Origin of the sequence: Rhodococcus sp. BUPNP1, assembly GCF_002215235.1 — a bacterium.
Taxonomy (GTDB): domain Bacteria; phylum Actinomycetota; class Actinomycetes; order Mycobacteriales; family Mycobacteriaceae; genus Rhodococcus.
On sequence record NZ_NERM01000013.1, the window covers coordinates 1 to 114,324 of the forward strand.

A 114,324-nucleotide genomic window follows, 5' to 3' on the forward strand; every position below is an offset into this window, starting at 1 on the left:
CTACTGGCCCTGGCCCGGCGCCTGGTCGATGTTCTGTGGGCGTTGTTGCGTGACGGCCGAGAATTCAGCATCGACAACCCGGCTTCGGTTGCAGTTGCTGCTTGACACTGTCATTGAGAGTCCTTCCGTATCGAGGTGTGTGGACCTCGGACACGGTGCATCGCGTCGCTTGGGACGAACCGGGTGTACTTCTTGGACCGTGCGGGAGTCACCGACATCTCCCCGCCGGGACGACCGGGGATCACACACCGATCACGACAGGGTCACGGGGTGGTCGCAGGCCGCTCGGGACCGGACACACCCCCTCCTACCTGGGGCAAATGCGGAGAATTCGACGTCGTGTCCGATATCGTCGTTGCGAAGCGTCCGTCCCGGCTCGTCCGGAGCATTCGAGAAGGCAGGCCATGCGATCCTCCACCTCAACCACAGGTCGGCATCGCCTCGGCATGGAAAACGGTGTTCACTGCATCCTCATCCCCGAGGTCGCTGCCGCCCTCGCCGAGCACCGGCGGAACTGGTTCACCGCGCTGCTGACGAACGCGCGCCACAGCCACGCCGCGATGCGCAAGCGGGCGACGGCCCTGCCCGCGCAGTGGGCCACTCCCGCCGTGGGGTGAGCTCGCCGTGAGCTGAGCACCTGCCACCGACGACATACGAAGACCGGCCCCCTCCGTTGCGGAGGGGGCCGGTCTCGTCGTGGTCCCGGGAGCCGTTGCGCCGGAGCAACGAGCCCCTGTAGAACGCGGACGGCCCCGCACCGAAATGGTGCGGGGCCGTCCGTGGAACCCTGTGTCAGGCGTTGCCCGACAGCTTCTCGCGCAGAGCGGCGAGCTGGGCGTCGCTCGCGAGCGATCCGCCGCCGGTCTCCGGAGCCGCCTCGGCACCCGACTCGGACGAGTAGTTGCCACCGGACACGCCGGCCGCAGCCTCGGCAGCCTCGTCGGCAGCCATCTTCTCGATCTGAGCGGTGTGCATCTTGTGGCGACGCTCGGCCTCCGCGTAGCGGGACTCCCACTCCTCACGCTGCTTCTCGTAGCCCTCGAGCCATTCGTTGGTCTCGGGATCGAAGCCCTCGGGGAAGATGTAGTTGCCCTGCTCGTCGTAGCTGTCGGCCATGCCGTACTTCGACGGATCGAACTCGGCGGTGTAGTCCTCGTTCGCCTGCTTCAGCGACAGCGAGATACGACGACGCTCGAGGTCGATGTCGATGACCTTGACCATCGCGTCGTCGCCGACGGCAACGACCTGGTCCGGGACCTCGACGTGGCGCTCGGCCAGCTCGGAGATGTGGACGAGGCCCTCGATGCCCTCCTCGACGCGGACGAACGCGCCGAACGGAACGAGCTTGGTGACCTTGCCCGGCACGATCTGACCGATCGCGTGGGTGCGGGCGAACTGACGCCACGGATCTTCCTGCGTCGCCTTGAGCGACAGGGAGACGCGCTCGCGGTCGAGATCGACGTCGAGAACCTCGACGGTGACCTCGGTGCCGACCTCGACGACCTCGGACGGGTGGTCGATGTGCTTCCAGGACAGCTCGGAGACGTGCACGAGGCCGTCGACACCGCCGAGATCGACGAAGGCGCCGAAGTTGACGATGGAGGACACGACGCCCTTGCGGACCTGGCCCTTCTGGAGCTGGTGCAGGAACTCGCTGCGGACCTCGGACTGGGTCTGCTCGAGCCATGCGCGGCGCGACAGGACCACGTTGTTGCGGTTCTTGTCGAGCTCGATGATCTTGGCCTCGATCTCCTTGCCGACGTACGGCTGGAGGTCGCGGACGCGACGCATCTCGACGAGCGACGCGGGCAGGAAGCCACGCAGGCCGATGTCGAGGATCAGGCCGCCCTTGACGACCTCGATGACGGTGCCCTTGACGGCCTCGTCCTTCTCCTTGAGCTCCTCGATCGTGCCCCAGGCGCGCTCGTACTGAGCACGCTTCTTGGACAGGATCAGGCGGCCTTCCTTGTCCTCCTTGGTGAGAACAAGAGCCTCGACCTCATCGCCCACCGACACGACCTCGTTGGGGTCGACATCGTGCTTGATGGAGAGCTCGCGGGACGGGATGACGCCTTCGGTCTTGTAACCGATGTCGAGCAGCACCTCGTCGCGATCGACCTTGACGATGGTGCCCTCGACGATGTCGCCATCGTTGAAGTACTTGATCGTGGCGTCGATGGCGGCGAGGAAATCCTCGGCGGAGCCGATGTCGTTGACGGCTACCTGCGGCGAGGTGACGGTGGTGGAGGCCATGTGTTGAGTTGCTCCGGACGGGTTGATAGTCGGTTGGTCAAATTCGGTCGGGCACGTGAAACACCCACTGCGATACGGCGATGTGCGAGTCACGGCGAGTTCCTCGCTCGGCCCTGGAGCCGAACTGCGGACACTCGCGATCACCAGGCTACGCGTCTCGAGGGGACCCGGGCAAACCGATATCGGGACCGCTCCCCCGCACCCGATAGGCTCACACACATGTCGGGCTCCGCGAACACCCCTTTTCCAGACCTTTCGGGCGCCCCGGAGGGAACCGACGAGGAGGCCGCGCGCCACGCGGACGCCGAGACGATCCTCGGCGAGACCCGCCCCACCCGGACCCGCCTCGGCTCCCTCGAGAGCGAACGCGCGAACCGGGTGTGGTGGGACGCCGACACCGACGACTACCACCGCACGCACGGCGAGTTCCTCGGCGTGGATTCGACCGCCGGGGAGTTCGTGTGGTGCCCGGAAGGGCTGCACGAGGGCGATGTGCAGTTGCTCGGCCCGGTCGCCGGCCACGACGTCCTCGAACTCGGATGCGGTTCGGCGCCGTGCGCCCGCTGGCTCGCCGGACAGGGTGCCCGCGCGGTCGGTCTGGACATCTCCATGGGGATGCTGCAGCGCGGACGCGCGGCGATGGCCGCCTCCGGTCCGACGGTTCCGCTCGTGCAGGCCGGCGCCGAGAACCTGCCCTTCGCCGACGCAAGCTTCGACATCGTGTGCTCGGCGTTCGGCGCGGTGCCCTTCGTCGCCGATTCCGCCCGGGTGATGCGCGAGGTCGCGCGGGTGCTGCGGCCCGGCGGACGGTGGGTGTTCTCCGTGAACCACCCGATGCGGTGGATCTTCCCCGACGACCCGGGCGAACAAGGCCTGGTCGCGATGTTCCCGTACTTCGACCGGACGCCCTACGTGGAGGTGGACGCGACGGGCCGGGCGACCTACGCCGAACACCACCGCACGGTGGGAGACCGGGTGCGCGAACTGGTCGCCGCCGGCCTCGAGGTCTACGACATCGTCGAACCCGAGTGGCCCGAGCATCTCGACCGCGAATGGGGGCAGTGGAGCCCGCTGCGCGGTTCGATCTTCCCGGGCACCGCCATCTTCTGCAGCCGCAAACCCGCCTGAACCCGACTCACAACAGGCGGGACAGGAACTCCCGGGTCCGGCTCTCCTTCGGGTCGGCCAGCACCTCGCGGGGATCCCCGGCCTCGACGACCACGCCGCCGTCCATGAACACGAGCTGATCGGCGACCTCCCGCGCGAAGCCCATCTCGTGCGTGACGACGACCATCGTCATGCCGCCGTCCGCGAGGTCCCGCATCACCGCGAGCACCTCGCCGACGAGTTCGGGGTCGAGGGCCGAGGTGGGCTCGTCGAACAGCATGAGCTTGGGATCCATGGCGAGTGCGCGGGCGATCGCGACGCGCTGCTGCTGGCCGCCCGACAGCTGCGCGGGATAGGCATCGACCTTGTCGGCCAGCCCCACCCGCGCGAGCAGATCCCGGGCCTTGTCGACCGCCTCGTCGCGCTTGAGCTTCTTCACGAGGATCGGCGCCTCGACGACGTTCTCGAGCACGGTGCGGTGCGGGAACAGGTTGAAGTGCTGGAACACCATGCCGATGTCGCGGCGCTGCTTCGCGGCGGCCCGCGGGTGCAGTTCGTACAGCTTCGAACCCCGCTCGGCGTAGCCGACGAGGTCGCCGTCGACGTACAGGCGACCGGCGTCGACGCGTTCGAGGTGATTGATGCACCGCAGGAAGGTCGACTTGCCCGATCCGGACGGACCGATAAGACAGGTCACCTGGCCGCGCCCCACCTCGAGCGAGATGCCCTCGAGCACCTTGACGGCACCGAAACTCTTGCAGACCCGGTCGGCCCGCACCATCGGCGTGTCGACGGACGTCATATGCGTTCCTCCCCCGGTGCGCCGGGCTTCGGCGTCGGCTTGCCGGCCTCGGTGACCGGTGCGTTCTGTGCGTCGGCGAGTGCCTGCAGCTGGCGGGCGGTGAGCTGCCGGCTCAGGCCCTTCGAGTAGTGCCGTTCGAGGTAGTACTGGCCGATCATGAGCAGGCTGGTGATCGCCAGGTACCAGGTCGCGGCGACGAGCAGCAGCGGGATCGGCTGGAAGTTCGCACCCGAGATGTCGCGGGCCCGGCCGTACAGCTCGAGGCTGTAGGGCACGGCGGCGACCAGCGAGGTGGTCTTGAGCATGCTGATCAACTCGTTGCCGGTGGGCGGGATGATCACCCGCATCGCCTGCGGCAGGACGGTGCGGCGGATGGTCTGCGACCACGACATGCCGAGCGCGGTCGACGCCTCGAGCTGCCCCTCGGGCACGGAGGTGATGCCGGCGCGCACGATCTCCGCCATGTAGGCCGCCTCGTTGAGTGCCAGACCGATGACGGCGAACAGGAACGCCGCGTTCAGGCCCTGCACGTCGATGTGGACGAACTGGTGGACGAACGGGATCCCGAGGTCGATCTGCTTGTAGATCGACGGGAACAGTCCCCACAACACGAGCTGGACGTACACGGGGGTACCCCGGAAGACCCACAGGTACAGCCATGCGACGGAGCGCAGCACGGGATTCGGGGACAGACGCATCACGGCGAGCACCACGCCGAGAACGACGGCGATGGCCATGGCGAGCACCGTCAGCTGGACGGTCTTCCAGGCGGCCGCGGTGATGCGGGCGTCGAACAGGTACTGGGCGTAGATGTCCCAGCGGTACGCCTCGTTGGTGGCCGCTCCCCAGGCGAACAGCCCGAGTGCGATCAGGACGATTGCACCGGAGATCCATCGTCCGGGATGCCGCAGGGGTACTGCGCGTATCGGCTCCGGTTCGTCCGGTCGCGGTTCCGCGGATCTCGCGGACGTGGACTCGCTCATGGTTCCCTTTCTCAGCTCGTCGCGCCGTTGATCTGCGAGGTGGTGATCGCGCCGTCCTCCATGCCCCAGCGCGCGGTGATCTCGTCGTATGCACCGGAGTCGATGAGGTACTGCACCGCCTGCTGCAGTACGGGACCGAACGGCGAACCCTTCGCGACGACGAAGCCGTAGGGCGCGGCGTCGAAGACCTCACCGGCCGGTTCGAGTCGTCCCTCGCTGCGGGCGATGACGTACGCCGTGACCGGTGAGTCGGCGGACAGTGCGTCCACCCGGCCGAGGATCAGGGCGTTGGCGGCCTCGTCCTGGCTGTCGTACTTGACCTTGTCGATGGGCGGCAGTCCGCGGGCGACGCACTCCTCGCTCTTGGCGGGGACCTCCTCGAGGTCCTCGATGGTGGTGGTCTGCACCGCCACCCGCAGGCCGCACGCGTTGTCGGGGTCGACGGATTCACCGGTGCGCTGCGCCCACTGCACCCCGGCGCTGTAGTAGGTGACGAAGTCGACCGATTCCTCGCGTTCCTTCGTGTCGGTGAAGGACGACGAACCCATCTCGAAGGTGCCCGCCTGGACCGCCGGGATGATCCGGTCGAAGTCCGCTTCGTTGAGCACCGCCTCGAGTCCGAGAACGTCGCCGAGGGCCTGGACGAGTTCGACACCGAAACCGACGATGGTGCCGTCGTCGTCCTTGAACTCGTTGGGGGCGTACGGGACGTTCACTCCGACCTCGAGGGTGCCGCCGTCGGCGATGTCGGGCGGCAACCGGCTCGCGATGGCGTCGACCTCGTCGACGGTGACGCGGTCGCCGGGCGGGACGGTCGATTCGGTGTTCACCACGCACCCGGTCGCGAGGGCGAGCACCGCTGCTCCCGCCGCCAGCCTGCTCAGGGTCCGGACGCGACGACGCCCCCACGAGGTCGCGCGGCGGGTGTGCACTGCTCGATTCACAGTCGAACAGTATCCAACCCGGGAGGGGTGCGAATGCAAACCCGAAGCTCAGGCCTCGAGGCGGGCGATGACGGCGGCGGTGAACTCGTCCGTCGACGCGGTGCCACCGAGATCGGCGGTCGCGACACCCGCCGCGACGGTCGCGCGTACCGCGTCCTCGATGGCGCGGGCGGCCGCGGAGAACTCGATGTCCGCGCGCGCACCGACACGGTCGAGAAGCATGGCGGCGGAGAGGATCACCGCGATCGGGTTGGCGCGGCCCTGCCCGGCGATGTCCGGTGCGGCGCCGTGCGCGGCCTGAGCCATGGCCTTGGTGCGCGACGCGTTGATCGACGCCGCGGTGCCGAGCGAGCCGGACAGTTCGGCGGCGAGATCGGACAGGATGTCGCCGAACATGTTCTCCGTCACGATCACGTCGAACTCGGCGCCGCGGCGGACGAGCAGCGCGGCCATCGCGTCGACGTGCTGGTCGTCGACGGTGACGCTCGGGTAGAGACGACCCACTTCCTGGCACACGTCCCGGAACAGGCCGGTCGTGCGGGCGAGCACGTTGGCCTTGTGCACGATGGTCACGCGCTTGCGGCGACGGGACGCGAGGTCGAAGGCGGTGTGCGCGATGCGTTCACAGGCCGCGCGGGTGATCACTCCGACCGCGAGTGCGATGTCGGGTGTGGGCATGAACTCGCCGCTGCCGACGGCCATGTTCCGGTCGGCGTAGAAACCCTCGGTGTTCTCCCGGACGACGACGAGATCCATCTTCGGTGACACCGACGCCGCTCCCGGCAGTGCGCACGCGGGCCGGATGTTCGCGTACAGGTCGAAGTGCTTGCGGATCCGTCCGCCGGGTGTGAGCTGCCCCCGGAACTCCGGTGGGTACGAGGCGCTGTCGTGCGGGCCGAGGATCCACGCGTCGAGTTCGGTGAGGGTGTCGAGGGTGACCTGCGGCAGAGGGCTGCCGTGCGTCTCGATCGCGGAGGCGCCGACGGGCAGCGGCACCCACTCGACTGCGACCCCGGCTGCCGCGACGGCGGTGTCGACGATCCTGCGGGTCGCCGGCACGATCTCGGGACCGATGCCGTCCCCCTCGAGAAGTCCGATGCGGTGGCTCTGAAGCGTTGCGGTGTCGTCGGTCACCCGGTCATCATTGCCTACCGTGGTCCAGTCGGTGGAACTCCTCCTCGACGCCCCGCTCGACGCGGCGGTGCGCGACGAGTGGACGCGGCTGCTCGACGCCGGTCTGCACAGTCAGGGACGGGTCCGTTCCGAATCCAACCGTCCGCACGTGACGCTGTTCGTAGCCCATGCCGTACCGGACGAACTCGAGGACGCGTTGCGGGCCGCCATCACGGTCCGGCGGCTCACCCTCCGGCTCGGTGGCGTGGTGATCTTCGGTGGCCGGTACGCGACGCTCGCCCGGACGGTCGTGCCGTCGATCGAACTGCTCGAACTCCAGGCGCGGGTGTTCGAGGTGCTTTCGGACTGCCCCGGGATCCCCGCGCACATCCGGCCCGGTGAGTGGACGCCGCACGTCACCCTCGCACGGCGGGTGCCGGCCGCGCGCGTCGGTGCGGCGGTCCTGGCGGCGCAGACGCCGGAGCGGCAGCTGACCGGGTCGAGTGCGGGTGTGCGGCGATGGGACGGCGAGGCCAAGCGGGAGTGGCTGCTCACCTGAGCAGGGGGCGGCGGGCGGTTCAGAAGCGGTAGTCGCCGAACTGCGTCACTTCCATATGGGTGTCGGGCGTGCGTCCGGTGAGGGCCAGCACGTCGAGGAGGAGGAAGACCGCCAGAAGTAGGAGGACCAGCAGGATCATGCTTCGAGCCTGCCGTGCCGGAAACCCACCCGACAGTGGCAGAGCCGTCGGAGAACATCGATTTTCTGCCACTGCGGTGTCACACTGGATGCCGTGTCCGGAACACCTGGAACCGCCGGCCGGCTCGAGAAGGTGGTCGTCCCCGTCCTCCCCTACGTCGAGACCTTCGAACTCGGCGTGGCGTGCGAGGTGTTCGGGTTCGACCGCTCCGACGACGGCCTGCCCACCTACGACTTCCACCTCGTCGCCGCGACCTCCGATCCGGTGCGCACCCGCTTCGGCTACACCATCGAGGTGCCGCACACGCTCGATCTCCTCGACGACGCCGACCTGATCCTGCTGCCGGCAGTGAACAGCGAGGGCATCGCACTCGACGACGAGCGCCTCGAACCGTTGTTCGCGAAGCTGCGCGCCGCCGTCGACCGCGGCGCGCGGGTGGCGAGCATGTGCACCGGGGCGTTCATCCTCGGCGCGGCCGGGTTGCTCGACGGACGTCGCTGCACGACCCACTGGATGCACGCCGACCGTCTCGCCCGGACGTATCCGACGGCGCAGGTCGACCGGGACGTGCTCTACGTCGACGACCATCCGGTCCTCACCGCCGCAGGCACCGCGGCCGGCATCGACCTGTGCCTGCACATCGTCCGCTCCGCCCAGGGAGCCCAGGTCGCCAACACGATCGCCCGGCGCATGGTGGTGCCACCGCACCGCGACGGTGGGCAGGCCCAGTACGTCGCGATGCCGCTGCCCGAATGCAAGGACGAGTCGCTCGCACCGTTGCTCGACTGGATGAGCGAGCACCTCGACCGGGAACTCCCTGTGGCCGCACTGGCGCAGAAGGCGCACATGTCGGCGCGGACCTTCGCGCGGCGTTTCGTCGCCGAGGTCGGGGTCACGCCCGCGCGCTGGCTCCGCGACCAGCGGGTCCTGGCCGCGCAGCGCCTGCTCGAGGAGACCGACCTCCCGATCGACGTGGTGGCCGACCGCGTCGGCTTCGGCACCGCTGCGGTGCTTCGCCAGCATTTCCTGCGCCTGCGGCAGACCACTCCGCAGGCCTACCGACGGACCTTCCGGCGGTCCGTCGAACCCGCCGGCGTGGGACGCCCCGAGCGGATCGGCGTGGGACACCACGGGCCCGCCGGTGTGGGACACCACGAACCGGCCGGCGTGTGACGTATCCCTCGATCGACACGTCCCGACGGCACCCCCGGAGCGGGCGCGTCACGTAGCGTGGCGGAAGGAACCCCGTCACGCCGCGTGGCGGAGGGAACGAACGGGAAGAAACAACGGCGGCCGGATGTTGGACCCGTCGACACGCCCGACCGAAAGGATTTCCGTGGCAACCAAGGCTCTCACCCAGCAGGACTTCGACGAGGTCGTCACGAGCAACGACATCGTGCTCGTGGACTTCTGGGCCGACTGGTGCGGTCCCTGCAAGCAGTTCGCCCCCACCTTCGAAGCATCGTCGGACAAGCACCCCGACGTCGTGCACGCGAAGGTCGACACCGAGGCCGAGCAGGCCATCGCGGCGGCGGCGAACATCCGCTCGATCCCCACGATCATGGCGTTCCGCGAAGGAATCCTCGTCTACAACCAGGCCGGCGCTCTTCCGCCCGCCGCTCTCGAGGATCTCGTCTCGCAGGTCAAGAACCTCGACATGGACGATGTACGCAAGCAGATCGCGGAGGCTCGCGCCGAGCAGGGCTGACCCACTCGCGTCGACGGCACCCGTCCCCGGTGTTCCGGGGGCGGGCGCCGTCGTCTGTACAGCTCCGTGTACTTGCCGCCGGTGTGCCTGCGACTCAGTGCGCTGCGGCGTCCCAGCTGCGGCCGTAACCGACCGAGACCTCGAGCGGCACCGACAGCTCGATGACGGAGTCCATCTTGTCGCGCACGAGCGCCTCGACCTGTTCGCGCTCGGCCTCGACCACTTCGAGCACGAGTTCGTCGTGCACCTGCAGCAGCATCCGCGACCGTAGTCCGGCCTCGTTCAGGGCCTTCTGCACGTCGATCATCGCGACCTTGATGATGTCGGCGGCCGTGCCCTGGATGGGGGCGTTGAGCGCAGCGCGCTCGGCGATCTCCCGGCGCTGCCGGTTGTCGCTGTTGAGGTCGGGCAGGTACCGGCGGCGGCCGTAGAGGGTGGACGTGTAGCCGACTTTGCGGGCCTCCTCGACCACGTTGTAGAGGTAGTCGCGCACGCCGCCGAAGCGGGTGAAGTAGGCCTCCATCTGCTCGCGGGCCTCGTCGGTGGAGATCTTCAGCTGCTGGGCGAGTCCGTAGGCGCTCAATCCGTAGGCGAGACCGTAGGACATCGCCTTGACGCGGCGACGCAGCTCGGGGGTGACCTCCTCGAGCGGCAGCCCGAACGCCCGCGACGCCACGAAGGTGTGCAGGTCCTCACCCGTACGGAAGGCCTCGATGAGCCCCTCGTCGGCCGACAGGTGCGCCATGATGCGCATCTCGATCTGGCTGTAGTCGGCGGTGAGCAGCACGTCGAAACCGTCGCCCACCACGAAACCGTCGCGGATCCGGCGACCGGCCTCGGTCCGCACCGGGATGTTCTGCAGATTCGGCTCGGTCGACGAGAGCCGGCCCGTCGCCGCGACGGTCTGGTTGAAGGTGGTGTGGATGCGACCGTCGTCGGCGATGGACTTGATGAGCCCGTCGACGGTGGTCTTCATCTTGGTGTGCTCGCGGTGCGCGAGGAGGTGTTCGAGGAAGGGGTGGCCCGTCTTGTCGAACAGGTTCTGCAGGGCGTCGGCGTCGGTGGTGTAGCCGGTCTTGGTCTTCTTCGTCTTCGGCATCTCGAGCTCGTCGAAGAGCACCACCTGCAGCTGCTTCGGCGAACCGAGATTGATCTGCTTGCCGATCACCTCGTAGGCGGCGTTCGCGGCGGCGGCGACCTGGGCCGCGAATTCGGACTGCAGGTCGTGCAGGTGCGTCGAGTCGACGGCGATGCCGGTGGCCTCGAGATCGGCGAGGACCTCGAGCAGCGGCAGTTCCATTTCGGTGAGCAGGCGCACCGACTCGATCTCGCCGAGTTCGGTGTCGAGGGCCGCGGCGAGGTCGACGACGGCGCGCGCCGCGAGGATCTGCGCCTCGGCCGCCTGCGCGTCGGCGGCGTCCTCGTCGTCGAGCAACGAGAGTTGTTGCGCACCGGTGTCTTCCACCCGCAACTCACGCTTGAGGTAGCGCAGCGACAGGTCGTCGAGCTTGAACGAGCGCTGGCCGGGCCGCACCAGATAGGCGGCGAGCGCGGTGTCGCTGGTGATGCCGGCGAGCGTCCAGCCGCGCCCGCGCAGCGCGTGGATGGCGAACTTCGCCTCGTGCACGGCCTTCTCCACGGCGGGGTTCGCGAGCCACGCGGCGAGGGCGTTCTCGTCCTCGGGCGTGAGCGCCACCGTGCTCACATAGGCGCCCTCACCGTCGGCCCCGGCGACGGCGATCGCGGTCGCGTCGCCTCCGTAGGGGGTGCCGGTGCCCACCACGGCGAGACCGTGACGTCGACCCGCCGGGGCGTGTTCGGCGAGCCAGTCGCCGAGGGCACCCGGCTCGACGATCCCGCCGCGCACCTCGAAGCCCTCCTCGGCCTCGGGCTCGGCCGACGAGAGCGTCTCGAACAACCGGTCGCGCAGCACCTTGAACTCGAGATCGTCGAACAGGCGGTGGATACGGTCGCGGTCCCACGGGGCGAGGGCGAGCTGTTCGGGGGTGTACGGCACGGCCACGTCGCGCACCATCTCGGTGAGCTGGCGGTTGAGCAGCACGTTGGACAGGTTCTCGCGCAGCGCGTCGCCGGTCTTGCCGCGCACCTCGTCGACGCGGTCGACGAGTCCGCTCAGGCTTCCGTACTCGCGGATCCATTTCGCGGCGGTCTTCTCGCCGACGCCGGGGATGCCGGGCAGGTTGTCGCTCGGGTCGCCGCGCAGCGCCGCGAAGTCCGGATACTGCGCGGGGGTGAGCCCGTACTTCTCCTCCACCGCCTCGGGGGTGAAGCGCGTCAGGTCGGAGACGCCGCGCCGCGGATACAGCACCGTGATGTCGCCGTTGACGAGTTGGAGCGCGTCGCGGTCGCCCGTCACCACGAGCACCCGGAAGCCCTGGGCGTGCGCCTGTGTCGCGAGCGTGGCGATGATGTCGTCGGCTTCGTAGCCCTCGATCGCCATCACCGGGATCCCCATCGCGCCGAGGACGTCCTTGGTGAGGTCGATCTGACCCTTGAAGTCGTCGGGTGCGGCGCTGCGCTGGGCCTTGTAGGCGGCGAACAGTTCGGCGCGGAAGGTCTTGCGGCTGACGTCGAATGCCGCCGCGACGTGCGTGGGCTGCTCGTCGCGCAGCAGGTTGATGAGCATGGAGGTGAACCCGTAGACCGCGTTCGTGGTCTGCCCGCTGTGGGTCTTGAAGTTCTCGGCGGGCAGCGCGTAGAACGCGCGGAACGCGAGGGAATGGCCGTCGAGGAGCAGCAGGGTCGGGCGGTCGTCGGAGGCCGCGGTGGACGTCGCGGAAGTGGATGCACGGGTCACGCGTGCCAGTCTAGGGACCGAGGACGACAGCGTCGGCCACACCGCCCGACCAGTGCCTCTCCGGTATGTGCGAACACTCGTTGTCCGAAGAAACGAGACCGAAACGTCCGGGTGATCCAATTTTTCCCGTGGACGTGCGATCCAGCCGCTAGAGTCCCCTGTCACGACACCGTAGTCCGGCGTCATCGCAGTTGACGATGATGCCCCGGGCACAGTGCCGCGCTCGATGACAGCGCACCAACCGGGAGGACCTACGTGGCCCCTACCTCGGGATGTCGGCGACGACCGACCTCGACCCTCCACCGATCGGTCCGCGCCGCACTCGTCACGCTCGCGAGTGTCCTGTTCGTCCTCGTCGGCGCCGGCCTCGCCTCCGCCCAGGATCCACCGGACCCACCCTCACCGCCCGCGAACACGGCACCGGCCGCACCCGACGAGGAGTCCGCGGAGGGGGTGACCGTCCGCGGAACGCTCAACAATGCCGGCGAGCGACTCGACGGTGTCGTCGTCCGTGCGACCACCGAGGGCGGCGAGGTGGTCGCGGAAACCGAATCGGCCGACGGTGGGCGCTGGGAGCTCACCGTTCCGCCGGGTACCTACGTCTTCGAGGTCGACACCGAGAGCCTGCCCGACGACGTCACCGTCCAGACCTCGGTGACCCGCGACGTGGCGCCGGGGCGGGCGAACACCGTGATCTTCTCGTTCGGGGAGGCGCGCACCGGGTCGACGGTGGCGTGGGGCGAGACGCTGGTGCGCACCATCGTCGACGGTCTGCGGTTCGGTCTGGTCATCGCGATCGCCGGAGTGGGCCTGAGCCTCATCTTCGGCACGACGGGGCTGACGAACTTCGCCCACGGCGAGCTGGTGACCCTCGGCGCGGTTGCGGCCTGGATCTTCAACGTCACCCTCGGTGTCCAGCTGATACCGGCGACGATCCTGGCGGTGATCGTCGGCATCGTCATCGGCCTGCTCAACAACGCACTCATCTGGGCGCCGCTCCGGCGCCGCCGCACCGGCCTGATCGCCCAACTCGTGGTGTCGATCGGGCTCGCGATCTCGTTGCGCTATCTCATCCTGGCCTTCTACTCCGACCGCACCCAGCCGTTCGACGACTACCAGGCACAACAGCAGCTCGTGTGGGGGCCGATCGCGATCACCCCGGTCAATCTCGCATGCATCGTGATCAGCCTGGTGGTGCTCGTCGGCGTCGCCCTGCTGCTGCAGCGCACCCGGATCGGGAAGGCGATGCGCGCCGTGGCCGACAACCGCGACCTCGCGGCGTCGTCGGGGATCGACGTCGAACACGTCATCCGGTTCGTATGGGGGCTCGGTGGTGGGCTCGCCGCGCTCGGTGGCGTGCTGTTCGGCCTGTCGGAGCTCGGTGGACGCGTGCAGTGGGAGATGGGATTCAAGCTGCTCCTGTTGATGTTCGCCGGCATCATCCTCGGCGGCCTCGGCACCGCCTACGGCGCGCTGGTCGGCTGCGTCGTGGTGGGTCTGCTGGTCCAGCTGTCCACCCTCGTCATCAATCCGGACCTGAAGTACATCGGCGGTCTGCTCGTCCTCATCGTCATCCTGGTCATCCGCCCCCAGGGCATCCTCGGCAGTCGGACAAGGATCGGGTGACCCATGGATATCGTTGCGGTACTCCAGGTTTCCTTCGCCCAGCTCATAGGCCCGTCGGCGATCTTCTACGCGCTGCTCGCGATCGGCCTGAACCTGCACTACGGCTACGCCGGTCTGCTGAACTTCGGCCAGATCGGGTTCGCGCTGCTGGGCGGTTACGGAGTGGGCATCATGACCGTCACCTACGACCAGCCGTTGTGGGTGGGCATCCTCGTCGGCCTCGCACTGGCAGGTCTGCTCGCGCTCGTCCTCGGCATCCCCACCCTGCGGTTGCGGGCCGACTATCTCGCCATCGCGACGATCGCCGCGGCGGAGATCCTGCGGCTGGTGTTCCGCTCGACCGCGTCCGACTCGGTGACCGGATCCACCCGCGGCCTGTGGGGATTCGCCGACCCGTTCACCTCGCTGAGCCCGTTCGATTCGAGTCGCCAGTACAACCTGCTCGGCATGCGGTTCTACGGCGACGACCTGTGGGCGATGGTCGTCGGCTGGACGCTCGTGCTGTTGCTGTGCGGACTGGTCTACCTCCTCTCCCACAGCCCGTGGGGGCGGGTCCTCGAGGCGGTGCGCGAGGACGAGGACGCCGCCCGCGCGCTCGGCAAGAACGTCTTCGCCTACAAGATGCAGGCCCTGGTGCTCGGCGGCATGATCGGCGGTCTCGGCGGCATCTTCAACGCCCTGCAGACCAAGTCGATCAACCCCGACTTCTACTCGACCGCGCAGACCTTCTTCGCGTTCGGCGCACTGATCCTCGGGGGTGCGGGAACGGTCTTCGGACCGGTGCTCGGCGCCATGGTGTTCTGGTTCCTGCTCACCCTCCCGGACGCCTTCCTCCGCCAGGCGATCGCCGGACCCGACCCGCTGCTCCCCCTCACCGAACAGCAGGTCGGCGCGATGCGGTACGTGCTGCTCGGCATCCTCATCGCGGCGATGATGGTCTTCCGGCCACAAGGCATCCTGGGAAGCAAGCGGAAGGTGCAACTCGATGCCTGACACGATCCGACCCGACCCGACACCGCCGCGCACGGTCCTCGGCGCGGACGAACGCGCCGCACTGTTCGCCGGCGTGGACCGCACTCCCGGCGCCGCCAAACCCGACCCGCTCCTCGTCGTCGACGATCTGTGCCGCACGTTCGGAGGCCTCAAAGCCGTGGACGTGGCCCACCTCGAGATCCAGCGCTCGTGCATCACCGGCCTGATCGGTCCGAACGGCGCCGGCAAGACCACCCTGTTCAATCTCCTCACGGGCTTCGACCGGCCCGACACCGGCACCTGGGCGATGGACGGCGTCCCGCTCGGCCGGCTCCATCCCCATCAGGTGGCGCGGCGCGGGATCGTGCGCACCTTCCAGCTCACCAAGGCGCTGTCGAAGATGACGGTCCTCGACAACGTCCGTCTCGGCGCCCGGCACCAGACGGGCGAGCGCATGGTCGGTGCACTGCTGCCGTGGACATGGCGCCGGCAGGAACGCGAGATCACCGAGCGCGCATACGAACTGCTCGACCGCTTCGGTCTGGCCGCGAAGTCCGACGACTTCGCCGGTTCACTGTCCGGCGGTCAACGCAAACTGCTCGAGATGGCCCGTGCCCTGATGACCGAACCGACCGTCGTCATGCTCGACGAGCCGATGGCCGGTGTCAATCCGGCGCTCACCCAGAATCTGCTGGGACACATCAAGACCCTGCGCGACGACGGGACGACGGTGGTGTTCGTCGAGCACGACATGGACGTCATCCGCGACATCTCCGACTGGGTGGTGGTGATGGCACAGGGTTCGGTGATCGCGGAAGCACCGCCGGACGCGCTGTCGTCCGATCCCGCCGTGGTCGACGCCTATCTCGGCAGTCACCACGACCAGGCACTCGAGTTCGACGACGAGGGCAACCCCGTGGGTGCGACTGCCGAACTCGCCGACGCCCTCGCGGACGCGGAAGCGCAGACCCTCGAGGCCGGAGGCGACCTGTCCGATCCCGATGCGACGTCGACGGACGCGACGGCCACGACACTGGAGAAGCCGTGAGCGACAACATCACTCCTGTGCCCACCGGGACGACGCCGGCGGAACGTGCCGCGACCCCGGAAGAACATGCCCGCCTCGCGACCGGCGCCCTCCTGCGCGCCGACGATCTCGTGGCCGGTTACTTCCCCGGCGTCGACATCCTGCGCGGCTGCAATTTCTACCTGCGCGACGGTGAGATCGTGGGCATCATCGGCCCGAACGGAGCCGGCAAGTCGACCCAGCTCAAGGCGCTGTTCGGCCTCATCCCCATCCGCAGCGGTACCGTCACGCTCGGCGGGGACGCGATCACCTCGGCGCCCGCGCACATCCTGGTGCGCAAGGGTATCGGCTACGTGCCGCAGACGCAGAACGTGTTCCCCTCACTGACCATCGAGGAGAACCTCGAGATGGGAATCTATCTGCGCCCGAAGGACTTCGAGAAGCAGTTCGAGCGGGTGGCGTCGTTGTTCCCCTTACTGGCCGAGCGCCGGAAGGTCAAGGCGGGGGCGCTCTCCGGTGGGGAGCGGCAGATGGTCGCGATGGGCCGCGCACTGATGATGGAGCCGTCGGTGCTGCTCCTCGACGAGCCGTCCGCGGGACTGTCGCCGATGTTCCAGGACGAGGTCTTCATCCGCTGCAAGAAGATCAACGCGGCGGGGGTGTCGATCATCATGGTCGAGCAGAATGCTCGTCGCTGCCTGCAGATCTGCGATCGCGGATACGTCCTCGACCAGGGCCGCAACGCGTACACCGACACCGGCAGCAATCTCATGCACGACCCGAAGGTCGTGGAACTGTATCTCGGTACCCTCGCCGGCAGCCGGGAGAAGCGGAAGGGGTGACCGCCCACCGGCGATCACCCCTTCGCTCACGACCTGCGGGTCACTCCCCCACCACGATGTAGTCCTCGGTGGTCAGGGTGTTGTCGGGGCCGAACACGAGTCGGCCGTACGAGCCCACGCCGGGTTCGCCCGCGTCCACGAAGGTGAGTTCGCCGGTGGCACCGTCGTAGTCGATGTCCTGATCCGCGCGGAGAAGGTCGAGGCACTGCTGGTAGCTGGTGCACTTCTCCCCGTCACGGGTCACCGAGTTGATGTTCGCGGCGATGTCCACCCCGGCGGTCGACCCTGCCTGTTCCGCCGCCAGCGCCGAGACGATCACGGCGTCGTAGGACTCACCGGCGTAGTTGAAGTCGATCAGGCCCGGGTCGACGCCGAGCAGTCGCTGCTGGAACTCCTCGCCGGTGTCGGTCAGCGGCGTGGTGCCGGCCATGCCGTCGAGCAGCCCTTCGGCGACGTTCTCGCCCAGCGCGTTCCCCATGTTGCCGTCGACGCCGAAGACCGCCATGCCGTCGGACGGGCCGATGCCCACCTCGTGCATGCGGGTGATGATCTTCGCCGACTCCTCGAAGCCGATGAGCGCCACGGCATCCGGTGCGAAGTTGGCCACCTGGTCGACCTCCGCGTTGAACGACTGCGCGTTGGGGTCGTAGATGATCTTCTGGATCTGGTCCTCCGGGATACCGGCGTCGACGAGGTTGTTCACGGTGTTCTCGGCGAGACCGGTGCCGTACGGGTCGTTCAGCGCCAGGATCGACACGCGCTGCGCCCCGTCCTCGGCGATCAGCTGCGCAAGGGCCTGCGCCTGGAGCACGTCGGTCGGGGCGGTGCGGAAGTACAACCCGCGGTCGGCGTAGCAGACGAACTGGTCGGAGGTGTTCGCCGGCGAGAACTGCACCACACCGGCACTGACGATCTTGTCGATCACCTTGAGCGAGACCGACGACGAGGCGGCACCGACGATCACCTGGGTGCCGTTGGCGAGATGCCGATCGACGGTGGTGTTCGCGGTGTCGGTCGTCGTGTCCCCGGAATCGCCCGGGAACAGTTCGACCGGCTGGTCGAGAACGCCGCCCGCGGCGTTGATGTCGTCGACGGCGAGCCGGACGGCAGCGACCTCCGGCGGTCCGAGGAAAGCGAGACTGCCGGTCTCGGGGAGAATCGTGCCGATCTTCAGCGGTCCCGTGGCGGGAGTCGCCCCTGCTGTGGCCTGCTGTGGTTCGCAGTCGGTCTCGACGGTCGTCGCAGCCGCCGACCCCTCGTCACCGGCCGACGTACCGGATGCCGAATCGTCGCTGTCCGAACCACACCCGGCGAGGGCGAGCGTCGCAGCACCGAGTACCGCTACGGCGCGGACCAGAGTCCGTCTTGCCATTCAACTCTCCTTCGAACGCCTGACACCGCATCCGGCGGATTCCGGATGTGGTCGAAACATAGCGGTCCGAAGCACCCCGCGAACCGGGCCGAAATCCTTGTGATACGACCGTTATCTGCAGGGCGGAGATTTGATGTGGCGGTAACGCGACGGGACGCCGTGAGCACGCGAAACCGGTTCGCGCGCCTAGCCGGAGGTGTCGTCTCCGAGGGTCTCGAGGACGACCACCGCGACCTGTTTCATGGTGGTGCGGCGGTCCATGGCGGCGCGCTGGATCCAGCGGAACGCCTCCGGTTCGGTCATGGCGTGCTTCTCCATGAGCAGTCCCTTGGCCCGGTCGACGAGCTTTCGGGTCTCGAAGCGCTCGTTGAGCCCCTGCACCTCGCGTTCGAGCTCGCGCAGCTCGGAGAAGCGGCTGACGGCCACCTCGATGGCGGGCACGAGATCGCTCTTCGAGAACGGCTTGACGAGATAGGCCATGGCACCTGCATCGCGGGCGCGTTCGACGAGTTCGCGCTGACTGAAGGCTGTGAGAATAACCACAGGGGCGATACGACGCTGCGCGATCTCGGAGGCGGCGTCGATGCCGTCGCGGCGCGGCATCTTGACGTCCATGATCACCAGGTCGGGCCGGAGCTCCTCGGCGAGTTCGACGGCACGCTGCCCGTCGCCGGCCTCGCCGACCACTTCGTAGCCCTCCTCGCGCAGCATCTCGACGAGATCGAGCCTGATCAGGGCCTCGTCTTCCGCTACGACGACCCGACGAGGAGTTGGTGTGCTGTCGTGCGGCGCGGAGGTCATGGTCGGGCCTTCCCCTCGGTACTGGCGGTCCCCGGTGCAGGGTGGAACGTAAGAAGGGTACCGGTGCGCGCCCGCTTCGCCCGATCCTCTACAGTGGTGTCCGCAACGCCCCCGTATCCCAATTGGCAGAGGAAACGGATTCAAAACCCGTCCAGTGTGAGTTCGAGTCTCACCGGGGGCACCACTTTTCGGCTCACGCCACACGGTCGGAGCACGCGTTCCGCATCCCGCCGATTCCCGCTCCGCTGTCGTAATGTTCCGGCGTGAGCATCTGGGTTCCTGTCGTCGTTGCACTCGTCACCGGGGTGGTGTCGTGGGCCGTCGTGCGCCTGTCACGCGAGCTGTCCCGCCGAAACCTCCGGACCCGGATCGCAGCCGATCTGGCCATCTACAACGGACTCGGCGACGAATTCCGGAAGCGTCCCCTGCGGGAGAGCGTCGACGCCCGGCTGTGGCAGCTCGCGGCCCAGTCGATGCCGTTGGCGCCGGGATCGCGCCCGAAACCCCGGATCCGCAGGATCCTGGCACTGATCGCAGTGGTACTCGTCGCCGTCGGAGCGCTCGTCTTCCTCGAACTCGTCCTGGGCATCCGGGAGGACGACTCGGCCCGGATGGCGCTCGCGCTGCTGGCCGGCGCCGTGGTCGGGTTCTCGATACCCGGTCTGTCCGCCGATCCGGCGGAGTTGCAGGAGCGGCAGCTCATCCGGGCGTTGCGGGAGCGACGGGCCATGGAGCAGCTGCAGAACGGGCAGAGTTCCTCCACCGGCACTCCCCCGGACCTGGCGGAGACCGCGTAGCTACGATTCTCCGGGTGACCGGTTACGACGAGTTCGACATGTTCGGGGGCCTCGACCCCGCGTCCCTGCCGCTGCGCCAGCAGCAGATCCTGGCCGCGATCCGCGACTGGATCGTCGCGGAGGGGTCGTCGCCGAGCACCCGGCAGATCGCCGAATCGGTGGGTCTGCGGTCGACGTCGACGGTCTCGAAGCATCTGAAGAGCCTCGAGGACAAGGGTTTCCTCCGCCGCGGCACCGGTGTGGCCCGACAGCTCGACGTGCGCCCCTTCCTCGGCGCCTCCGGTGGTGAACGGGCGTCCGACGACACCGTGACCGTGCCGGTCGTGGGCGACATCGCCGCGGGCGCACCGATTCTCGCCGAGGAGCACACCGACGACATGCTCACGCTCCCCCGCGATCTGGTCGGCTCCGGCACCGTCTTCGCACTGCGCGTGCGCGGTGACTCGATGGTCGACGCGGCGATCTGCGACGGCGACACCGTGGTGGTGCGGCGCCAGCACGAGGCCCATTCCGGTCAGATCGTCGCGGCGATGATCGACGGCGAGGCGACTGTCAAGGTGTATCGGCGCCGAGGCGGCCACGTCCACCTCGAACCGCGGAACTCCGCCTATCCCGTCCTCGACGGCGACGAGGCGGTGGTGCTGGGCACCGTGGTGTCCGTCATGCGCCGCATCTGATCCCGGTCGGGATCAGCCGCAGATCGGATCGGTGACGACCGGCGGGAGCCCGTCGAGGAGGTCCTGCGCGGGCGGCCCGAGAAGCGGATCGCCGGCGAGCCAGCCCAGCGGCGGGCAGTCCTGCAGAGAAGGGCCGGTCTCCGGTGCGGGCGGGGCCCCTTCGGTGAACGCGCCGAGGACGTGCTCGGAGAGCTGTCCTGCCGATCCGTAGGTCGACGCCGCGACCGAGAAATCGGGACCGAACGAGGCGGAGGCGTGGAACGAGCGGTCGTCGCTCCATCCCCACTTCGTGCCGATGACGCCGGCGATCAGGGCCGTGCCGTAGTCCTGCGGGTAGCCGTCGGCCGCGGTGTCGTATGCGGTGGCCATCGCGGCGAGCACCGGCGAACCGGGATCGGTGCGCTTCTTCGTCTCGAGATAGGTGACCATGTCGTGCGTCGACGTGGTGCCCACACCCCAGTAGCCGGGCACGTGGGTGTCGGTGAGCCCGAACTCCGCCGCGGTCGACGAGATCGCCTGCGGGTACTTCGCGTGCAGGCGGTCGGCGATCGCATCGTTCGACGACCGGATCATCTCGGTCGCGTCGGCGTGGTCCGCGGGGTCGCCGTAGGTGAGGACGTACTCGGCCAGATACATCTTGACGATCGACACACCGGCGCGGGACTCGTGTTCGTTCGCGGTGCCGGCGCGCAGCCCGGTCGGGGTGTGCGCGAACGAGATCTGGGTACTGCTCGGAGCAGCGATCGCGCCGGTGTCGTCCACGATCGGCGCGGGCACTGCGGAGGCGATGTGACCGCCGAGGGCGGTGAGGGTGGCTACGGCGAGGGCTGTCGCAATCGGGCGCATGCGGGCGGTTACCCCGAACCGGACGCACCGTAACGGCCGCGACCTGCACCCGGCCGTTCCTGTCGGTGCTCGCCTCTACAGTTCGGCCGTCCGGGGATCGCTCCGGACCCAGCGACACGAAACGGATCCACAATGTCGATGCCTGCCACTCCGCCCACTCGTCGACCGTGCCGGCCGTCCGTCCCGGTGCGGCCCGCTCGCGGACCGAGCGCCCGGGTGATCGCGTGCCGGACGACGATCCCCTTCGGGCGCGACAACGACGGCACGCCCGTCTCGTGGGATCTGTCCGCCGGCCGACATCTCCTGATCCGACGCGACGAGCGCCGCTCGTCACCCAGTGTGTCGCTCGACCTGATCGCGATGACGACACTGACCGGCGGCACTCATGACCTGGTGGTCGTCGATCCGCACCGTCGTCATCGCTGGCTCGGTGGATCCGCCTCACTTCCCACGGGACCGTGTTGCTGGGCCACCACCGCCGACCAGATCACCGGCGTGGTCGCCGAACTCGACTCCCCGGTCGTCGGGCCGCCGCGCGTGCTGCTCGTCGCCGACCTCGCCGCGACGGTCGCGGCACTCGACGACGAGGGGCGCACCCGGCTCGCCCGGGTCGCCGTGGACGCGCGCGAACACCAGTTGCTGCTAGTCGCCACCACCGCCGACACGAATCCCCGCTGGTATCCCGAGGGGCTGATCGACGCGTTCGACGACATCGTCGCGCGACGGCACGAGGAGAGACCGTCCTTCGGCCTCCGATGATCGCTCGATCGGCCGAGGGAGTACTCGATCGACACCCGGCAGTACTCGATCGACACCCGGCAGTGCTCGATCGACGCCGAAAAAACAGATCGAACCGCCGCGATTGGCGCATTCGTCCTGGGGTGGTTCTTCGTCGTCCAACGCGCCGCCGGTTTCATCACCGATCCCGAGGGGACCCTCCGGACTCGGACGCACGCGATCAACCCTGATCACGCGGTGTTTCGACGAGACCTTCCCGGATCCGTTCCGTCCACGCGTCGACGTCGACCCAGTCCCGGGCATCGCCGTAGTGTCCGCCCATCAGCCGGAAGACGATCCGCCCGATTCCGGCCCAGTCGCCCGAAGCGATGACACCGGCGAAGAAACGGTGATCACGCACGTCGGCGACCGAACGGAGGTTCTGCACCGCCCGAGGTTCCGGGGTGACCCGCCGCAGATATGCGGCCACCCGGGGCGAGAGGATCGTGCTGGTCGCTCCGACCGACGAGACGGAGAACGCCCACACCGGTCGTCCTACCGGCTCGGCGCATAGCCGATGGATCGCATCGGAAGCCTCGGGGAGCCACTGGCCGTTGTGGATCGCACTTCCGACGACCAGCGCCTCGTACGTTCGCACCGACGCGATATCGCCGAGCGCGCGGAGTTCCACGGCACCGCGGCTTTCCAGTCCCGCAGCGATGCGTTCGGCGATTCCCCGCGTCGACCCTCGGGCGGTCGCGTAGCCGATCAGGACGGACATGGCGGAGCCTTTCGGCAGTGGGTGACGGCGCCGGGTGCAGTCTCCAGTGTGAGGAGCGGCGTGCGCGGCACACGAGAGTCTTCGGTCACTTCCTGCGGGCAGGTCGGGACCGTCGACTCTTGTGCGACCGACCGGTCCGAGCGTGTACTGGCAGGGTCCCGAAACGGCAGGATCCCGGAAACAGCAGTGTCCCGAAACGGCCGTGCCCGCAGCTCGGACAGGCACCGAGGTGATCGTGATGACAGCACACCACCCCATCGTCGCCGGAGTGGACGGATCGAGAGCGTCCCTGCAGGCCGTGGGCTGGGCAGCTCGCGAAGCGGAACGTCGCCGGCTCCCGTTGTCGTTGGTCACCATAGTGTCGGTCCGCAACACCTTCGGTGTCCCGATCGGCATGCCCGCAGGATTCTTCGAGCAGGAGGAGTCCGAGGGACGCGACATGCTCCTCGACGCCGCCGAATACGCGCGCCGCGCGGCGCCCGATGGTGAGCTGGACATCGAGACCCACCTGTGCACCGGTTCCCCGTCGCTCGAACTGGTGGACCGGTCGAAGTCGGCGTCGATGGTGGTGGTCGGAGCCGGAGACAACCGGTTCGGCTGGGAGCGATTCGGTTCGGTCAGCCGAGCGGTGGTGACGCACACGCACGCCCCTGCCGTGGTGGTCCGCAAACTGCCGCACGTCGACGTCAACGACATCTCCGGTCCTGTGGTCGTCGGCGTCGACGGTTCGGAGCACAGTGTGCGCGCGGTGTCCGCGGCGTTCGAGGAGGCTTCGCTGCGCGGCACCGACGTGGTGGCCGTCCACGCGTGGTCGGACCTCGATGTGCGCGGCCCGTTCCGATTCCGGATCGACTGGGACAGCGTGGAGAACAAGGAGCGGGCGTTGTTGTCGGAGAGTCTCGCCGGGCACGGCGAGGCGTTCCCGGATGTGCGGGTGTACCCGGTGGTGGTGCTGGACCAGCCCTCCCACTATCTTGCGTCGCACGCTGCCGATGCGCAGTTGCTCGTTCTCGGCCGTCGCGGTCGAGGCGGGTTTCCGAGCCTGATGCTGGGATCCACCACATGGGCGCTGCTGCACACGGTGACCTGCCCCGTGATGGTCGTCCCGTAGTGCGCGACCTACAGTCGGCGCTGATCCCCGCCGGTCACGTCCCGTCGCTCCGGGCGCGGTCGAGCAGGATGCGTTGTTCCGCTCGCGCCACCGTCCGTCTCGTCTGCGCCGCGGCGTCGGGCGCGACCGACACGGAGGTGATACCGCGCCGGACGAGATGTTCCGCGAGTTCGGTGCTCGTCGACACGGCCTGACCGCACAGCGACGTCGTCAGTCCCGCGGCCGAGGCCCGCTCGATGATGTGATCGATCGCGTCGAGCACTGCCGGATCGAGGGTGTCGAACAGGTCCTTGCACACCTCCGAGTCCCGGTCCACCCCGAGCATCAACTGCGTGAGGTCGTTGGTTCCGATGGACACGCCGTGGATGCCGAGCTTCGCGTATTCCGGCAACCAGTAGACGACCGACGGGACCTCGGCCATGATCCAGCGCTGCATGCGCTGGTCGGAGCCGAGCGGATGCCGGTCGAGTTGAGCGAGGCAGTCCCGCAGTTCCCAGCGGGTGCGCACGAACGGGATCATCAGGTGCACGTTCGGGTACGTGATCCGAACCCGGTGCAGCACATCGAGATCGAGCAGGAACAGTTCCGGATCCCGGATGTACCGGAAGCATCCGCGGTAACCGATCATCGGGTTCTCTTCGTGGGGTTCGACCTCACCGCCCTCGAGATCGGCGAATTCGTTGCTGCGCAGGTCGATCGCGCGGTACACGACCGGACGCGGTGCGAACGCCGCCGCGATCCGCGCGAGGCCGGCTGCCATCTTCTCCACGTACTCGTTGCGACGACCCTGCGCGATCATGTGCGAGGGGTGTTCGCCCGCGAGCGCTTCGGTGATCATGAACTCGGCACGGAGCAGACCGACGCCGTCGACGTCCGTCGCGGCGACCGCCTCCGCGGCATCCGGAGTCGCGAGATTGACGTAGACCGCTGTGGCCGTGACGGTTTCGGCAGCCACAGCCGAGGTCGCAGGTGCGGATGCCGTCCCGGCGGTGCGCCCCACGGTGTGGACCGCCCCGTCGAACACCACCCCCGCGTTGCCGTCCACGGTGATCAGTTGCCCGTCGTGCAGATCCTCGGTGGCGGTACGTGCACCGACCACGACGGGCTTGCCGAGTTCGCGTCCGACGATGGCTGCGTGGCAGGTGATGCCACCGCCGTCGGTGACGATGCCACCGGCGCGGCGCAGGATCGGCAGCCAGTCGGGTCTGGTCATCGGTGCCACGATGATCTCACCGTCGCCGAGTTTCTTCCCGTCGACGAGTTCGTGCAGCACCCGCACGCGGCCGGTCGTCGTCCCGGGGCCCGCACCGAGACCGGTCAGCAGCGGTCGCGCCTCGCCGTTGCCGGACGGAGCGGGAACCGACGGTCGATCGAGTGTGGTGATCGGGCGGGTCTGCACGATCCACAGCTCGTCGTCCGCGAACGCGAACTCGAGGTCCTGGGGGTGCCCGTAGTGTTCTTCGACTCCGGCCGCCAGGCGTGCGACGCGCAGGAGCTGCTCGTCGTCGAGGACCCGGGTGCGGCGCGTGGGGTCGACGGCGACGCGACTGTCCCCGCTGTCGGTGGAGGTGATGCGGAATTCCTGATGACCGAGGTGCACGTCGAGCACCTCGAAACCGTCCTTCGCCACGACGTAGGTGTCGGGTTCGACCTGTCCGCCGACGACGACCTCACCGAGACCGAGCGCTGCTTCGACGACGATGCGATCGAGTTCGCCCGTGCGCGGGTCGGCCGTGAACGCGACACCCGACGACTCGGACTTCACCATCACCTGGACCACCACGGCGATGGACGGTTCGTCGGTCACCCCGCGCAGCCCTCGGTAGGTGCGGGCACGTTCGGACCACAGTGAGGCCCAGCACGCCTGCACCGCGCGGATCACCGCGTCGGCACCGATGATGTTCGTGTAGGACTCGTGGATCCCGGCGAACGACGTGTCGGAGGCGTCCTCCGCAGGAGCGGACGACCGCACCGCGACCGGCACATCGGGACCGAGACTCTCGTAGGCGGAGACGATCGCCGCGCACATCTTGTCCGGGACGGTCGAACCCGTCACCAGAGCGGCGAGTTCGGCGGAGGTGCGTATCAGGGTGGCGTCGTCGATGTCGGGGGCGGGTACCGCCTCGGCCGCCAACCGGGATCGGACGCCGGCCGCCGCCATGGCGTCGAGATAGGCGTCGGTGGTGACGGCGAAGGCCGGCGGTACCGGAAAGCCTGCGCGGGTGAGTTCTCCGAGGTTCGCAGACTTGCCACCGACCGTCGGTGCGTCGGCGGCACCCACCTCCGCGATCGGTCGGACCCACAGTTCGTGTTCGGTCATCGACGACTCCCCACACTCCCGCCCCGCATCGACCTTTCGGGCCGGATCGGTTACTCGGTCTTCCCATCGTCGCCCCGGCCCGATCGATACCGTAGGGGCAAAGGTCATCATTCCGGGACGGGGACGACCGTGGCCGATCCTCCGCGCACACCTGATCCGCGGGAGCGGAGACGGTTGATCCTGTCTGCGCTGGCGCGACCCGCGCTCACCGCGCTCGTGCTGGTCAGCGTGTATTTCTCCGTTCCCCTGGATCAGGTCACGGGCTTGTCCGACGTTCTGCTCCTCGTCGGGGGCGGTGTCGTGGTCCTGCTCGTCGGCGGGTGGCAGGTCCACAGGATTCTCGCCGCGGAGTATCCGGCGGTGCAGGCGATCGAGGCGCTCATCAGCGTCGTGTCCCTGCATCTCGTGCTGTTCGCGACCGTCTATCTGCGGATGTCGATCGTCGCTCCGGACAACTTCTCCGAGCCGCTGTCCCGCATCGATGCGCTCTATTTCTGCCTGACGGTCTTCGCCACGGTGGGTTTCGGGGACATCTCCGCCGAGTCCGAGGCAGCGCGCGCCGTGGTGTCGGTGCAGATGGTCGCGAATCTGATCTTCTTCGCGGTCGGGATCCGGTTGCTCGCGGCCGCGGTGCAGTGGCGGCGGCGCAGCCGCGGTGACGACGAGGGGTGAAAGATCCCCGGTTCCGTCCACCGGATTCCACAACTTCGCATTCCATTGCGGCCGGTGGGGTGATCCTTGTAGGGATGCGACTCCACTGACGCCTGTCGGAGGTCGACATGTTGGATTGGGGAACCGTCGTCGTCGACAGCGTCGTGTGGACGGCGAAAGCGTTTGCGATCACTGCCCTGGTCTTCGTCGCCGTGATCGCCGCGCTCGTGCGGTTCACGCGTTGGGGTCGCCAGTGGTGGCGCATCGCCACGTCCTTCTTCGACCCGCGCAACGGCGCCGGCGGTCTCGTCCTGGCCGCGATCGTGTTGCTGCTGACGGTGTTCGCCGTGCGGATGAGCGTGCTGTTCTCCTACTGGTACAACGATTTCTACACGGCGATCCAGAATCTGGACGAGTCCGCCTTCTGGCGTTTCATGCGGATCTTCGCGGTCCTGGCGACGATCCATGTGGTGCGAGCGCTCGTCGACTATCTCCTCGCGCAGACCCTCGACATCCGGTGGCGGACGCATCTGAACGAACGCCTCGTGGACGACTGGCTGGAGTCGGGTTCCTTCTACAAGGATCGGTTCGTCTCGTCGCCGGTCGACAACCCGGATCAGCGCATCCAGGTCGATATCACGAATTTCGTCACGACCACGCGGGTGCTGTCGATGGGAGCGGTGACGGCGGTCCTGTCGATCGTCAGTTTCACCGGCATCCTGTGGGATCTGTCGGGACCGATCACGATCTTGGGTACCGAGATCCCCCGCGCGATGGTGTTTCTCGTGATCGTCTACGTTCTCGTCACCACAGCGGTCGCGTTCTGGATCGGCCGTCCCCTGATCATGCTGAACTTCCTGAACGAGAAGCTCGGCGCGACCTACCGGTACGCGCTCGTGCGGGTGCGCGAGTACGGCGAATCCATCGCGTTCTACCGGGGTGAGGGCGTCGAACGCGGTGGCCTGCTCGCGCGGTTCGCCGCAGTGATCCGCAACTGGTGGCGCATCGTGTTCCGGACGCTGAAGTTCAACGGTTTCAACCTGGCGGTCAACCAGACCGCGGTGATCTTCCCGTTCCTCGTACAGGGACCCCGCTTGTTCGCCGGCCAGGTGACCCTCGGTGACGTCATGCAGACGAGCAACGCGTTCGGGCAGGTACACGACTCCCTGTCGTTCTTCCGCGAGTCGTACGACGATTTCGCGGCGTTCCGCGCGACGACGATCCGCCTGAACGGATTGCTCGACACGACGCATCAGGCCGCCGAACTGCCCTCGGTCTCGGTGCGGGCGCAGGAGGATCGGCTGGAGCTGACGGATCTGTCGGTCGAGACCCCGGCAGGTGACCCGCTCGTCACCGACCTGTCGCTGGGTGTCGACGCGGGCGAGGCGCTTCTGGTGCGCGGAGCGTCGGGCAGCGGGAAGACCACACTGCTCCGCACGATCGCGGGACTGTGGCCGTATGCGCGCGGTGAGGTCGACCGACCGACCGGGGACGGATTGTTCCTGTCCCAGCACCCTTACCTCCCGCTGGGCACCCTGCGCGATGCCGTCACCTATCCCCGCGCGGCGGATCACGACGACGCCGCGCTACGCACGGCGCTCGAGACCGTTGCGCTCGGGCATCTCGCCGAACGACTCGACACCGACTGGGCGCGCACCCTCTCCCCCGGCGAACAGCAACGGCTCGGATTCGCGCGCATCCTGTTGTCGTCCCCGGCGATCGTGTTCCTGGACGAGGCCACCGCCGCGATCGACGAAGGTCTCGAACACGCGCTGTACCGGACGATGCGGGAAGCGCTGCCGGACGCCGTGATCGTCAGCGTCGGGCATCGGAGCACTCTCGACGCCTTCCACGACCGCGTCCTCGAACTCCGCGGCGAAGGACGCTGGGTGGTCTCCGACCTGGAGAAGTCGCGATGATCCCCGCCATCGACCGTCGGTGCCGCGGTGTCGGATCCGGCCGGACCCGACGACTCTTCCGGGAGGTGCGTGAATGTTCGACACTCTTGTGCCCGAGTCCCAGCGACGCAGCCTGACGGAACTCGACGAGCGTCTGGATCTGTCGGTCGGTGATCGGCAGGCGAAGCGGTCGGCGTTCTGGACGATGCTCACCCTCTCGGCGGTCATCGCTGTGGCGGGGGTGGTCAGTGATTCGACGGCCACCGTGATCGGGGCGATGATCGTCGCGCCGTTGTCCACCCCGATCCTGGGGGTCGGCCTGGGGATCGCGGTCGGACGCGGTGTGTTGATCGCGCGCAGCGTCGCCCGGATCCTCGGCGGCATCGTCCTGGTTGTCCTCCTCGGGGTCGTCTTCGCCCAGGTGCTCGCGAACCCGGGCAATGTCCTGTCGAACTCGCAGGTCCTCGGTCGCACGTCGCCGACGTTGATGGATCTGACGGCGGCCATGGCGACAGGACTGGTCGGGGCGATCGCGGTGACACGCCGCGACGTCGGGGACGTCCTGCCCGGGGTCGCGATCGCGATCTCGCTGGTGCCTCCGCTCGCGGTGGTCGGTGTCTGCCTCGGCTCCGGCGCACCGACACTCGCGCTCGGCGCGTTCGTGCTGTTCGCATCCAACGTGGTCGCGCTGATCATCACGGCCACAGCGGTTCTCGTCGCCGCAGGTTACTCCCGGGAGGCGGCGGAGACCGTCCGGCCCCGGTGGCGACGGGCCTACGCCGTCCTCGCGGTGGCACTGGTCGTCGTCGCGGTGCCGATGGTCGTCAATTCGATGGCGTCGTTGTGGGCACGGCAGATCTCCGCGCAGGCCACGCGGTGGCTCGACGGGACACCCGACGCGGAGGTCACCGGGGTGGACTGGCACGGCACCACGGTGGTCGTCTCCGTGCTCGGCCCGGCCGAGCTACCACCCCTGGACGAGCTCGACGCCGCGGTCGATGCGGTCCTGCCCTGGGATCCCACCCTGCAGCTCGTCCATACCGTGGGCGCGAACATCGAACGGGTCGAACCGGAGTGAGCGAATGGTCAGGGAGTGACGATCGCGAAGTCCGGGTCGGGTTCGTCCAGCACGCTCACCAGCGTCGCAAGTACGCCGTCCACCCCGTCGACGGTGATGCTGCCGTCCGCCACGAGCGGCGTCGGGTCGGCGCCGCCGAGCAGCACCGCGACGAGCAGCGATCGGGTCAGCGTGATGGTGGTGTCCGGCGCGGGCAACGAGCCGTCGGTGTCGAAGTGCACCAGGAGCCCGTTTCGCAGTTGAGTGCGATGCACGATGTTCTCGTCGGTGAGGTTCCAGTCGATCGTCAACGTCGTCGACCATGCCCGCGGACCGTCCACACGCAGTGCGAGCGCGTCGAAGAGCTGCTCGATCGAGAGCGCACCGACGATGTCCGGGGCGGCGGTGACGGTCGGCGTGCCGATCGCACCGTGGCGGAGTTCGTAGGCGCCCATGAGGAAGAAGTTCCGCCAGGTGCCGTTCTCGGAACCGAAGCCGAGTCGTTCGAGCGCGTCCGCCTGCAGCGCCTTGGCCTGCGCGTTGTCGGGGTCCGCGAAGATCACGTAGTTCAGCACCTGCGCGACCCACCGGAAGTCGCCGTCCTCGAACGAGCGGCGGGCCTTCTCCAGGACCTGATCGGCGCCGCCCATGAACTCGATGTGCCGCTTCGCCGATTCGACGGGAGGGTGCTCCCACAGGTGGGCGGGATTGCCGTCGAACCAGCCCATGTACCGCTGGTAGACGGCTTTGACGTTGTGACTGACACTGCCGTAGTAGCCGCGCGTGTGCCACACCTTCTCGATCGCCGGTGGCAGTTCGATCGACTCGGCGATCTCGATTCCGGTGGCCCCTTTGTTGATCGCCCTCAGCGTCTGATCGTGCAGATAGCCGTACAGGTCGCGTTGGAGGGACAGATACTCCGTCAGGCGCTCGGTGTCCCAGGTCGGCCAGTGGTGCGAGGCGAACAGCACGTCGGAGCGGTACGCGAACCGGTTGATCGACTCGGTCAGATACTGCGACCACACGTGCGGATCCCGCACGAGCGCCCCGCGCAGCGTCAGCAGATTGTGCAGGGTGTGGGTGGCGTTCTCCGCCATGCACAGGGCCCGCAACTGTGGGAAGTAGAAGTTCATCTCCGCCGGGGCCTCGGTGCCCGGTGTCATCTGGAACTCGATCTCGACCCCGTCGACCGTCTCCGTCTGCCCCGTGTGCTCGATGTCGATCGTCGGAGCGATCAGGGTCGGCGTTCCGGTCGAGGTCGTCGGTCCCAATCCCGCACCGACGGCACCGCGAGGACCTCGTGGCAACGCCGCTCCGTACATGTAGGCGGCGCGGCGTCCCATCGCCGTGCCCGCGTACACGTTCTCTGCGACGGCGTGCTCGACGAAGCCGGCCGGTGCCAGGACCGGGCATCGCCCGGCTGCGACGTCCTCGACCATCGTGACACCCTTGACGCCACCGAAGTGATCGATGTGGCTGTGGGTGTAGATCACCGCGGTGACCGGGCGGTCACCGCGATGCGCCTGATACAGCGCGAGACCCGCCGCAGCGGTCTCCGCGGAGATCAGTGGATCGATGACGATCACGCCGGTATCGCCCTCGACGAGCGTCATGTTCGACAGGTCCAGACCGCGCACCTGGTAGATACGCTCCGTGACCTCGAACAATCCCTGCCGCGCGCAGAGTCGCGACTGCCGCCAGAGGCTCGGATTCACCGTCGGAGGGCAGTCGTCGTCGAGGAATGCGTACGAATCGCTGTCCCACACGACGTGGCCATCGGTGTTCCTCACGATCCCGGGTTCGAGAGCCGCGATGAAACCGCGATCGACGTCGTCGAAATCCTGGACGTCCGAGAAGGGCAGTGATCGATCCACCTGCGTGTTCCGGACTGCGGCGGGCATGTCGGCCGATGGGTCGGACATCGCGATCCTTCCGGGTGATCTGCGGGACCCGGCACAGCAGGGAGTGTCGAGTTCGTGATTTCCGTTCCTGTCCTCGACTGTATTTCCGTACGCGCTCCCGGATCACGGCTTCCGTCCAGATCGATCGGCGGTAGCGAGACCTCCCGGAGTTCGAAAATCGGACAACAATTCTCGTTTCGGCCGGAAATCGGGCGTCCGGACTTGGCGATACGACCCGGCATCGCGTATTAGTTGTGTCGCGTCATAAACCTGTGACGGGGGTCATGGTTTGACGCACATGTCGACGGGGCGGCAGGGGGCCTCGTCACGAACTGCCCGGCGATCCGGGCGGAGGAAATGTGCCGATGCGTCCACCCATGTCGCCCACCGATTCGATGTTTCTCCTCGGGGAGTCCCGCGATCATCCGATGCATGTGGGCGGACTGATCCTTCTCCGGCCACGCGAAGGCACGACCGCCGCGGATCTGGGGGCACTGTTCACCGCTGCCGCGGAGGACGGCGAGGTCGCGCCGCTGTGGCGCAAGCGCGCGGTCCGTTCCCTGGGCACCTTCGGTCAGTGGGCCTGGGAGGAGGATGCGAACTTCGACCTGAGCTACCACGTACGACGCAACGCGTTGCCGCAGCCCGGCGGGCTCGACGAACTCTGGGATCTCGTCTCCCGGCTGCACAGCACGCTGCTCGATCGGAGCCGGCCGCTGTGGCAGATGCACGTGATCGAAGGTCTCGCGGACGGCAGGCTCGCCGTCTACACCAAGATCCACCACGCCCTCGCCGACGGTGTCGGCGCCATGAAGTTGCTGCGCCGCGCCCTGAGCCCGGACTCCGAACGGACCGGCATGCCGGCACCGTGGGCACCCTTCGACGCGCCGAGCCGCTCCCACTCCTCCGGGACCGCGCTCGATCTTCCCGAGGCCGCGATGCAGGCGGTGCGGACGGCGACGGCCGACGTCACCGGCTTCGTGCCTGCACTGGCCGGCACCGTGAACAGGGCGCTGCGCGGCGGAGGCGGATCACTGTCGCTGGCCGCACCGAACACCGTGATCAACGTGCCCATCTCGGGGACGCGCCGGTTCGCCGCCCGCTCGTGGCCGCTGGCCCGCCTGCGTGCCGTCGCGAGAGCGGCCGACGCGACCGTCAACGATGTCGTTCTGGCCATGTCGTCGGGAGCACTGCGCGCCTTCCTGATCGAGCAGGAGGCGTTGCCCGACAAGTCGCTCGTGGCCATGGTCCCGGTGTGCCTGCGACCCGACAAGGATTGCGCCGGAAACGAACTCGGTGTCCTGATGGCGGACATGGGCACGGATCTCGCCGATCCGGCCGACCGGCTGGCCAGGGTGTCGGCATCGACGACGGAGGGCAAGGCCTCCATGCAGGGGATGTCCTCCCTGTCCCGGCTGGCGGCCAGTGCACTCGGCGTCGCGCCGCTGGCGGTGGGGATCCTCACGCGCAATCGCGCGCTTCCGCGACCACCCTTCAACGTCATCGTCTCGAACGTGCCGGGTTCGCCGGATCCGTTGTACTGGAACGGTGCTCGTGTGGATGCTGTGTATCCGCTGTCCGTACCCGTCGACGGTCAGGCACTGAACATCACGTGCACGAGCACCGACGACGCCATCGCTTTCGGGCTCACCTCGTGCAGTCGCAGCCTGCCGCAACTGCAGCCCCTGCTCGATCACTTCGACGCGGCCCTCGACGCGCTCGAGGACGCCTTCGACATCGTGCCGGTCACCGACGGGGCATCCGTCCGTGCGGGCTGACGCCGCGGGGTAGCCGCCAGGCACTCGTGTGCCCGAGTCGGACAACTCCCCCAGGAATCGCCGTTCTCGTGTGAGAAGGCACTCTGCCGGAGCACTATCGACCGATAGCGGTGTGCCCCACGGGAAGCGTGGATTCCGACACAGGAACTCGCGTCCCACTCCTCGCGGAGAGTAGGTCCGAATGCAGAAGCTGACGCCGTTCTACGAGAAGGTCCAGACCCACTACGACCTGTCCGACGACTTCTTCGAACTGTTCCTCGACCCCACGCGCACGTACAGTTGCGCCTACTTCGAGCGCGACGACATGAGCCTCGAGGAGGCCCAGATCGCAAAGGTCGATCTTGCTCTCCGCAAGTGCGATCTCCGGCCCGGAATGACCTTGTTGGACATCGGCTGCGGGTGGGGCTCGACGATGATGCGGGCGGCTGAGCGATACGACGTGCACGTCATCGGTCTGACGTTGAGCCGCAACCAGTACGAACACGTGTCCGGTCTGCTCTCGGCGATGTCGTCCGGTGGCCGTACCGCGGAGGTTCGCCTGCAGGGCTGGGAGGAGTTCGACGAGCCGGTGGACCGCATCGTCAGCATCGGAGCGTTCGAGCATTTCCGCCGACAGCGGTACGACACCTTCTTCGAACGCGCCTCCCGCATCCTGCCCGCCGACGGCCGGATGCTGCTGCACACCATCGTCGGGCATTCCCGTGCCCAGCTCGAGGCGATGAAGGTGACGGTCACCCGCGAGGACGCTCTGTTCCTGCGGTTCATCATGAGGGAGATCTTCCCCGGAGGGCAGCTCCCCGACCGGGACCTGGTCATCACCGGCGCACAGCCGAAACAGTTTCTGGGTGCAGAACATCGAGTCCTTGCAGCCCCACTACGCCCACACACTCGATCTGTGGGCGCAGGCCCTCGAGGCACGTCGCGACGACGCGGTCCGGATGGCCTCCGAGGAGGTCTACCAGCGATACATCCGGTATCTGACCGGTTGCGCCGCGAACTTCCGACGGCGTCTCATCGACGTCCAGCAGTTCACGCTCGTGAAGCAGCGACCCCGATGATGAGGACCTGCACCAGGTCGTCGCGAGCAGGAGCTCGTCACAGGTGGGACCGGGGACGGAACGAATCCGGCGAGGCGGCACGCCAGTCCGCCGCCCACGTCGACGGCGGATCTGCCGGCAGTTCGCCCGGAGCGAGCCACTCGTAGAGCTCCGTGTAGGAGCGGACGACGGTGGGCGACACCTTCTTCCGGAGCATGTCCGTCGTGAGTCCGCTCGGTTCACCGACGCCCATCGACGCCATGAGTTGCATCGCCTGCCGCACCGTGCTCGCGTGGTACCGCTGCACCCGTAAGGCCTTGTCCGCCACATCGAGCGCCCGTGCTCGTTTCGGATCCTGGGTCGTCACACCGACCGGGCACCTGTTCGTGTGACACCGCTGCGCCTGGATGCATCCGAGCGCCATCATCATCGCCCGCGCCGAGTTGGTGTAGTCCGCACCTTGGATCAGCCGCTTCACCATGTCGTTTCCGGTCGCGACCTTGCCGCTCGCGCCGATCCTGATCCGGTCGCGCAATCCGGTACCCACAAGTGCGTTGTGGACGGTCATCAGTCCGTCGGTGAGCGGCAGACCCACGTTGTCCTCGTATTCGAGGGGTGCTGCGGCGGTGCCACCCTCCGCTCCGTCGACGATGACGAAATCGGGGGTCGTCCCTTCGGCGAGCATGGCCTTGCAGATCGCGAGCACGTCGATGCGGGATCCGACACAGAGCTTGAAACCGACGGGCTTCCCTCCGGACAGCTCGCGGAGACCGGCGAGGAAACGGACCAGTTCGCGCGGCGTGGTGAAGACCGTGTGCGCTGCGGGACTGATGCATTTCTCGTGGGCCGGCACACCTCGATAGCGTGCGATCTCCTCGCTCACCTTCGCTGCCGGGAGAACACCGCCCACGCCCGGCTTCGCACCCTGACTGAGTTTGAGGGAGATCGCCTTGACGTGGTCGTGGGCCGACTTGTCGGCGAATTCCGTCGGGTCGAATCTGCCGTCGCGGTCGCGCGTCCCGAAGTAGCCGGATCCGATCTCCCAGACCAGGTCGCCGCCGCCCTCGAGGTGATACGGCGTCAGGCCACCCTCTCCGGTGTCGTGGGCGAACCCGCCTCGAGCCGCTCCACGGTTCAACGCCCGGATCGCGTTGGCGGACAGCGCACCGAAACTCATCGACGAGACGTTCAGCAGCGACATCGAGTACGGCCGCGTGCAGTCGGGTCCTCCGATGCTCACCCGCGGCGGTTCGTCGGGTTCGGGCACCGGCGCGGTTGAGTGCACGAGGTATTCGTAGCCGACCTCGTAGATGTCACGTTCGGTGCCGAACGACAGTTCGCCGTGGATGCCCTTGGCGCGTTCGTAGACGACGGTGCGCACGTCCCTGTCGAAGGGTCGTCCGTCGAAGTTCCGCTCGACGAAGTACTGCTGCAATTCCGGCCGTACGCTCTCGAGCAGATATCGCATGTGGCCGAGCACCGGATAGTTGCGCAGCACCGAATGCCGGCGCTGCACGAGATCGTAGATTCCGACCAGCAGCAGGAACGTCAGGAGGACGACCAGCACCCACCAGACCCACCCTCCGACGGCGGCGATCACGCCGACCAGAACCAGGGTCAGGCCCAGGAAACCGACGAGGAAGAACCGCAGCACGGTTCACCTTCTCTCCGCCTACCCGGCGGGACACACATGTCGGACAGCGGCGACCACACTCGCCGCCCGACCGGCAGATCAGTGGGAACCGCGGCGCTTCTGCTGCAACTTGGCGAGCATCTCCTTGGCCTTGCGCTGGTTCTCCGGCTTGGCCGCCTCACGTCGGACGATCTGGATCGCCTTCACCGCGGCGGCGCTCTTCATCACCTTGCCGAACATTCCCATCGAGCACTCCTCCGCGTGTCGTTCCGAACCGTACTTCCACGATACGGACGCGCGGAAACACCGACGAGCAGCCGCTGCCGGCGGCACGGGCAGTCCCCGTGGAACTGCCCGTGCGCGCAACTCAGTTCGCCGCGTCGGCGATGCGACTGTTCGGCAGCTTCCAGCCCGGCCGTGGGAAGTGGCAGGTGTACCCGTTCGGGTAGCGCTGGAGATAATCCTGGTGCTCGGGTTCGGCCTCCCAGAAGGTGCTCGCGGGAGTCACCTCGGTGACCACCGTGCCGGGCCACAGGCCCGATGCCTCGACGTCTGCGATCGTGTCCACCGCGACCTGCTTCTGCTCGTCGTCGAGGTAGAAGATCGCAGAGCGGTAGGACGCCCCGACGTCGTTGCCCTGCCGGTTCAGGGTGGCCGGGTCGTGGATCTGGAAGAAGAACTCGAGCAGTGCCCGGTAGTCGGTGCGTGCGGGGTCGTAGACGATCTCGACGGACTCCGCGTGCCCCGGATGGTTGCGATAGGTGGGGTGATCGTTCTGCCCACCGGTGTAGCCGACCCGTGTCGACACCACCCCGGGCTGCCTCCGGATCAGCTCCTCCATACCCCAGAAGCATCCGCCTGCCAGAATCGCCTTGCGTGTATCGGTCATTACGCCTCCTCGGGAGGTGGAACCGATACGAGGGCCGCGGCATTCCCACCGCGCACGTTCGTGGTCAGAGCACGAACACCGCCGCCCGCTCGGCGAGGTCGAGGACGGGTTGCGGCAGGATGCCGAGCAGCACCGTCGCCACCGCCGCGAACGCGATCGCCGCGCTCGTCGCCACGGTCGAGGTCGCGAGCCGCGGGGCGTCGTCGGTCGGGTCGGTGAAGAACATCAGCACGATCACCCGCACGTAGAAGTACGCGGCGATCGCGCTGATCAGCACGCCGACGATCACGAGCGGAGCCGCACCGCCCTCGATCGCCGCGCCGAAGACCGCGAACTTCGCGATGAACCCGCTGGTGAGCGGAATACCCGCCAGCGACAGCAGGAACAGCGCGAACGCCCCGCCGAGCAACGGGGAGCGTCGCCCGACACCGGCCCAGCGCGACAGCTCCCATGCCTCGCCGTCCGGGTCGCGCACCAGAGTCACCACGGCGAACACACCGACCGTCCCGATCCCGTAGACGAGCAGATAGAACAGCGTCGACGAGATCCCGGACGCGGTGCCGGCCACGACGCCGGTGAGCACGAATCCGGTGTGGCTGATCGCCGAGTACGCGAGCATGCGCTTGATGTCGTTCTGCGTCACCGCGAGGACCGCGCCGACGACCATCGTCGCGATCGCGACGGCCCACAGGATCGGCCGCCACTGGTCGGCGGAACCGGGGACCGCGACGTAGAGCACGCGCAGCAGTGCACCGAAGGCGGCGATCTTCGTGGCGGCGGCCATGAACGCCGTCACGGGGGTCGGTGCGCCCTGGTAGACGTCCGGCGTCCACGAATGGAAGGGCACCGCCCCGATCTTGAAGAGCAACCCGACGGCCAGCAGACCCACCCCGACGAGCGCGGTGGTCTCGCTGCCCGCACCGGTGTCGATCGCCAGGGCGATACCGCCGAAATGGACGGTCCCGGCATAGCCGTAGAGCATCGCCACCCCGTACAGGAAGAACGCCGACGAGAACGCGCCCAGCAGGAAGTACTTCAGTGCCGCTTCCTGGGAAAGCAACCGGCGGCGCCGCGCCAGACCGCACAGCAGATACAGGGGCAGCGACAGCACTTCGAGCGCGACGAACATCGTCAGCAGGTCGTTCGAGGCCGGGAAGACGAGCATCCCGCCCACCGCGAACAGCATGAGCGGGAAGACCTCGGTGCGCGCGCCACCCGCCGCGAGCGCCTGCCGTTCGGCCGCGGTGCCCGGAATCGCCGACGCCTGGGGCGCGAAAGCGTCGAGATGCGCACCGACCGCGGCGCGGGAAACCGATTGCGTGCGAACCCGTTCGATACTCCGTTCCGCGACGAGCGCAACCGACAGCACCGCCACGATCAGGACCGATCCCTGCAGGAACAGCGCCGGTCCGTCGATCACGACCGCCCCCGACAGGGTGGTCGCACGGGTTCCCGCGAGCATCACGACGGCGACGAACGCCGCCACGAGCGCGCCCGTCGTCAGGAGCACGTGGGCGAGATAGCGTGCCGAGGCCGGCGCGAAGGACTCGACCAGCACACCGACGACGGCCGCGGCGAAGACGATGAGGATCGGTGCGATCAGTCCGTAGTCGATCGCCGGGGCGGGAATCGACGCGGCAAGAACGACGATGCCCTCGGAGGGGTTCATTCGGCTTCACCTTCCTCGGAACCGTGGGCGGGAACACCACTCTCGGCGACGGGTCGCTCGGCGGGCACCACCGGTTCCGGCCGGGAGATCTCGATCGAGACGAGCGTGTCGTCGACCGCGGGGGTGATGACGTCGAGCGCGGGTTTCGGGTAGATCCCCAGGATGAGCAGCAATGCGATCAGCGGCGCGACCACCGCGACCTCACGAGGCACGAGATCGGAGAGCCTGCGGGCGTGTTCGGCACCGTCGTTCCCGTCGTCACCGTCGTCCCCACCGGGCAGGCGCACGGGTCCGCCCATCATGCGCTGGTAGAGCCACAGCACGTAGAGCGCGGACAGCACGAGCGCGAGTGTCGCGATCACCGCGGCCACCTGGTAGCGCGGATAGGTGCCGACGAAGACGAGGAACTCGCTGACGAACGGCGCGAGCCCGGGCAGGGACAGGGTCGCCAGTCCGGCGACGAGGAAGGTCCCGGCGAGGACCGGAGCGACCTTCTGCACCCCGCCGTAGGCGGCGATGGTGCGGTCTCCGCGCCGCGAGACGAGGAAACCGGCGATGAGGAACAGTGCGGCCGTGGAGATCCCGTGGTTGACCATGTACAGCGTCGAGCCGGCCTGCCCCTGCGAGGTCAGGGCGAAGATGCCGAGGACGATGAACCCGAAGTGCGAGATCGAGGTGTAGGCGATCAGGCGCATCACGTCGGTCTGACCGATCGCGAGCACGGCGCCGTAGACGATGCCGATGACGGCGAGGGTCACCACGACCGGTGCGAAGGTCACCGAGGCGTCGGGGAAGAGCTGCAGGCAGTAGCGCAGCATGCCGAAGGTGCCGACCTTGTCGACCACGGCCATCATGAGCACCGCCGCGACCGGCGTGGTCCGCACCGCCGCGTCGGGTAGCCACCCGTGCAGCGGCCACAGCGGGGCCTTCACCGCGAAGGCGACGAGGAAACCGAAACACAGTGCGGCAAGTACGGCGGGGGTCGCGTCGAGGTCCCCCGAGACGGCGGCGGCGGTGACGGTCCGGACGTCGAAGGTGCCCACACCCGCGGTCTCCCCCAGCCCGGATCGGGCAGTGACCACGTACAGCCCGATCAACGCGGCGAGCATCACCAGTCCGCCGAGCAGGTTGTACAGCAGGAACTTCACGGCGGCGCGTGCCCGGTCGGCGCGCGGTGTCCCCGGCGAACCGAACCCGCCGATGAGGAAGTACATCGGGACGAGCATCGCCTCGAAGAAGACGTAGAACAGCAGGATGTCGAGGGCGGTGAACGACACGAGCACCATCGACTCGACGAGCAGGATCAGCGCCACGTAGGTGTGCGCGGAACGCGGGCGGGCCGCGCCGGCCTCCTCGTCGGCGGCGCGGTGATCGTGCCACCCGGCGGCCAGGAGCAACGGCACGAGCGCGGCGGTCAACAGGACCAGCACCAGGGCGATGCCGTCGACGCCGAGCCGGTAGCCTGCGCCGAACGAGGGGATCCAGTCGTGCGATTCGACGAACTGGAAACGCTCTCCCCCGCGGTCGAATCCGACGGCGACGATCACCGCGACCACGAGAACGGCGATCGACACCGCGAGGGCGATCGACCGGACGGCGGAACCGAAGCGTGCGGGCAGAGCCATGATCGCGGCGGCGCCGAGCAGCGGGAGCACCCACAGGATCGTCAACCAGGGAACGGTGGTCATCAGTACACCCCCATCACAGCGTCACCAGGACGAGCGCACCGACCACGACGGTCGCGCCGGCGAACATGTACAACGCGTACGAACGGACGAAGCCGGTCTGCAGCAGGCGCAGTCCGTGCGAGAGCGCACCGATCCCGGTGGCGGCACCGGTGACGGAGCCGTCGATGCCGGTGGATTCCACGGCGCCGAGGGCGCGCACCAGACCCTGACCGGGACGCATGAACACCGCTTCGTTCACGGCGTCGCCGTAGAGGTCGCGACGTGCGGCGACGGTGAGCACCGACACCGCCTCGGGGGCCGTCTCCGGGACCGGTGCGCGCACGTACTGCCGGTACGCGACGGCGACACCGGCGAGCACGACCGCCAGCGTGAGGGTGGTGACGAGCCAGACGGGCAGACCACCTTCGTGATGGTCGTAGCCGACGACGGGTTCGAGCCAGTGCTGCAACGCGCCACCGAGCACCAGCAACCCGCCGGCACCGACCGAGCCCACGGCGAGAGCGATCATCGGCCAGGTCATCGAGGCCGGCGACTCGTGTGGGGTGGCGTCGGGCGCCCATCGCCGGTCGCCGAAGAAGGTCAGGATCATCACGCGGGTCATGTAGAAGGCGGTCAGCCCCGCACCGAGCAGCGCGACGAGACCGAGCACGATGCCTTCGACACCGCCGGCGGCGAAGGCCACTTCGATGATCTTGTCCTTGGAGAAGAACCCGGCGAACGGCGGGATGCCGATGATCGCGAGGTAGCCCAGCCCGAAGGTGGCGAAGGTGATCGGCATGACCGCGCGCAGTCCGCCGTAGCGGCGCATGTCGGTCTCGTCGTTCATCGCGTGCATCACCGAGCCGGCGCCGAGGAACAGTCCGGCCTTGAAGAAGCCGTGGGTGAGCAGGTGCAGGATCGCGAAGACGTACCCGGCGGGGCCGAGTCCGGCGGCGAGCACCATGTAGCCGATCTGGCTCATGGTCGACGCGGCGAGCGCCTTCTTGATGTCGTCTTTGGCGCAGCCGATGATCGCGCCGAAGAGCAGTGTCGCGGCGCCGACGATCACCACCGCGAGTCGTGCGGCCGGTGCGGCGTCGAAGATCGCGTTCGCGCGGACGACGAGGTAGACACCGGCGGTGACCATCGTGGCGGCGTGGATGAGCGCGGAGACCGGGGTGGGGCCCTCCATGGCGTCGCCGAGCCACGACTGCAGTGGCAGCTGGGCGGATTTCGCGCACGCGGCCAGGAGCAGGCACAGGCCGATCGCGGTCACGGTGCCCTCACTCGCCGCGGGTACCGCGGTGAAGACCGTGTCGTAGTCGAGGCTGCCGAAGGTCGCGAACATGATCATGAGGGCGACGAGCAGCCCCATGTCGCCGACGCGGTTGACGACGAACGCCTTCTTCGCGGCGGTCGCGGCGGTGGGCTTGTACTGCCAGAATCCGATGAGCAGGTACGAAGCGAGACCGACGCCCTCCCATCCGAGGTACAGGACGAGGAAGTTGTCGGCGAGGACGAGCACCAGCATCGCCGCGAGGAACAGGTTCAGATAGGCGAAGAACTTCCGGCGCTCCGGATCGTGTGCCATGTAGCCGACCGAATAGAGGTGGATCAGCGAGCCCACGCCGGTGATGAGCAGTACGAAGCAGATCGACAGCGCGTCGAGCCGCAGTCCGAGATCGACCTGCAGTTCTCCGACCGGCACCCAGGTGAACACGGTCTGCTGCGCGAGTCTCTCGCTCGCGTCGAGTCCGCGCAGTCCGGCGAACATGACGACGCCGACGACGAACGAGGCGATCGCCGTGGCGCATCCGAGCAGATGTCCCCAGCGGTCGCTGCGACGCCCGAAGAGCAGCAGAACGAACGCGCCGGCCAGGGGCAGTGCCGGTATCGTCCACAGCGCCGAGTTCAGGAACGAAGTCATGCCGCGTGTCCTCTCGGTTCGTCGTGGGCTCTCACACTCACCGTCCTCGTAGGGGTCGTCAGTACTTGAGCAGGTCGGCGTTGTCGACGGAGGCGGATCGCCTCGTCCGGAAGATGGTCACGATGATCGCGAGGCCGACGACGACCTCGGCGGCCGCGACGACCATCGTGAAGAAGGCGAAGACCTGTCCGTGGAGGTTGCCGTGCATCCGCGCGAAGGTGACGAAGGCCAGGTTGGCGGCGTTGAGCATCAACTCGACGCACATGAACACGACGATGGCGTTGCGGCGCAGGAGGACTCCCACAGCGCCGATGGTGAACAGCAGTGCCGACAGGTAGAGGTAGTTCTCGGGGTTCATCGCCGGTCCTTCCTCGCGTCGTCGTCGGGTTCGCGCAGGCCGAGTTCGGTGTGGTCCCAGTCGCGTCCGATGCGGCCGAGCAGCTCACCGACCGACAGTTCGGAGAACGATCCGTCCGGGAGCAGGGCCGGGACGTCGGCGGCGTTGTGGCGGGCATAGACGCCCGCGGCCGGCAGCGGTGTGACCCGCTCTCCTTCGCGGAATCTGCGTGCGGCGAGTTCGCGTTGGGTCTGCCTCGGCTGCAGTCGTTCCCGGTGGGCGAGCACCATCGCACCGACGGTGGCGGTGATGAGCAGCGCTCCGGTGAGTTCGAACGCCCAGACGTAGTCGATGAACAGCAGCACCGCCAGGCCCTCGACGTTGCCGCCGGCGTTGGCGGCGTCGAGTCCCGCGAAGCCGGAGACCGCGGTGTTGCCGATGCCACCGATGAGCATCACCGCGAAGCCGATCGCCACGACGATCGCGAGAACGCGCTGTCCCTTGATGGTTTCGACGAGGGAGTCGGCGGAATCGATACCGACGAGCATGAGCACGAACAGGAACAGCATCATCACGGCGCCGGTGTAGACGACGACCTGCACCACACCGAGGAACAATGCGTCCTGCGCGATGTAGAAGACGGCGAGCACGATCATCGTCATCGCGAGGAACAGCGCCGAGTACACGGCCTTCGGGGCGACGACGACACCGAGCGCCCCGAGTACCGCGACGGCACCGAGGATCCAGAACTGCACGGCCTCCCCGGTGGAGGTCGTGGTGAGTTCGGCGGCGAGCAGCGCGGTGGTCACCGGTGTTCCTCCCCGTCGGCGGCGGACGCGTATTCCGGGACGGGGATCGTGCCCCGGTAGTAGTCCTCGTCGGTGGCGCCGGGTGCCATGGGATGCGGGGGTGGCTGCATCCCGGGTTCGAGCGGCGCGAGCAGGCGGTCCTTCTCGTAGATCATGTCGGTGCGGTTGTCGGCAGCCATCTCGTACTCGTTCGTCATCGTCAGCGCGCGGGTCGGGCACGCCTCGATGCACAATCCGCAGCCGATGCACCGCAGGTAGTTGATCTGGTAGACGCGCCCGTACCGTTCGCCGGGCGAGTACCGCTCCTCGTCGGTGTTGTCGGCGCCCTCGACGTGGATGGCGTCGGCGGGGCAGGCCCACGCGCACAGTTCGCAGCCGATGCACTTCTCGAGTCCGTCCGGATACCGGTTGAGCTGGTGGCGTCCGTGATAGCGGGGGGCGGTGGGTCTCTTCTGCTCCGGATACTGCTCGGTGTTGGGCTTCTTGAACATCGTCGTGAGCGTCACACCGAAACCGGCGAGCGGGCCGCGGAATTCGACCATCACGATCCTCCTGGGAGACGACCCGCCGGGGCGGGCGGACTCGATCGGGTGCTCGACCGAGCAGGTAGTGGCGGCACGGGGAAGCCCCCGGCCATGGCGTCGAACTCCTCGTCGACGCCGGCGGGTGGTTCCGTCGCCTGTGCGATGCGCCGGGTCCGCCGCCCCTGCAGGGTGAGGTAGGCGAACAGCAGAGCGGTGGACAGCACCCCGGCGACGATGAGGCTCGCGGTGCCGGGCAGGACGTCGTCGGTGTCGAGGATGCGCAGCGCGGCCACGATCATCACCCACACCACCGAAACGGGGATGAGCAGTTTCCAGCCCAGGGCCATGAACTGGTCGTAGCGCAGTCGCGGCAGGGTGCTGCGCAGCCACACGAAGACGAACAGCACGACCCACACCTTGATCACGAACCACAGCAGCGGCCACCAGCCCGAGTTCGCGCCGCTCCACAGCGTCAGCGGCCACGGCGCGTGCCAGCCACCGAGGAACAGGGTGGTCGCGAGCGCGGAGACGGTGACCATGTTGACGTACTCCGCGAGCATGAACATCGCGAACCGCAGCGACGAGTACTCCGTGTGGAAACCGCCCACGAGTTCGCCCTCGGCCTCGGGCAGGTCGAAGGGAGCGCGGTTGGTCTCCCCCACCATCGACACCGAGTACACCAGGAAGGACGGCAGCAGCAGCACGACGAACCACAGGTCGTTCTGCGCGGCGACGATGCCCGAGGTCGACATCGTGCCCGCCTGCAGGAAGACCGCGGCGAACGCGAGTCCCATCGCGATCTCGTAGGAGATGACCTGCGCGGTCGAGCGGAGACCACCGAGCAGCGGATAGGTCGAACCCGAGGCCCAGCCGGCGAGCACGATCCCGTAGACGCCGACGGAGGTGATCGCCAGGACGTAGAGCACCGCGACGGGAAGATCGGTCAGCTGCAACGGCGTCCGGTTCCCGAGGATCGACACCTCCGGCCCGAAGGGAATGACCGCGAACGCCATGAACGCCGGGGCCGTCGCGATGATCGGGGCGAGCATGTAGATCGGCTTGTCGACCCCGGTCGGGATGATGCCTTCCTTGAGCGCGAGTTTCAGACCGTCGGCGACGGTCTGGAACAGTCCCTTCGGTCCCACCCGGTCGGGTCCGACCCGCATCTGCATCCAGGCCATGATCTTGCGTTCGGCGAGGATCATCACGAGGGTCGTCAGGACGAGGAACGCGAAGATCGCCACGGCCTTGACGACGACGAGCCACCAGGGGTCGATGCCGAACATCGACAGGTCCACGGGCTGGGCGGTGACGCTCATCGCGGATCCTCCTCGGCCGATCCGGAACCCGTCGTGGCGGCGGCCCGGATCCGCACCACATCACCGGCGGTGACACCGAGATCGGCGTGCACCATCGATCCCGGCGAGGCGGTGGGCAGCCAGACGACACGGTCGGGCAGGTCGTCGACCACCAGCGGCAGCGTGATCGAGCCGCGCTCGGTGGAGACGGTGAGCGAATGATGGTCGGCGGCGCCGATCTCCGCAGCAGTTGCGGCCGACAGACGGGCGACGGGTTCATGCGCGGTTCCGGCGAGGTGCGGTTCGTCGTCCTGCAACCGGCCCGCGTCGAGGAGCATCCGCCAGGTGGCGAGGACCGCTTCCCCGAGAACGGGACGTCGTGGGGGTCGCGGGGACACTCCCGGCGATTCGGGAACGGTGCCCGTCCATCGTCCGAGTTCCGCGAGTTCGTGACGCAGGGTCTCGACGTCGTGGGGGCCGGGATCGTCGAGGCCTCCGTCGAGGTCCATCGCGTCGGCGATCGCCGCGAGCACCCGGTGGTCGGGCAGTGCGCCGGTGTCGCGGAGGGCGATCGGGAAGGCACGTTCGCGCCCCTCCCAGTCGAGGAAGCTCCCGGCCTTCTCGACCACCGGCGCGACGGGGAAGACGACGTCGGCGCGGTCGGTCACCGCGCTGCGTCGCACTTCCAGACTCACGACGAAGCCGGCACCGTCGAGACCCGCGAGTGCGGCATCGGGGTCGGGCAGGTCGGCGGGGTCGACGCCGGCGACCACGAGCGCAGCCACATCACCTTCGGCGGCCGCGGAGAGGATGGCGTCGGTGTCGCGGCCCGCCTCCGACGGCAGGGTGTCGGCCGGTAGACCCCACGCCGACTCGATGTCGCGCCGGGCCTGCGGGTCGCCGATCGGGCGACCACCGGGCAGCAGGGTCGGGAAGGCGCCGGCTTCGAGTGCTCCGCGATCACCGGCGCGGCGCGGGATCCACGCGAGGCGGGCTCCGGTCTCGTCGGCGAGGGCCGCAGCGGCGGACAGCGTGCCGGGCGATGCTGCGGCCCGCTCCCCCACCAGCACGATCGCACCGGGAGTCCCGAGCGCCGCCGCGGCATCGGCGGATGCGCCGGTGCGGATCGCGTCGAGCGCGCGTGCCTCGTCGCCCGGGACGCACTGTTCGACCCGGCCCGACAGCTTGTGGACACCGCGCGAGGCGAACGGTGCGATCGTGAAGACCTGCAGCCTGTTCCGCCGGACCGCCTTGCGCAGCCGCAGGAAGACGATCGGCGACTCCTCCTCCGGCTCGAATCCGACGAGGAGCACCGCCGGCGCGCGGTCGAGGTCGCGGTAGGTGACGTCGAGGCGCCCCCCGGCGACCCGCGAGGCGAGGAAGTCCGTCTCCTCCTCCGACAGGGCTCGACTGCGGAAGTCGATGTCGTTGGTGCCGAGCGCTGTTCGCGCAAACTTCGCGTACGCGTAGGCGTCCTCGACGGTGAGCCGGCCACCGGTGAGGACCCCGGCCCTACCGCGCGCCGCAGCCAAGCCGCGGGCGGCGACGCCGAGCGCCTCGATCCACGATGCGGGAACGAGCGCTCCGGTGTCGTCGCGGACGAGCGGCGTCGTGAGGCGGTCGTCGGCGGTGGCATAGGTGAACGCCCACCGCCCCTTGTCGCAGTTCCATTCCTCGTTGACCTCGGGGTCGTCCCCCGCGAGGCGGCGCAGCACCGCTCCGCGCCGGTGGTCGGTGCGTTGAGCGCAGCCGCTCGCGCAGTGTTCGCACACACTCGGAGTGGAGACCAGATCGAACGGGCGGGCGCGGAACCGGTAGGCGGCGCCGGTGAGCGCACCGACCGGGCAGATCTGGACGGTGTTGCCGGAGAAGTACGACTCGAACGGTTCCTCGGTGTAGATGCCGACCTGCTGCAACGCCCCGCGGTCGAGCATGTCGACGAACCGGTCGCCCGCGACCTGGTCGGCGAAGCGGGTGCAGCGCGCGCACAGCACGCAGCGTTCGCGGTCGAGGAGCACCTGCGAGGAGATCGCGATGGGTTTCGGGTAGGTGCGTTTGGTGTCCTCGAAACGGGATTCTGCGCGTCCGTTGGACATCGCCTGGTTCTGCAGCGGGCACTCGCCGCCCTTGTCGCACACCGGGCAGTCGAGCGGATGGTTGATGAGCAGCAGTTCCATCACGCCGCGCTGGGCCTTGTCGGCCACGGGTGAGGTGAACTGGGTGCGCACGACCATCCCGTCGGTGACCACCGAGGTGCACGAGGCGAGCGGTTTGCGCTGCCCCTCGACCTCGACGAGGCATTGGCGGCACGCGCCGACCGGTTCGAGCAGCGGGTGGTCGCAGAACCGCGGGATCTGGACCCCGATCAGTTCGGCGGCGCGGATCACGAGAGTGCCCTTGGGCACGGCGATCTCGGTGTCGTCGATGGTGACGTTCACGAGGTCGGTGGTCTCGGATTTCTCCGCACCGGCACCGGACACGGCGGTCATCGCTCGCCTCCTTCCGCGGGGGTGTCGGCGGCGAGCGTCGACAGGTGCGGGTCGAACGGGCAGCCGCCGTGCTCGAAGTGGGCGACGTATTCGTCGCGGAAGTACTTCAGCGACGAGGTGATCGGGCTGGTGGCGCCGTCCCCGAGGGCGCAGAATGCCCGGCCGAGGATGTTGTCGGAGATGTCGAGCAGCTTCTCCAGGTCGGCTTCGGTGCCCCGCCCGTGTTCGAGCCGCTCGAGGATCTGCACGAGCCACCAGGTGCCCTCGCGACACGGGGTGCACTTGCCGCAGGATTCGTGGGCGTAGAACTCGGTCCAGCGCAGCACCGTGCGGACGACGCAGGTGGTCTCGTCGAAGATCTGCAGGGCCCGGGTCCCGAGCATCGACCCGGCGGTGGCGACGTTCTCGTAGTCCAGGGGGACGTCGAGGTGTTCGTCGGTGAAGATCGGGGTCGACGAGCCACCGGGTGTCCAGAACTTGAGCCGGTGGCCGGCGCGCACACCTCCGGCGTAGCCGAGCAACTCCCGCAGCGTGATGCCGAGCGGGGCCTCGTACTGGCCGGGGGTGGTGACGTGCCCGGAGAGCGAGAACATCGCGAATCCCGGTGATTTCTCGGTGCCCATCGAGCGGTACCAGTCCACACCGTTGCGGATGACGAGCGGGACGTTCGCGATGGACTCGACGTTGTTGACGACGGTCGGGCACGCGTACAGGCCGGCGACGGCGGGAAAGGGTGGACGTAGGCGTGGTTGGCCGCGGCGTCCCTCGAGGGAGTCGAGCAGCGCCGTCTCCTCACCGCAGATGTACGCGCCCGCACCGGCGTGGACGACGAGTTCGAGGTCGTATCCGGAGCCGAGGATGTCGCGTCCGAGATAGCCGGCCTCGTAGGCCTCCGCGACCGCGGCGTGCAGGCGCCGCAGCACCGGGACGGCCTCCCCCCGCAGGTAGATGAACGCGTGCCGGGCGCGGATCGCGTAGGCGGCGATGATCACGCCTTCGACGAGGGCGTGCGGGGTGGCCAGCATGAACGGGATGTCCTTGCAGGTGCCCGGTTCGGATTCGTCGGCGTTGACGACGAGATAGTGCGGCTTGTCGTCGCCCTGGGGGATGAACGACCACTTGGTGCCGGTGGAGAATCCGGCGCCGCCGCGACCGCGGATCCCGGAGTCCTTCACCGCGGCGATGACCGTATCCGGGTCCATCCCGAGGGCGATGGGCAGGGCTTCGTATCCGCCGTGCCGCCGGTAGGCGTCGAGGGTCCACGCCTGGTCCTCGTCCCAGTAGCGGGTGAGTACGGGGGTCAGACCCGTCGGTGATTTCCCGACGGCGACGACGACCTCGTCCTTCTCCGGTGGTTCCGGTGCCCGCATGTCGTGCTTGCGGGCGACCTCGAGCCCGGCGCGGGAGGCCGGTCCGGCGGTACCGGCGGCCTCGAGCGCACCGGGCCGGTCGTCGGGGATCCCCGCGAGCAGGCGCGCGGTGTCGCGGAAGTTACGCAGCGGGGCGCCGCGCGTCGGTGTGGGTGTGCCGCCGGCGAGCAGGTCGTCGACGAGTTCGATCGCGGAGTCGACGGTGCGGTTGTCGAACAGTTCCCAGTCGACGGTCATCACCGGGGCGTAGTCGCACGCCGCGTTGCATTCGATGTGTTCGAGGGTGATCGCGCCGTCGGCGGTGGTTTCGTCGTGTCCGATGCCGAGCCGGGTGCACAGGGCGGAGAAGATCTCGTCGCCGCCCATCGTCGCGCACAGCGCGTTCGTGCACACCCCGACGTGGTGGCGGCCGGTCGGCGAGCGGCGGTACATGGTGTAGAAGGTCGAGACGGCGGCGACCTCGGCGCCGGTGAGTCCGAGCCGCCGGGCGCAGAACTCGATGCCGGCCGGCGTGATGTACCCGTCCTCCGCCTGCACGAGGTGCAGCAGCGGCAGCAGCGCCGATCGGGGCTGCGGGTAGCGCGCGACGATCCGGTCGGCGTCGGCGTCGAGGCGGGCACGCACGTCGTGGGGATAGCGGCGCGGTGCGTCGGGTGGGGTGAGATAGGTGTCCTCGTCGGGTCGCGGCCCGAGCGGGACGAGGACGGGTTCGCGTCCGGCCGGTTCGGTCATCGGCACGGCGGCGGTGGTCTCGCTCGTGGCCGCGGTGCCGGTGGTCTCCGCACCCGCGGCGCGCACGAATTCGGTGCTCATCGGTCCACTCCCCCCATCACCGGGTCGATGCTGGCGACGGCGGCGATCACGTCGGAGACCATGCCGCCTTCGCACATCGCCGCGACGGCCTGCAGATTCGTGAACGACGGGTCGCGGTAGTGCACGCGGTAGGGGCGTGTGCCGCCGTCGCTGACCATGTGGACGCCGAGTTCGCCGCGTGGCGATTCGACGCCGATGTAGACCTGTCCCGCCGGGACGCGGATGCCCTCGGTGACGAGCTTGAAGTGGTGGATCAGGCCCTCCATCGACTCGCCCATGATGTGACGGATGTGGTCGGGCGAGTTGCCGAGTCCGTCCGGTCCGAGCTGCAGTTTCGACGGCCAGGCGATCTTGCCGTCCTGCACCATCACCGGTCCGGGACGGAGCCGGTCGAGGCACTGTTCGACGATCTTCAACGATTCGCGCATCTCCCCGATCCGGACGAGATAGCGGGCGTAGCAGTCGGATCCCTCGGCGGTGACGACGTCGAACTCGTAGGTCTCGTAGCCACAGTAGGGTTCGGCGCGACGCAGGTCGTAGGGCAGGCCGGTGGATCGCAGGATCGGTCCGGTGACGCCGAGGGCCATGCAACCGGTGAGATCGAGGCAGCCGATGTCGCGGGTACGCGAGATGAAGATGGGGTTGTCGGTGAACAGGGCTTCGAGGTCGGCGAGGCGGCCGGGCAGCAGGGCGAGCAGGTCGCGGATCATCGGCACGGCCTCGTCGGGCAGGTCCTGGGACAGTCCGCCGGGCCGGATGTAGGAGTGGTTCATCCGCAGTCCGGTGATCGTCTCGAAGACGTCGAGGATCAGTTCGCGTTCGCGGAAGCCGAACAGCATGGGCGTGGTCGCACCGAGTTCCATGCCGCCGGTGGCCAGCGCCACCAGGTGTGAGGAGATGCGGTTGAGTTCCATGAGCATCACCCGCACGACCTGCGCGCGGTCGGGGACGAGATCCTCGATGCCGAGCAGTTTCTCGACGCCGAGGCAGTAGGCCGTCTCGTTGTGGAACGGGGCGAGGTAGTCCATGCGGGTGACGAAGGTGACGCCCTGGGTCCAGTTGCGGAATTCGAGGTTCTTCTCGATTCCGGTGTGGAGATAGCCGATTCCGCAGCGGGCCTCGGTGACGGTCTCGCCGTCGATCTCGAGGATCAGGCGCAGTACTCCGTGGGTGGACGGGTGCTGGGGTCCCATGTTGACGACGATGTGGTCCTCACCGCTGTCGCGTACGGCAGCGGTGATGTCGTCCCAGTCACGTCCGACGGCGTCGAAGACGGTCTCGGTCGCGGGTTCGCTCGTCACGTGTACGCCCTCCGTTCGTCGGGTGGTGGGATCCGGGCGCCCTTGTACTCCACCGGGATTCCGCCGAGAGGGTAGTCCTTGCGTTGGGGATGTCCGCGCCAGTCGTCGGGCATCTCGATGCGGGTGAGCGCGGGGTGCCCGTCGAAGACGATCCCGAAGAAGTCGTAGGTCTCGCGCTCGTGCCAGTCGTTCGTCGGGTAGATGCGGTAGAGCGACGGGACGTGCGGGTCGCTGTCGGGGATCGCCACCTCGAGCCGCATCCGGCGGTTGTGGGTGATCGAGACGAGCGGATACACCGCGTGCAGTTCGCGGCCCGTCTCCTGCGGATAGTGCACCCCGCTGACCCCGAGGCACAGCTCGAATCGGAGGTCCGCATGGTCGCGCAGGGTGCGGGCCACGAGCGGCAGATGTTCGCGGCGGACGAAGACGGTCAGCTGGTGCCGGTGCACGACGACCTTCTCGACCGCCTGCGCGTAGCCCGTCCCGGTGTCGCCGGACCGCTCGTCGAGGACGTCCTCGAGCGTGTCGACGAGGTCGTCGAGGTACCCCCCGTAGGGACGTTCGGTGCTGCCGGGCAGCGTCACCCGGCGCACGAGACGGCCGTAGCCGCTTGTGTCGCCGGATCCGCGCACACCGAACATGCCGCGCCGCACAGCGATCACCTCGTCGGCGCGGTCGTCGTGGTCGGATCCTGTCCGTTCGAGATCGGTCATCGCGGCGGCACCGTCAGTTCGATGAGGGGGCGTTGGGCCAGGGCTGCTTCCTCGGCGGCGCGGATCGCCTCGACCCGGTTCACACCCAGGGGCATCTGCGCGATCTTCTCGTGCAGGGCGAGGATGGCGTGCAGGAGCATCTCGGGCCGGGGCGGGCAGCCCGGGAGGTAGATGTCGACGGGGACGACGTGGTCGACCCCCTGGACGATCGCGTAGTTGTTGAACATCCCGCCCGACGAGGCGCACACGCCCATCGCCAGCACCCACTTCGGTTCGACCATCTGGTCGTAGACGCGGCGCAGTGCGGGGGCCATCTTCTGGCTTACGCGGCCGGCGACGATCATCACGTCGGCCTGTCGCGGCGAGGCCCGGAAGGCCTCCATGCCGAAGCGAGCGATGTCGTAGCGGCCGCCGGCGGTTGCCATCATCTCGATGGCGCAGCACGCGAGCCCGAAGGACGCCGGCCACAACGAGCCCTTCCGTGCGAAACCGGCGAGGGTCTCGACGGTACTGAGCAGGAAACCGCTGGGGACCTTCTCCTCGATGCCCATCGTCCTCACCTCCCCCGGAATCGGACCGGGCACCCGATGCCCGGCCGTCCGCTCGCGGAACCCCTTCGTATGCACGACATCCCGCTGTGCATGCGGGTCGTCAGTCCCATGTCAGGCCTCCTCGTTTCCACTCGTAGGCGTAGGCGACGAAGACGTTGAACATGAACAGCGCCATCGCTGCCAGACCGAAGACGCCGAGTGCGTCGAAATGGACCGCCCACGGGTACAGGAAGACGATCTCGATGTCGAAGATGATGAACAGCATCGCGGTGAGGTAGTACTTCACCGGGAAGCGGCCACCTCCCACCGGCTGGGGTGTGGGGTCGATACCGCACTCGTACGCATCGAGCTTGGCGCGGTTGTACCGGCTCGGGCCCGCGAGGCTCGCCACCGCGACGGAGAAGACGGCGAAGGCAAGCGCGATGCCACCGAGTACCAGGATCGGTACGTAAGCGTTCATGCGACCTCCGGTTGCTCGCGCGAATCCGGCCGCGGGTCTGCTCGTCGCCCGCGAACCCACCCCCGCCGTGCACCGGGCGGTTCCACCCCGGCTCCGGGTTGTGAGTTACGGCACACACTAGTGCTGTTCGCGTCGGACTTGTCGCGATTTCACGCCCTCGATTCGGGGCGGCGTGTCAGGCTGCTCCACAACCGGAAGGAGAGTAGATTCTCCGGCCCCGCATACGAGTTCGCGGCCGGGCGGTCGCGCGCCGGAAGGGTCAGGAGGGGCGGGAGCGAGGGGTGAGCAGAGCGAGGACCTGGCGGCCGAGCCGGATCGGGTCGACGGGATGACGCAGCGTCACCTCGGCGCCGGACCAGCGGGCCAGCCATTCGTCGTCGGCCCGGGCGATCAACACGATGATCGGTGGGCACGAGTCGAGTTCGTCCTCGAGTTGCTTCGCGAGACCCATGCCGCCGGCGGGGGCGGCCTCACCGTCGAGCACGGCGAGTGCGATGTCGCCGGCGTGCATGCGTTCGACGACGACCGGCGGTGTCGCGACCTCGACGTAGTCGAGGGGAGGCAGATCCGGGTGCAGGCGGGTACCGAGGGCATCACGAACCTGTTGCCGCACGGTCGCATCGTCGCTGTAGACGAGGATGCGCAGCGAGTCGGTCACGGGCAAGATGCTAACCGAGCACACCCGCCCGTCCGGGGAACCCGCGTGTCGCGGTGGCGCCGCGACATCGGCGGGCCGGGACGAGCTCAGGATCCGCTACCGAGCGGATGCCACCGCTCGCGGATCTCGGGACGGATGGCCGTCTCCGTCTCGTCGTCGTGGATGATCGAGGCGGGCGCGATCATCAGGTGCGCCAGCACGATGCACGCGCCGGTGAGCATGGCGAATGCGGCACCGATCAGATACGACCCGGTGAACACCGCAGCCAGGAATCCGATCGTGAGCATTCCCGTGAGCGCGATGATCGCGAGAATCCGCCGATTCGAGCGTGGCACCGAATCGGACTTCTTGTCCGTGGATGCAACCATGAGCATCTCCGTTCCTCCCCGGAACGACGCATCCCGTACCCCCGCATCCACTCATCGTTCCCGGTCGACGAATCGTCGGTGATGAGCGAACCCCCGCGGTGGCCGAGTGCGGCCGTCCCCTCTCCCGCTCGGGCCGTGAGCGGTTTCGATAACAGAATACTATCAAATGTGACATCCGTCTCGTGATCTGTTTGTGGGACATCACGAAGTTGGGGACCGCCCCGAAATCTGTCGGTAACCCGCCGCCCGGCCGGAAAGTTAGGCTCACCTCTCGACATGGCCCCCATCACTGAGAGGTACTCATGAAATTCCGATCCCAGCGCCGCGGGCCGCGCGCGGTAGTCGTACTCGTCGCCGCCGCCGTCGCGCTCACCGCGTGCTCGGCCGGCAGTGGCGACGACTCGAACGGCTCTCCGACAGGCGACTTCGAACCCGTCGCGATCGAGCACGCACTGGGCACCGCCGAGATCGACGCGCAGCCCCAGAGGGTCGTGACGCTCGGGATGGGCTCGGCCGAGACGGCGATCGCCCTCGGCGTCACCCCGGTGGGGATGGAGGAATATCCCTGGGGCAGCGACGAAACGGGATACCTGCCCTGGATCCACGAGGAACTGACCGAACGCGGCGAGCCGCTGCCCGAGCAGTTCACCGGCGGCACCGAGGTGGACGTCGAGGCGATCGCCCGACTCGCCCCGGATGTCATCCTCGCGCCGTGGTCCGGGATCACGCAGGAGCAGTACGACCTGCTGTCGGCGATCGCTCCGACCGTCGCCTATCCCGAACTGCCGTGGACGATCACCTGGCAGGACCAGATCGAGACCATCGGCACCGCGCTCGGCAAGCACGACGAATCACTGGATCTGATCACCGGGATCGAGGACGCCTTCGAACGCACTGCGGCCGCGCACCCCGAATACGCCGGCGTGACGTTCTCCTATATCTACAACACCGGCCCCGGCACGCTGGGCGTGTTCATGCCCGACGAGCAGCGCGTGGCGATGGTTCGCGGACTGGGGCTGACGGTCGACCCGGTCGCGAACACTCTCGAGGAGACCGAGGGCACCGACTCGGCGGTCATCGGGCTCGAGAACGCCGGACTGCTGAAGGACTCGGATCTGATCTTCACGTTCTATTCCGACCCGGCGAACCGCGCGGAGATCGAATCGCAGCCCGTCTACCAGCAGATTCCGGCGATTGCGCGCGGGTCGCTCGTCGCGCCGGAGGAACAGCCGTTCGTCACGGGATCGTCGATGATCAATCCGCTCACCGTGCCGTGGTCGATCGACCGCTACGTCCCGCTCGTCGACGAGGCGATCGCGAAGCTCGACCGCTGAGCCGGACGCACCGGTGGTGCGCCCGGCTCTCGGGCGTCACCGCCGGTGCGCGAGCCTGCGGACCATCAGATCACCGATCGACTGCATGATCTGCACCATCACGATGAGGACGACCACCGCGAGCAACAGCACCGGCGTGTTGAACCGCTGGTAGCCGTAGACGATCGCGAAGTCGCCGAGACCGCCACCACCGATGACACCGGCCATGGCCGAATAGCCCACCAGCAGCACGAGGGTGAGGGTGGCACCGGCGATCAGCGGGGACAGCGCTTCGGGCAACAGCACCTTGCGCACGATCTGCGCGTTGGTGGCTCCCATCGCCTGGGCCGCCTCGACCCGGCCCCGGGGCACCTCCCGCAGAGCGGATTCGACGATCCGGCCGAAGAACGGGATGGCACCGATGGTCAACGGCACGATCGCCGCGGTCGGCCCGATCGCGGTACCCACGATGAAGCGGGTGAACCCGATCAGCGCGATCAGCAGGATGAGGAAGGGAAGCGACCGGAACAGGTTGACGATCACGCCGAGGACGGTGTTGAGCGTCCTGCGGGGCCACAGCCCGGACGGTGACGTCAACTGCAACACGATCCCGACCAACACACCACCGACGACGGTGAGCACGAAGGACACCGCAACCATGTAGAGCGTCTCGAGGGTGGCTTCCCACACCTCCGGGAAGGCGTCGTACCACTGCAGTTTGTTCATCGCGCCTGCACCGTCATTCCGTGAGTCCCTCCAGTTCGGCTTCCGTCCCCCACGCCAGGCTCAGATACGGGCGTTCGGCCACGAAGCCCTCGATGAGTGCCCGATCGGTGCCCGCAGTGAACCGCAGGCGCATCCGGCCCACGGTGACGCTGCCGACCTGTTCGACCCGGCCACCGACCACAGCGATGTCGGCGTCGATCGCGCGGATCATCTCCGCGAGCCACGGACCGTGCGCGGCATCACCGATCGCGGTGACCAGAGCCGTGTCGGCACCCGAACCCGTCGACGGGTCGGTGCCGACCGGGACGAGCGCGTGCCCGAGCGCCGACTCGGGATCGGCGACGAGATCGACGATCCGGCCCGTCTCGACCACCTGTCCGGCATCGAGCCGAGCGGCCGAGCTGCAGATCCGGCGCAGCACCCCGAGTTCGTGGGTGATCACCACGACCGTGACACCGAGTCGTCTGTTCACCTCGGCGACCAGATCGAGGACCTGATCGGTGGTGTCCGGGTCCAGGGCGCTCGTCGCCTCGTCGCACAGCAGCACCTCGGGTTCTGCGGCGAGTGCGCGAGCGATGCCCACGCGCTGCTGCTGACCACCGGACAACTGCGAGGGGTAGCTCTCCCCCTTGCCGGCCAGGCCGACGAGATCGAGCAGCTCGAGCGCCCGCGTGCGGCGCTGTTCCTTGCCGATCCCGGCCACTTCGAGGGGGAACTCGACGTTCCGGATCACGGTGCGCGAGTGCAGCAGGTTGAACTGCTGGAAGACCGTCCCGATCCGTCGACGGGCCGCGCGCAGTTCCGCACCGGACAGGGTCGACAGGTCGTCCTTACCGAGCAGGATCCGTCCCGAGGTGGGCCGCTCGAGCAGGTTCAGGCAGCGCAGCAGCGTGGACTTGCCGGATCCGGACGGACCCACGATGCCGTAGATCTCGCCGTCCGGGATCTCGAGCGACACCCCTCGCAGCGCCGCGACCTCCCCGGAGCGTCCGGCTCCGGGGAAGGTCTTGACGAGGTTCTCGACGACGATCATCAGTTCGTCGGGTGGACCGGCAGCACGGCGCCGGAGTAGGTCTCCTCGATCCAGGCAGCCGTCTCGGGCGACTCGAGGGCCTCGGCCAGGGCGGTCACGGCCGGGTCGTTCTCGTTCTCGGCCCGCACGACGAGCAGGTTGGAGAAGGGGTTGTCCTCGACCTCTTCGGTGACGATGGCGTCCTCGGCCGGGTTCAGTCCGGCTTCGAGCGCGTAGTTGGAATTGATCACGGCGGCGGTGATCTGTGCGTCGTCGAGCTGACGGGCGAGCTGCGGACGCTCGATGCCGACCAGGTTGAGGTTCTTCGGGTTGGCGGTGATGTTCGATTCGGTGACCACCGACAGGTCGGCCTCCTCGAACGGCACGTCCATCTCGAGCAGACCGGCCGATTCGAGCAGGTACAGCGCGCGGGCGTAGTTGGTGGTGTCGCGCGGCACGGCGACGGTGTCGCCGTCCTTCAACTCGTCGAGCGAGGCGATCTTGTTCGAGTAGAGCCCGATGGGCTCGAGATGCACGTCGGCGACGGCGACGAGGTCGTCGACACCCTTCTGTTTCTGCCAGTCCGTCAGGTAGGGCTCGTGCTGGAAGAAGTTCGCGTCGACGTCGCCGGCCTCGAGCAGTTCGTTGGGATCGACCTCACCGGTGATCTCGACGATGTCGAGTTCGTAGTCGCCCAGCGCCCCGGTGCTCACGATCTGGTCGAGGATCTCGACGTGCGGGGTGGACGACGCCGAGATCCGGAGGGTGGTGTCGTCCCCTTCGGACGACGAGCAGGCCGCGAGGCCCGCAGCGAGGGTGAGCGCGGCGGACGCGACGACGATACGACGCAGTGACATCGGGTGGATACCTTCCGTTGGAAATGCGGGGACGTTGGACATGCGGGACGGACAGATCGATTATCGGGGTGCGGCGAAGCGGGCGAGGAGATCCGCGTGAAAACGCTCCGCCACGTTCGGGTGTGCCCGGAGGCGGGACTTGAGTGCGTTGAGGCCGTAGACGGCGTGCAGCGTGCCGCCGTGCGCGTCGGGGCCCACGCCACGGGCGACCGCGGCGAGGTCCGCGGGCAGCTCCACCGGTGGGAGTTCGCGGTCGAGACCGGGATTGAGGAAGAAGGGCAGCGACACGCGGTCGGTGCCCGCCGGGGGCGGCAGCACGCGGTGGACGGTCGCCTGGAGGTAACCGCCGGTGGCGACCTCGAGGAGTTCGCCGATGTTGACGATGAAATGCCCTGGGAGCGGGTCGATGTCGACCCACCGGCCGTCGCCTTCGACCTGGAATCCGGTGCTGCCGGGTTCGGGGTAGAGCAACGTCAGCGCGCCGACGTCCTTGTGGCTGCCGACTCCCTGATCGGTGACCGAGCGGTCGTGGCCGGGATACCGTGCGATCTTCAGCAGCGGGTCGGGATCGGCGAAGGCATCCTCGAAGTGATCGGCGGGGGCGCCGAGGGACTCGGCCCATGCGCCGAGCAGTCGGCGCCCGACGTCGCCGGCCTCGTCGATCCAGCGCAGGGCCAGTTCACGCAGTCGGGGGACCTGCTCGGGCCACAGATTGGGGCCGTGCAGCACCTCCCAGGGGCGGTCGGGGTCGATCTCGGCGACGGCGTCGCGTTCCGGGCCGATGTCGAGTTGTTCGCGCCAGTCGACGTAGCCCTGGGTGCGTTCGCCGCCGACACGGGTGTAGCCGCGGAAGTGGGGTGAGCGGATGTTCTCGATCGCGAGCTTGTCCGCCTCGGGGAGGGCGAAGAACTCGCGGGCCGCCGCGACCAGTTCGTCGGCGAGCGCGGGATCGATCCCGTGACCGGCGAGATGGAAGAACCCGATCTCGTGGGTGGCCTCCCGGAGACGATCGAGCAGGGCGTTGCGCGTTGTTTCGTCGCCGTCGAGATCGGACAGATCGATGACGGGCAATACCGCCGAATCGGACATGATGTGCCTTTCGAACCGCATCGGATGCGAGGAATTCCCGGTCACCGCCGGATCGTCGGTCACAGCGGACTCAGGGGAATCGTGAGAGCAGTGCGAGAAGCCCCGGACAGGGGGCGATCAGCGGCAACGACAACACGCAGGAGCCACGGCGCGTCGAGCGCGTGTGCTCACAGTCTGCGTGTGGGTGTTGCCCATGTTCTCCTCCGATGAGGTCGCATGCGACCTTCGACGACAGTGCCACGACGTGGTCCTGATCAAGGCTAATCGCCTCCGCGACCACCCGGCAAATCACCCTGGATCGACGATTCGACACCATTGACAGCATGCTGCTTTTTTGCCAGTATGCTGTCATGACCGAAACAGTTCACGTCGCCGTGTACGACACCCTGGCGGACTGGGAGATCGGATACGTCACGCCGCACATCGCAGATCCGGAATGGCAGCGCAGTCCCGGCCGGTATCGCGTCCGCACGGTCGGAGCCACGCCGGAACCGGTCACGACGAAGGGCGGACTCCGCATCCTCCCCGACACCGTGCTCGCGGACGTGACGCCGGAGAACAGCGCGATGCTGATCCTCGCGGGCAACGACATCTGGCCGACCGACGCCTACGCCCCCTTCGTCGACAAGACCCGGCAGTTCCTCGACGCCGGCGTTCCGGTGGCTGCGATCTGCGGCGCGACCGGGGCGCTCGCGGCAGTCGGCCTGCTCGACGAGCGACCGCACACGAGCAACGCTCTCGAATTCCTGCAGGGCATCGGCTACGGGGGCGCCGATCTGTATCGGGACGAACCTGCGGTCACGGACGGCGATCTCATCACCGCGAGCGGCATCGCCCCCGTCGACTTCGCCCGCGCGATCCTCGCCCGCCTCGACATCTACGAACCGCGCGTGCTCGACGCCTGGTACGCCCTCTACGGCGAGCGCGACCCGCGCGGCTACTACGAGCTCATGTCCTCCGGCTCGTGACGGAGCAGCACGCGGCCGAGCGGCACCCGGCCGAGGCCGAGCTGCTCAGCGCGGCCGCACTGACAGCCTTCCGGCTCAACGGGCAGTTCCTCGCGCTGGCCGAGACCCTGGCGCGTCCCGTCGGCCTGACCGCGGCCTGGTGGCAGGTCCTCGGTGCGGTCTCCCCCGCTCCGCTGCCGGTGTCCGCGATCGCCCGCGAAATGGGCATCACGCGGCAGAGCGTCCAGCGCATCGCGGATCTCCTCGTCGACAAGGGCCTGGCGGAGTACCGTCCCAATCCGGCGCACCGTCGCGCCAAGCTCGTCGCGATAACGCCGGCCGGGCGCGACGCGATCCGGGCCATCGGTCCCGCTCAGGCCGACGCCGCGCGGGCCCTGTGCGGGGAGACCGGGACCGAGGAACTGGCACGGATCGTGGAGGGCATGCGCGCGCTGTCGGCTGCCCTCGATCGATCGGCCGATCAGCTCCCCGACGGGCGACGCGGCGGGAAGTGACGGATGAGCCCTTCCTGCACGACGGTCGCGACGAGTTCGCCCTCGATGGTGAAGTAGCGGCCCGTCGCCATCCCGCGGGAACCGGCGGCCACCGGGGATTCCGTGGCGTACAGGTGCCATTCGTCGAAGCGGAGCGGACGGTGGAACCAGATCGAATGATTGACCGTCGCCGCCACGATCCGGTCGAGTCCCCACGACAGGCCGTGGGTGGTGAGGATCGAGTCGAGGACGGTCGTGTCGGACGCGTAGGCCAGCGTGGCGACGTGGAGCAGCGGATCGTCGGGAAGTTGCCCGTCGGCGCGCATCCACACGCGGTTGTGGCCGAGCTTCTCCCCCGTTCCCCGCAACACCCAGGCGGGGTCGTTGGCGTACCGCATGTCGATCGGCTTGAGCGCGCCGACGAAATGCGGCAACTGCTCCTCGAAACCGCGGAGACGTTCGCCGATCGGCGGAAGTGCTTCGGGCAGTGGAACATCGGGAACGGTCACCGAGTGTTCGAGGCCCTTGCCCCACCGCTGGAAGGCGGCGAGCATGACGAACAGTTCCTGGTCGTCCTGGTAGGCGGTGACCATCCGGTTCGCGAAGTCGCGGCCGTCCCGGTGGGTGACGACGTGGTAGTCGATGGGCCGCTTGACGTCGCCGCCCCGGATGAAGTGCGCGTTGATCGCGTGCACGGGACGGTCACCGACGGTGCGTCCGGCCGCGATGAGCGCCTGCGCGACGAGTTGGCCACCGAAGGTGCGGCTGCCGACCTGCGCGGGATGACCGCCACGGAAGACGTTCTCCTCGACCTGCTCCAGATCGAGGAGGCCGAGGAGAACGTCGAGATCCGTTGTGTCCGACAGTGTCACCGAGTGTCTTTCTCGCCCAGCCGGTGCACGTGGATGAGATTGGTCGAACCCGAGCGTCCCGGAGGCGCTCCGGCGACGATCACCACGAGGTCGCCGCGCTGGTACCGCCCCAGCGACAGCAACGCCGCGTCGACCTGCTCGACCATCTGGTCGGTGGTGTCGACCGGCTCGACCGAGAAGGTCTCGGTGCCCCACGTCAGCGCCAGCTGGTTGCGGATGTGCGGGACGGGCGTGAAGGCGAGCAGCGGCAGCGGGGTGTGCAGCCGCGCGAGTCGTCGCACAGTGTCGCCCGATTGGGTGAACGCGACGAGCGCCTTGGCGTCGAGACGCTCGCCGATGTCGCGGGCGGCGTACGAGATGACACCGCGCTTGGTGCGCGGAACGTGCGTCAGCGCAGGTACTTCCGTCGAATCCGACTCGACGGCGGCGATGATGCGCGCCATCGTGCGGACCGTTTCGACGGGGAACTTGCCGACGGAGGTCTCACCCGAGAGCATCACGGCGTCGGTGCCGTCGAGCACGGCGTTGGCCACGTCGGAGGCCTCGGCGCGGGTGGGACGCGAGTTCTCGATCATCGATTCGAGCATCTGCGTCGCGACGATGACGGGCTTGGCGTTCTCGCGTGCGATCTGGATCGCGCGCTTCTGCACGAGTGGTACTTCCTCGAGCGGAAGTTCGACGCCGAGGTCGCCGCGCGCCACCATGACCGCGTCGAAGGCGAGGACCACGGCCTCGAGATTCTCGACGGCCTCGGGCTTCTCGAGCTTGGCGATCACCGGCACGTGCCGCCCGACGCGGTCCATGACCTCGTGAACGAGTTCGACGTCGGCCGGCGACCGCACGAACGACAGGGCGATGAAGTCGACACCGAGGCGCAGGGCGAACTCGAGGTCCTCGATGTCCTTCTCCGACATGGCCGGAACGGAGACGTTCATCCCCGGCAGGGAGACACCCTTGTTGTTGCTGACGGGCCCGCCCTCGATGACGCGGCAGACGACGTCGTTGCCCTCGACCGCCTCGACGACCAGACCGACCTTGCCGTCGTCGACGAGCAACCGGTCGCCGGCGACGGCGTCCTGGGCGAGTTCCTTGTAGGTGGTCGAGACGCGGTCGTGGTCTCCGACCACGTCGTCGACGGTGATGCGGACCACTTCACCGTGTTCCCACACGGTGCGGTCCTCGGCGAATCGTCCGAGCCGGATCTTCGGCCCCTGGAGATCGGCGAGGATGCCTACGGCGTGCCCGGAGGCCTCCGACGCAGCGCGGACCCGGTTGTAGTGGCCCTCGTGGTCGGCGTGTTCACCGTGGCTGAAATTCAGGCGGGCGACGTCCATTCCGGCGTCGACGAGATTCCGCAGGACATCGGGGTCGGCGGTGGCCGGCCCCATAGTGCAAACGATCTTGGTGCGTCGGGTCACGCTTCGAGCCTAGCCTCCGAGCCTGCGACCCTCCATCCCAGCACCCCGGTGCGTGTCGCCGGGGTGCCGATGGGACGGAGACGTCGGGATGTCACGGACGGAGCTGGCGTCCGTTCTTGTCGCGGACCTTGCCGGTGAGCATGAGGATGCCGTCGATCAGCGGCCAGATGCCCCCGATACCGCAGGTGAGCCACGTGACGGCGATCTGCGCGACCGCCGTACCCGGCTGGTCGAGGTAGAAGCGGCCGGCACCGAAGGCGCCGAGCAGGATCTCCAGCACACCCGCGGTGACCTTGCTCTTGTCGGAGTACGGCTCGCCCGTGTAGGGATCGCGTCCGAAGGGCGCCGCGGCGTCGCGACCGTACGGGTTCGACGGGTCGGGGTAACCGTAGGCGGGCATCACCCCGTAGCCGGGCGGCGGACCGTAACCCTGTCCGCCCTGCGGCGGTGGGCCGTAACCCTGCCCACCCTGCGGCGGCGGACCGTAACCCGGTGCCTGGTGCGATCCCTGCGGACCGGTGTAGCGGCCCTGCGACGGATCCTGCTGCGGGGACCCGATCGGGTAGTGCGGATCGGGTGTCCCGTAGACCGGTCCGGTGCCGCTCTCGGGCCGGCCCTGATGCTCGCCGTAGGGATAGTCGCCCGGCGGCGGATAGTCGGACTCGTGGTCGGCCGGCGGCGGATAGCTGGGCGTGGTTCCCCAGCCCGGTCCGTTGCCCACACCCGAGTAGGTGTCCCATCCCGGTCCCGGAGTGCCGGTGGCACCACCGAGGGAGTCGAGGGTGGGCGGTTGAGCGGACAACGATGCCTGCGCGGTGGCGTCGTAGTCGAACGCGCGTCCGAGATCGGGCGGCGGGGTGTGCTCGCTCTCCGAGGACCGCTCCGGCGTGTCGGCGCCGGAGGCGGACTCGCTCCGCTTGGTCAGGTCGGGCTTGGCAGGCTCCGTCGTGTCGGGCTCCGGCTTGGCAGGCTCCGAATCGGATGCTCCCGAAGTTCCCGGGTCCTGTGTGGTCACGAGTGATCCCCTTTGCTGTCTCCGGATGTCGCTTCGTCGACTCTACCGGCGGCGGACGACGAGCTGTCCGACTCCGCATCGGCCGGCTCCGAAGTGGGCGCGGCCTCGTCTGCGGCCGCCCCGCCCTCGTCCTGTGCGGCCGGCTCTGCGTCCGCGTTCCCGGCAACCGGGTTCAGCGTCGCGGGGTCCTCGCGGCCCTTACGTGCGAGGACGAAGTAGGCGACCGCGAGCACGAATACGATGCCCGAGGTGAACGAGTTGATCCGGATACCCGCGATCTGGGTCGCCGCGTCGGTGCGCATCAGCTCGATCCAGAACCGGCCCGCGCAGTACCCGGCTACGTACAGGGCGAACAAGCGTCCGTGGCCGATCGTGAACTTCCGGTCGACGAACACCAGCAGCAGCACGACGGCGAGGTTCCACAGCAGCTCGTAGAGGAAGGTCGGGTGCACGACGAAGGCCACCTCGCCGGTGGACACGCCGTCGACCAACCCGGGCGCGACCTGCCCCGCGTCGTTGCGCCGTTCGTAGATCTCGAGTCCCCACGCCACCGTGGTCTCGCGACCGTAGAGTTCCTGGTTGAACCAGTTGCCGAGGCGTCCGATGGCCTGCGCCAGCAGGATCGCCGGGGCGAGGGCGTCCCCGAAGGCCGGCAGCGGGATCCCCCGCCGACGGCACCCGATCCACGCACCGAGCGCACCGAAGGCGACCGCACCCCAGATGCCGAGGCCGCCTTCCCAGATCTTCAGGGCGTCGACGGGGTCGTTGCCGTCTCCGAAGTACTTCTGCCAGTCGGTGGCGACGTGGTAGAGCCGCCCACCGATCAGGCCGAAGGGCACCGCCCACACGGCGATGTCGAGGACGGTGCCGGCCTGTCCGCCGCGTGCGACCCAGCGGCGGTCGCCCCACCAGATCGCCACGACGATCCCGACGATGATGCACAGGGCGTAGGCGCGGAGGGCGAAGGGTCCGAGATACCAGACGCCCTGCGGCGGACTCGGCAGATAGGCCAGAACAGAGGCAGTGGATGTCACGAGTGCACGTTAGCGGAGCGAACGCCCTTCGCGAGATCCCGAGTCAGTGCGAGCAACGCGTCGTGTCCCTCGGCCACAGCGGAGACCAGCGCGGAGCCGACGATCACGCCGTCTGCGTAGCCCGCGATCTCCGCGGCCTGGGCACCGTTGCGCACACCGAGACCGACACCGACCGGGATCTCGGAGTGCGTGCGCACCCGGGCGACGATCTCCGGCGCGCGGTTGTCGACGCTGTCGCGGGCGCCGGTGACACCCATGGTCGAGGTGGCGTAGACGAAGCCGCGGCACTTGTCGAGGGTGGTCGCGAGGCGCTCGTTGGTCGACGACGGTGCGACCAGGAAGATCCTGCCGAGTCCGTACTTGTCGGCCGCGGCGATCCATTCCTCCGCTTCGTCCGGGACGAGGTCGGGGGTGATGATGCCGAGTCCACCCGCGGCCGCGAGGTCACGGGCGAAGTTCTCGACGCCGTACTTGAGCACGAGGTTCCAGTAGGTCATCACGACCGCGGCGCCACCGGCGGCGGTGATCGCCTCGACGGCCGGGAAGACGTCGCGGACCCGGACGCCGTTGGCGATCGCTTCGAATGCCGCGTTCTGGATGGTGGTGCCGTCCATGACCGGGTCGCTGTAGGGGATGCCGACCTCGATGAGATCGCAGCCGCCCTCGACGAGGGTCTTCATCGCCTCGACGGAACGCTCGACGGTGGGATAGCCAACCGGCAGGTAGCCGACCAGTGCGGCGCGATTCTCCGCACGGCAGGTCGCGAAGATCTCGGTCAGGCGTTCGTGCGGGGCGCTCACTGGGCTGCTCCTTCGGTGCCGGTCCGGTCGGCGGACTCGTCGGTCGGCAGGTAGCCGAACCACTTGGCGGCGGTGTCGACGTCCTTGTCCCCGCGGCCGGAGAGGTTGACCAGGACGATGGCGCCCTTGCCGAGCTCGGGGCCGAGCCTGACGGCACCGGCGACGGCGTGTGCCGACTCGATGGCGGGGATGATGCCCTCGGTGCGGCACAGCAGCGCGAAGGCCTCCATGGCCTCGCTGTCGGTGACGGCGCGGTACTCGGCCCGGCCGGTGTCGGCGAGCCAGGCATGTTCGGGGCCGACGCCGGGATAGTCGAGACCGGCGGAGATCGAATGCGATTCGATGGTCTGGCCGTCCTCGTTCTGCAGCAGATACGAGAACGCGCCGTGCAGGGCACCGTGGGTGCCGCCGCCGATGGTGGCGGCGTGCCGTCCGGTCTCCACCCCGTCTCCCCCGGCCTCGCAGCCGACGAGCTTGACGGACGGGTCGTCGATGAACGGGTGGAAGATGCCGATCGCGTTCGATCCGCCACCGACGCAGGCGACGACGGCATCGGGCAGACGACCGGTGAGCTCGCGGATCTGGGCGCGCGCTTCGAGGCCGATGATGCGCTGGAAGTCGCGGACCATCGCCGGGAAGGGATGCGGGCCGGCGGCGGTGCCGAAGCAGTAGTAGGTGTTGTCGGCGTTGGTGACCCAGTCGCGCATCGCCTCGTTGATCGCGTCCTTGAGGGTGCGCGATCCGGTCTTGGCGGCGATGACCTCGGAGCCGAGCAGACGCATGCGCGCGACGTTGAGGGCCTGCCGTTCGGTATCGACCTCGCCCATGTAGACGCGGCATTCGAGACCGAGCAGCGCGCATGCGGTGGCGGTGGCGACGCCGTGCTGGCCGGCGCCGGTCTCGGCGATCACGCGGGTCTTACCCATGCGCTTGGCGAGCAGTACCTGCCCGAGCACGTTGTTGATCTTGTGTGAGCCGGTGTGGTTGAGATCCTCGCGCTTGAGGAAGATGCGCGCTCCGCCGGCGTGTTCGCTCAGGCGGGTGGCCTCGTAGACCGGAGACGGGCGTCCGGTGTAGTCGCGCTGCAGGCGGTCGAGTTCGGCCAGGAAGCCGGGATCGACGCGTTCCTTCTCGTAGGCAGCGGTGACCTCCTCGATCACCGCCATGAGCGCCTCGGGCACATAGCGGCCACCGAAGACTCCGAAATGGCCGCGGACGTCGGGTTCGTGCGCGGTCGGAGTGGCGAGGGCTTCGCTCATCGAAGGAAGCCCTCGGCCCTTGGCGGAAAGTGCGGAATCGTCTGCAGTCACGCGTCCAGTCTGCCCCACCACGCGACGCGGATCACGTGGGGGTCCGGACCGGCCGGGACGGTCAGCGTGCCGGCTTGGGGCACGACGGATGCGTGCCCACCGTCACCAGTTCGGCGACTGCCTGGCGCGGATCCCCACTGGTCACCAGTCCCTCTCCGACGAGCACCGCGTCGGCGCCCGCGCCCGCGTACGCGAGCAGATCGGCCGGGCCGCGAACACCCGACTCGGCGATCTTGAGCACGTTGCTGGGCAGGCCCGGCGCGATGCGCGAGAAGGTCGTCTTGTCGACCTCGAGGGTCTTGAGGTTGCGGGCGTTGATCCCGATGACGGTGGCGCCGGCTTCGAGGGCGCGGTCGGCCTCCTCTTCGGTGTGCGCCTCGACCAGCGCGGTCATGCCGAGCGACTCGACGCGGTCGATCAGCGCCGTCAGCACGGTCTGCTCGAGGGCCGCGACGATGAGGAGCACGATGTCGGCTCCGTGTGCCCGCGCCTCGTGGATCTGGTAGGGACCGACCACGAAGTCCTTGCGCAGCACGGGAATGCGGACAGCGCGACGGACTGCGTCGAGATCGGCGAGGCTGCCGTGGAATCGGCGTTCCTCCGTGAGAACGCTGATGGCGCGAGCGCCTCCGGACTCGTACGCTGCAGCGAGCTCGGCGGGATCGGCGATGTCGGCGAGAGCACCCTTCGAGGGGCTGGCACGCTTGACCTCGGCGATGACCGCGATGCCCGGTTCGCGCAGCGCGGCCTTGGCGTCGATCGGCGGGGGTGCGGCCGCGGCCGCAGCCTTGACGGAGGCGAGATCGAGGGCCGCCTCACGGGCGGCGACGTCTGCTCGCACTCCTTCGAGAATCGAATCGAGAACTGTCATCGTGGCTCGAGTCCTTTCCCACCCTGCTCAATCCCGATGTGATCAAGCTCATCGGATCTGTCTAGAAGAGTAGTGAAGTGGTTTACAGCGGTCACCGGCGGGTGTCCGTATCACCCTCGCCACCGTCGTCCGTGGGATCCTCACCTGCATCCAGCGCGTCCCACAGACCGCGTTCGGACAGGGGTTCGTCGTTCTCGGCGCGCCGGGCGACCGCCTCGCGACGTGCTGCCGGGGCGTCGTACTTCGACGACAGTCCGGCCGCCTCGCGCGGGGTGCGCCACAGCGTCACCGCCGCAGCGAGGGCCGCGACGGCGCCGACGATCGTGAGGACGGCCGGCAGCGGATAGGTCTGGACGGCGGTCACGGTCGCGCGGTCGGGCAGCGCGGCGACACCGGCCGCGGTCTCGGGGTCTGCGTCGCCGGTGAGCAACCGGACGGCGGGGATCGCGGCCGCGACGGCGACGACCGCGACCACGAGCGAGACGAGACGCAGCGCGAGGCCACGCACCGCGAAGACGGCGGCGACCGCCGCGAGCAGCACGAGAGCGAGCGGGGTCAGTGCCGCCGCCCAGCGGCCACCCTCGAGGTCGTCGACGCGGTCGATCCCGAGTCCGTCGGACGAGACGGCGGTGACCCACGACATCCGGCTCGATGCCCACAACAGGGCTGCACCGACCCCGAGCAGCAGGGCGGCGATCACGGTCGGCCGGCGCCGGCGTCCGGTGGTGGGGCCGGCGTCCGGCGTCTCCGCGGTCACCGTGCGTCACCGCCGTAGGTGGTGAGGGTGGATGCGGCGGCCACGGCGGCGAGGGCGGACATGGCCTTGTTGCGGGCCTCGGTGTCCTCGGCCTCCGGGTCGGAGTCTGCGACGATGCCGGCGCCCGCCTGTACGTAGGCGACGCCGTCCTTGACGAGCGCGGAGCGGATGGCGATGGCGGTGTCGGCGTCGCCCGCGAAATCGAGATAGCCGACGATGCCGCCGTAGATGCCGCGGCGGGTGGGTTCGAGTTCCTCGATCAGTTCCATCGCGCGCACCTTCGGCGCCCCCGACAGGGTCCCGGCGGGGAAGCACGCCGTGACGGCGTCGAGGGCGTGTTTGCCCTCCGCGAGTCGCCCGGTGACCGTGGAGACGAGGTGCATCACGTGGCTGTACCGCTCGATGTGGCGGTAGTCGTGCACCTCGACGGTGCCCGGCGTGCACACCCGGCCGAGATCGTTGCGGCCGAGATCGACGAGCATGAGGTGCTCGGCGTTCTCCTTCTCGTCGTGGACGAGGTCCTTCTCGAGCAGGATGTCCTCCTCCTCGTTCGCGCCGCGCCACCGGGTCCCGGCGATGGGATGGGTGGTGGCCACCCCGTCCGAGACCGTCACGAGCGCCTCCGGGCTCGACCCGACGATCGAGAAGGCCGTCTCGCCGTCCGGGCCGGGGATGTGGAGCAGGAACATGTACGGGCTGGGGTTGGACGCGCGGAGCATCCGGTAGACGTCGATCGGCTCTGCGTCGCAGTCGATCTCGAAGCGCTGCGAGAGCACCACCTGGAAGGCCTCACCGGCCTCGATGTCACCGATCAGTTTGCGGACGTCCGTGCAGAACGACTCGGTGGTGCGTTGACGGCGGTAGTCGGGTTCGGGTCGTGAATAGGTCGCGACGGTGGCCGGTGCGGGCGCGGCGAGCGCCGCGGTCATCCGATCGAGGCGGGCGACGGCGTCGTCGTAGGCGTCGTCGACGCGTTCGTCGGAGCCGTCCCAGTTCACGGCGTTGGCGATGAGCCAGATCATGCCCTCGTGGTGGTCGACGGCCGCGAGGTCGGTCGCCAGCAGCATCACCATCTCGGGGATCTGCAGATCGTCCTCGGCGAGCGTCGGCAGCTTCTCGAGATGACGGACGACGTCGTAGCCGAGATAGCCGACCATGCCGCTGGTGAGAGGCGGCAATCCGTGGATGCGGTCCGTGTGGAGCAACTGGAGGGTCTCGCCGAGGACGTCGACGGGGTTGCCACCCGTGGGCGCGCCGGCCGGGACGTTGCCGTACCAGGCGGCGTCGCCGTCGACGACGGTCAGCGCGGCCGGGCTCCCGGCGCCGATGAACGACCACCGCGACCACGACCGGCCGTTCTCCGCTGACTCGAGCAGGAAGGTTCCGGGGCGGTCTGCCGCGAGCTTGCGGTAGGCCGACAACGGGGTCTCCGCGTCCGCGAGCACCTTGCGGGTCACCGGGACCACGCGGTGCTCGGCTGCCAGCTGGCGGAACTGCTCGCGGGTGGTCGTCGAATCGGAACGGCCGCCACCCGAGGAGTCGGTGGTGGCTGCGGGAATGGTGGTGGGCTCGCCGGACATGCGCCCCATCATCCCAGGGACCTCGTCCGGCTCTGCAGCCGCCGTCAGGCGACCTGGAACGAGCGCTTGGCCAGGCCCATCCAGAACCCGTCGACGACCTGGTCGATGCCGCGGCCGGGAGCGTCGGAGGCACCGAGGGTGACGAACAGCGGGGCGAAGTGCTCGACCGTCGGATGCGCGTACGGCATGCCCGGTGCGCGGTGCCGGAAGTCGAGCAGCGCGTCGACGTCGCCGCGCGCGAGCTGCTCGGCGGTCCAGTGGTCGAACTCCGCGGACCAGCCCGGCGCGAGTGCCTCGGGACGCGGGTCGCGCAGGAAGGGCAGACCGTGCGTGGTGAATCCGGAGCCGATGATGAGTACGCCCTGCTCGCGCAGCGGACGCAGTCGTGCGCCCAGGTGCAGCAGGCGTTCCGGATCCAGTGTGGGCAGGGAGATCTGCAGCACCGGGATGTCGGCGTCCGGGTACATGACGGTCAGCGGCACGTAGGCACCGTGGTCGAGTCCGCGGTGCGGTTGCTGCACCACCGGTTCGTCGTCGGGCATGAGTGCCGCGACCTGCCGGGCCAGTTCGGGGGCGCCGGGGCTGGTGTAGGTCACCTCGTAGAAGCGGCGCGGGAATCCCCCGAAGTCGTACACGAGCGGGGTGCCGGTGGTCGTCGACCCGATGGTCAGCGGGGCGGATTCCCAGTGCGCCGAGACCATGAGGATCGCCGTGGGGTGCGGCAGGTCGCCTGCCCAGCGCTGCAGCTGCGACACCCACAGTTCGCTGTCGACGAGCGGCGGGGCGCCGTGACTGAGGAACAAGGCGGGCGTGGTCGCGGAATCGGTGGTCATGACATCCCCTCAAGTTGAAGCTTCAAGTATCATAGAGGAGAACCCGTCGCGCGGCCATTCCCATTCCCCGGCCGGGTGCGACAACGACCGAGCGAGCGAGGAGCAGGCATGAGCAACGAGGACCCGCGGTGGCTCGATCCGACGCAGCAGAACGCCTGGCGGGCGCTCGTCTCCGTCATCACGCGACTGCCGGCCGCGCTCGACACCCAGATGCAGCGCGACTCCGACATGACGCACTTCGAGTACTTCGTCCTCGCACTGCTCTCCGAGAACCCCGAGCGTCGACTGCGCCTCAACGCTCTCGCCGCCGAGGCCAACGCGTCGCTGTCACGGCTCTCGCACGTCGTCACGCGCCTCGAGAAGCGCGGCTGGGTTCGACGCGAACCGGTGCCGGGCAGTCGCGGTTCGTACGCAGTGCTCACCGATGCCGGCTACGACACCGTCGTCGAGGCGGCACCGAGCCACGTCGAGGCGGTGCGCAGGCTCGTGTTCGACGGCCTCGACGACGACCAGGTGCGCGCGCTCGCGCGCCTGGGCTCCGCCCTGGTCGAGCAGATCGACGAGGGGATCGCCGGCGGTATCGGCAAGGCCTGAGCTATCGCCCCACCCGCCGTGCGCCCGTCACGTGGCGGGGCGGCTCCTCGGCACGTCCCGGAACGGGATGTTCGGGTCGTGGCTGCGCTCACGCGGCATGCCGAGCACGCGTTCGCTGATGGCGTTGCGCGCCATCTCCGTCGTCCCGCCCGCGATGCACCACACCTGCCGCATCAGATGGTCGACGCCGCGCTGCGCGACCGCTCCGTCGGCCTCGTCCCAGGCGGCACCGTTGGCGTCGGTGAACTCGTAGCCGATCGTGACGAGGCGGCTCTCCACGACACCGGACATCAGGCGGGCGATGCTCGCGGCCTGGTCCGACATGGTCCGCGTCGCCACGCCCGTGGACACCCGCTGTTCGAGGGACTGCTTGACCAGTTCGAGCATCCGCGCCTCCCCGAGGAGGTCGCGGGCGAGCGGGTCGTCGAGCCGGCCGGCGTCGCGGGCCACGGCGAACAGCTCGGGCATCCGCGAGGCGCCGCGCGAGACCCCCGCCGGGATCGTCGTGTACGGCGAGTTCCGGTACATGCGCTCGTGGAACATCCAGCGGGTACCCACGGTCCAGCCGTCGTCGACCTCGCCGAGCCGGTCGCTGTCGGGGACACGCACATCCGTCAGGAATTCCTGGCAGAACTCCTTCGAGCCGCTGAGCATCTCGATGCGGTGCACCTCGACCGAGGGCTGCTTCAGCGGAATCATGAAGACGGTCAGGCCCCGGTTCTTCGGGACGTCCCAGTTGGTGCGGGCCAGGCACAGCGCCCAGTCCGACCACCACGCACCGGTGGTCCAGATCTTCGATCCGTTGAGGATCCAGTCCTCACCGTCGCGGACCGCGGTGGTGACGGCGGCGGCGACGTCGGATCCACCGCTGGGTTCGGAGAGCATCTGCATCCACAGTTCCTCGCCCTTCAGGATGGCGGGGATATGGCGGCGTTTCTGTTCCTCGGTCCCGAATTCGAGCAGCACCGCCGCGCACGGCACGAAGGTGGGCACCTGCAGACGGGACGGATATTCGTAGCCGGCGAGTTCCTCGTCGAACACCTGCTGGTAGGCGCGCGGCAGCCCCTGCCCGCCGTACTCGCGGGGAAAGCAGATGCCGGCGAAGCCCGCGTCGAACATCGCCCGCTGGATGTCGCGCTCGCGCCGGACGAGGGCCAGTTCCTCCTCGTCGGATGCCTCAGGGCGGAGCACCCCGATGTAGGCCGCGGAGTCGGAGCGTTCCAGGTTGGCGTCGATCCACGCCCGCGCCCGTGCCCGGAACTCGTCGAACGTCTCGGTCACGTCGGCCCTGTCCGAGGTGTCGAGGGTCATCAGGATGCCTCCCGGAGTTCGGCGATGTCGGCGAGACGGGCACGATGTTCGGCCGGGGTGCCGAAGCCGGAGCGGTTCGCGGCCGCGCGTCGCGCATAGAGGTGCAGATCGTGTTCGTAGGTCACGCCGATCCCGCCGTGGATCTGGATGCAGTCCTGTACCAGCTCGCCGCCGTACTGCCCTATGTAGGCCTTTGCGGCGCAGAGGAGTTCGTCCGCATCGGGGCTCGATGTCGCGACCGCTCCGGCCGCCCGGTCGGCGATGGCATGACTCGCCTCGAGCCAGGTCTTCATGTCGGCGAACCGGTGCTTGAGTTCCTGATAGGACGCGAGCGGGCGACCGAAGGCATAGCGGTCGAACGCCCACGCGACGGTGAGGTCGAAGACCGCTTGCAGCGCCCCGACGGATTCGGCGTCGGAGATGACGAGCGCGGCCCGCCGGGTGCGGGCGGCGTCGTCCGCTCCCCCGCCGGGTTCGCCGACGACGGAGCTCAGCGGCACGCGCACCTCGTCGAAATGGACCGCGGCGTAGCGCCGCGTGACGTCGATCGACTGCAGTGGTGTGACCGTCACTCCGTCCGTGTGGCGGGGCACGAGCACGTTCGTCACGTCCTGCCCGGTCCGACCGGTCACGAGCAGGAGCGCGGCGGTGGCACCGGCTTCGACGGGGCGTTTGGTGCCGGTGACGACCACCTCGTCGCCGTCGATCCGGATCTCGACGGGCGCGGTGGCGGTCCGGCTGCCGGCGCGCGGTTCGTCCAGGCACCAGGCTGCGGTGGCGCTGCCTGCGAGCAGCGCCACCAGCGCTTCCTCGTGGTCGTTCCCGTATCGGCCGAGCATCTCCGCGGCGACGTTCGTCGGACACAGCGGGCCGGGGGCGGCGTGACGCCCGAACTCATGCGCGACCAGCGTGAGATCGACGAGACCGAGACCACTCAGCGATCCTCCGCCGTGGTCCTCGTCGACGAGCAGGCCGGTCCATCCGAGTTCGGCTCCGGCGCGCCAGTAGTCGGCTGCGAAGCCGTCCGGATCGTCGCGGAGGCGGCGGATCCCGTCCGGCGGCACCTTCTCTGCGAGGAACCGTGCCGTGGTGTCGCGGAAGAACTCCTGATCCGGATTCGGATCCAACAGCATGCGTGCCCCTTCACCCCGTCGTCAGAACATAGCGCTCTCGATACAGAGAACACTATTCTCATCGAATGCGAAAGGGGTACGCGAGGACGGACTCGGGTGGACCGAGTCGGTTCAGCCGAGCGGAGTTCCGCCCACACCCCAATTCTCGCGGGGCACCTCGGTGATCGTCACCCACACCGACGACGGATTCTTGCCCGATGCCTCGGCGTACGCGCGGGTGACCGCGGCGATCACCTCGGCCTTCTGCTCGTCGGACAGGCCCGGCGTCTGACTGATCTGGATGAGAGGCATGCGGGCATTCTCGCAGCCCGTCGCACGGCCCGCCGATCGGTCCTGCCGTCCGCCCCACGAGATGTCGTGCGAACGGACGACCTCGGGTTACTCGGCGATCTGCGGTGCCTCGAGCAGGATGTCGGTGTCGAAGCAGGTGTGCGTGCCGGTGTGGCAGGCGGCGCCGACCTGGTCGACGACGAGCAGCACCGTGTCGCCGTCGCAGTCGAGGCGCACCTCGTGCACGTACTGGGTGTGCCCGGACGTCTCGCCCTTGACCCAGTACTGCTGCCGCGACCGCGAGTAGTAGGTGGCCTTGCGAGTCGCGAGGGTGCGGGCGAGCGCCTCGTCGTCCATCCACGCCATCATCAGCACGGCGCCGGTGGCCCGCTCCTGCACGACGGCGGCGAACAGGCCGTCGTCGTTGCGCTTGAGCCGGGCGGCGATCGCCGGATTCAGGATGCCGCTCATCGGACCGTGATCCCTTCCACGCGCATCGCGTCCTTGACCTGACCGATGGTCAGCTCCCGGAAGTGGAAGACGCTCGCGGCGAGCACCGCGTCGGCGCCGGCCTGCACGGCGGGTGCGAAGTGCTCGACGGCACCGGCACCACCGGAGGCGATGACGGGCACGTGCACATCCTTGCGCACGGCCTCGATCATCTTCAGGTCGAAACCGTTCTTGGTGCCGTCGGCGTCCATCGAGTTGAGCAGGATCTCGCCGACGCCGAGTTCCTCGCCGCGCCGGGCCCACTCGACCGCGTCGATGCCCGTCCCGCGACGACCACCGTGCGTGGTGACCTCCCAGCCGCTCGGCGTGGGTTCCTGTCCTGCGGGCACGGTGCGCGCGTCGACCGACAGCACGATGCACTGCGACCCGAACCGCTCGGACATCTCGCGCAGCACCTCGGGCCGGGCGATGGCCGCGGTGTTCACCGAAACCTTGTCGGCGCCGGCGCGCAGCAGACGATCGACGTCCTCGACGGTGCGGACGCCGCCTCCGACCGTGAGCGGGATGAACACCTGCTCGGCGGTGCGCGTGACGACGTCGAGCATGGTGCCGCGGTCGCCGCTCGACGCCGTGACGTCGAGGAAGGTCAGTTCGTCGGCGCCCTGTTCGTTGTAGAGGGCGGCGAGCTCGACCGGATCACCCGCATCGCGCAGGTTCTCGAAGTTGACACCCTTGACCACCCGCCCCGCATCCACGTCGAGGCACGGGATGACCCGCACGGCCAGCGTCATGTTCGATCTCCTTCGGAACCCAACTGCTCGGCCACGGACTGTTCCGTCGCCGACTGCACAATCTCCAGTATCTCGCCGTGCACTCCGGGCGCTGCAGCGACCACCGATCCGGACCCGATCCGCCAGGGCCGGCCCGCGAAGTCGGTGGCGATGCCCCCGGCGGCCCGCACGAGTGCGACACCGGCGGCGTTGTCCCAGGGGTGGTGGCCGAACACGACGGCACCGCCGATCGCGCCTCCCGCGGTGAACGCGAGGTCGGCGCCGGTGGAGCCGTGCATCCGCAACCGGGCGACGCGCCGGCTCAGCTCGGTGATGACGGCGAGACGCCGGGTGCCGGGCACCCGACCGCGACTGTCGATGTCGAAACTGCCGACCGCGATCATCACGTCCTCGAGCCGCGCCGGCCGCAGCGGTGCGGTGGGCTCGCCGTTCACGAGCAGCGGCCCGTCGGCGATTCCCGCGAAGCGCTGATTCGTCAGCGGCAGCCACGTGAGGCCGAGGATCGGTTCGCCGTCCTCGACGAGAGCGAGGAGGATCCCGGCCATCGGCAGCCCGGCGGAGTAGTTGATGGTGCCGTCGATCGGGTCGAGCAACCAGACGGTGCCCTCCCCCGCGGACGGGCCGCCGAACTCCTCACCGTGCACGGGGATACCGGTGCGCTCGGCGAGGGCACCGGAGATCCGCCGTTCGAGTTCGAGATCGAGATCGGTCGCGAAATCGTTCGGTCCCTTGTCGACGGAGCGCGGCGCACCGTGCCCGGCGACGAACCGTTCCGCGACCTCGTCGAGTACACCGCTCGCGACGGCGAGCAGCCGGTTCAGGTCTGCGGGATCGGCCATGGGTCAGCGCGAGACGGCGTCGAGCGCCTCGGTCAGCGTGAATCGGCCCGCGTAGAGCGCCTTTCCGATGATGGCGCCTTCGACGCCCTCATCGGTGAGCGTCGCGATGGCACGCAGGTCGTCGACGGTCGAGACGCCGCCGGAGGCGACGACCGGAGAGTCGGTGGCCGCGCACACCTCGCGGAGCAGGTCGAGGTTGGGGCCGGAGAGGGTGCCGTCCTTGGTGACGTCGGTGACGACGTAGCGCGAGCAGCCGTCGCGTTCGAGACGCTCGAGCACCTCCCACAGATCGCCGCCGTCGGAGACCCAGCCGCGGCCGCGCAGCCGCCACTGGCCGTCGAGAAACTTGACGTCGAGCCCCACGGCGATCCGGTCGCCGAACTCGCCGATGACGCGCGAGCACCACTCGGGATTCTCGATCGCGGCGGTGCCGAGGTTGACGCGGGCACAGCCGGTCGCGAGGGCCGCGGCGAGGGTCTCGTCATCGCGAATGCCGCCCGACAGCTCGACCTTCACGTCGAGTTCGCCGACGACGTCGGCGAGAAGCGCACGGTTGTCGCCGCGGCCGAACGCGGCGTCGAGATCGACCATGTGCACCCATTCGGCGCCGGCGTTCTGCCATTCGAGGGCGGCGTCACGGGGCGAACCGTAGCCGGTCTCGCTGCCCGCCTCTCCCTGAACGAGGCGAACTGCTTCACCGTTGACGACGTCGACTGCGGGCAAAAGGACCAGGCTCACTGCGTACACATTAGTGCCTGTACCTGTGACATCACCAAACGCGTGGCCGGGGCGTCAGGAAAGCGCCGTGCGTCATGCCGACCGTGCCGCGTCGAGGGCCCGGCAGGTCGGGGTCGGACGGCCGGCGTACTCGTCGACGGGACCCTCGTACAGCACGGTTCCGCCGTGCCGTCCCGGTCCCGGTCCGAGGTCGACGATGTGGTCGGCGTGCCGGATCACATCGAGGTGGTGCTCGATGACGACGACGGTGTGCCCTCGGTCGACGAGGTCGTCGAAGACGCACAGGAGGGTGCCGACGTCCTCGGCGTGCAGGCCGGTGGTCGGCTCGTCGAGGACGTAGAGGGTCGGCGTCTTCACTCGTCCGAGTTCCTTGGCGATCTTCACCCGTTGACACTCGCCACCGGAGAGCGTGTCGAGCGACTGTCCGAGGCGGAGGTAGTCGAGGCCCACCCCGGCGAGCGCACTCAGTCGACGCGCGATCTCCGGGTGCGGCAGTTCCTCGAGGGCGCGACCGACGGTGAGGTCGTCGACATCGGCGATCGACAGGCCGTTCACGGTGTGCCCGAGCACCTCGGCGGTGAACCGGCGGCCGTGGCAGGTGTCGCAGACGACCTCGCGTCCGTCCATGAAGGCGAGGTCGATGTACACGACACCGGCCCCCGTGCAGGTCGGGCACGCACCCGCCGAGTTCGCGCTGAACAGGCTCGCCGGCACACCGTTGTGTTCGGCGAACATCCGCCGCAGGGTGAGTGCGATGCCGGTGTAGGTGATCCGGGTGGAGCGGCGATTGGCGCTCACCGGCCGCTGGTCGATCACCGTGGCGTCGTACTGATCGACGAGTTCGGCTGCGAGACTGGACTTTCCCGACCCAGCGACGCCGGTGAACACGGTGAGCACGCCGGTGGGGATCCGCACCGTCAGGTCGCGGAGGTTGTTGCGACACGCATCGGCGATCGTGAGACGACCGGTCGCCTCGCGGGCGGGGTGACCGCGGCCGATGTCGCGCCGCAGCGATCGGCCGGTGGGAGTGTCGGCCGTTCGGAGCCGGTCGAAAGTGCCCTGGAAGACGAGGCGACCACCGGACGAGCCCGCACCGGGACCGATTTCGATCACCTGGTCGGCCCGGGCCATCACGCTCGGGTCGTGTTCGACGACGAGGACGGTGTTGCCGCTGTCGCGGAGCCGTTCGAGGAGGTCGATCATCGTCTCCACGTCGGCGGGATGCAGACCGACCGTCGGTTCGTCGACGACATAGGTCATCTCCGTCAGGCTCGACCCGAGGTGCCGGACCAACTTGATCCGTTGCGATTCGCCGCCCGAGAGCGTGGTGGTCGCCCGGGCGAGCGCGAGATAGCCGAGGCCGATCGTCACCATCGCCTCGAGACGGCCCACCAGTGCGGACACCACAGGTGCGGCGCGCGAGTCGTCGATCGTGCGCACGAATTCGAGCAGCTCGATGATCTCGAGGCGGGACAGCTCCCCGATCGTGCGGCCGCGAAGGGTGACCGCCCGCGCGGCCGCGTTCAGCCGTTCTCCGGCGCAGTCCGGGCACGTCTCGGCGCGGGTGAAACGTCGGATGACGTCCTGTTTGCGTTCGGAGAGGTTGTCGGAGGTGTGCAGGTGGATGCGCTCGAACCTCTCGACGACGCCCTCGTATCCGTCCGGCGGTTTGTGGCCCAGCGCCGCTGCGGCCTCGCCGCCGTGGAGTAGTGCTTCCCGCTCGGCGGGCTTCCACTCGCGCAGGGGTGTGTCCGCGTCGAAGGAACCGATGTCGGCGTACTGGGAGTACCAGTACCCACCGTGGCCGAAGCCGGGCACCAGGATCGCGCCCTCGGCGAGGGACCTGTCGAGATCGAGGAACCGCTCGACGGCACTGACGACGATCTCACCGAGCCCGGAGCAGGTCGGGCACATCCCGGTGGGGTCGTTGAACGAGAAGCGGTTCGACTCGCCGAGCACGGGCGTGCCCGCCCGGGAGTACAGCAGCCGCAGATAGGTCCAGGTGTCGGTGATGGTGCCGACCGTCGAGCGGGCGTTGCCGCCGAGGCGGCGCTGGTCGACGACGATCACCGGCGTCAGACCGTCGATGTGGTCGACGTCGGGTCGTGTCCACTTCGGCAACCGATTGCGCGTGAACGGCGGGTACGTCTCGTTGAGCTGGTAGCCGGCCTCCGCGGCGATCGTGTCGAAGACGAGCGACGACTTCCCGGAGCCGGACACCCCGACGATCACCACGAGCCGGTTGCGCGGAACGGTCAGATCGACGTCGGCCAGGTTGTGGGTGCGGGCGCGACGGATCGTGATGGCGCGGCCTCGCACTGCCGCCTCGGTGGTCGTGACGGTGGTGGTCATGGATTCGACGCTACGACCGGTTGCGGCCGGATCCTGACCGCAACCGGTGGGAGGATGACGGCATGGCGGACGTCACCGAGCGGATGCTCGCGTTGTTGTCGATCCTGCAGACCGGACGCGCGATCGGCGGGGACGAGCTGGCCCGGCGGCTGCAGGTGAGCCGCCGGACGCTCCGCCGCGACGTCGACCGGCTGCGCGGCTACGGATATCCCGTCGAAACCCGCTCCGGGCCCGGCGGTTTCTACCGTCTCGCGTCGGGACGTTCGATGCCGCCGCTGGTGCTCGACGACGACGAGGCCGTCGCGGTGCTGCTGGGGCTCGGCGCTCTCGCCGCGACCGGGCCGGCCGAAGGCGGACTGGACGACGCTGCCACCCGCGCCTACGGCAAGCTCGACCAGTTCCTGCCCGCGCGGCTGCGCCCGCGGGTCGCGGCCGTCCGCAGCGCGGTGGAGACGAGTGCGCTGCAGGCGCCCAGCGTGTCGGCGGAGCTGCTCGGCTCCGTGGCGGAGGCGATCGCGCGGTGCGACACGTTCACCTTCGACTACGTCGACGCGCAGGGCTCGCCGACCTCGCGCAGGGTCGAGCCGTACCGGCAGGTCCACCACCTGCTGCGGTGGTACCTCCTCGGATGGGACGTCGATCGCGAGGACTGGCGGGTCTTCCGCCTCGATCGTGTGCGCGACCTGCTCCGCACCGGCCGACGGTTCGCACCCCGCCGACTTCCCGCCGGGTCCGCCACGGAATACCTGCGGCAAGGACTCCGGCAGGGGCGGACACCGGTGCACCTGGACGTGGCGGCCTCGGCCACGCACGTCGCCGACGCGCTGAAGTACCAGGACGCCGAGATCCGGCCGACGGGTGACGGCCGGACCGAGGTGCACCTCGCGGTCGAGTCGTGGCAGTGGCTCGTCCTCACGCTCGCCACCCTCGACGCCGACGTCCGGATGCGCGCGGACCCGGAGATCGTCCGGGCCTGCGCGGTGTTCGCCGATCGTCTGCGCGCGGCGGCGCAGGACGTCGTCGTCCCCTCCGAGGAGCGCGCGAGGTGAATCAGGGCGCGGCAGATCGATTTCGAGTCCGCACAGCTGCGTTACGAAGCTCCTCGCGCGCCCGACTGGGGTTCGCTACCGCAACACGCCGGGCGAAGCCCGGTTCGGCGCGTCAGCTTTCGGGACGGTCGTCCTCGGCGGGACCGAAGGCGCGGCGGGCCGACCGCGTCGACACGACACCCATCGCCACGACGGCCGCCACGATGCCGACCAACGCGATGACGAGCCCGACGACGGGCGTGGGCCGGACCGCCACCACGATGATGGCGGTGACGAGCAGGACGACGGTCGCCGTACCGACGGACAGCAGCGCGTGACGGCCGAAGGAGAACTCTCCGCTCGGCCGTCCGCGCCGCGGCCCGGTCACAACGAGTTGACCCAGTTCTGCAGCAACTGTGCGCCGGCGTCGCCGGACTTCTCCGGGTGGAACTGGGTGGCCGAGAGCGGACCGTTCTCGACGGCAGCGACGAATCGGCTGCCGTGCTCGGCCCAGGTCACCTTCGGCGGCGCGAGACGCTCGGGAGCGTCGAGTTCCCACTTGCGGGCGGCGTAGGTGTGGACGAAGTAGAAGCGGGTGTCGGCGTCCATGCCGGCGAAGAGCACCGAATCGGCGGGGGCCTCGACGGTGTTCCAGCCCATGTGCGGCAGCACCGGCGCGTCCAGACGCTCGACCGTGCCCGGCCACTCGCCGCAGCCCTCGGTCTCGATGCCGTGTTCGACGCCGCGTTCGAACAGGATCTGCATGCCGACGCAGATGCCGAGCACCGGACGACCGCCTGCGAGGCGGGTGCCGATGATCTTGTCTCCGCCGACGCTGCGCAGGCCCTTCATGCACGCATCGAAGGCACCGACGCCGGGGACGACGAGTCCGTCGGCGGCGAGCGCGATCTTCGGGTCGGCAGTGACCTCCACATGCACGCCGGTACGGGCGACTGCCCGCGTGGCGGAGTGGAGATTGCCCGAGCCGTAGTCGAGGACGGCGACCGTGGTTGCGCTCATGATGTCGATTCTATGTGGTGGGACGGGGACGTTCCGACGGCCCGGCCAGTCGAGCCAGCAACGGCAGCGCCGGGACCAGGACCGCGGCGGCGGCGAAGGCCGCCGGGTATCCGGCCGCGGCGGCCACCGCGCCGAGGGCGAACGAACCGGCGCCGGTGCCGGCGTCGAAGCCGATGTTCCAGGCGGCGCTCGCCGACCCGGTGTTGCCCGCGCCGGCGCGACGGAACGCGACGAGCAGCGCCTCGTTCTGCACGACACCGAAGCCGAAGCCGAAGGCGATCGCGGCGACGATCAGCAGCACCGCTCCCCCTCGGTCGTCGGCGACGAGCGCGAAGGGAATCATCGCCAGGCCCGCGAGCCCGAGACCGACCGGCAGCAATTTGCCGGCGCCGATCCGGTCCGCGACGGAACCGGCCGCGTACCGCCCGATCAGCGAGGACGCGCTGAGCACGGCCAATGCCGCCGCGACGGGCAGGCCGGCGACCGCGATGCGCAACAGCGAGGTGAGACCGCCGTAGGCGATCGCACCCGCGCCCACCGCGACCAGCGGGAACAACAGCACGACCGGAGGCACCCGTCGCGCCGTCCGGGATTGTTTCGCGGTCAGCCGCGGCAGACGGATCGCGGCGAGCAGACCGGCGGACGAGATGATCGCGCCGAGCACGAACACCGGCGTGGTGGAGAACCGCTCGGCGATCGCCAGGCCGGCGGGCAGGCCGATCGTCTGGGACGCGGCGATGGCGATGCCGAGCATGCCGGTGGCCCGGCCGAGCAATCGCGGCGGCGCGAGTTCGCCGACGAGGGCGGCCGCCGCCACGGTGATCATGCCGAAACCGATACCGCGCAGCGCGGAGATGCCGAGCACCGGCGCCGGAGCCATCGATACGAGGAACAACAGCGACGGCGGCCCGAGGAACAGGCAGCCGGCCGCGAGCGTCGCGCGGTGACCGAACGCGCGCAGCAGTCGCGGCATCGCGAGCTGGGTGAGGACGGTGGTGAACATGAACACCGCCGTCACCGACCCGGCGAGCGTGTCGCTGCCGCCGGCCTCGGCGATCGCCCAGGGCACGACCGGCAGCAGCAACGAGAAGCCGCCGAAGGCCGCCGCGGACGTCGACCACGCCGGGATCAGACCACGAACGGTGAACAGTCCTTGTTGTTCCGCCACGTCAGAGCAGCCGGAAGACGCCCGCGGCGACGGCCAGCACGGTCAGAGCCAGCAGCACACCCGCGAACAACGTGTTGCGCGCCTTCCACATCGACCACGTTCCGCCCGCGGCGAATCCGGCCACGATGAAGCACAGGTAGGTGAGGACGACATCCATATGTCAGAGACTGCCCTTCGTCGACGGGATGCCGGTCACACGCGGGTCGGGTTCGACGGCCTCACGCAGCGCGCGGGCGACCGCTTTGAACTCGGCCTCGGTGATGTGATGCGGGTCGCGGCCGTAGAGCACCCGCACGTGCAGTGCGATGCGGGCGTGGAAGGCGAACGACTCGAACACGTGCCGGTTGATCACCGTCGAGTAGGGCACGCCCGGATATCCCCCGATCACCGAGTGCACCATGTAGTCGGGCTCACCGGTGAACACGCAGTAGGGACGGCCGGAGACGTCGACCGAGGCGTGCGCGAGGGTCTCGTCCATCGGGATGAAGCAGTCGCCGAAGCGCCGGATGCCACGCTTGTCGCCGAGGGCCTGACCGAAGGCCTGGCCGAGGACGATGGCGGTGTCCTCGACGGTGTGGTGGGCCTCGATCTCGATGTCGCCCTGCGCCTGCACGGTGAGGTCGAACGAACCGTGCTGGCCGAGCGCGGTGAGCATGTGGTCGTAGAACGGGATCCCCGTGGAGATCTCGGTGCGACCGGTGCCGTCGAGGTCGATCTCGACGGTGATGCTCGATTCCTTGGTGGTGCGTTCGACGCGCGCGATGCGGTCGCTCATCGGGTTTCCTCGATTTCCGTGGCCGCGAGCTTCTCGCTCACTCGCAGCAACTCGTCGTTCTCGTGGGTCAGGCCGATCGTGGTGCGCAGGTAGCCGGGGATCCCGACGTCGCGGATGAGCACACCCTCGTCGAGATACCGCTGCCAGGTGGCAGGGGCGTCCGCGAAGCGGCCGAAGAGGATGAAGTTGGCGTCGGAGGGAATCACGTCGTAGCCGAACCGGGCGAGTTCGGCGGCGACGCGGTCGCGCTGGGCGGCCAGTTCCGCAACCGACGCGAGAGTTTCGTCGGCGTGCCGCAGGGCCGCACGCGCGGCGGCCTGGGTGACGACCGACAGGTGGTAGGGCAGGCGCACGAGCAGCAGCGCCTCGATCACCGCGGGGGCGGCGGCGAGATAACCGAGCCGTCCGCCGGCGAAGGCGAACGCCTTGCTCATCGTCCGCGAGACGACGATCTTCGTCGGGTACTCGTCGATCAGCGACAGAGCGCTCGGCTGCGAGGAGAACTCGACGTACGCCTCGTCGACGATCACGATGCCGGGGGCGGCGTCGAGGATCACCCGCAACTGGTCGAGCGGGATGCTGTGTCCCGTCGGGTTGTTGGGGCTGGTGACGAAGACGACGTCGGGCCGCCGCTCCCGCACGGCCGCGGCGGACGCCTCGACGTCGAGGGTGAAGTCGTCGCGCCGGTAGGTGGACAGCCACTCGGTCTGGGTGCCGTCGGCGATGATCGGGTGCATCGAGTACGACGGTACGAAGCCCATCGACGTGCGCCCGGGACCACCGAAGGCCTGCAGGAGCTGCTGCAGGATCTCGTTGGAACCGTTTGCGGCCCAGACGTTCTCGACACCCAGAGGAACGCCTGACGCGTTCGTGAGATAGGTGGCGAGGTCGGTGCGCAGCGCCACCGCGTCGCGGTCGGGATAGCGGTGCAGCTGCGTCGCCGCCTCACGCACGGCCTCGGCGACGTCGTCGACGAGCGCCTGCGTGGGGGGGTGGGGGTTCTCGTTGGTGTTGAGCTGGACGGGCACCGTCAGCTGCGGCGCACCGTAGGGCGACTTGCCCCGCAGGTTCTCGCGCAGCGGCAGATCGGCGAGGGTGATGCGGGAGCCGGGGATCTGGGTCACTTCAGCGCCTCGAATCGCAGACGGACGGCTTCGCCGTGGGCGGGCAGGTCCTCGGCGTTCGCGAGGGTGATGACGTGACCGGAGACGTCCTTCAGGGCCGCCTCGGTGTACTCGACGACGTGGATGCCACGCAGGAAGGTCTGCACGCTCAGGCCCGACGAGTGCCGGGCGCAGCCGGCGGTGGGCAGCACGTGGTTCGACCCGGCGCAGTAGTCGCCGAGGGAGACCGGTGCCCACGGCCCGACGAAGATCGCGCCGGCCGAGCGGACGCGCGCGGCGACCTCGGAGGCGTTCTCGGTCTGGATCTCCAGGTGCTCGGCGGCGTAGGCGTTGACGACCTTCAGGCCCTGGTCGATGTCGTCGACGAGGACGATGCCGGACTGGCTACCGGACAGCGCGGTGGTGACGCGCTCGCGGTGCTTGGTGAGCTCGAGCTGCGCGGCGAGGGCGGTGTCGACGGCGTCGGCGAGGTCGGTGCTGGTGGTGACGAGCACCGAGGCGGCCATGACGTCGTGCTCGGCCTGGCTGATCAGGTCGGCGGCGACGTGCATCGCGTCGGCGGTGTGATCGGCGAGGATCGCGATCTCGGTGGGGCCGGCCTCGGCGTCGATGCCGACGACCGCGCGGCACAACCGCTTGGCGGCGGTGACGTAGATGTTGCCGGGGCCGGTGATCATGTCGACCGGGGCGAGTTCGGCGCCGTCGGTGTCGGTGCCGCCGTAGGACAACAGTGCGACACCCTGCGCGCCGCCGACGGCCCACACCTCCTCGACGCCGAGCAGCGCCGCGGCGGCGAGGATCGTCGGGTGCGGCAGTCCGCCGAAGTTCTTCTGCGGCGGCGAGGCGATGACGAGCGATTCGACACCGGCGGCCTGCGCCGGGACGACGTTCATCACGACCGACGACGGGTAGACCGCGTTGCCGCCGGGCACATAGAGGCCGACGCGCTCGACCGGCACCCAGCGTTCGGTGACGGTGCCGCCGGGGACGACCTCGGTGGTGACGTCGGTGCGCCGCTGGGCCGCGTGCACGACGCGCGTGCGCTCGATGGCCTCCTCGAGGGCGGCACGGACGGCCGGTTCGAGTTCGGCGAGCGCACGGTCGAGCTCCGCGGCGGGAACACGCACGGAGGCGGGGCGGACGCCGTCGAACTTCTCGCAGTAGTCGAGTGCGGCCTCGGCGCCGCGGTCGCGGATGTCGTCGACAACGGGACGGACCTGATGGAGCACCGCATCCACGTCCACTCCGCCGCGGGGCAGTGCGCCCCTGAGCTCCGCAGTGGTGGGAGTACGACCGCGCAGGTCGGTGCGGGCAAGCATGAGGTGTCCTCTCTCGTCGAACAGGGATCACCCTCTACTATCCCGCATCCCCCGACGACGATCGAAGTCGCGCCCGCGTGAGGATGCTCTCGGCACGGATCACCGTGCTTATGCTGTCGGCATGGACGAGGACGAGTCGCGCCCGAGCACATTGGGCGAGTTGATCCGCCGCCAGCGTGAGCTCGCAGAACTGCCCATGCGTCAACTCGCGGCGATGGTGGGCATCTCGAATCCGTACCTGTCGCAGATCGAACGGAACCTGCGGGCGCCGAGCGAGCGTGTGCTGCAAGCGATCGCCGAGCAGTTGCATCTGTCCGCGGACACCCTCGCGGCCCACGCGCAGGCCGACGACGGAGCGGAGTCCGCCGTCCTGCGGGCGATTCGCGAGGATCCCGACCTGACCAATCCCCAGCGGCGTTCGCTCGAGGAGATGTACGAGGCGTTCCGGGAGGTCACTGTGGCGCGTCGTCGGCGTGGTGGAGGACGCGAACCCGACGAGGAGTGAGCATTCTCACAATCGTCACCGGACGGGTTCGTGCGTCACGCAGCATTCGAGGTCAACCCGGTTTCGTCGCCCCGTCGACGAACATGCAGGTAGCACGTACCTGGGGGTAAGGTGCGCGCCTCCGTCGACGACGTCACCATCGGCTCCGGACCATTCACCCAGTTCTGGAGTTGCTCGGTGCTCAACCATCTGCAGAAGAAGCTCACCTCCTCCCTCGACCCGATCGGGTGGGGACCGGCCGTCGCATCCGTCGCCGGCCGTGCAGTGAAGAATCCGCGGGCCGTGGCCGGCGCGACCACGGAGTACGCCGGTCGTCTGGCGAACATCCCGGCGGCGGCGACACGCGTGTGGAACGCCGCCGATCCGCAGCCCCCGGTGCCGCTGGATCCGAAGGACCGCCGGTTCTCCGATGCCGCCTGGAAGGAGAATCCGGCCTACTTCTCGCTGCTGCAGAGCTATCTCGCCACCCGCGAGTACGTCGAGGACCTCGCCGACGCCGGCTCGGGCGATCCCGTGCAGGACGGCAAGGCCCGTCAGTTCGCGAACCTGATGTTCGACGCGCTCGCCCCGTCGAACTTCCTCATCAACCCGGGTGTGCTCGTGCGCGCACTCGACACCGGTGGCGCTAGCCTGTTCCGCGGCGCGAAGTACGCCATCGAGGACGTCGTGCACCGGAAGGGCCTGCCGCTCAAGGTCGATCGCGAGGCGTTCACCCTCGGCGAGAACATGGCCGCGACCCCCGGCAAGGTCGTCTTCCGCAACGACCTCATCGAGGTCATCCAGTACGCCCCGCAGACCGGTGAGGTGCACGAGATCCCGATCCTGGCGGCGCCGCCGTGGATCAACAAGTACTACATCCTCGATCTCGCGCCGCAGCGCAGCCTCATCGAGTGGGCCGTGCAGCACAACCGCACCGTGTTCGCGATCTCGTACCGCAACCCGGACGAGTCGATGCACGAGATCACGATGGACGACTACTACCGCCAGGGAGTCTCCGCGGCGCTCGACGTCGTCGAGGAGGTCACCGGCTCGTCGCGCATCGAGGTGCTGTCGATCTGCCTGGGCGGCGCGATGGCAGCCATGGCCGCGGCGCGCATGGGCAAGCTGGGCGACAAGCGCATCAGCGCGTTCACGATGCTCAACACGCTCCTGGACTACAGCGAGGTCGGCGAGCTCGCGCTGCTGACCGACCCGGCGACGCTCGACCGTGTCGAGTTCCGGATGAGCAAGCAGGGCTTCCTCTCGGGCAACGAGATGGCCGGCAGCTTCGACATGATCCGTGCACGCGATCTGATCTTCAACTACTGGGTGTCGCGGTGGATGAAGGGCGAGAAGCCCGCCGCCTTCGACATCCTGGCGTGGAACGAGGACAGCACCCGCATGCCGGCGAAGATGCACTCGCACTACCTGCGGTCGCTGTACGGCCGCAACGAGCTCGCGCGCGGCGTGTACGAACTCGACGGCGAGGTCCTCGACCTGTCGGACATCACGTGCGACACCTACGTGGTGGGCGCCATCAACGACCACATCGTGCCGTGGACCTCGTCGTACAAGGCGACGGGCCTGCTCGGCGGGTCGGTCCGGTACGTCCTGACCAGCGGTGGCCACGTGGCCGGCGCGGTCAATCCCCCCAACCCGAAGGCCTGGTTCGAGGCCGTCGGTGCGCCCGACTCCGAGAAGCTCCCGAAGCTGCCCGAGGACCCGAAGGCGTGGTCGGAGAAGGCCACTCGCACCGCAGGGTCGTGGTGGGAGGACTGGACCGCATGGTCGACGAAGCGGGCCGGTGAGCTCGTCGCTCCCCCGGCGATGGGCAGCGCGCAGCATCCGCCGCTGTGCGATGCCCCGGGAACGTATGTCTTCGGGTGACATTGCGTGTTAGCTATCATTTTGCTAACCTGCTAACAGCGCTGATCCGAGCGCACCCCCACAGGGGAAGCCCCACTCCTGTCACGAGCGCCCACGGAAGGTACACACCATGACCGCACCGACCAAGACCACCGCCGCCAACGCCAAGGCCACCGATGCCGCGGCCAAGGCGACCGAAGCCGCCACGAAGGCCGCCGCCGAGGCCACCGCAACGGCCCAGCAGTCGGCCGAGAAGCTGACCTCGACGGCCGCTGCGGTTGCCGACAAGGCCGCGACCGAGTTCACCAAGACCGTCGACGAGGCCACCGAGCGCTTCCAGGAGTTCAACGCGAAGTTCGTCGACGCCGCGAAGCAGAGCGGAAACCTCGGTGTCGACACCTACGAGAAGGCCGTCTCGAGCCTCCTGGATCTGCAGGAGAAGGTCGCCGACGCCACCCCCGTCGAGTGGGTCGCCGATCTCGCCAAGGCGCAGGTCTCCTTCGCTCGCGAGCTCACCACCACCGTCACGAGCACCGCTCGCGACCTGCTGAAGTAATCGTCGACTCACTCGATGCAGTCGATACCGAACACCGCATCAGCGGACGTTCTCCGGTGCAGTGCATGCTGACACCGACACCAGCCCGGATCGCCGCGGCCCCGTTTCGTCTCGGGACCGCGGCGATCGCGGGCTGGAGCGGCTATCTTGCCGGCCTCGTACGACGCGGCGCCACGCCGTGCACGCTGGTCTCCGACGCGAACCGGTACAGCCGCGCCCTGACCTCGGCCACGCCGCCGCGCTGGACCACGGACTGGCCGGTGGAGTGCCGGTGGTCCCTCGGAGCTCTGCGTGATTGCAGCACCCCCGATCCCGCACGCGACGAGATCCCCACGCTGTTGCTGCCGCCGCAGGCCGGCACCCACTCGTGCATCGTCGACCATTCCGCCGACCGCAGCCAGGTCGAAGCCCTCAGGGCCGGTGGTCTTACCCGCCTGCACTGCCTCGACTGGGCACCCGCGACTCCCGCGACGGACGACTGCTCGATCGATGAGCACCTGGCGGTCGTCACCGAGGCCGTCGACCATCTCGGTGGCCGGGTGAACCTGATCGGCGACAGCCAGGGCGGGTGGCTCGGCACGATCTACACGGCACTGCATCCCGAGCGCGTGCACTCGCTGACCGTGGCGGGAGCACCCATCGACTTCCACGTCGACCAGCCGGCGCTGTCGGTGCTCGCCCACGCGCCCCGCGGGGCCGCGGCCACGACGATCGACTTCTGGTACGGGGCGGCGCGGGCCGTCGGAGTGCCGACCACCGATCCGATCGGTGAGATCGAACGAGCGATGACACTGCTCGGCCTGCTCCACGATCCCGACGAAGTGGCGCGCTGGGAGGCCGAACGGCACTGGTTCACCTGGAAGCAGGAGATCCCTTCGGCCTTCCGCGAATGGATCATGCGGCACCTGTTCGTGGGCAACGAACTCGTCGCCGGCACACTGAAGGCCGAAGGACGCGTCGTCGACCTCTCGGCCGTCGAGTGCCCGGTCCACCTCATCGCCGGGTCCGCCGATCCGATCGCAACTCCCCGGCAGGTCACCGCGCTGGCCGAGCACGTGTCGACCCCGCCGGAGAGGATCACCACCACGATCGCCGATGCCGGCCACATCGGGCTGTTCATCGGCCGCCGTGCGCTCACGGAGGTGTGGACGCCGCACGCCCGTCGCGTCGCGGCGTCGGCGTGATCGTGCTGTCCCGGCCGCAGCGCGGTCGGGACAGCGATCAGGACGGGGTGTCGACCCCGAGGCGCGTACACGCCGCCTTGTAGAGGTCGACGACGGCCGTGCGGAGTCCCGCCCGGTCGGTCACCGGCTCGAGCCACGGGATACGCACGGTGTGATCGCGACCGTCGATGACGACGACCCACTCCCCCGCCTCGCGGTCGACGCCGGTCATCCGAGCCTCGACGGCACCGGGCTCGGCGAAGGCACGCACGATGAGCAGGCTGTCGGCCGCGTGGTCGTCGTTCATGTGGGCAGTCACAGCCGCCACCACCTGGCTGTCGAAGTCGGTCACGGGCGCTCAGCGTAGCCAATCGGGGCGGGCGACGGGCGTGTCGGTCCCGGTCGCGACCCCGCCCTGTCCGTTCGGTGATGCGGCGCAACGATTCTCGAAACGACGCGGTCAGCCGTGTTCGGCGTCGCTCTCGCCGCTCACCTCGTCGTCGATCTCCACCCGGACGCCGAGGGCGGATTCCAGCGCCTCGAGTTCCTCGTCGAAGTGATCGAGCAGCCGGACGAGATCCGGGACCGTGCGACCGCAGGCCGTGAGACCGAAGGCGATCTCGTCGTCGGTGCTCGTGCACGTGATGTTCAGCGCCTGCCCGTCGACGGGCACCGACAGCGGATACAACGCGTCGACGCGCGCACCGTTCCAGTACAACGGCGCATCAGGGCCCGGCACGTTCGAGACGATCACGTTGAACGGCGGCCGCGGCAGCGCCCGGTTGCCGGTGAGTACTCCCACCGCCAGGGGCGCCACACCCACCGCGCTCGTCGCGAGACGACCGAGCTTCGACATCGAGTTCATCGCGTGCTTGCCCTCGATCATCGAACCGCGCACGCGCGCAAGACGTTCCACCGGGTCGGCGCACTGCGTCCCGAGTGTGCACATGAGGATGCCGATCTCGTTGCCCGACGAGCTCCCGCTCCGACGCAACGAGACCGGGACCATCGCCACCAGCGAATCCTCCGGCAGCGCATCGTGTTCGGAGAGATACGTCCGCAGCGCCCCACCGGACAGTTCGAGGACGACGTCGTTGAGCGTCGCGTCGGCCGCCTTGGCCACCATCCGCAGTCGCTCGATCGGCCAGGACCGGGCCGCGAATCTGCGCGATCCGGAGATCTGCCGGTTGAGGATCGTGTTCGGAGCGCCCAGCGACAACGAACCACCGCGATTGTGCAAAGCACGGTCGACGGTGCCGACGAGCGCCGGAACCAGAGCGACCGCCTCGGACACGACGTTCACTGCATCGTTCACCGCACCGGTCGCCGCGCGGACGACGGCGCCGGGGAACCCGATCGCGGTACCCATCGCCGAGCGGCTCGACGACTGCGCGTCGGCGACCGCCCACGGGGCCGGCATGTCGGTGCGGTCCGGGTCGGTGCTGAGCGCACGGCGCAGCAGGCGCATCGCCCCCACCCCGTCGGCGACCGCGTGGTGGATCTTCACGTAGAGGGCGTAGCGACCGTCGGACAGCCCTTCGATCAGGTGCATCTCCCACAACGGGCGGGTGCGGTCGAGCAGCGACGCGTGCAGGCGGGAGACGAGTTCCCACAGATCGTCCATCGTGCCCGGGGACGGCAGCGCGTTGAACCGGACGTGGTAGTCGATCGAGAAGCGCGGATCGTCCTCCCATGCCCACTGCCCGAGGGTGAACAGCGAGCGGGTGGGCCGCTTGCGCCACAGCGGCCCGGCGGGTTCCTCCCGGGCGAGCGCCTCGGCGAACATCGACTTCAGGTCGCTCGCGTCCTTGCCCTCCGGCGGCTGGAACAGCAGGAGACCGCCGACATGCATCGGGTGGTCGCGCGACTCGCCGAGCAGGAACATCGAGTCGGTCGGTGACATCGGTAACCGCATCGTGTTCTGTCTTCCTCCCCCACCCGGCACCGGCGACAACCGGAGCACCGCCCCTACGTGACCGGTACCGGCACGTCGATGTGCTGTCAGTTCTACCCCAGAAAGCGCACGTGCGGGATCGTCTCACCGACGGATGTTCCGGTGGCGCGTCCGATTCGTCCCTGCCGTGACCTGCGACCTACACGCTCACATGTCGAGGCCGAAGTCCAGGACGGTCACAGAGTGGGTGAGCGCACCCACCGCGAGGAAGTCGACGCCCGTGCGCGCGTAGTCGGCGGCGACGTCGAGGGACAGGCCGCCGGAGGATTCGAGTCGTGTCTGCGGCGCATGGGTGTTGCGCCGCTGCACCGCGATCTGAGTCTGCCACAGCGGGAAGTTGTCGAGCAGGATCAATTCCACGTTCTCGGCGAGCACCTCGTCGAACTGCTCGAGGGTGTCGACCTCCACCTCGCACGCGATATCGGGAGCGTGTTCCCGGACGGCGCGCAGCGCCGCGACCACCGAACCGGCCGCGGCGACGTGATTGTCCTTGATCAGCGCCTCGTCGCCGAGTCCCATGCGGTGGTTGACGCCGCCGCCCATCCGCACCGCGTACTTCTGCAGTGCGCGCATCCCCGGCAGGGTCTTGCGGCTGTCGCGGATCTTCGCCTCGGTGCCGGTCACGGCGTCGACCCAGTGCGAGGTCGCCGTGGCGATGCCCGACAGATGGCACAGCAGGTTGAGCATCGTGCGCTCGGCGGTGAGCAGGCCGCGGGTCGGCGCCTCGACGGTCAGGACCGAATCCCCGGGCAGCACGCGCGTGCCGTCGGACCTGCGATCGAGCACGCGGTAGTGATCAGCACCGATGACCTCGTCGAGGACGAGCAGACCGACATCGAGACCGGCGAGGGTGCCGGCCTGCCGCGCGACCACCGAGGCAGTGGCGACGGCGTCGGCGGGCACGGTGGCGTCGGTGGTGACGTCCGGTCCGTAGCGCAGGTCCTCGTCGAGCGCCTTCCGGACCAGCTCGCGGGTCTCGGCGAGGTCGAGTCCGTCGGGCAGCGCGGTGGTCATCTCAGTTGACTCCTGTCAGTTCCGGGGTGGTGAAGGACAACTCGCCGTCGTCGTCGATGCGCAGTTCGAGGCTGCGTGCCTGCGTCGGGTCGGTGTCCGGACGGTCGCTGCGGGTGTGGCATCCCCGCGATTCGGTGCGGCGCTGCGCCGCGAGCAGCAGGGCCCGCGCGGTGACGGTGAGGGCCGAGTCCTCGAGCCGATCGGCGTCGGTACAGGTTGCGACGACGCTCATCCTGCCGAGTTCGACTGCGGCAGCGGCCAGTCCGTCCGCGTCGCGCACGACCAGCGCGTGCCGGGTCATGAGCTGCTGCAGCACCGTCCGATCACAGACGGTCGAGGCGACGGCGGGAATGCCGTCCGTCCCGACACGCGTTCCGGCCCGTTCGATCGCCGCGGCCGTCCCCGCGCGCTCGCCGAGGACGAGCCCTTCGAGAAGACTGTTGGAGGCGAGCCGGTTCGCGCCGTGCAGGCCGGTACGTGCCACCTCACCTGCCGCGTACAGACCGGGGATGCGGGTGCGGCCGTGCACATCGGTGACGACACCGCCGCACGAATAGTGCGCGGCGGGAGCAACCGGCAGCAGATCACGGGCCGGATCGAGACCGGCGTCGGCACACATCGCCGTGATGGTCGGAAAACGCGTGGCGAAGCCGTCGAGGTGGCGGGCGTCGAGGTACACGTGATCCTCACCGAGTGCAGTGAGTCGCTCGGCGATGGCCCGCGAGACGACGTCGCGGGGTGCGAGGTCGCCGAGCGGATGCACACCCTCGGTGATCGATCGGCCGCGGGAGTCGACCAGTCGTGCTCCCTCCCCGCGCACCGCTTCGCTGATGAGCGGCCGACGTCCGGTGCCGCCTTCCGCGAACAGCACGGTCGGGTGGAACTGGACGAATTCGAGGTCGGCGACACCGGCGCCGGCGGCCAGGGCCAGCGCGATGCCGTCGGCCGTGGCGCCGGGCGGATTCGTGCTGCACGCGTACAGCTGCCCGAGGCCACCGGTCGCGAGCAACACGGCCGGGGTGTGGACGACGCCGAACCCGCGCTCGTCGAGGACGAGCAGTCCGGTGACGCCCCGCGCATCGGTGAGGATCCGGGCGGCAGCGGCGCCGAACAGGACGGGCAGACCCGCCGCGCCGAGGACTCGCTGAACCTCGGCGCCGGTCGCGTCGCCACCGGCGTGGATGATGCGGCGGGTACTGTGCCCACCCTCGCGGGTGCGGGCGATGTCGCCGTCTCCGGCGGTGTCGAACACCGCTCCGAGGTCACGCAGGGCGGTGACGGCGTCGGGGCCGGCGGTGACGATCGAGCGCACCGCGTCCTCGTCGCACAGTCCTCCGCCCGCGGCGAGGGTGTCGGCGACGTGGGCGTCGACGCTGTCGCCCACCGGCGCCACCACGGCGATGCCGCCCTGGGCGTACTGGGTGGCCGTGTCGGTGGGCCCCCCCTTGCTCACCGTGAGCACCCGTGCGCCGCGCCGGGAGGCCGCGCGCGCGGCCGTGAGACCGGCGACGCCACCTCCGACGACCACCAGGTCGGCGTGGTCCTCCCACGCGACCGTGATGGCGGTGGTCACTCGCCGCTGCCCGGGTTGCCGATGGCGATCATGCGCTGCACCGACAGGCGGGCCCGCTCGGCGACGTCGGCTGCGACGTGGACCTCGTCGCGTCCCTCCTGCAGGCAGCGCAGCAGCGCGGCGGGCGTGATCATCTTCATGTAGGGGCACGACGCCCGGTCGTTGACCGCCTGGAAGTCGATGCCGGGCGCGGCCTTGCGGAGCTGGTGCAGCATGCCGACCTCGGTGGCGACGAGGACCTGCTTCGCGCCGGTCTCCCGGGCCGCGTCGATCATGCCGCCGGTGGACAGGATTCTGACCTTGTCGTCGGGCACGAAGCCCTCCCCGGCGAGGTAGAGCGCCGAGGTGGCGCAGCCGCACTCGGGGTGGACGAACAGGTCGGCGTCGGGGTGCGCCTTGGCCTGCGCGGCGAGCTCGTCGCCGTTGATACCGGCGTGCACGTGGCACTCCCCCGCCCAGATGTGCATGTTCTCGCGGCCGGTCACGCGCTTGACGTGGGCGCCGAGGAACTGGTCGGGCAGGAACAGCACCTCACGGTCGGGGTCGATGGACGCGACGACGTCGACGGCGTTCGACGAGGTGCAGCAGATGTCGGTCAGGCCTTTGACCTCGGCGGTCGTGTTGACGTACGAGACGACCACGGCGTCGGGGTGGTCGGCCTTCCACTCGCGCAGCTGGTCGGCGGTGATCGAATCGGCGAGCGAGCAGCCGGCGCGCTCGTCGGGGATGAGCACCGTCTTGTTCGGGCTGAGGATCTTCGCGGTCTCGGCCATGAAGTGCACGCCGCAGAAGACGATGGTGTCCTCCTCGGCCTCGGCGGCGATACGCGAGAGCGCGAGCGAGTCGCCGACGTGGTCGGCGACGTCCTGGATCGCGGGAAGCTGGTAGTTGTGCGCGAGCAGCGTGGCGTTGCGCTCACGGGCCAGCCGACGGACCTCCTCGGCCCATTCCGGCGTCGCCTCGACGCCCGTGTATCCGCCGGGGCCGTCGACGATGGTGGCGGCTCCCGCCCACTCGGTCGTGGTCATGGCCTAGCTCCTTCGAGGGTGTCATCCCGGCGGGTTGTACCGGAATTGCCGTGTTCGAGGTTTTCGACTTAGGATCGAAAACATGCCACATGGTAACACCCGTCACGAAGTGCTCATCGCCGTGTTCCAGGTTCGCCGCTTTCCGGACACCTCGGGAACCCTCCGCGAAGAACCCGAACTCGGGGTGCTGCTGTGGCAACGGGCCCTCGATCCGCAGGTCGGCACGTGGTCGCTCCCCGGCGGGCAGCTACGCAACGACGAGGACCTCACGACGTCGGCGAGGCGGCAACTCGCGGAGAAGGTCGACGTCCGCAAGGTCGCGCATCTCGAACAGCTGTCGGTCTTCTCCGACCCGGATCGGGTGCCGGGTCCACGCACGATCGCGGCGACCTATCTCGGCCTGATCCCCCTGACCTCGGATCCCCAGCTGCCGGCCGATACGGCCTGGCATCCGGTCTCGGACCTTCCCGAGATGTCCTTCGACCACGGGGTCATGGTGGCGAACGCCCATGCACGCCTGGCCGCGAAGCTGTCGTACACGAACATCGCGTTCGGCCTCGCGCCGGCGGAGTTCTCCATGTCGACTCTGCGCGACATCTATTGCGCTGCACTGGGATACGAGGTGGACGCTACCAATCTTCAAAGAGTGCTGGCGCGCCGGAACGTACTCACCCGCACCGGCAACACCGCACCGTCCGGAAAAGCGGGAGGCCGCCCCCCGGCGCTCTACCGCTTCACCGATTCCCGGCTGCGCGTGACGGACGAATTCGCCGCCCTGCGACCGCCGGTGTGAACGTCCCCGAGGAGGTCAGAAGGGTCGACCCATGATGACCTCGAGCAACTGCAGCGGCATCGTCAGGAAGGCCGACCCGACGAACAGCGCCGAGCGCAGCGGATCGCCTGCCAGATAGCCCTCGCTGATCCATTCCAGAATGTCGACCGAACCCATGCCGCCCCTCCCCGTTCGTCGTGCACAGATCGTCATGCGATTCCGATGTGTGTGTCGGACACGAGGAGTCGCGCGTTACATGCTCGCGGACCGAACGCCCTCGGCCGAGCGCGTCAGGCCGTCGAGGACAGTCTCGACCAGCGTGCGGACGTAGTCGTCCGACGGGGGTTCGCCCGTGGCCGACCACTTCTGGGCGACCGGTGCGAACAGCAAGTCCACGGCGACATCGAGATCGAGGTCGTCCGGCAGTTGCCCCGCATTCTGCGCGGCCCGGAGTCGGGCCTTCTTCATCTCCCGCATCGGTGTGTCGAGCCGGTGTTCGTATTCCGCTGCGAGTTCGGGGTCTTCGAGTACCGCCACGGTCAACGCGCGCAGCGGGACGGCGAACGTCGGATCACGCAGCTCCGCCACGGTGGCCTGCAGCACCGCGATGAGGTCCGCGCGCAGGTCGCCGCTGTCGGGTAGTGCGGCCTCGTCCCCGGCGTCGCCCTGCGTGCGCGCCAGGTACGCATCGAGGAGCACAGCTCCCTTCGACGGCCACCAGCGATAGATCGTCTGCTTCCCCACGCCGGCCCGGGCGGCGATCGCCTCGATACCGAGTTTCGAGTAGCCGACCTCGGCGACCAGTTCGAAAGCGGCATCGAGGATCGCTTTCCGCGAGGCAGGGTTCCGCCGGGAGTGTCCGGTTTCGGGGCGTGCGGGCATGAGACGACGATACCGCACCGAGACGAGACGTTGCGTCTTGACAGACAGTCCTCCGTGGATCATTCTCGAATGAACGAGACGGACCGTCTCGTCTCATCCAGGAGGTGTCCATTGAAGACCCAACCGACAATCCCATCCTCCGTCACCCCCGGCGTGCGTCCCCGCACCTGGTTGATCACCGGCGCGAGCCGCGGCCTGGGCAGGGAGTTCGTCCGTGCCGCGCTGTCGAGAGGTGACAACGTCGTGGCCGTCTCACGATCGATCGAATCGGCCGATCTCCCCCGGGATCCGGAGCGTCTCCTCCGACTCCCGGCCGACGTCACCGACCGCACGGCGGTGTTCGCCGCTTTCGACAGGGCACGCGAACATTTCGGAGACCTCGACATCGTCGTCGACAACGCGGGCACCATGACCTACGGATTCGTCGAGGAGTTCACCGAGGAGCAGGCGCGTGCACAGTTCGAGACGAACTTCTTCGGAGCGATGTGGGTCAGCCAGGCCGCCATGGCGGCCTTCCGGAGCCGAGGACGCGGGCATCTCGTGCAGCTCTCGAGCATCGGGGGCGTACTGAGCGGGGCCGGCACAGGGCTGTACAGCGCGAGCAAGTTCGCCCTCGAAGGACTCAGTGAAGCACTGGCCGTCGAGGCCGCGCATTTCGGCATCGACGTCACGATCGTCGAGCCGGGCGGCTACTGGACCGATCTCTACACCACCATGACGGTGAGCACTCCGCAATCGGACTACGACTCACTGCGAGCCGAGATCGAGGAGCAGAGCGCGTCCACGAGCATCGACAGCCACCCCACCCTGGCCGCGCGGGCACTCCTCGAGGTCGTCGATGCCGACCGACCGCCGCGACGCATCGTCCTGGGCAACGCCGTGCTGGATGCGGCCGTCGCCGCCACCCGGGAGAAGATCGACATCTGGCTCGAGTGGGAGTCGGTGAGCCGTGCCGCGGAGGATGCCGTACCGGCGCCGGAATCCGTGGGTGGGGAGCGATCCGCGATCTAGAATGAGCGGATCGCGTGTCCGGCGGACCCAGGTCAGGTGATCCCATGAACGTCGACGACATCTGGAACACGATCGACGAGCAGCGCGCACGAACCGCCGACCTGCTGGAACAACTGACCGACGACGAGTGGCGTCGGCCGTCGCTGTGCGAGGGCTGGACCGTGCGCGACGTCGCCGCGCACCTCACGCTGCAGCAGCTCACCGTGGTCGATTTCGTCCGCATGGTCGTGCGTCATCGCGGCGGGGTCAACACGATCATCCGCGAGTCCTCTCGCGACCGTGCCCGGCGACCGACACAGGAGTTGATCGCGGACCTTCGGGGAATGATCGGCTCCCGGCGGCACAACGTGGGCATCACCCCGCTCGAGGCCATGATCGATCTGCTCGTCCACGGCCAGGACATCGCGGTACCGCTGCAGCGCGACCTGCCGATGCCACCGGATGCCGCCGCGGCCGGCGCCACTCGGATGTGGTCCACCCGCGGCACCGGCAAGGCCCGGGTCTTCGCCGACGTCCCGCTCGACGGATTCCGTTTCAGTGCAACCGATACCGAGTGGTCCTCCGGTTCCGGACCCGAGGTGCGGGGACCGATCTCCGCGATCCTGTTGCTGCTCGCCGGCCGTCGTGCGGGGTTGTCCCGGTTGGAGGGCGACGGCGCCGAGGAACTACGCCGACGGGTGGCGCCCGCGTGATGGGACGATGGGTGCCATGAGTGCCGACTCCCGCGTCCTGTGGACCATCGGCCACTGGACGTGTCCGCAGTCCGTCCTGCTCGACACGCTGACCTCGGCCGACATCGAACTCGTCGTCGACGTACGGAAGATGCCCGGTTCGCGCCGCAGCCCGCAGTTCGACGCCGACGAGATGCCGTCCTGGCTCGACAGTGCCGGGATCGGCTATCTGCACCTCACCGAACTCGGTGGCAGGCGGCCGAAACAGAAGGGTATCGATCCGGCCCTCAACGCGGGCTGGAAGAACGCGAGTTTCAAGAACTACGCCGATTACACCCTCACCGACGACTTCGAGGCCGGATTGGAGCGCCTCACCGAACTGGCCGAGCACCGGCACGTCGCGATCATGTGCGGTGAGCCGATGCCGTGGCGCTGTCACCGACTGTTGATCGCGAACATCCTCGCCGCACGGGGATGGACCGTCGTGCATCTCGTCAACAACGCGAAGCCTCGACAGCACGAGCTGGGACAGTGGGGCGCGACGCCGTCGGTGGATTCCGACGGGGTCGTGACCTATCCGGGCGATCCCGACGACGATGGGTAGAACCCGTCGGCCGTCGAATCGGGTCGGTGCTCAGCGCTGTTCGCTCATCACCGAATCGACGGTCCCGTGGCGCGAACACCGTGCCCACCACCCGTCCGGCGCGATCTGGACGATCATCCGCCGACCGCACCGAGCGCAGAACCGTGGCGGTTCGAGTCCGAGTTGCACTGCTGCGGAATGGGTCCGGACCGCCCCGTCGACGATCGCTTCGCCGGTGAACGGATCGAACATCAGATCGTCTCGCCGAGGGCCTTGATCGGCATCTTCAGTTCGCCGAGCAGATCGAGGTCGGTCTCCGCCGGTCGGCCGAGCGTGGTGAGGTAGTTGCCGACGATGACGGCGTTGATCCCGCCGAGGATCCCCTTTTGTGCGCCGAGATCGCCGAGCGTGATCTCGCGGCCGCCGGCGAACCGGAGGATGGTGCGCGGCAACGCCAATCGGAAGGCCGCCACGGCCTTGAGCGCCTCGGTGGCGGGCAGCACCTCGAGGTCACCGAAAGGGGTGCCGGGGCGCGGGTTGAGGAAGTTGAGCGGCACCTCGTCGGGCTCGAGCGCCGCGAGGTCGGCTGCGAATTCGGCTCGCTGCTCGACGGTTTCACCCATCCCGAGGATGCCTCCGCAGCACACCTCCATACCTGCCTCGCGGACCATGCGCAGCGTCTCGAAGCGCTCCTCCCAGGTGTGGGTGGTGACGACCTTCGGGAAGTGCGAGCGGGCGGTCTCGAGGTTGTGGTTGTAGCGGTGCACGCCCATCGCGACGAGCCGGTCGACCTGGTCCTGGGTGAGCATGCCGAGCGAGCACGCGATCTGGATGTCGACCTCGTTGCGGATCGCCTCGATACCGGCCGCGACCTGCGAGAGGAGGCGCTCGTCGGGTCCGCGTACGGCCGCGACGATGCAGAACTCGGTGGCTCCGGTCTTGGCGGTCTGCTTCGCGGCCTCGACGAGCGACGGGATGTCGAGCCGGGCGGCACGCACCGGCGAGGCGAACAGGCCGGACTGCGAGCAGAAGTGGCAGTCCTCGGGGCAGCCGCCGGTCTTGAGGCTGATGATCCCCTCGACCTCGACCTCCGGTCCGCACCATGCCATGCGCACGTCGTGGGCGACCGCCAGCAGGTCGTCGATGCGGTCGTCCGGCAGCTGCAGGACCTCGAGGGTCTGGTCACGGTCGAAGCCGATTCCGCGACCGAGCACCTGGTCGCGAGCGATTTCGAGGATGTCGGTGCGGGCGGGCGCCTGGGTCACTGCCGTCTCCTGGGGTGGCGAGAACTTGAACATCGTTCAATTGAACAGCGTTCAGGTTAGGTCGAAGCGTCCGATAGTGTCAAAGGCACGAATCCTTCGGTTCGGATCCCCCGTGGCGTGGTACCGCCGCGGGCAGCAGGAGAAGCGGGAGCGAAGAAGCAGTGCAGTTGCGACGCGGCGACGTCCTCGACGGCGCCATGGCGATCCTCGACGAGTACGGGCTCGGCGACCTGACGATGCGCAAGCTCGCGTCGTCGCTCGGCGTCCAGCCCGGCGCGTTGTACTGGCACTTCCCGAACAAGCAGACCCTGCTCGGCGCCATGGCCGACCGCATCCTCGACGGTGTCGACGAACCGCCCGCGAGCGACGCCTGGGACGAGGCCCTTTCAGAGCTCGCGCACCGTTTCCGTGCCGCACTGCTCGCCCACCGCGACGGCGCCGAACTCGTCGCCTCGAGCTACGCCTCCCGGCTGACCACCTCGTCGGCCCGCGACGCCTTCGTCGGCACCGCGGAACGCGCGGGTCTGTCGCGGGCGTACGCCGAACTCACCGGCTACGCGCTGTTGCACTACGTGCTCGGCCACACCGTCGACGAGCAGTCCCGCGCGCAGCTCGAGGAACTCGGCGCGCTCACGCGCGCACCGCTGTCCCCCGAGGTCGCGACCGAGCAGCCGGCCGAGGCCGACGACGACCTGCTCGACGGCGACCCCGCCGTCCGGTTCGAATTCGGTCTGCGGTTGTTCGTCGACGGCATCCGCGCACGTCTGGAGACCCGTGCGACATCCTGATCCCACCGTTCCTGTCGGACCCGCCTCGTACCTTCGACGCTCGTGACCGCCCCCTGGACCCTCCAGCAGATCAACGCCGTCGCGCCCGATCCGTCCTCGATGACGGCTGCGCGCGGCGTCGCCTCCGCATGGCTCGAGACCGGTCACGACATCACCGCCCTGTGGGGACTGTGCCGCGGACGCGGCACCACGCCGTACCGCACGGCGATCGACCCGAGCGCTCCCGCCTACACGTGCACGTGCCCGAGCCGGAAACTGCCCTGCAAGCACGCCCTGTCACTGCTCGTGCGCTGGTCCGAGGGTGCCGTGCCGGCCGCGCAGGCACCCGACTTCGTCACCGGATGGCTCGCCGCCCGCGTCGCGTCCACCACACTTCCCGCCCCGGTGGACGAGCCGGTCAAGGCGCCCGATCCGGTGACCGCCCAGCGCCGCGCCGAGCGGGTCGCGGCAGGACTCGACGACCTCGACCGCTGGCTGACCGACCGCATCCGGCACGGCCTCGGGGCGGTGGATCACGGCTACGACACCTACGAGACGATCGCCGCCCGCATGGTCGACGCCCAGGCTCCCGGCGCGGCGTCGGCACTGCGCACCCTGGCCACCGTCGTGAACGACGAAACCGATTGGCCTGCCAGGCTGCTCGCCGAGTACGCGCGCCTGCACCTGATGACCGTGGCGTACCGACAGCGCGACGATCTGCCGAGGCCGCTCCTGCGTTCGCTGCAGACCCATCTCGGTTTCAGCACCCGTAGCGAGGAGGTCCGCGCCGAACCGGCTGTGCGCGACCGCTGGCAGGTCCTCGCCGTGCGCGTCACCGAGGAGAGCCGGATGTTCACCCGCAAGACGTGGCTTCGGGGGCGGTCGAGCGGACGCTGGGCGATCCTGCTCGACTTCGCTCACGGCACAGCACGTTTCACCACGCCGCTCCCCTTCCCCGGTTCGCTGGTCGACGCCGATCTGCACTTCTACCCCGGCGCGGCCCCACTGCGAGCCGTGCTCGGCCGACAGCACGGGGAGACGGAGCCGTTCACGACCCTGCCCGCCACCGGACTCGACGCTGCGCTGGACGAATACGCCCGCATGCGCGGAGCAGATCCGTGGTTGCGCACCTGGCCCGTCCTGCTCGACGCGGTCACCCCCACCGACAGCGAGGACGGCTGGTACGTCGTCGACCCGTCCGGACGGGCACTGCCGCTGGCCGGTGACGACGACAGCCGCTGGCGGCTGCACGCCGTCGCGGGAGGTCGTCCCGTCACGGTCTGCGGCGACTGGGACGGAACCGCTCTCGCTCCCGTCTCACTGTTCACCGAAGGACAGGTGATGACCTGGTGACCGCCCTGCCCGAATCGCTTACGACCGCAGCACTTCTCGGCACGGCACGCTCCGCGCCGGAGCTCGACGCGCTGCACACGGCCGACGCTGCGGGCGAACTCGCCGGAGACCCCGCCGCGACGCTGCTCGCCGCCGCCGCACTGGAGACGACCTTCCTCACCGCCGCGACCGTGCCCGTGGTCCGCGAACTGCCGTCGCCGGCCCCGGACGACGACCGTCCCGTCCTCCCCGGCGCGGCTGCCGAACGCCTGCGCGCGCTGCTCGCCGTCCGCTCCCCGCTGCTCGACGAGTGGTTCGAGGTGGCGGCCCGATTCCGCGCGTCGCACGACATCGTGGTCGACCTGCTGACGGTCGCGACCACCGACGCGGTGCACCGCGACCGGCTGGTCGCGCTCACCGGTTCCCGCGGACGCTGGGTGGCAGCGCGCAACCCGGAATGGGCCGATCTGCTGCCGCCCGACCCGCTCGACGACACGCCCTGGCACGCCGGTCCGCCCGCCCGGCTACGCCGATGGTTCGAGGCGCTACGCGCGCACGACCCGGCCGCGGCGACGGCGACACTCGCGGCGTCGTGGGGTGCGCAGACCGCGGCCCAGCGGGCCGAGCTCGTCGCCCTGCTCGCGGTCGGTCTCGGTCCGCACGACGAAGACCTGCTCGAACGCGCCCTCGACGACCGCAGCCGCAAGGTCCGTGCCGTGGCACTCGACCTTCTCCCCCGCCTGCCGGACTCCACGTTCGCGCGGCGCATGGCCGAGCGGGTGCGGCAGTGGTTGCTCGTCGACGGCTCGACCGTCACGCTCGCTGTTCCCGACCGGCCGGACGAGGGCGCACTCCGCGACGGTCTCGTCGACGATCCGGCCCGCGATCTGCTGGTGGCGGCGGTCGCGGCGGCTCCGCTGCCGATGTGGCGCGAGCACGCCGGAGACACGGTGCTACCGGAGTTCGATGTCGACGACACCGTCCTCACGGCACTGACGGAGGGGTGGGGCCGCGCGGCGGTCCGGCAGCGCGACGGCGACTGGGCTGCGGCGTTGCTACGACGCGACGGCACCGTCGACGCGGCGGTCGCGCAGGTCGTGCCCCGCGACATCCTGCTCACGCACCTGCGCGATGTGTCGCCGTCCGCGGTTCTCGACGACACGCTGCTCGCCGCGCTCCCGGCGCCGTGGCCGCGCGATGTCGCCGAGAAGGTGCTCACCGCGCTGTACACGAAGCTGACGACCACCCGCGTGGTGCGCGACGTGCTGACGTTGCTCGCCCACCGGGCACCCTTCGAGTTGGCCGACCTGCTGGCCGACGCCGCGAACCGCACCGACGATCTCGGTCGCCTGCACCTGTTCGCGAGCGCAGCCGACACCCTGACCCTCCGCAAGACGATCCACGAGGAGCTGAGTTGACCGACTTCGAGTCGACCCCCGCAGTTGTCGGCACCGATGAGGCCGAGGCGTCCGATACCGGCACGTTCGAGACCGGCGGGCCCGACGAATCCGGCGCATCCGACACCGGCGGGCCCGACGTATCCGACACTGCCGGGCCGGACGTATCCGACACTGCCGGGTCCGGCACCGACCTGCTTCGCCCGCACGCCGAACAGCAGTACGCGGACGAACTCGCAGCACTCGCGCGACTCGACGACCGGCCGCGCCCGCCGTCGTGGCAGCTGTCGCCGTGGGCCGTGGTGACCTACCTGCTCGGCGGCGAACTGTCCGACGGCACCGTCATCACCCCGAAGTACGTCGGCCCGCGCCGATTGATGGAGGTCGCCGTCGCGACCCTGGCAACCGACCGGGCACTGCTGCTGCTCGGTGTGCCGGGTACCGCGAAGACCTGGGTGTCGGAGCATCTCGCCGCCGCGATCAGCGGTTCGTCGACCCGGCTCGTACAGGGAACGGCGGGCACGACCGAAGAGTCGGTGCGGTACGGCTGGAACTACGCGCGGCTGCTCGCCGAAGGGCCGAGCGCCGCCGCGCTGGTCGCCTCCCCGGTCATGACCGCGATGCGCGACGGCGCCGTGGCCCGTATCGAGGAACTCACCCGCATCCCCGCCGACGTGCAGGACGCGCTGATCACCATCCTGTCGGAAAAGACGCTTCCCGTCCCCGAACTCGGCATCGAGGTGCAGGCGACGAAGGGGTTCAACGTCATTGCCACCGCCAACGACCGCGACCGCGGGGTCAACGACCTGTCGTCCGCGCTGCGTCGACGGTTCAACACCGTCGTGTTGCCGTTGCCGGCGAGCGAGGAGGACGAGGTCTCGATCGTCACCCGCCGCGTCGAACAACTCGGCGCCGCACTCGAACTGCCGGCCGTGCCCGCGGCCGCGGAGGAGATCCGCCGCGTCGTCACGGTGTTCCGGGAGCTGCGCAGCGGTGTCACGACCGATGGCCGGACCAAGCTGAAGTCCCCGTCGGGCACGTTGTCCACCGCCGAGGCGATCTCGGTGGTCACGGGCGGTCTGGCCCTGTCAGCGCACTTCGGCGACGGGGTGCTGCGGCCCTCCGACGTCGCGGCCGGAATCCTCGGATCGGTGGTCAAGGACCCCGTCTCCGATCGCGTGGTCTGGAACGAATATCTCGAGGCCGTCGTCCGGGAACGCGGCGACTGGACCGATTTCTACCGGGCGTGCCGGGAGATCACCGGGTGACCGACGTTCTCTTCGACCGCGCGGCTGCGCCCGCGGAGATCCGGGTCTTCGGAATCCGGCACCACGGGCCGGGTTCGGCGCGCGCGGTCCTGCAGGCACTCGCGGAGTTCGAACCCGACACCGTCCTCATCGAGGGTCCGTCGGACGCCGATCCGGTGCTCGCGCTCGCCGCGGCCGACGACATGGTTCCGCCGGTCGCATTGCTGGCCTACGCCCGCGACGAACCGGCGCAGGCCGCGTTCTGGCCGTTCGCGGCCTTCTCGCCCGAGTGGCAGGCCCTGCGGTGGGCGTACCTGCACGACGCCGACGTGCGGTTCTGCGATCTTCCGGCGGCGATGTCGCTCGCCGCCGAACGCGAGGTCGGCGACCGCGCGACCGACGATCTGCTCGGCATGCTCGCCCGCGCCGGCGGCTACGCCGATTTCGAGCAGTGGTGGGATGCGGTGGTCGAGCACGGCACCGCACAGGCCTTCGACGAGATCACCGACGCGATGCGGGCGCTGCGCGAAGATGTCGGGATCGACGACCACACCGCGCGACGCGAGGCGCACATGCGGCAGGTGCTGCGCGCGACGGTCAAGGCCGGGGCCCGCGCGATCGCCGTGGTGTGCGGGGCGATGCACGCGCCCGCACTGACCGGCCGACTCGGACCGGCCGCCCCCGACGCGCGTCTGCTCAAGGGCATGCCCAAGGTCAAGACCACTCTCACGTGGGTGCCGTGGAGCCACTCCCGGTTGTCGCTGTCGTCGGGCTACGGCGCCGGCATCACCTCGCCAGGCTGGTACCACCACCTGTTCACACAGCCCACGGACACGACCGCACGCTGGTTCACCCGCGTTGCCCGTGTCCTGCGCAAGGAGGATCTGCCCGTCTCGAGCGCCCACGTCATCGAGGCGACGCGCCTCGCCGACACGCTCGCGGCACTGCGCGGTCGCGCGGTGGCCGGACTCGACGAGGTCGTCGAGGCGACCCGATCGGTGCTGTGCGACGGCGACGACGTCCTGCTCGACCTCGTCACACGGCGGCTCGTCGTCGGCGAGGCACTCGGTTCGGTCTCCGAGGACACCCCCACCGTCCCGCTCGACACCGACCTGCAGCGGAATGCGAAGTCGTTGCGTCTCAAGCGGTCCGCCGAAGCGAAGAACCTCGATCTGGACCTGCGCCGCGAGATCGACGTCGCGCGGTCGCGACTGCTGCACCGCCTGGCGCTGCTCGGGATCGACTGGGGCACGCCCACGGAGAGCGAGGTGCGCTCGACCGGCACGTTCCGCGAGACCTGGACGCTGCGGTGGGAACCCGAGTTGTCGGTGGCGATCGTCGAGGCGTCCCGGTGGGGCACGACGGTGGAATCCGCGGCGGGTGCCACGGTGGGCGACCGTGCCGCACGCTCCGGGATCGCGCTCGCCGACCTCACCGAACTCCTCGAACGGGCGTTGCTCGCCGACCTGCGGACCACGATCCCGTCGCTGGTGACGGCGATCGATGCGGCGGCCGCTCTCGATCACGATGTGCTGCACCTGATGAGCGCACTGCCGACCCTCGTGCGCACCGTCCGGTACGGCGATGTGCGAGGCACCGATCTGTCCTCCCTGGAACACGTCTGCGACGCCCTCCTCGCGCGGGTGTGCGCCGGTCTCCCGGCGGCGGTCACCGGCCTCGACCACGACGCCGCCGATGCGCTGCGCACCGCGATCGACGATGTGCACCTCGCTCTCGCACTGCGCGAGGACCCGAGCGCGACCGGTCGATGGCTCGACACACTGACGTCGGTGAGTGAGCGCGACGACGTCGACGGGCTGCTCGTCGGCCGCACCACCCGGATGCTGCGCGACACCGGCCGACTCGGCGAACACGACGCGGCCGTGCGGGTCGCGCGAGCGTTGTCGGTGGGGTCACCCGCACCCGCGAAGGCGCGCTGGATCGACGGTTTCCTCGGCGGGGGCGGGCTCCTGCTCGTCCACGACAGCGCACTGTTCGACCTCGTCGACGAATGGATCAGCGGCCTCACCGACGACGATTTCGTCGACGTCCTGCCCGTCCTCCGACGCACCTTCGGGTCGTTCGCCTTCGGTGAGCGACGCCTGCTCGGGCAGACGGTGCGAGGCGAACGCACCCGCCGCACGGAGGCACCGCCGGCCGTGGATCGCGGCCGGATCGCCCTGACCGCCACCGCGTCGATCCTGGGAGTGTCTGCATGACAACCGAATCCGGCGACACCGAACGCCTGCGCCGCTGGCGGCTCGCACTCGGCGAGGCCGCGGAGGACTCCACAGGATCCCTGTCCTCGGCCGACGACAATGCGATGGACGCCGCGCTCGCCGCGCTGTACGACAGCGCGCCCGGCGACGGCACGGCACCGCGCACCGCAGGTCTCGGCGCATCCGCACCCCGGGTGGCGCGCTGGCTCGGCGACATCCGCACCTACTTCCCGACATCCGTCGTCCAGGTGATGCAGCGCGACGCCGTGGATCGGCTCGGGTTGACCCGGCTGCTCCTCGAACCCGAGATGCTCGGGGCCGTCGAACCGGACGTGCACCTCGTGGGCACGTTGCTGAGCCTGAACCGCGTGATGCCGGAGACCACCAAGGCGACGGCACGGACGGTCGTCGAGAAGGTCGTGCGCGAGATCGAGGCTCGCATCGCGCAGCACACCCGCACCGCCGTCACGGGTGCGCTCGACCGGTCGTCGCGGACGTCGAATCCGAAACTGCGCGACATCGACTGGGATCGCACGATCCGCGCGAACCTGGCCCACTACCTGCCGGAGCATCGCACGGTGGTGCCCGAGAAGCTGGTGGGCTACGGGCGCCGCTCCCAGGCGGTGAAGCGCGACGTGGTGCTCGCGGTGGACCAGTCCGGGTCGATGGCGTCGAGCGTGGTCTACGCGTCGGTGTTCGCGGCGGTCCTGGCGTCGATGCGGGCACTGCGGACCTCGCTGGTCGTCTTCGACACCGCGGTGGTGGATCTGACCGACAAGCTCGCCGATCCGGTGGACGTGCTGTTCGGCACCCAGCTCGGCGGCGGCACCGACATCAATCGGGCGATCGCCTACAGCAGGTCGCTCATCACGCGCCCGGCCGATTCGCTGTTCGTGCTCATCTCGGATCTGTACGAGGGCGGCATCCGCGCCGAGATGCTCTCGCGCATCCGGGAGATGCTCGCCGCGGGTGTGCAGGTCGTGGTGTTGCTGGCGCTGTCCGACGACGGGGCGCCGTCCTTCGACCGCGACAACGCTGCGGCGCTCGCCGAACTCGGGGTTCCCGCCTTCGCGTGCACGCCCGACCGGTTCCCGGAACTGCTCGCCGTCGCGCTCGAGCGGGGTGACGTCGGACGCTGGTCGCAGTCCGGGTGAACGCCGGAGACCCGTACGGGGTGGCGATGACGGTGCGGCGATCCGGGGTTCAGTGGGCCGGTTCCCCAGGGGAGCCGACCGTGACGTCGCCGTCCTCCTCGGCGTACCGCTCGAGCAGCGCGATCTCGGTGGCGCGGGACGGGAACGCGAGGGCCACCAGGGCCGCTCCGACCAGCACGATCGCAATCGCGGCCGTGTAGGCGCGGGTGTCGCCGTCGAGGAAGGCCGACCGGGCGGCCTCGATGATCTGCGGCGCGTACTGCGGATAGTGTTCGGCGATCCCGACCGCACCGGCGAACGACTTCTCCAGTGCGGTCTCGGTCTGCTCGTCGACCGCCGCGGCCTGCGGACTCGCCGCGATCGTCGCGGCGAGCGAGGCCGAGTACCCGGCCGTGAGAAGTGCGCCGAGGATCGACTGGACGATCGCGCCACCGAGATCGCGTTGCAGATCGGCCGTGCCGGAGGCCATCCCGGCACGGGCGACCGGCACCGAGCCGGTGAGCGAATGCGAGGCCGGGGTACCGGCGAGACCGACACCGGCTCCGAGGCACACGAAGCTCAGGGCGACCACCCAGTAGTGCGCGTCCTCGTCCCACAGCATCAGTGCGACGACGAGCCCGGCCACGATCGCCATGTAACCGGACAGCAGCGTGAAGCGGGAGCCGCGCGACCCGACGAGTTTCGCCGATTGCGGCGCCACCAGCACCATCACGAATGCTGCGGGCAGCGCCGCCGATCCGGCCGCGAGCGTCGAGTAACCGAGCACGTTCTGCAGGTACTGCTGACTGATGTACATCGTGCCCATCAGGGTGCCGAACACGATGATGCCCGCGACGGCCGCGACCCAGAACACGCGACGCCGGGCGACCCGCAGGTCGAACAGGGGATTCGCCGCGCGCAGCTGGCGCATGACGAAGAGGACCACCGCGACGAGAGCGATCACGAGAGCGGACACCGCGATGGTCTCCATCCCGTCGACGGGCACGAAGTTGATGCCGAGGACGAGCGAGCCGACCAACACGATCGAGACCACGCCGCCGAGATGATCGACCGGATCGGTCGACTCGTTGACGTGGCTCGGCACGAACATCCAGGTCAGGGCGAAAGCGATCAGCGCGAGCGGGATCGTCACCAGGAAGACCGAACCCCAGAAGAACTGTTCGAGCAGGGTGCCGGCGACGAGCGGGCCGAGCGCGGTCAGGCCACCGCCGATCGACGACCACAATGCGATCGCGCGCGTGCGGGCTGCGCCCGACCACAGTGCGGTGATCAGGGCCAAGGTGGTGGGGAACGCCAGACCGGCGGAGACACCGCCGAGCACCCGCGCCGCGAACAGCACCTCGGTGCTCGGCGCGAACCCGGCGACCGCCGAGGCCGGAACCGACAACGCCATGCCGAGCAGCAGCATCGTCTTGCGTCCGTAACGGTCGCCGACGGCACCGAGGTAGAGCACCGACGCGGCGAGGCCGACGGAATAACCCACGGCGACGAGGTTGAGCTGGGTCTGGCTCGCGTCGAACGCCTTCCCGATCTCGGGCAGTGCCACGTTCGCGACGGCGAGGTTCAGGTTCGCCACGGCGGCGACGAGGATCAGCGAGGCCAGCACCGGCTTCGCGCGTGCCGGCCGACCGTCGTCAGGTGGGGTCACGGACACATAGTGCGCGCTCGAGCGGCTGCCCTGCGCGGTTTCCGGCGGGTTTTCACCTTCGGTCACCCACCGGGTTAGGATCGCCTCACTTGTTGATCGACAGACTCGAGGCCCGTCATGACACGCCGATCCGCTGCGTTGCTCCGTTCCGCCGCTCTGTTCACGGCCACCGCGATCGCGCTGACCGCGTGCGGGTCGTCCGACACGGAGTCCGACTCCGGTTCGGCGCCGGCCGACGGCGCCTTCCCCGTCACCGTCGACACGAAGTTCGGGGAGGTCACCATCGAATCCGCCCCCGAACGCGTCGCGGCTCTGGGCTGGGGCGACGCCGAAACTGCACTGGCCCTCGGCGTTCAGCCGGTGGCGGCGAGCGACTGGCTCGCCTTCGGCGGCGACGGCGTGGGGCCGTGGGCGCAGGGGCTGTACGACTCGCCGCCGGAGCTCATCGGCACGATCGAGCCGTCCTTCGAGATGCTCGCGGCGCAGGAGCCCGATCTGATCCTCGACACCAAGAGTTCCGGTGAGCCGGCCCGCTACGAGACGCTGTCGGGGATCGCCCCCACCGTCGCCGGACCGGAAGGCAGCGACGCCTATCTGACGTCGCTCGACGACCAGGTGACCTCCGTGGCAGCGGCTCTCGGTGTCCCGGACAAGGGCGCCGAGCTGCTGTCGCAGATCGATGCGGACTTCGAGCAGGCCGCCGCCGACAACCCGGAGTTCGCGGGCAAGACCGTCACCGTCGCCTCCTACACGTCGGAGGGGTGGGGCGCCTACGTCGTCGGCGACTCGCGCGTCGACTTCATGACCGAGCTCGGCTTCGTGAACAATCCGCAGGTGCAGGCCGCGGCGACGGACGATTTCTTCATCACCGTCTCCGACGAGAACCTGAACATGCTCGATGCCGACCTGCTGATCGTGCTGCCGATCTACGTGCCGGCCGCCGAGGTGACCGACAACCCCGTCTTCCAGCAGATCCCGGCGGTGCGCGACGGCCGGTTCCTCGTGCTCGACAGCGATTCCGATATCTCTGCGGCGTTCTCGACGAACTCGGTGCTGTCGGTTCCGTTCGCGCTCGACGAGCTGGTTCCGCTGGTGGCCGAACGCGTGAACTGAGCCGGTTCCTGCGTCCGGTCCGGTCCCTGCTTTTTGCTCAGCGCCGGAACAGCTTGTTGCCGAGCCAGACGATCGGGTCGTAGCGGCGGCCGGCGACGCGTTCCTTCATCGGGATCAGCGCGTTGTCGGTGATGTGGATGTTCTCCGGGCACACCTCGGTGCAGCACTTGGTGATATTGCACATGCCCAGGCCGTGCTCGTCCTGCGCGACGTCGCGCCGGTCGGCGACGTCGAGCGGGTGCATCTCGAGTTCCGCGATGCGCATGAGATAGCGGGGACCGGCGAAGGCCTCCTTGTTCTCCTCGTGGTCGCGCACCACGTGGCAGACGTTCTGGCACAGATAGCATTCGATGCACTTGCGGAACTCCTGGGAGCGCTGCACATCGACCTGCTGCATCCGGTACTCCCCCGGCGCCAGATCGGGAGGCGGCGCGAAGGCCGGTATCTCGCGTGCCTTCCGGTAGTTGAACGAGACGTCGGTGACGAGATCGCGGATGATCGGGAAGGTGCGCATCGGGGTCACGGTGATCGTCGCGTCGGGATCGAACAGCGACATGCGGGTCATGCACGTCAGGCGCGGGCGGCCGTCGACCTCCGCCGAACACGATCCGCACTTGCCCGCCTTGCAGTTCCAGCGCACGGCGAGATCCGGTGCCTGGGTGGCCTGCAGGCGGTGCAGGATGTCGAGGACGACCTCGCCCTCGTTGACCTCGACGGTGTAGTCCCGCAGTTCCCCGCCGTCGGCGTCGCCCCGCCAGATCCTGAACGCCGCCTGGTAGCCCATCTCAACCCCTCCGTCCGGGATGGTCCGCGAGTTCCTCGTCGGTGTAGTACTTCCCGAGTTCGTCGATGTCGAACAGCTCCAGCAGGTCGGGGCGCATCGGTTGCTGCTGTTCGGCGGTGACCGTCACGTCGGGGACGAACGGGTCGCCGCCGTCCAGGCGACAGGCGAGCAGGGTGCGACGCCATTCGGGGTCCATCGACGGATGGTCGTCGCGGGTGTGTCCCCCGCGGCTCTCGGTGCGCTGCAATGCCGCCCGCGCGACGCACTCGCACACGAGGAGCATGTTCCGCAGGTCCAGGGCGAGATGCCAGCCCGGGTTGAACTGGCGGTGTCCCTCCACCGCGACGTTGCGGATCCGGGTGCGCAGCGTGTCGAGTTCGCGCAGGGCGCGTTCGATCTCGTCCGCGCGGCGGATGATGCCCACGAGATCCTGCATGACCTGCTGCAGATCGGTGTGCAGGGTGTAGGGGTTCTCGGCGCGATCGGCGTCGGCCGGATCGAAGGGCGAGAGCGCCGCGCGGGCGGCGGCGTCGATGTCGGCGTCGGCGACGGTCGGCCGCGACGTGAGTCCCTGCACGTAGTCGGCGGCGCCGAGACCTGCCCGGCGACCGAAGACCAGCAGATCGGACAGCGAATTCCCGCCCAGCCGGTTCGATCCGTGCATGCCACCGGAACATTCCCCGGCGGCGAACAGTCCCGGGACCGCGGCGGCGCCGGTGTCGGGATCGACTTCGATGCCGCCCATCACGTAGTGGCAGGTCGGGCCGACCTCCATGGCCTCGGCGGTGATGTCGACGTCGGCGAGTTCCTTGAACTGGTGGTGCATCGACGGCAGGCGGCGCATGATCTCGGAGGCCGGCATCCGCGAGGCGATGTCGAGGAAGACTCCGCCGTGCGGGGTGCCCCGACCCTCCTTGACCTCGGAGTTGATGGCGCGGGCGACCTCGTCGCGCGGGAGCAGGTCGGGTGTGCGGCGATTGTTCTCCTGGTCCTCGTACCAGCGGTCGGCCTCCTCCTCGGTCTCCGCGTACTGGCCTTTGAACACCGGCGGGATGTAGGAGAACATGAACCGCTCCCCCTCGGAGTTCTTCAGCACTCCGCCGTCGCCGCGCACACCCTCGGTGACGAGGATGCCCTTCACACTCGGCGGCCAGATCATCCCCGTCGGGTGGAACTGGACGAACTCCATGTTGATGAGGGTGGCGCCGGCGCGCAGAGCGAGGGCGTGCCCGTCGCCCGTGTACTCCCACGAGTTCGACGTGACCTTCCACGACTTGCCGATACCGCCGGTGGCGATGACGACCGCGGGCGCCTCGAACAGCACGAATCGTCCGGTCTCGCGCCAGTATCCGAATGCGCCGGCGATGCGTCCCTCCGCATCCTTCAGCAGTTCGGTGATGGTGCATTCGGCGAAGACCCGCACCCTGGCCTCGTAGTCCCCGTGCTGGGCGTGGTCCTCCTGCTGCAGCGACACGATCTTCTGCTGCATCGTGCGGATGAGTTCGAGTCCGGTGCGATCACCGACGTGCGCAAGTCGCGGATAGGTGTGGCCGCCGAAGTTGCGCTGGCTGATCCGTCCGTCGGGGGTGCGGTCGAACAGTGCTCCGTAGGTCTCCAGCTCCCACACGCGGTCGGGGGCCTCGCGGGCGTGCAGTTCGGCCATCCGCCAGTTGTTGAGGAACTTGCCGCCACGCATCGTGTCCTGGAAGTGCACCTGCCAGGAGTCGCGGGGGTTGGCGTTGCCCATCGCGGCGGCGCATCCGCCTTCGGCCATCACGGTGTGGGCCTTGCCGAACAGGGACTTGCACACCACGGCAACGGAGAAGCCGCGCTGCCGCGCCTCGATCACCGCGCGCAGCCCGGCGCCGCCTGCTCCGATCACGACGAC

General features: G+C 68.8%; 108 protein-coding genes, 1 tRNA gene and 1 pseudogene (1 of these 110 only partly in view). 39 read left to right on the forward strand and 71 right to left on the reverse strand.

The window, feature by feature from the left end; genetic code table 11:
- Nucleotides 1–404 precede the first annotated feature (404 nt).
- Nucleotides 405–617: a hypothetical protein gene (locus B9C99_RS14660; protein WP_016934979.1), complete on the forward strand. Its 213-nt coding sequence runs from the start codon at nt 405–407 to the stop codon at nt 615–617.
- 175 nt (nt 618–792) lie between these two features.
- On the opposite strand, the gene rpsA is transcribed toward B9C99_RS14660, so the two are convergent.
- Entirely contained in the window at nt 793–2,253 is a 1,461-nt protein-coding gene (gene rpsA / locus B9C99_RS14665) for a 30S ribosomal protein S1 (protein ID WP_016691436.1), read from the reverse strand.
- Nucleotides 2,254–2,472: 219 nt separating this feature from the next.
- On the opposite strand from rpsA, the gene B9C99_RS14670 reads away from it, so the two are divergent.
- A complete protein-coding gene (locus B9C99_RS14670; protein ID WP_016691437.1) occupies nt 2,473–3,381 on the forward strand; it encodes a class I SAM-dependent methyltransferase in 909 nt (302 codons plus the stop codon).
- Between the two features lie 7 nt (nt 3,382–3,388).
- Here the strand turns inward: B9C99_RS14670 and B9C99_RS14675 are convergent, their stop codons facing one another.
- From B9C99_RS14675 to B9C99_RS14690, 4 genes are all read right to left on the reverse strand, one after another.
- A complete protein-coding gene (locus tag B9C99_RS14675) occupies nt 3,389–4,162 on the reverse strand; it encodes an amino acid ABC transporter ATP-binding protein (RefSeq protein ID WP_088898379.1) in 774 nt (257 codons plus the stop codon).
- Nucleotides 4,159–5,145: an amino acid ABC transporter permease gene (locus B9C99_RS14680; protein WP_016691439.1), complete on the reverse strand. Its 987-nt coding sequence runs from the start codon at nt 5,143–5,145 to the stop codon at nt 4,159–4,161. Before B9C99_RS14680 ends, B9C99_RS14675 begins: the two co-directional genes overlap by 4 nt.
- 11 nt (nt 5,146–5,156) lie before the next feature.
- Complete coding sequence (locus B9C99_RS14685) at nt 5,157–6,029, reverse strand: ABC transporter substrate-binding protein (protein ID WP_253250090.1); 873 nt, start codon at nt 6,027–6,029, stop codon at nt 5,157–5,159.
- Between the two features lie 108 nt (nt 6,030–6,137).
- Nucleotides 6,138–7,223 carry an isocitrate/isopropylmalate dehydrogenase family protein gene (locus tag B9C99_RS14690; RefSeq protein WP_088898381.1) on the reverse strand — a complete coding sequence of 362 codons (1,086 nt, stop codon included), beginning with the start codon at nt 7,221–7,223 and terminating at the stop codon, nt 6,138–6,140.
- A 19-nt stretch (nt 7,224–7,242) separates the two neighbouring features.
- Between B9C99_RS14690 and B9C99_RS14695 the strand changes: the two genes are divergently transcribed.
- From B9C99_RS14695 to trxA, 3 genes are all read left to right on the forward strand, one after another.
- A complete protein-coding gene (locus B9C99_RS14695) occupies nt 7,243–7,761 on the forward strand; it encodes a 2'-5' RNA ligase family protein (RefSeq protein ID WP_016691442.1) in 519 nt (172 codons plus the stop codon).
- Nucleotides 7,762–7,993: 232 nt separating this feature from the next.
- The gene (locus B9C99_RS14700) at nt 7,994–9,073 is read left to right on the forward strand and encodes a GlxA family transcriptional regulator (protein ID WP_088898382.1); all 1,080 of its coding nucleotides are present in this window, start codon (nt 7,994–7,996) and stop codon (nt 9,071–9,073) included.
- Nucleotides 9,074–9,236: 163 nt separating this feature from the next.
- A complete protein-coding gene (gene trxA, locus B9C99_RS14705) occupies nt 9,237–9,608 on the forward strand; it encodes a thioredoxin (RefSeq protein WP_016691445.1) in 372 nt (123 codons plus the stop codon).
- Between the two features lie 94 nt (nt 9,609–9,702).
- On the opposite strand, the gene polA is transcribed toward trxA, so the two are convergent.
- Nucleotides 9,703–12,426, reverse strand: a complete 2,724-nt coding sequence (gene polA, locus B9C99_RS14710) for a DNA polymerase I (RefSeq protein WP_088898383.1) — start codon at nt 12,424–12,426, stop codon at nt 9,703–9,705.
- 255 nt (nt 12,427–12,681) lie between these two features.
- Between polA and B9C99_RS14715 the strand changes: the two genes are divergently transcribed.
- From B9C99_RS14715 to B9C99_RS14730, 4 genes are read left to right on the forward strand one after another with little or no spacing between them, the layout of a single operon-like run.
- A complete protein-coding gene (locus B9C99_RS14715; protein WP_088898384.1) occupies nt 12,682–14,052 on the forward strand; it encodes a branched-chain amino acid ABC transporter permease in 1,371 nt (456 codons plus the stop codon).
- Between the two features lie 3 nt (nt 14,053–14,055).
- Nucleotides 14,056–15,045 (forward strand): branched-chain amino acid ABC transporter permease, encoded by a 990-nt coding sequence (locus B9C99_RS14720; protein ID WP_088898385.1) that lies wholly within the window; start codon nt 14,056–14,058, stop codon nt 15,043–15,045.
- Nucleotides 15,038–16,072 (forward strand): ABC transporter ATP-binding protein, encoded by a 1,035-nt coding sequence (locus tag B9C99_RS14725; protein ID WP_088898386.1) that lies wholly within the window; start codon nt 15,038–15,040, stop codon nt 16,070–16,072. The genes B9C99_RS14720 and B9C99_RS14725 overlap by 8 nt, the downstream gene beginning before the upstream one ends.
- Nucleotides 16,069–16,893 carry an ABC transporter ATP-binding protein gene (locus B9C99_RS14730; protein ID WP_088898387.1) on the forward strand — a complete coding sequence of 275 codons (825 nt, stop codon included), beginning with the start codon at nt 16,069–16,071 and terminating at the stop codon, nt 16,891–16,893. The genes B9C99_RS14725 and B9C99_RS14730 overlap by 4 nt, the downstream gene beginning before the upstream one ends.
- A 40-nt stretch (nt 16,894–16,933) precedes the next feature.
- On the opposite strand, the gene B9C99_RS14735 is transcribed toward B9C99_RS14730, so the two are convergent.
- Nucleotides 16,934–18,265 (reverse strand): ABC transporter substrate-binding protein, encoded by a 1,332-nt coding sequence (locus B9C99_RS14735; protein ID WP_016691451.1) that lies wholly within the window; start codon nt 18,263–18,265, stop codon nt 16,934–16,936.
- A gap of 186 nt (nt 18,266–18,451) precedes the next feature.
- A complete protein-coding gene (locus tag B9C99_RS14740; RefSeq protein ID WP_016691452.1) occupies nt 18,452–19,066 on the reverse strand; it encodes an ANTAR domain-containing response regulator in 615 nt (204 codons plus the stop codon).
- 107 nt (nt 19,067–19,173) lie between these two features.
- Here B9C99_RS14740 and B9C99_RS14745 point away from each other — a divergent pair.
- The 3 genes from B9C99_RS14745 (at nt 19,174) to lexA (ending at nt 20,540) form a co-directional block, all read left to right on the forward strand.
- Nucleotides 19,174–19,250 (forward strand) — tRNA-Leu (locus tag B9C99_RS14745).
- A 79-nt stretch (nt 19,251–19,329) separates the two neighbouring features.
- Entirely contained in the window at nt 19,330–19,863 is a 534-nt protein-coding gene (locus B9C99_RS14750; RefSeq protein WP_088898388.1) for a hypothetical protein, read from the forward strand.
- A 14-nt stretch (nt 19,864–19,877) separates the two neighbouring features.
- Nucleotides 19,878–20,540: a transcriptional repressor LexA gene (gene lexA, locus B9C99_RS14755; protein WP_016695902.1), complete on the forward strand. Its 663-nt coding sequence runs from the start codon at nt 19,878–19,880 to the stop codon at nt 20,538–20,540.
- A 12-nt stretch (nt 20,541–20,552) separates the two neighbouring features.
- On the opposite strand, the gene B9C99_RS14760 is transcribed toward lexA, so the two are convergent.
- Nucleotides 20,553–21,386, reverse strand: a complete 834-nt coding sequence (locus B9C99_RS14760) for a hypothetical protein (protein ID WP_088898389.1) — start codon at nt 21,384–21,386, stop codon at nt 20,553–20,555.
- 138 nt (nt 21,387–21,524) lie between these two features.
- Between B9C99_RS14760 and B9C99_RS14765 the strand changes: the two genes are divergently transcribed.
- A complete protein-coding gene (locus B9C99_RS14765; protein ID WP_253250085.1) occupies nt 21,525–22,145 on the forward strand; it encodes a hypothetical protein in 621 nt (206 codons plus the stop codon).
- Nucleotides 22,146–22,344: 199 nt separating this feature from the next.
- Here the strand turns inward: B9C99_RS14765 and B9C99_RS14770 are convergent, their stop codons facing one another.
- On the reverse strand, nt 22,345–22,884 hold the full coding sequence (locus B9C99_RS14770) for a flavodoxin domain-containing protein (RefSeq protein WP_088898391.1): 540 nt from the start codon (nt 22,882–22,884) through the stop codon (nt 22,345–22,347).
- A gap of 238 nt (nt 22,885–23,122) precedes the next feature.
- On the opposite strand from B9C99_RS14770, the gene B9C99_RS14775 reads away from it, so the two are divergent.
- On the forward strand, nt 23,123–23,995 hold the full coding sequence (locus B9C99_RS14775) for a universal stress protein (protein ID WP_172414964.1): 873 nt from the start codon (nt 23,123–23,125) through the stop codon (nt 23,993–23,995).
- A 34-nt stretch (nt 23,996–24,029) separates the two neighbouring features.
- Here B9C99_RS14775 and ppsA read toward each other — a convergent pair whose 3' ends face one another.
- Nucleotides 24,030–26,315: a phosphoenolpyruvate synthase gene (gene ppsA, locus B9C99_RS14780; protein WP_088898392.1), complete on the reverse strand. Its 2,286-nt coding sequence runs from the start codon at nt 26,313–26,315 to the stop codon at nt 24,030–24,032.
- A 174-nt stretch (nt 26,316–26,489) separates the two neighbouring features.
- Between ppsA and B9C99_RS14785 the strand changes: the two genes are divergently transcribed.
- The 3 genes from B9C99_RS14785 to B9C99_RS14795 all read left to right on the forward strand — a co-directional run bounded on the left by B9C99_RS14785 (nt 26,490) and on the right by B9C99_RS14795 (nt 29,942).
- On the forward strand, nt 26,490–26,987 hold the full coding sequence (locus B9C99_RS14785; RefSeq protein WP_253250086.1) for a potassium channel family protein: 498 nt from the start codon (nt 26,490–26,492) through the stop codon (nt 26,985–26,987).
- A 110-nt stretch (nt 26,988–27,097) separates the two neighbouring features.
- Complete coding sequence (locus B9C99_RS14790) at nt 27,098–28,885, forward strand: ABC transporter ATP-binding protein/permease (protein WP_088898473.1); 1,788 nt, start codon at nt 27,098–27,100, stop codon at nt 28,883–28,885.
- Between the two features lie 73 nt (nt 28,886–28,958).
- Complete coding sequence (locus B9C99_RS14795) at nt 28,959–29,942, forward strand: TIGR00341 family protein (protein ID WP_016696076.1); 984 nt, start codon at nt 28,959–28,961, stop codon at nt 29,940–29,942.
- 8 nt (nt 29,943–29,950) lie between these two features.
- Here the strand turns inward: B9C99_RS14795 and B9C99_RS14800 are convergent, their stop codons facing one another.
- Nucleotides 29,951–31,843 (reverse strand): alkyl sulfatase dimerization domain-containing protein, encoded by a 1,893-nt coding sequence (locus tag B9C99_RS14800; RefSeq protein WP_088898394.1) that lies wholly within the window; start codon nt 31,841–31,843, stop codon nt 29,951–29,953.
- Nucleotides 31,844–32,187: 344 nt separating this feature from the next.
- On the opposite strand from B9C99_RS14800, the gene B9C99_RS14805 reads away from it, so the two are divergent.
- Together B9C99_RS14805 and B9C99_RS14810 are read left to right on the forward strand one after the other, a co-directional pair.
- Nucleotides 32,188–33,600, forward strand: coding sequence for a wax ester/triacylglycerol synthase family O-acyltransferase (locus B9C99_RS14805; RefSeq protein ID WP_253250087.1), 1,413 nt, complete (start codon nt 32,188–32,190; stop codon nt 33,598–33,600).
- 181 nt (nt 33,601–33,781) lie between these two features.
- Nucleotides 33,782–34,658 (forward strand): annotated as a pseudogene (locus B9C99_RS14810) (cyclopropane mycolic acid synthase family methyltransferase).
- A gap of 37 nt (nt 34,659–34,695) precedes the next feature.
- Here B9C99_RS14810 and B9C99_RS14815 read toward each other — a convergent pair.
- The 18 genes from B9C99_RS14815 to B9C99_RS14895 all read right to left on the reverse strand — a co-directional run bounded on the left by B9C99_RS14815 (nt 34,696) and on the right by B9C99_RS14895 (nt 54,113).
- Nucleotides 34,696–36,291, reverse strand: coding sequence for an FMN-binding glutamate synthase family protein (locus tag B9C99_RS14815; protein WP_088898396.1), 1,596 nt, complete (start codon nt 36,289–36,291; stop codon nt 34,696–34,698).
- A 78-nt stretch (nt 36,292–36,369) separates the two neighbouring features.
- Nucleotides 36,370–36,516 carry a hypothetical protein gene (locus B9C99_RS25885; RefSeq protein WP_172414966.1) on the reverse strand — a complete coding sequence of 49 codons (147 nt, stop codon included), beginning with the start codon at nt 36,514–36,516 and terminating at the stop codon, nt 36,370–36,372.
- Between the two features lie 121 nt (nt 36,517–36,637).
- Nucleotides 36,638–37,159 carry a peptide-methionine (S)-S-oxide reductase MsrA gene (msrA, locus tag B9C99_RS14820; RefSeq protein WP_088898397.1) on the reverse strand — a complete coding sequence of 174 codons (522 nt, stop codon included), beginning with the start codon at nt 37,157–37,159 and terminating at the stop codon, nt 36,638–36,640.
- A 64-nt stretch (nt 37,160–37,223) separates the two neighbouring features.
- Nucleotides 37,224–38,828 carry an NADH-quinone oxidoreductase subunit NuoN gene (gene nuoN, locus B9C99_RS14825; RefSeq protein WP_088898398.1) on the reverse strand — a complete coding sequence of 535 codons (1,605 nt, stop codon included), beginning with the start codon at nt 38,826–38,828 and terminating at the stop codon, nt 37,224–37,226.
- On the reverse strand, nt 38,825–40,516 hold the full coding sequence (locus B9C99_RS14830) for an NADH-quinone oxidoreductase subunit M (protein WP_088898399.1): 1,692 nt from the start codon (nt 40,514–40,516) through the stop codon (nt 38,825–38,827). The genes nuoN and B9C99_RS14830 overlap by 4 nt, the downstream gene beginning before the upstream one ends.
- Nucleotides 40,517–40,529: 13 nt before the next feature.
- Nucleotides 40,530–42,422: an NADH-quinone oxidoreductase subunit L gene (nuoL, locus tag B9C99_RS14835; RefSeq protein ID WP_088898400.1), complete on the reverse strand. Its 1,893-nt coding sequence runs from the start codon at nt 42,420–42,422 to the stop codon at nt 40,530–40,532.
- 58 nt (nt 42,423–42,480) lie between these two features.
- Nucleotides 42,481–42,780, reverse strand: a complete 300-nt coding sequence (gene nuoK, locus B9C99_RS14840) for an NADH-quinone oxidoreductase subunit NuoK (protein WP_006554035.1) — start codon at nt 42,778–42,780, stop codon at nt 42,481–42,483.
- Complete coding sequence (locus B9C99_RS14845; protein WP_088898401.1) at nt 42,777–43,568, reverse strand: NADH-quinone oxidoreductase subunit J; 792 nt, start codon at nt 43,566–43,568, stop codon at nt 42,777–42,779. Before B9C99_RS14845 ends, nuoK begins: the two co-directional genes overlap by 4 nt.
- On the reverse strand, nt 43,565–44,110 hold the full coding sequence (gene nuoI / locus B9C99_RS14850; protein ID WP_088898402.1) for an NADH-quinone oxidoreductase subunit NuoI: 546 nt from the start codon (nt 44,108–44,110) through the stop codon (nt 43,565–43,567). The genes B9C99_RS14845 and nuoI overlap by 4 nt, the downstream gene beginning before the upstream one ends.
- Nucleotides 44,110–45,411: an NADH-quinone oxidoreductase subunit NuoH gene (gene nuoH, locus B9C99_RS14855; RefSeq protein ID WP_088898403.1), complete on the reverse strand. Its 1,302-nt coding sequence runs from the start codon at nt 45,409–45,411 to the stop codon at nt 44,110–44,112. Before nuoH ends, nuoI begins: the two co-directional genes overlap by 1 nt.
- Nucleotides 45,408–47,879 carry an NADH-quinone oxidoreductase subunit G gene (locus B9C99_RS14860; RefSeq protein ID WP_088898404.1) on the reverse strand — a complete coding sequence of 824 codons (2,472 nt, stop codon included), beginning with the start codon at nt 47,877–47,879 and terminating at the stop codon, nt 45,408–45,410. Before B9C99_RS14860 ends, nuoH begins: the two co-directional genes overlap by 4 nt.
- Nucleotides 47,876–50,062: an NADH-quinone oxidoreductase subunit NuoF gene (gene nuoF, locus B9C99_RS14865; protein ID WP_088898405.1), complete on the reverse strand. Its 2,187-nt coding sequence runs from the start codon at nt 50,060–50,062 to the stop codon at nt 47,876–47,878. The genes B9C99_RS14860 and nuoF overlap by 4 nt, the downstream gene beginning before the upstream one ends.
- On the reverse strand, nt 50,059–51,363 hold the full coding sequence (locus tag B9C99_RS14870) for an NADH-quinone oxidoreductase subunit D (protein WP_088898406.1): 1,305 nt from the start codon (nt 51,361–51,363) through the stop codon (nt 50,059–50,061). Before B9C99_RS14870 ends, nuoF begins: the two co-directional genes overlap by 4 nt.
- Nucleotides 51,360–52,076 carry an NADH-quinone oxidoreductase subunit C gene (locus B9C99_RS14875; protein ID WP_088898407.1) on the reverse strand — a complete coding sequence of 239 codons (717 nt, stop codon included), beginning with the start codon at nt 52,074–52,076 and terminating at the stop codon, nt 51,360–51,362. The genes B9C99_RS14870 and B9C99_RS14875 overlap by 4 nt, the downstream gene beginning before the upstream one ends.
- Complete coding sequence (locus B9C99_RS14880) at nt 52,073–52,627, reverse strand: NADH-quinone oxidoreductase subunit B family protein (protein WP_088898408.1); 555 nt, start codon at nt 52,625–52,627, stop codon at nt 52,073–52,075. The genes B9C99_RS14875 and B9C99_RS14880 overlap by 4 nt, the downstream gene beginning before the upstream one ends.
- Nucleotides 52,628–52,727: 100 nt before the next feature.
- The gene (locus tag B9C99_RS14885; RefSeq protein WP_016935086.1) at nt 52,728–53,087 is read right to left on the reverse strand and encodes an NADH-quinone oxidoreductase subunit A; all 360 of its coding nucleotides are present in this window, start codon (nt 53,085–53,087) and stop codon (nt 52,728–52,730) included.
- A gap of 259 nt (nt 53,088–53,346) precedes the next feature.
- Complete coding sequence (locus B9C99_RS14890) at nt 53,347–53,751, reverse strand: response regulator transcription factor (RefSeq protein ID WP_088898409.1); 405 nt, start codon at nt 53,749–53,751, stop codon at nt 53,347–53,349.
- A gap of 80 nt (nt 53,752–53,831) precedes the next feature.
- Nucleotides 53,832–54,113 (reverse strand): hypothetical protein, encoded by a 282-nt coding sequence (locus tag B9C99_RS14895; protein ID WP_225623573.1) that lies wholly within the window; start codon nt 54,111–54,113, stop codon nt 53,832–53,834.
- Nucleotides 54,114–54,415: 302 nt separating this feature from the next.
- Here B9C99_RS14895 and B9C99_RS14900 point away from each other — a divergent pair, with 302 nt between their 5' ends.
- Nucleotides 54,416–55,447 (forward strand): iron-siderophore ABC transporter substrate-binding protein, encoded by a 1,032-nt coding sequence (locus B9C99_RS14900; protein WP_088898411.1) that lies wholly within the window; start codon nt 54,416–54,418, stop codon nt 55,445–55,447.
- A gap of 36 nt (nt 55,448–55,483) precedes the next feature.
- Here B9C99_RS14900 and B9C99_RS14905 read toward each other — a convergent pair whose 3' ends face one another.
- Genes B9C99_RS14905 through B9C99_RS14920 form a run of 4 tightly spaced genes read right to left on the reverse strand, consistent with a single transcriptional unit; the run spans nt 55,484 to nt 59,131 of the window.
- Nucleotides 55,484–56,152: a methionine ABC transporter permease gene (locus B9C99_RS14905; RefSeq protein ID WP_016696053.1), complete on the reverse strand. Its 669-nt coding sequence runs from the start codon at nt 56,150–56,152 to the stop codon at nt 55,484–55,486.
- A gap of 13 nt (nt 56,153–56,165) precedes the next feature.
- Nucleotides 56,166–57,185, reverse strand: coding sequence for a methionine ABC transporter ATP-binding protein (locus tag B9C99_RS14910; RefSeq protein WP_088898412.1), 1,020 nt, complete (start codon nt 57,183–57,185; stop codon nt 56,166–56,168).
- Nucleotides 57,185–58,021, reverse strand: coding sequence for a MetQ/NlpA family ABC transporter substrate-binding protein (locus B9C99_RS14915; protein WP_016696051.1), 837 nt, complete (start codon nt 58,019–58,021; stop codon nt 57,185–57,187). The genes B9C99_RS14910 and B9C99_RS14915 overlap by 1 nt, the downstream gene beginning before the upstream one ends.
- 60 nt (nt 58,022–58,081) lie before the next feature.
- On the reverse strand, nt 58,082–59,131 hold the full coding sequence (locus B9C99_RS14920) for an isopenicillin N synthase family oxygenase (RefSeq protein WP_172414972.1): 1,050 nt from the start codon (nt 59,129–59,131) through the stop codon (nt 58,082–58,084).
- 329 nt (nt 59,132–59,460) lie between these two features.
- On the opposite strand from B9C99_RS14920, the gene B9C99_RS14925 reads away from it, so the two are divergent.
- Together B9C99_RS14925 and B9C99_RS14930 are read left to right on the forward strand one after the other, a co-directional pair.
- Entirely contained in the window at nt 59,461–60,078 is a 618-nt protein-coding gene (locus tag B9C99_RS14925; protein ID WP_172414967.1) for a type 1 glutamine amidotransferase family protein, read from the forward strand.
- Nucleotides 60,075–60,572: a MarR family winged helix-turn-helix transcriptional regulator gene (locus B9C99_RS14930; protein WP_088898414.1), complete on the forward strand. Its 498-nt coding sequence runs from the start codon at nt 60,075–60,077 to the stop codon at nt 60,570–60,572. The genes B9C99_RS14925 and B9C99_RS14930 overlap by 4 nt, the downstream gene beginning before the upstream one ends.
- Here B9C99_RS14930 and B9C99_RS14935 read toward each other — a convergent pair.
- The 10 genes from B9C99_RS14935 to B9C99_RS14980 all read right to left on the reverse strand — a co-directional run bounded on the left by B9C99_RS14935 (nt 60,539) and on the right by B9C99_RS14980 (nt 71,041).
- On the reverse strand, nt 60,539–61,423 hold the full coding sequence (locus B9C99_RS14935; protein ID WP_085468362.1) for an acyl-CoA thioesterase II: 885 nt from the start codon (nt 61,421–61,423) through the stop codon (nt 60,539–60,541). The two genes, B9C99_RS14930 and B9C99_RS14935, sit on opposite strands and share 34 nt — an antisense overlap.
- The gene (pyk, locus tag B9C99_RS14940; RefSeq protein WP_060652879.1) at nt 61,420–62,841 is read right to left on the reverse strand and encodes a pyruvate kinase; all 1,422 of its coding nucleotides are present in this window, start codon (nt 62,839–62,841) and stop codon (nt 61,420–61,422) included. The genes B9C99_RS14935 and pyk overlap by 4 nt, the downstream gene beginning before the upstream one ends.
- A gap of 91 nt (nt 62,842–62,932) precedes the next feature.
- Nucleotides 62,933–63,856, reverse strand: coding sequence for a TM2 domain-containing protein (locus tag B9C99_RS14945; protein WP_088898415.1), 924 nt, complete (start codon nt 63,854–63,856; stop codon nt 62,933–62,935).
- Nucleotides 63,853–64,890: a prolipoprotein diacylglyceryl transferase gene (gene lgt / locus B9C99_RS14950; protein ID WP_016696044.1), complete on the reverse strand. Its 1,038-nt coding sequence runs from the start codon at nt 64,888–64,890 to the stop codon at nt 63,853–63,855. The genes B9C99_RS14945 and lgt overlap by 4 nt, the downstream gene beginning before the upstream one ends.
- Nucleotides 64,887–65,690, reverse strand: a complete 804-nt coding sequence (gene trpA, locus B9C99_RS14955; RefSeq protein WP_060652878.1) for a tryptophan synthase subunit alpha — start codon at nt 65,688–65,690, stop codon at nt 64,887–64,889. The genes lgt and trpA overlap by 4 nt, the downstream gene beginning before the upstream one ends.
- Complete coding sequence (trpB, locus tag B9C99_RS14960; protein WP_088898416.1) at nt 65,687–66,949, reverse strand: tryptophan synthase subunit beta; 1,263 nt, start codon at nt 66,947–66,949, stop codon at nt 65,687–65,689. The genes trpA and trpB overlap by 4 nt, the downstream gene beginning before the upstream one ends.
- A 112-nt stretch (nt 66,950–67,061) precedes the next feature.
- On the reverse strand, nt 67,062–67,871 hold the full coding sequence (gene trpC / locus B9C99_RS14965; protein WP_016696041.1) for an indole-3-glycerol phosphate synthase TrpC: 810 nt from the start codon (nt 67,869–67,871) through the stop codon (nt 67,062–67,064).
- 91 nt (nt 67,872–67,962) lie between these two features.
- Nucleotides 67,963–68,628, reverse strand: a complete 666-nt coding sequence (locus B9C99_RS14970) for a TIGR02234 family membrane protein (protein WP_088898417.1) — start codon at nt 68,626–68,628, stop codon at nt 67,963–67,965.
- Nucleotides 68,625–70,208 carry an anthranilate synthase component I gene (locus tag B9C99_RS14975; RefSeq protein ID WP_186455095.1) on the reverse strand — a complete coding sequence of 528 codons (1,584 nt, stop codon included), beginning with the start codon at nt 70,206–70,208 and terminating at the stop codon, nt 68,625–68,627. Before B9C99_RS14975 ends, B9C99_RS14970 begins: the two co-directional genes overlap by 4 nt.
- A 44-nt stretch (nt 70,209–70,252) precedes the next feature.
- Nucleotides 70,253–71,041 (reverse strand): dioxygenase, encoded by a 789-nt coding sequence (locus B9C99_RS14980; protein ID WP_088898419.1) that lies wholly within the window; start codon nt 71,039–71,041, stop codon nt 70,253–70,255.
- Between the two features lie 108 nt (nt 71,042–71,149).
- Here B9C99_RS14980 and B9C99_RS14985 point away from each other — a divergent pair, with 108 nt between their 5' ends.
- On the forward strand, nt 71,150–71,635 hold the full coding sequence (locus B9C99_RS14985; protein WP_088898420.1) for a MarR family winged helix-turn-helix transcriptional regulator: 486 nt from the start codon (nt 71,150–71,152) through the stop codon (nt 71,633–71,635).
- Nucleotides 71,636–71,662: 27 nt separating this feature from the next.
- Here the strand turns inward: B9C99_RS14985 and B9C99_RS14990 are convergent, their stop codons facing one another.
- The 8 genes from B9C99_RS14990 to B9C99_RS15025 form a co-directional block, all read right to left on the reverse strand.
- Nucleotides 71,663–72,946 (reverse strand): acyl-CoA dehydrogenase family protein, encoded by a 1,284-nt coding sequence (locus B9C99_RS14990; RefSeq protein WP_088898421.1) that lies wholly within the window; start codon nt 72,944–72,946, stop codon nt 71,663–71,665.
- Complete coding sequence (locus B9C99_RS14995) at nt 72,946–74,079, reverse strand: acyl-CoA dehydrogenase family protein (RefSeq protein ID WP_088898422.1); 1,134 nt, start codon at nt 74,077–74,079, stop codon at nt 72,946–72,948. Before B9C99_RS14995 ends, B9C99_RS14990 begins: the two co-directional genes overlap by 1 nt.
- 111 nt (nt 74,080–74,190) lie before the next feature.
- Entirely contained in the window at nt 74,191–74,370 is a 180-nt protein-coding gene (locus B9C99_RS15000) for a 4-oxalocrotonate tautomerase family protein (RefSeq protein ID WP_060652983.1), read from the reverse strand.
- Between the two features lie 87 nt (nt 74,371–74,457).
- Nucleotides 74,458–74,820, reverse strand: coding sequence for a phosphoribosyl-AMP cyclohydrolase (gene hisI, locus B9C99_RS15005; RefSeq protein WP_088898423.1), 363 nt, complete (start codon nt 74,818–74,820; stop codon nt 74,458–74,460).
- Complete coding sequence (gene hisF / locus B9C99_RS15010; RefSeq protein ID WP_024101213.1) at nt 74,817–75,590, reverse strand: imidazole glycerol phosphate synthase subunit HisF; 774 nt, start codon at nt 75,588–75,590, stop codon at nt 74,817–74,819. The genes hisI and hisF overlap by 4 nt, the downstream gene beginning before the upstream one ends.
- A complete protein-coding gene (locus B9C99_RS15015) occupies nt 75,587–76,429 on the reverse strand; it encodes an inositol monophosphatase (protein ID WP_088898424.1) in 843 nt (280 codons plus the stop codon). The genes hisF and B9C99_RS15015 overlap by 4 nt, the downstream gene beginning before the upstream one ends.
- Nucleotides 76,430–76,432: 3 nt before the next feature.
- On the reverse strand, nt 76,433–77,167 hold the full coding sequence (gene priA / locus B9C99_RS15020) for a bifunctional 1-(5-phosphoribosyl)-5-((5-phosphoribosylamino)methylideneamino)imidazole-4-carboxamide isomerase/phosphoribosylanthranilate isomerase PriA (protein ID WP_088898475.1): 735 nt from the start codon (nt 77,165–77,167) through the stop codon (nt 76,433–76,435).
- A gap of 72 nt (nt 77,168–77,239) precedes the next feature.
- Complete coding sequence (locus tag B9C99_RS15025) at nt 77,240–79,519, reverse strand: excinuclease ABC subunit UvrA (protein WP_088898425.1); 2,280 nt, start codon at nt 79,517–79,519, stop codon at nt 77,240–77,242.
- A gap of 62 nt (nt 79,520–79,581) precedes the next feature.
- Between B9C99_RS15025 and B9C99_RS15030 the strand changes: the two genes are divergently transcribed.
- Nucleotides 79,582–80,568 (forward strand): YafY family protein, encoded by a 987-nt coding sequence (locus B9C99_RS15030; protein ID WP_088898426.1) that lies wholly within the window; start codon nt 79,582–79,584, stop codon nt 80,566–80,568.
- A 112-nt stretch (nt 80,569–80,680) separates the two neighbouring features.
- On the opposite strand, the gene B9C99_RS15035 is transcribed toward B9C99_RS15030, so the two are convergent.
- Genes B9C99_RS15035 through hisD form a run of 7 tightly spaced genes read right to left on the reverse strand, consistent with a single transcriptional unit; the run spans nt 80,681 to nt 85,953 of the window.
- Nucleotides 80,681–80,935, reverse strand: coding sequence for a hypothetical protein (locus tag B9C99_RS15035; RefSeq protein WP_088898427.1), 255 nt, complete (start codon nt 80,933–80,935; stop codon nt 80,681–80,683).
- The gene (gene hisH / locus B9C99_RS15040; RefSeq protein ID WP_088898428.1) at nt 80,932–81,567 is read right to left on the reverse strand and encodes an imidazole glycerol phosphate synthase subunit HisH; all 636 of its coding nucleotides are present in this window, start codon (nt 81,565–81,567) and stop codon (nt 80,932–80,934) included. Before hisH ends, B9C99_RS15035 begins: the two co-directional genes overlap by 4 nt.
- A 10-nt stretch (nt 81,568–81,577) precedes the next feature.
- On the reverse strand, nt 81,578–82,735 hold the full coding sequence (locus tag B9C99_RS15045; RefSeq protein ID WP_088898429.1) for an MFS transporter: 1,158 nt from the start codon (nt 82,733–82,735) through the stop codon (nt 81,578–81,580).
- Nucleotide 82,736: 1 nt separating this feature from the next.
- Nucleotides 82,737–82,892: a hypothetical protein gene (locus B9C99_RS25890; RefSeq protein WP_169823833.1), complete on the reverse strand. Its 156-nt coding sequence runs from the start codon at nt 82,890–82,892 to the stop codon at nt 82,737–82,739.
- Between the two features lie 3 nt (nt 82,893–82,895).
- Nucleotides 82,896–83,510 carry an imidazoleglycerol-phosphate dehydratase HisB gene (hisB, locus tag B9C99_RS15050; RefSeq protein ID WP_006554074.1) on the reverse strand — a complete coding sequence of 205 codons (615 nt, stop codon included), beginning with the start codon at nt 83,508–83,510 and terminating at the stop codon, nt 82,896–82,898.
- Nucleotides 83,507–84,634: a histidinol-phosphate transaminase gene (locus B9C99_RS15055; RefSeq protein WP_088898430.1), complete on the reverse strand. Its 1,128-nt coding sequence runs from the start codon at nt 84,632–84,634 to the stop codon at nt 83,507–83,509. Before B9C99_RS15055 ends, hisB begins: the two co-directional genes overlap by 4 nt.
- Entirely contained in the window at nt 84,631–85,953 is a 1,323-nt protein-coding gene (hisD, locus tag B9C99_RS15060; RefSeq protein WP_088898431.1) for a histidinol dehydrogenase, read from the reverse strand. Before hisD ends, B9C99_RS15055 begins: the two co-directional genes overlap by 4 nt.
- A 121-nt stretch (nt 85,954–86,074) precedes the next feature.
- Here hisD and B9C99_RS15065 point away from each other — a divergent pair, with 121 nt between their 5' ends.
- From B9C99_RS15065 to B9C99_RS15080, 4 genes are all read left to right on the forward strand, one after another.
- Nucleotides 86,075–86,458: a helix-turn-helix domain-containing protein gene (locus B9C99_RS15065; protein WP_088898432.1), complete on the forward strand. Its 384-nt coding sequence runs from the start codon at nt 86,075–86,077 to the stop codon at nt 86,456–86,458.
- A 111-nt stretch (nt 86,459–86,569) separates the two neighbouring features.
- On the forward strand, nt 86,570–88,324 hold the full coding sequence (locus B9C99_RS15070; RefSeq protein ID WP_253250088.1) for an alpha/beta hydrolase: 1,755 nt from the start codon (nt 86,570–86,572) through the stop codon (nt 88,322–88,324).
- Nucleotides 88,325–88,433: 109 nt separating this feature from the next.
- Nucleotides 88,434–88,859 carry a hypothetical protein gene (locus tag B9C99_RS15075; protein WP_059380999.1) on the forward strand — a complete coding sequence of 142 codons (426 nt, stop codon included), beginning with the start codon at nt 88,434–88,436 and terminating at the stop codon, nt 88,857–88,859.
- A 65-nt stretch (nt 88,860–88,924) separates the two neighbouring features.
- Nucleotides 88,925–90,043, forward strand: a complete 1,119-nt coding sequence (locus B9C99_RS15080) for an alpha/beta fold hydrolase (RefSeq protein WP_088898476.1) — start codon at nt 88,925–88,927, stop codon at nt 90,041–90,043.
- Nucleotides 90,044–90,080: 37 nt separating this feature from the next.
- Here the strand turns inward: B9C99_RS15080 and B9C99_RS15085 are convergent, their stop codons facing one another.
- The 5 genes from B9C99_RS15085 to nadA form a co-directional block, all read right to left on the reverse strand.
- Complete coding sequence (locus tag B9C99_RS15085; RefSeq protein WP_016696012.1) at nt 90,081–90,374, reverse strand: DUF2470 domain-containing protein; 294 nt, start codon at nt 90,372–90,374, stop codon at nt 90,081–90,083.
- Between the two features lie 108 nt (nt 90,375–90,482).
- Nucleotides 90,483–91,925 carry a wax ester/triacylglycerol synthase family O-acyltransferase gene (locus B9C99_RS15090; protein ID WP_088898433.1) on the reverse strand — a complete coding sequence of 481 codons (1,443 nt, stop codon included), beginning with the start codon at nt 91,923–91,925 and terminating at the stop codon, nt 90,483–90,485.
- Between the two features lie 198 nt (nt 91,926–92,123).
- Entirely contained in the window at nt 92,124–92,990 is an 867-nt protein-coding gene (gene nadC / locus B9C99_RS15095) for a carboxylating nicotinate-nucleotide diphosphorylase (protein ID WP_059380996.1), read from the reverse strand.
- A 1-nt stretch (nt 92,991) separates the two neighbouring features.
- The gene (locus B9C99_RS15100; protein WP_088898434.1) at nt 92,992–94,563 is read right to left on the reverse strand and encodes an L-aspartate oxidase; all 1,572 of its coding nucleotides are present in this window, start codon (nt 94,561–94,563) and stop codon (nt 92,992–92,994) included.
- Nucleotides 94,560–95,591 (reverse strand): quinolinate synthase NadA, encoded by a 1,032-nt coding sequence (gene nadA, locus B9C99_RS15105; protein WP_019289717.1) that lies wholly within the window; start codon nt 95,589–95,591, stop codon nt 94,560–94,562. Before nadA ends, B9C99_RS15100 begins: the two co-directional genes overlap by 4 nt.
- Before the next feature lie 82 nt (nt 95,592–95,673).
- Between nadA and B9C99_RS15110 the strand changes: the two genes are divergently transcribed.
- The gene (locus tag B9C99_RS15110; protein ID WP_088898435.1) at nt 95,674–96,384 is read left to right on the forward strand and encodes an NUDIX domain-containing protein; all 711 of its coding nucleotides are present in this window, start codon (nt 95,674–95,676) and stop codon (nt 96,382–96,384) included.
- 15 nt (nt 96,385–96,399) lie between these two features.
- Here the strand turns inward: B9C99_RS15110 and B9C99_RS25895 are convergent, their stop codons facing one another.
- Together B9C99_RS25895 and B9C99_RS15115 are read right to left on the reverse strand one after the other, a co-directional pair.
- Nucleotides 96,400–96,540 carry a hypothetical protein gene (locus tag B9C99_RS25895; RefSeq protein WP_016696004.1) on the reverse strand — a complete coding sequence of 47 codons (141 nt, stop codon included), beginning with the start codon at nt 96,538–96,540 and terminating at the stop codon, nt 96,400–96,402.
- Between the two features lie 75 nt (nt 96,541–96,615).
- Complete coding sequence (locus B9C99_RS15115) at nt 96,616–97,245, reverse strand: TetR/AcrR family transcriptional regulator (RefSeq protein ID WP_088898477.1); 630 nt, start codon at nt 97,243–97,245, stop codon at nt 96,616–96,618.
- 153 nt (nt 97,246–97,398) lie between these two features.
- Between B9C99_RS15115 and B9C99_RS15120 the strand changes: the two genes are divergently transcribed.
- From B9C99_RS15120 to B9C99_RS15130, 3 genes are read left to right on the forward strand one after another with little or no spacing between them, the layout of a single operon-like run.
- Entirely contained in the window at nt 97,399–98,256 is an 858-nt protein-coding gene (locus B9C99_RS15120; RefSeq protein ID WP_088898436.1) for an SDR family NAD(P)-dependent oxidoreductase, read from the forward strand.
- Nucleotides 98,257–98,300: 44 nt separating this feature from the next.
- Nucleotides 98,301–98,948, forward strand: a complete 648-nt coding sequence (locus tag B9C99_RS15125; protein WP_088898437.1) for a maleylpyruvate isomerase family mycothiol-dependent enzyme — start codon at nt 98,301–98,303, stop codon at nt 98,946–98,948.
- Nucleotides 98,949–98,964: 16 nt separating this feature from the next.
- Nucleotides 98,965–99,531, forward strand: a complete 567-nt coding sequence (locus B9C99_RS15130; protein ID WP_088898438.1) for a DUF488 family protein — start codon at nt 98,965–98,967, stop codon at nt 99,529–99,531.
- Between the two features lie 30 nt (nt 99,532–99,561).
- Here B9C99_RS15130 and B9C99_RS26150 read toward each other — a convergent pair whose 3' ends face one another.
- Entirely contained in the window at nt 99,562–99,762 is a 201-nt protein-coding gene (locus B9C99_RS26150) for a hypothetical protein (RefSeq protein ID WP_088898439.1), read from the reverse strand.
- Complete coding sequence (gene bioB, locus B9C99_RS15140; protein WP_088898478.1) at nt 99,762–100,775, reverse strand: biotin synthase BioB; 1,014 nt, start codon at nt 100,773–100,775, stop codon at nt 99,762–99,764. Before bioB ends, B9C99_RS26150 begins: the two co-directional genes overlap by 1 nt.
- 161 nt (nt 100,776–100,936) lie before the next feature.
- Here bioB and B9C99_RS15145 point away from each other — a divergent pair, with 161 nt between their 5' ends.
- The 6 genes from B9C99_RS15145 (at nt 100,937) to B9C99_RS15170 (ending at nt 108,891) form a co-directional block, all read left to right on the forward strand.
- Nucleotides 100,937–101,563, forward strand: coding sequence for a TetR/AcrR family transcriptional regulator C-terminal domain-containing protein (locus B9C99_RS15145; RefSeq protein WP_088898440.1), 627 nt, complete (start codon nt 100,937–100,939; stop codon nt 101,561–101,563).
- A gap of 42 nt (nt 101,564–101,605) precedes the next feature.
- Nucleotides 101,606–102,895: an SWIM zinc finger family protein gene (locus tag B9C99_RS15150; protein WP_088898441.1), complete on the forward strand. Its 1,290-nt coding sequence runs from the start codon at nt 101,606–101,608 to the stop codon at nt 102,893–102,895.
- Nucleotides 102,892–104,292 carry a DUF5691 domain-containing protein gene (locus B9C99_RS15155; protein ID WP_088898442.1) on the forward strand — a complete coding sequence of 467 codons (1,401 nt, stop codon included), beginning with the start codon at nt 102,892–102,894 and terminating at the stop codon, nt 104,290–104,292. The genes B9C99_RS15150 and B9C99_RS15155 overlap by 4 nt, the downstream gene beginning before the upstream one ends.
- 173 nt (nt 104,293–104,465) lie before the next feature.
- Nucleotides 104,466–105,539: an AAA family ATPase gene (locus B9C99_RS15160; protein ID WP_088898479.1), complete on the forward strand. Its 1,074-nt coding sequence runs from the start codon at nt 104,466–104,468 to the stop codon at nt 105,537–105,539.
- Nucleotides 105,536–107,737, forward strand: coding sequence for a DUF5682 family protein (locus B9C99_RS15165; RefSeq protein ID WP_088898443.1), 2,202 nt, complete (start codon nt 105,536–105,538; stop codon nt 107,735–107,737). The genes B9C99_RS15160 and B9C99_RS15165 overlap by 4 nt, the downstream gene beginning before the upstream one ends.
- Nucleotides 107,734–108,891 (forward strand): VWA domain-containing protein, encoded by a 1,158-nt coding sequence (locus B9C99_RS15170; protein WP_088898444.1) that lies wholly within the window; start codon nt 107,734–107,736, stop codon nt 108,889–108,891. Before B9C99_RS15165 ends, B9C99_RS15170 begins: the two co-directional genes overlap by 4 nt.
- Before the next feature lie 49 nt (nt 108,892–108,940).
- On the opposite strand, the gene B9C99_RS15175 is transcribed toward B9C99_RS15170, so the two are convergent.
- The gene (locus B9C99_RS15175; RefSeq protein ID WP_172414973.1) at nt 108,941–110,545 is read right to left on the reverse strand and encodes an MFS transporter; all 1,605 of its coding nucleotides are present in this window, start codon (nt 110,543–110,545) and stop codon (nt 108,941–108,943) included.
- 111 nt (nt 110,546–110,656) lie between these two features.
- Here B9C99_RS15175 and B9C99_RS15180 point away from each other — a divergent pair, with 111 nt between their 5' ends.
- Nucleotides 110,657–111,652, forward strand: a complete 996-nt coding sequence (locus B9C99_RS15180; protein WP_088898446.1) for an iron-siderophore ABC transporter substrate-binding protein — start codon at nt 110,657–110,659, stop codon at nt 111,650–111,652.
- A gap of 37 nt (nt 111,653–111,689) precedes the next feature.
- On the opposite strand, the gene B9C99_RS15185 is transcribed toward B9C99_RS15180, so the two are convergent.
- Both B9C99_RS15185 and B9C99_RS15190 read right to left on the reverse strand, forming a co-directional pair.
- Entirely contained in the window at nt 111,690–112,436 is a 747-nt protein-coding gene (locus B9C99_RS15185; protein ID WP_016694390.1) for a succinate dehydrogenase/fumarate reductase iron-sulfur subunit, read from the reverse strand.
- Between the two features lies 1 nt (nt 112,437).
- Nucleotides 112,438–114,324, reverse strand: the 3' portion of a protein-coding gene (locus B9C99_RS15190) for a fumarate reductase/succinate dehydrogenase flavoprotein subunit (protein ID WP_088898447.1). Its footprint extends 30 nt past the window's final position; 1,887 of the gene's 1,917 nt are visible here — the last part of the coding sequence; its start codon lies off the right edge, out of view — the gene reads right to left on this strand; the stop codon is at nt 112,438–112,440.

Excerpts from the sequence above, each read along its gene's own strand:
- B9C99_RS14925 (WP_172414967.1), top strand. The coding sequence starts at position 59,461 with ATGACCGAAACAGTTCACGTCGCCGTGTACGACACCCTGGCGGACTGG.
- B9C99_RS14795 (WP_016696076.1), top strand. The coding sequence starts at position 28,959 with ATGTTCGACACTCTTGTGCCCGAGTCCCAGCGACGCAGCCTGACGGAA.
- B9C99_RS14660 (WP_016934979.1), top strand. The coding sequence starts at position 405 with ATGCGATCCTCCACCTCAACCACAGGTCGGCATCGCCTCGGCATGGAA.
- hisI (WP_088898423.1), bottom strand. The coding sequence starts at position 74,820 with ATGAGCGGCATCCTGAATCCGGCGATCGCCGCCCGGCTCAAGCGCAAC.
- B9C99_RS14830 (WP_088898399.1), bottom strand. The coding sequence starts at position 40,516 with ATGACCACCGTTCCCTGGTTGACGATCCTGTGGGTGCTCCCGCTGCTC.
- nuoK (WP_006554035.1), bottom strand. The coding sequence starts at position 42,780 with ATGAACCCCGAGAACTACCTCTACCTGTCGGCACTGCTGTTCACCATC.
- B9C99_RS14670 (WP_016691437.1), top strand. The coding sequence starts at position 2,473 with ATGTCGGGCTCCGCGAACACCCCTTTTCCAGACCTTTCGGGCGCCCCG.
- B9C99_RS15015 (WP_088898424.1), bottom strand. The coding sequence starts at position 76,429 with ATGGCCGATCCCGCAGACCTGAACCGGCTGCTCGCCGTCGCGAGCGGT.
- B9C99_RS14765 (WP_253250085.1), top strand. The coding sequence starts at position 21,525 with ATGCCTGCCACTCCGCCCACTCGTCGACCGTGCCGGCCGTCCGTCCCG.
- B9C99_RS15180 (WP_088898446.1), top strand. The coding sequence starts at position 110,657 with ATGACACGCCGATCCGCTGCGTTGCTCCGTTCCGCCGCTCTGTTCACG.
- B9C99_RS14980 (WP_088898419.1), bottom strand. The coding sequence starts at position 71,041 with ATGACCACCGATTCCGCGACCACGCCCGCCTTGTTCCTCAGTCACGGC.
- hisF (WP_024101213.1), bottom strand. The coding sequence starts at position 75,590 with ATGACGCTGGCCGTGCGGGTCATCCCGTGCCTCGACGTGGATGCGGGG.
- B9C99_RS14920 (WP_172414972.1), bottom strand. The coding sequence starts at position 59,131 with ATGCGGTTCGAAAGGCACATCATGTCCGATTCGGCGGTATTGCCCGTC.
- B9C99_RS14735 (WP_016691451.1), bottom strand. The coding sequence starts at position 18,265 with ATGGCAAGACGGACTCTGGTCCGCGCCGTAGCGGTACTCGGTGCTGCG.
- B9C99_RS14760 (WP_088898389.1), bottom strand. The coding sequence starts at position 21,386 with ATGCGCCCGATTGCGACAGCCCTCGCCGTAGCCACCCTCACCGCCCTC.
- hisD (WP_088898431.1), bottom strand. The coding sequence starts at position 85,953 with ATGCTTGCCCGCACCGACCTGCGCGGTCGTACTCCCACCACTGCGGAG.
- B9C99_RS15090 (WP_088898433.1), bottom strand. The coding sequence starts at position 91,925 with ATGTCACCGACCGACTCGATGTTCCTGCTCGGCGAGTCGCGCGACCAC.
- B9C99_RS14805 (WP_253250087.1), top strand. The coding sequence starts at position 32,188 with ATGCGTCCACCCATGTCGCCCACCGATTCGATGTTTCTCCTCGGGGAG.
- nuoI (WP_088898402.1), bottom strand. The coding sequence starts at position 44,110 with ATGGTCGAATTCCGCGGCCCGCTCGCCGGTTTCGGTGTGACGCTCACG.
- B9C99_RS14860 (WP_088898404.1), bottom strand. The coding sequence starts at position 47,879 with ATGACCGCCGTGTCCGGTGCCGGTGCGGAGAAATCCGAGACCACCGAC.
- B9C99_RS15030 (WP_088898426.1), top strand. The coding sequence starts at position 79,582 with ATGGCGGACGTCACCGAGCGGATGCTCGCGTTGTTGTCGATCCTGCAG.
- B9C99_RS14990 (WP_088898421.1), bottom strand. The coding sequence starts at position 72,946 with ATGACCCTCGACACCTCGGACAGGGCCGACGTGACCGAGACGTTCGAC.
- B9C99_RS14880 (WP_088898408.1), bottom strand. The coding sequence starts at position 52,627 with ATGGGCATCGAGGAGAAGGTCCCCAGCGGTTTCCTGCTCAGTACCGTC.
- B9C99_RS14680 (WP_016691439.1), bottom strand. The coding sequence starts at position 5,145 with ATGAGCGAGTCCACGTCCGCGAGATCCGCGGAACCGCGACCGGACGAA.
- nuoL (WP_088898400.1), bottom strand. The coding sequence starts at position 42,422 with ATGACTTCGTTCCTGAACTCGGCGCTGTGGACGATACCGGCACTGCCC.
- B9C99_RS15080 (WP_088898476.1), top strand. The coding sequence starts at position 88,925 with ATGCTGACACCGACACCAGCCCGGATCGCCGCGGCCCCGTTTCGTCTC.
- B9C99_RS25890 (WP_169823833.1), bottom strand. The coding sequence starts at position 82,892 with ATGGATGTCGTCCTCACCTACCTGTGCTTCATCGTGGCCGGATTCGCC.
- nuoF (WP_088898405.1), bottom strand. The coding sequence starts at position 50,062 with ATGAGCACCGAATTCGTGCGCGCCGCGGGTGCGGAGACCACCGGCACC.
- trpB (WP_088898416.1), bottom strand. The coding sequence starts at position 66,949 with ATGAGCGAAGCCCTCGCCACTCCGACCGCGCACGAACCCGACGTCCGC.
- B9C99_RS14725 (WP_088898386.1), top strand. The coding sequence starts at position 15,038 with ATGCCTGACACGATCCGACCCGACCCGACACCGCCGCGCACGGTCCTC.
- B9C99_RS15125 (WP_088898437.1), top strand. The coding sequence starts at position 98,301 with ATGAACGTCGACGACATCTGGAACACGATCGACGAGCAGCGCGCACGA.
- B9C99_RS14895 (WP_225623573.1), bottom strand. The coding sequence starts at position 54,113 with ATGGTTGCATCCACGGACAAGAAGTCCGATTCGGTGCCACGCTCGAAT.
- B9C99_RS15170 (WP_088898444.1), top strand. The coding sequence starts at position 107,734 with ATGACAACCGAATCCGGCGACACCGAACGCCTGCGCCGCTGGCGGCTC.
- B9C99_RS14915 (WP_016696051.1), bottom strand. The coding sequence starts at position 58,021 with ATGTCACTGCGTCGTATCGTCGTCGCGTCCGCCGCGCTCACCCTCGCT.
- B9C99_RS14910 (WP_088898412.1), bottom strand. The coding sequence starts at position 57,185 with ATGATCGTCGTCGAGAACCTCGTCAAGACCTTCCCCGGAGCCGGACGC.
- nadA (WP_019289717.1), bottom strand. The coding sequence starts at position 95,591 with ATGACCACGACCGAGTGGGCGGGAGCCGCCACCATCGTCGACGGCCCC.
- nadC (WP_059380996.1), bottom strand. The coding sequence starts at position 92,990 with ATGACCACCGCGCTGCCCGACGGACTCGACCTCGCCGAGACCCGCGAG.
- B9C99_RS14775 (WP_172414964.1), top strand. The coding sequence starts at position 23,123 with ATGACAGCACACCACCCCATCGTCGCCGGAGTGGACGGATCGAGAGCG.
- B9C99_RS15185 (WP_016694390.1), bottom strand. The coding sequence starts at position 112,436 with ATGGGCTACCAGGCGGCGTTCAGGATCTGGCGGGGCGACGCCGACGGC.
- rpsA (WP_016691436.1), bottom strand. The coding sequence starts at position 2,253 with ATGGCCTCCACCACCGTCACCTCGCCGCAGGTAGCCGTCAACGACATC.
- msrA (WP_088898397.1), bottom strand. The coding sequence starts at position 37,159 with ATGACCGATACACGCAAGGCGATTCTGGCAGGCGGATGCTTCTGGGGT.
- B9C99_RS14675 (WP_088898379.1), bottom strand. The coding sequence starts at position 4,162 with ATGACGTCCGTCGACACGCCGATGGTGCGGGCCGACCGGGTCTGCAAG.
- hisH (WP_088898428.1), bottom strand. The coding sequence starts at position 81,567 with ATGAGCGCAACCACGGTCGCCGTCCTCGACTACGGCTCGGGCAATCTC.
- B9C99_RS15000 (WP_060652983.1), bottom strand. The coding sequence starts at position 74,370 with ATGCCTCTCATCCAGATCAGTCAGACGCCGGGCCTGTCCGACGAGCAG.
- trpC (WP_016696041.1), bottom strand. The coding sequence starts at position 67,871 with ATGACAGTTCTCGATTCGATTCTCGAAGGAGTGCGAGCAGACGTCGCC.
- B9C99_RS15130 (WP_088898438.1), top strand. The coding sequence starts at position 98,965 with ATGAGTGCCGACTCCCGCGTCCTGTGGACCATCGGCCACTGGACGTGT.
- B9C99_RS15065 (WP_088898432.1), top strand. The coding sequence starts at position 86,075 with ATGGACGAGGACGAGTCGCGCCCGAGCACATTGGGCGAGTTGATCCGC.
- B9C99_RS14720 (WP_088898385.1), top strand. The coding sequence starts at position 14,056 with ATGGATATCGTTGCGGTACTCCAGGTTTCCTTCGCCCAGCTCATAGGC.
- B9C99_RS15115 (WP_088898477.1), bottom strand. The coding sequence starts at position 97,245 with ATGCCCGCACGCCCCGAAACCGGACACTCCCGGCGGAACCCTGCCTCG.
- ppsA (WP_088898392.1), bottom strand. The coding sequence starts at position 26,315 with ATGACCGAACACGAACTGTGGGTCCGACCGATCGCGGAGGTGGGTGCC.
- B9C99_RS14985 (WP_088898420.1), top strand. The coding sequence starts at position 71,150 with ATGAGCAACGAGGACCCGCGGTGGCTCGATCCGACGCAGCAGAACGCC.
- B9C99_RS25885 (WP_172414966.1), bottom strand. The coding sequence starts at position 36,516 with ATGGGAATGTTCGGCAAGGTGATGAAGAGCGCCGCCGCGGTGAAGGCG.
- nuoH (WP_088898403.1), bottom strand. The coding sequence starts at position 45,411 with ATGAGCGTCACCGCCCAGCCCGTGGACCTGTCGATGTTCGGCATCGAC.
- B9C99_RS14875 (WP_088898407.1), bottom strand. The coding sequence starts at position 52,076 with ATGACCGATCTCGAACGGACAGGATCCGACCACGACGACCGCGCCGAC.
- nuoN (WP_088898398.1), bottom strand. The coding sequence starts at position 38,828 with ATGAACCCCTCCGAGGGCATCGTCGTTCTTGCCGCGTCGATTCCCGCC.
- hisB (WP_006554074.1), bottom strand. The coding sequence starts at position 83,510 with ATGAGCGACCGCATCGCGCGCGTCGAACGCACCACCAAGGAATCGAGC.
- B9C99_RS14800 (WP_088898394.1), bottom strand. The coding sequence starts at position 31,843 with ATGTCCGACCCATCGGCCGACATGCCCGCCGCAGTCCGGAACACGCAG.
- B9C99_RS14900 (WP_088898411.1), top strand. The coding sequence starts at position 54,416 with ATGAAATTCCGATCCCAGCGCCGCGGGCCGCGCGCGGTAGTCGTACTC.
- B9C99_RS14975 (WP_186455095.1), bottom strand. The coding sequence starts at position 70,208 with ATGTCCGGCGAGCCCACCACCATTCCCGCAGCCACCACCGACTCCTCG.
- B9C99_RS14885 (WP_016935086.1), bottom strand. The coding sequence starts at position 53,087 with ATGAACGCTTACGTACCGATCCTGGTACTCGGTGGCATCGCGCTTGCC.
- B9C99_RS15110 (WP_088898435.1), top strand. The coding sequence starts at position 95,674 with ATGCCACATGGTAACACCCGTCACGAAGTGCTCATCGCCGTGTTCCAG.
- B9C99_RS14770 (WP_088898391.1), bottom strand. The coding sequence starts at position 22,884 with ATGTCCGTCCTGATCGGCTACGCGACCGCCCGAGGGTCGACGCGGGGA.
- B9C99_RS25895 (WP_016696004.1), bottom strand. The coding sequence starts at position 96,540 with ATGGGTTCGGTCGACATTCTGGAATGGATCAGCGAGGGCTATCTGGCA.
- B9C99_RS15025 (WP_088898425.1), bottom strand. The coding sequence starts at position 79,519 with ATGACCACCACCGTCACGACCACCGAGGCGGCAGTGCGAGGCCGCGCC.
- B9C99_RS14905 (WP_016696053.1), bottom strand. The coding sequence starts at position 56,152 with ATGAACAAACTGCAGTGGTACGACGCCTTCCCGGAGGTGTGGGAAGCC.
- B9C99_RS14995 (WP_088898422.1), bottom strand. The coding sequence starts at position 74,079 with ATGCTGTTGGATCCGAATCCGGATCAGGAGTTCTTCCGCGACACCACG.
- B9C99_RS14740 (WP_016691452.1), bottom strand. The coding sequence starts at position 19,066 with ATGACCTCCGCGCCGCACGACAGCACACCAACTCCTCGTCGGGTCGTC.
- B9C99_RS15075 (WP_059380999.1), top strand. The coding sequence starts at position 88,434 with ATGACCGCACCGACCAAGACCACCGCCGCCAACGCCAAGGCCACCGAT.
- B9C99_RS26150 (WP_088898439.1), bottom strand. The coding sequence starts at position 99,762 with ATGTTCGATCCGTTCACCGGCGAAGCGATCGTCGACGGGGCGGTCCGG.